Source organism: Belnapia sp., assembly GCF_059504005.1.
This window is the reverse complement of the sequence record NZ_JCACHU010000132.1, coordinates 1-102,048: the sequence shown is the minus strand read 5'-3', so window position 1 is coordinate 102,048 and position 102,048 is coordinate 1. Positions and strand designations below refer to the sequence as shown.

The following is a 102,048-nucleotide window of genomic DNA, read 5'->3' as shown; positions in this document are numbered from 1 at the left end:
GACCCTCTCGCCACCCAACAAACCACCGGCAGGCCCAAATCCGACAGGCTGCTAGAGCGGCTTCCGTTTGCGCCGGCTCACGGAAGCCGCTCCGGCTTATCGTTTGATCGAGCCAATACCTCCGATCAGGTGATCCCACCTGATCGGCGTTTGCTCTTGGGGCTAATCGGCGAGCGGGACCCAGGGAATGCGGGCGACCTCGATGCCCTCCTCCCGCAGCGCCTCGGCATCGGCATCCGACGCCTCGCCATAGATGGCGCTGCGCTCGCTCTCGCCGCGATGGATCTTACGGGCCTCCTCGGCGAAGTCGCGGCCGACGTAATCGGCGCGCTTCTCGATCTCGGAGCGGACGCGCTGGAGGAAGGCGACCATCTGCGCGGGCATGGGCGGCGGCGGGGCGGGGGGCGCCTCGGTGACGACGGGGGCCGGGGGCGGGGCTGGTGCCTCCTTCGCGCGGCTGCGGCCCTTCTTCGGGATGGCCGGGGCCATCAGCCGCTTGCTGACATCCTTCGAGCCGCAGACCGGGCATTCCACGAAGCCGGCCTTGGACTGGGCGGCGAAGGCCTCGCTGTCCTTGAACCAGCTGTCGAAGTCGTGCCCTGCGCCGCAACGCAGATCGTAATGGATCATTCCCCGCTCTTCCCTGGGCCCAGGCTTGGGCCGCACCCGGCTTGCAATATAGCCTGGCAGTCGAGCAATTCGAGTGCCAGACCTTTGCGCCGGCGGAATTTAAGCGGCGAGCAGCGGGTCCAGCCTGCCGGCGCGGTCGAGGGCGGTGAGCTCGTCCGACCCGCCGATCGCCTGCCCGTCGATGAAGATCTGCGGGACGGTGGTGCGGCCGCCGGAGCGGGCGATGGCGTCCTTCCGCGCCTGGGAGCCGTGGGGGGCGTCGATCTCCTCGAACGCCACGCCCTTCCGGCCGAGCAGGGCCTTGGCGCGCTCGCAATAGGGGCAAAAGGGGGTGGTGTAGATCTCGACTTTGGACATGAACCGAAACTTGGCAGCCGGGCCCCGCGGATCAAGGGCCGGGCAGCATGGCGAGGCTCAGCAGGACCGCCGCCGGGGCGAAGACCAGGGCGAGGGCCAGGGCGAAATGGCGGAGCTCATGCTCCTCATCCGCCAGGCGGCCGAACGGGGCCAGGGGCGCCTCAGGCGGCGCCAACGGCGTGCGGCGGCTGAGGATGGGGTCGGCCGGCAGGGGCGGGATGGCGAGGGGGTCGGGAGGCTCGGGCATATTGCCGCATCCATCCATGCTGGGGGATGCGGGCAGCTTCGCCGATCCGGGTTAAGTCTCGGTTACCGCGGCGAGGCGGGGATCGGGCACCCGGGCGGCAGCCAGGACCTCGACCGCGGCGGCGCCGCCGTCCAGCAGGGCACGGGCGCAGGCCTCGGCGGTGGCGCCGGAGGTCAGCACGTCATCCACCAGCAGCACGCGGCGGCCGGCCAGGCGCGGGGCGGCGCCGCGGCCGAGGGCGAAGGCGCCCTGCAGGGCTTCCTCGCGCTCGGCCGCGCCGAGCTCGCCGAGCGAGACGGTGCGGCGGATGCGGCGCAGCAGGCGGGGGGCATAGGGCTTGCCGGCGCGGCGGGCGAGCCAGGCGGCGAGCAGGCCGGCCTGGTTGTACCGGCGGGCGAGCTGGCGGCGCCAATGCAGCGGCACGGGGGCGATGAGGTCGGCGCGGGCCAGGAGCGGCGCGCCGGCCCGGGCCATGTGGCGGGCGAGCAGGCCGGCCAGCTCCGTGCGGTCGGCATATTTGAAGGGAAGGACGAGGCGCTGGGCCCCGGCGTCGTAGCGCAGCGCGGCGCGGGCGGCGGCGAAGGCGGGCGGCCGCGCCGCGCAGGCCGGGCAGAGCGGGCCCTGCGCCGCATCGGCGAAGGGCACGCCGCAGCAGGCGCAAAGCGGCTCGGTGAGGAAGGCGAGGCCGCCGAAGCAGGCGGCGCAGAGCGTGCCCTGCTCGCCGACCTCCTCCGCCTCGCAGGTGAGGCAGTGGGGCGGCAGCAGGGCATCCAGCACCCGGATGCCGAGGCGGGCGAGCCTGCTCACATCTGGCCGAAGCGGGCGTCGCCGTCGCGGGCGACCTCGTTCACCAGGTCGATCTCCCAGGAGAGGTATTCGTGCATCGCCGCCTCGACGCCCTCGTTGCGGTCATAGGGGCGGAGATAGGTGTCGATGCAGTCGGCATCCTCCGGGGTGCGGCGGTTGGCGGAGAGGGGGAGGCCGGCCTCGCGCCAGGCGGCCAGGCCGCCGGCCAGCAGCCGCACCGGGGCGGGGACCAGCGCCTGCAATTCGGGGATGGCGAGGTGGGCAATGGCCTCCTCCGGCGCCGCGACCACCACCGGGCGGTCGGCGCCGAGGCGCGGGGCAAGGGCCGCGAGGCGGGTGCGGACGCCCCAGAGGGCGCCGGGGATATGCGCCTCGCGGAAATCGATGGAGCGGGAGAGCTGGACGACCTGGGCGCCGCCCTCGGCGAGCAGGGCGGAAAGCTCGGCGGGGGTGACGGTCGCGGGGCGGATGGCATCGGCCTCGGGGCAGGCGGGGCGCCAGGGGCCGGTCTCGAGCGGGCCGGCGAGACCGTCCTCCAGCACGAAGACCTCCCACTGGCCGAGCTGGCGGAGCCAGCCGCCGGCCATGCGGGCGCGCACCCCGGTATCGTCGACGAGGATGATGCGGGCGCCGCGGACGGCGACCCACTGGTCGATCGCCTGGACGAGCTGGCCGCCGGGCGCGCTGCGGCTGCCGGCGAGGTGGCCGGCGGCGTACTCCGCCGGGTCGCGGACATCGAGGAGGTAGGTGGTGCGGCCGGGATCGTTCAGCAGGCCGGCGAGGTCGGCGCGGCGCAGCGTCTTCACCCCGGCCCGCTCTGCGAAGGCGGCGGCGCGGGCGAGCGCCGTCGGCAGGCTGTCCGGGGTGCCGGGGCGGTAGCTATCGGTGCGGCCGGTCTCGCAGGCGAAGCCGGCCAGCTCCCAGCCCATGGTGCCGTTGCGCAGCGCCACGACCTTGTTGGGCAGGCCGGCGCTGCGCAGGCTCTCGGCGCCCATGATGCTGCGGGTGCGGCCGGCGCAGTTGACGACGATGGTCGTCTGCGGGTCGGGGGCGATGTCGCCGATGCGGTAGACCAGCTCGCCGCCCGGCACGTCGATGGCGCCGGGGATGGACATGCGGCGGAACTCGTCCATCGGGCGGCTGTCGAGGATGACCATGCGCTCGCCCGAGGCGCGCATTGCCTGCAGCTCGGCCGGGTCGATGGAGGGGGTATGGTAGTGATGCTCCACCCATTCGCCGAAGGCCTTGGAGGGCACGTTGACGCCGGAGAAGAGGACGTAGCCGGCCGCCGCCCAGGCCGGGGTGCCGCCTTCCATGACGGAGACGTCGGTGCAGCCGATGCCCTCGAGATAGGTGGCGAGGCGATCCGCGAGCCCCGATTGTCCTTCCCCTGGCCCGCCATCGACGCAGGCGATGCGGGTGCCGAGGCGCGGCAGGATGGCCCGCGCCCGCAGCTCGGCGCGGGAGAGGCCGCAGGGATTGGCCCAGAACAGGTGGGAGCGACCGAACTCGCCATCCTCCCGCGCATCCAGGATGGCGAGCTCCTGCCCGTCGCCGATCCAGGATTTGAGCGTGGCGGGAGTGATCGTCCTCATGCGCGGCGTCCTCGTTCCTGCGGCGGAGGGTATGTCGCAGGGGCATGGACAGCAACTCGGGCAGGGGCCAAATGAGCCCATGCGCCGATCGAGCCAGACCCCGCCCGCCCCTCGCCGCCCGCCCCAGCCGGAGGCGCGCGGCGGGGCCGGCGGGCTATGGCTTTACGGCCTGCATGCGGTGGCGGCGGCGCTCGCCAACCCGGCGCGGCGGCTGAAGCGCCTCCTGGCGACGGAGGAGGCGGAGGCGGCGCTGGCGGCGCGGCTCGACGGCCGCTGGCGGGTGGCGCCGGAGCGGGCGGAGCGCGGGCGCTTCGCCACCTTCCTCCCCGAGGATGCGGTGCATCAGGGCGCGGCGCTGCTGGTGGAGCCGCTGCCGAACCTGACGCTCGACCGGGCGGTGGAGCACGGGTCGGGGCCGGTGCTGGTGCTCGACCAGGTGACGGATCCGCGGAATATCGGCGCCATCCTGCGCTCGGCGGCGGCCTTCGGCGCCTCGGCGCTGGTGATGCAGGACCGGCATGCGCCGCCGGAGACGGGGGCGCTGGCGCGGGCGGCCTCGGGCGCGCTCGAGATCGTGCCGGTGGTGCGGGTGGTGAACCTGGCGCGCGCCCTCGAGGAGCTGAAGAAGGCGGGGCTCTGGGTGGTCGGGCTGGCGGGCGAGGCGCCGGTGACGCTGGCGCAGTCCGGCCTCGGCGGGCGGCGGGTGGCGCTGGTGCTCGGCGCCGAGGGCGACGGCATGCGGCGGCTGACGCGGGAGGGCTGCGACGAGCTCTGCCGCCTGCCCATCGCGCCGGAGATGGAGAGCCTCAACGTCTCCGCCGCCGCGGCGGTGGCGCTCTACGAGCTGGGACGGAAATAGCGGGAGGGACGGCGATGGGCACGGCGGCGGAGGCGATCCTCGAGGCCCGGCGGGCGCGGCGGGTGCTGGCGCCGCTCGGCGCCGCGGCACCGGCCAGCGAGGCCGAGGGCTATGCGGTGCAGCGCGAGGTGGCGGAGGCGCAGGGCGCCCTGCCCCCGGCCGGCTTCAAGATCGGCGCGACGACGCGGAAGATGCAGGAGTATCTGGGTCTCGCCGGGCCCGCGGCGGGCTTCGTCACCGCGGCGAGCGTCAACCCGAGCGGGACGGCGTTCCGCTTCGGCGATTTCGTCGCCCCCGGCGTCGAATGCGAGATCGGGGTGCGGCTCGCGCGCGACCTGCCCGTCGGGCCCTGCAGCCGCGCGCAGGCGGCGGAGGCGGTGGGGGAGCTGTTCCCCGCCATCGAGATCGTCGAGCGGCGCTACGGCGACCTGGCCGCGCTCGGCACGCCGACGCTGATCGCCGACCAGGTCTTCCATGCCTCCGGAGTCGTCGGGGCGCCGGCCGAGGGATGGCGGGGAATCGACCTGGCGGCGGTGCGCGGGGTCTTCCATGTCGGCGGGCAGGTGGTGGCGGAGGGGCATGGGCGGGAGCTGCTCGGCCATCCGCTGGAGGCCCTCGCCTGGCTCGCCGGCTCGGGGGCGGCGCGGGCCTTCGGCGGACTGCGGGCGGGGCAGGTGGTCTGGCTCGGCTCGGTGACGCTGCCGATCTGGCTGGAGGGGCCGGCCGAGGTCGTCGCCGCCTTCGCGGGGCTGGGGGAGGCGCGGCTCCGCTTGCTGTGAACGCGGTGGCAAAGGGTCGTTAACCGGCGATCGGGCAGGATGCCGAGGCCGCCATGTGGCGGCTTCATGATGCATCCCGCCAGAATGGCGACAGGGACCGGGAAACCCTATGCCGCCCGCCGACTGGAATTTGCTGACGGACGACCTCCAGCTCGCCCTCTCCCGCGAGGCGCTGCGCCGCGCCACGGAGACGTTGGCCGAACACGCCAGGCTGCTGGCGCTCGAGATGGAACGGGGCGCGCTGAGCGACCGCGGCGGGCCAGATGCGCTGCGCCTCTTCGCCACCGTGGTGACGGCGACCAGCCAGGATGCCCTGGGCCCGATCGGACATGCTTGAGTCCGGGCGCTGGCCAGCCTAAGCGGCTCGGGCAATTCCTGCCCGAGGCCCCATGGTCGACCCGCTGCTCTTCATCCTGGCCGTCTTCGCCGTGCTGGCGACGCCGGGGCCGACCAATACGCTGCTTGCCACCTCGGGGGCGATGGTGGGGCTCCGGCGCTCCCTCGCGCTCGTCCCGGCGGAGGCGGCGGGGTACTGCATCGCCATCCTGACGCTCGGCCTGGTGCTGGGGCCGGTGATGGCAGGGCAGCCGGTGCTGGCGGCGACGCTGCGGGCGGCGGTCGGGGCCTATCTGTTGCTGCTGGCCTGGCGGCTGTGGCGGCGGGGTGCCCGCGGGGTGGTCGTCGGGGCGGGTCTGGTGCGGCCGGGGCAGTTGTTCGTCACCACGCTGCTCAATCCGAAGGCGATCGTCTTCGCGCTCGGGGTCGTGCCCTTCGGCAAGGTGCCGGTGCTGCCCTACATGCTCGGCTTCGTCGCGCTGCTGGCCTCGGTGGCGGTGGGATGGATCGGGCTCGGCGCGGTGCTGGGGCAGGCGGCGGCGCGGCGCGGCATCGCCGGGGTGGTGCCGCGGGTCGGGGCGACAGCCGTCGCGGGGTTCGGCGTGCTGCTGCTGGTCGGGCCGCTGCTGCGCTAGGCGTCAGGCCTTGCCCAGCAAGACATAGAGGCGCGCGGCGGGGGGCCAGGCGGCGGTGATCGGCGCCTGGTAGGCGAGGATCGCGGCGAGGAAGCTGGCCAGCGCCAGGGCGGAGGCAATCCAGGCGGCCGCGAGGGCGAGCTGGCCGCGCTGGGCCGGGCCGGGCGGGTCGATCGGCTGGTGGGGGCGGTGCTGGGCCGGGATCGGCGGCGGCACCGGCACGGCGCCCAGCCGCTCGGGTTCCGGCTCCGGCTCGGGCGGGGGGGGTGGCGGCGCTTCGGCGGCCTCCCGCCATTCGTGCCGGCACTTCACGCAGCGCAGCAGCCGGCCGCCGGCGATCAGGCGCTCCGGCACCTCATAGGCGGCCTGGCACTGGGGGCAGAGGATGCGCATCGGGGCCGTAATGTGCGGCTCCCCCGCCCGCGCCGCAAGCGCCACGCGCGGGCCTTGGCGCGCCGCCCCGCCGGCGGCATTGTCCGCCCCCATGGTGCGCTTCGATGATGTCGGGCTGCGATACGGGTCCGGGCCGGCGCCGGAGGTGCTGCGCGATGTCAGCTTCACCCTGCCGCAGGGTAGCTTCCACTGGCTGCTCGGGCCGTCGGGGGCCGGGAAGTCCTCGCTGCTCGGGCTGATGCACCTCGCCCTGCGGCCGAGCCGGGGCGAGGTGGCGGTGCTGGGCCAGCCGCTCTCCCGGCTGCGGCGCGGGGGGCTGCCGGCGCTGCGGCGGCGCATCGGCGTGGTCTACCAGGACTTCCGGCTGCTGCCGCACCTCACCGTCTTCGACAACGTGGCGCTGCCGATGCGCATCGGCGGGCGGGCGGAGGCGGCGCTGCGCGCCGATGTCGCCGAGATGCTGCGCTGGATCGGCCTCGACGCCAAGGCAGGGGCGCTGCCGGCGACGCTCTCAGGCGGCGAGCAGCAGCGGGTGGCGCTGGCCCGCGCGGTGGTGACGCGCCCGGCGCTGCTGGTCGCCGACGAGCCCACAGGCAATCTCGACGGCGTGCAGGCGCGGCGGGTCTTCGCCCTGCTGCGGGAGATGCACCGCCTCGGCACCACGGTGGTCGTCGCCACGCATGCGGAGGGGCTGGTCGCCGAGCATCCGGCGCCGGCGCTGCGCATGGAGGAGGGGCGGCTGGTGGCGCATGGCTAGGGCGCCGAGGCTGCGGCGCAGCCGGGGGCGGGATCCCCTCGGGCTGCGGCGGGCGCTGTCGGACCGGCTGCTGCCGGCGCTGGTGGCGGCGATGGCGCTGCTGGCGGCGCTCGCCCTGGCCGGCGCCGAGGGGGCGGCGGCGCTGACGGCGCGATGGGAGGCGGGGGCGGCCGCGGCGGTGACGGTGCAGCTGCCGGCGGGCGCCGCCGCGGGCGGGCGGCTGGCCCGGGCGCTCGCCGCGCTCGAGGCGCTGCCCGAGGTCGCCGAGGCGAAAGCGATGGACGAGGCGCAGATGCAGGCGCTGCTGCGGCCCTGGCTCGGCGAGGCGCCGGCGGTCGCGCTGCCGCTGGTGATCGAGCTGCGCCTGGCGTCGCTGCCGGCCTCGACCGAGGCGCTGGCCGGGCGGATCGCCGCGGCGGTGCCGGGGGCGGCGGTCGAGTCGCATGGCGTCTGGGTGGCGCGGCTGGTGGCGCTGGCGCGCAGCCTGCAGGCCGTGGCGCTCGCCGCGCTGGCGCTGGTGGCGGGGATCGCGGCGGCGGTCGTGGCGGTTGCGGTGCAGGCGGGGATCGCGGCGCGGCGGGCGGCGATCGCCCTGCTGCACGACCTGGGTGCCACGGATGCGGACATCGCCGGGCGCTTCGCCGGGCGGGCGGGGCTGCTGGTGGGGGCGGGGGCGCTGCTGGGGACGCTGCTGGCGGCGCCGGTGCTGGCGGGCTTCGCCGACCTCGCGGGGCCACTGCTCGGGCAGGCGTCGGCCGGGCTGCCCGAGGGAAGCTCGCTTGGGGAGAGGCTGCCTTGGGGAAGCCTGCCCTGGGAGAGCCTGCCCTGGGGCGCGCTCGCCCTGCTGCCGCCGCTCGGCGCGGCGCTCGGCTGGCTGACGGCGCAGGCGACGGTGCGGCGCTGGCTGCGGCGGCTGCCGTGAGCGGCTGGCGCCGCCGGCGGCGCTGGCTGGTGCTGGCGCCGGTGCTGGGCTTCACCCTGCTGGCGCTCGGCTTCGGCTGGTTCCTCCTCGCGGTCTCGCGGGGGCCAGCCGATCCGGCGCGGCCGACGGATGGCATCGCCGTGCTGACCGGCGGGGCGGAGCGCGTCGAGACCGGGCTCCGCCTGCTGAGCGAGGGGCGGGCGGAGCAGCTGCTGGTCTCCGGCGTGCACCCGCAGGTGACGCTCGCCGACCTGGCGCGGCTGGCGGCGCTGGAGCCGGAGGCGCTGGAGGAGCGCGTCAGCCTCGGCGCCCGGGCGACGACGACGCGAGGCAATGCGGCGGAGATCGCCGACTGGGCGCGGGCCAGGGGCCTCCGCTCGATTCGGGTGGTGACGGCGGGCTACCACATGCCGCGGGCGCTGCTCGAGCTGCGGCGGCGTCTGCCGGGGGTGGAGCTGGTGGCCCATCCGGTCGTCCCGGCCCGGCTGCGCGACCCGGCGGCGGGCGGGCGGGCCAGGACCTGGTCGCTGCTGGCGGGCGAGTACCTGAAATTGCTCGCCGCCTGGGCCGGTCTGCCCTACTGGCTCGGCCTTCCCCTGGATCCCCCTCGATGACCTGGCTTCGCTCCGTCCTGTTCAACCTCGCATTCTTCACCGGCACGGCGGCCGTCGCGGTGCTGGCGACGCCGGTGCTGCTGGCGCCGAGCCGCTGGACGATGCCGGTGATCCGCTTCTGGGCCTGGCTGGTGGTGCAGGAGCTGCGGCTGATCTGCGGCATCCGCCTGCAGGTGACGGGGCGGGAGCACCTGCCGCAGCAGGGGGCGGCGCTGATCGCGGCGAAGCACCAGTCGGCGCTCGACACCATCATCTGGCTGCTGCTGGTGCCGCGCTGCTGCTACGTGCTGAAACAGGAATTGCTTCGCATTCCCTTCTACGGCTTCCTCGTCGCCAAGGCGGGGATGATCCCGGTGGACCGCGAGGGCGGCGGCGCGGCGATGCGCCAGCTGCTGAAGGATGGCAAGGCGGCGATGGCAGCAGGGCGGCAGCTCGTCATCTTCCCGGAGGGGACGCGGGTGGCGCCGGGCGAGCACAGCCCCTACCAGCCGGGGATCGCGGCCCTGGCCTCGGCGACGGGGCTGCCGGTGATCCCCGTCGCTACCGACAGCGGGATGCTGTGGGGGCGGCGGGCCTTCCTCAAGCGGCCGGGGGTGATCTCGATTTCCGTGCTGCCGCCGCTGCCGGCGGGCCTGCCGCGGCCGGTGCTGATGCGGGAGCTGGAGGCGGCCATCGAGCGGGAGACGGACCGGCTGATGGCGCCCGGCCCTGTGGATAAAGCCGTGGATGAGTTGCTGCCGACCGCTGCGCCGTGAGGCCAGGATTGCAGCGCAAGCCGCTGCCCCAACGCGGTTTTTCCACGGACCAGGCATGTGCAAAGCCAGTCATCCACCACACCTTGCACAGGGTAAGTCTTTGAAATAGGCTGATATTCCGCGGGATAGCCACAAGCCGTCCCCCGGCCGGGGACGGCGCCGCCTCATTGATTCGTGGGCAAATTGAAGGGGTTGGGAGGAGTGTGGATGCTTTGTTCCCAGGCCTCCGCCGGGGGCAGCAGGACGGCGATGCGATCGAGCGCAGCGTCACGGATCCCAAGCTCACGCAAATGGGACAGGGTGTTCAGCAGGTAGTCCCGGTTGGCCCCCGCCCGGCCCATGCCGCGGGCGATGGCGGCGGCGGCCGCCTCCGGCGCCGGGCGGCAATAGGCGGCGTGGCGGCGGTCCGCGACATAGGTCACGGCCTGGACGATGTGGCCGCTGTCGAGCAGGCGGACGGGGAGCAGGCGGCGGGCATAGACCATCTCGCCGGCGACGTTCTCCCGGGCGTCGAGATAGGCGAGCGTCGCCTCCGCCGCCTCCGCCGTGACGGTGAAGGCGACGCCGCGGCAGGCGCCGCCGCGGTCGAGGCCGAGGACCAGGCCGGGCTGCTCGGCCGTGCCGCGGTAGTAGCGGCTGGTGAGGCAGAAGCGGCGGTGGAAGCCGCGCAGCAGGGCCGGGTGCCGCGCCTCGTAGGCGAAGCCGGGGCGCCAGATCAGCGAGCCATAGGCGAAGACGTAGAGGGGATTTGGGAGGGGTTCGGGCATGCGGGTCCGGCGCTCGGCATTCGCGTGCCGCGTGGGGGCGCGGTATAGCGCCCGGCATCATGCCAGCCAAGCCAAGCTCCCCTAAGCCCTCTCCGTTGGGCCGCCTGCTCCTCGGGGGGCTCGTGCTGCTGCTCCTGCTCGGCCTGGGGCAGGTCCTGCTCTGGCGCTGGATGGCGGGGCAGATGGAGGCCGCGCTCGGCGGGTGGGAGGCGGCGCGGCGGGCCGAGGGCTGGGTGGTGGAGCATGGCGCGCCGGTCCGGGGCGGCTGGCCGCTCGCCGTGCGGCTGCGGGTGCCCGACCTCCGCCTGGCCTCGGCGGGGGTGGAGTGGCGGAGCCCGGCCATCGACCTCGCCATCGCCATGCTGCGGCCGCAGCGGCTGGAGGTGGAGCTGGCGGGGGAGCACCGGCTTCGCCTCGGCGTCACCGAATGGCCGGTGACGGCGGAGCGGCTGGCCGCCCGCCTGCCGGTCGAGCAACGGGCGCTGCCGAGCGAGGCGGTGATCGAGGGCGGCGGGCTGCGGGTCGGCGCGATCGGCCTGGCCGGGCTGCGGATCGACCTCGAGACGCAGGAGGCGGCGGCCGAGGGCGAGGCGGCGCTGGCGCTGCGCGGCGCGCTCGAGGGGGTGGAGCTGCCGGCCGACGTGACGGGGCTCGGCCGGCGGCTGGAGCGGGCCGGGCTGGATGCGGTGGTGACGGGACCGGTGCCGCCGCCGGGCGGGCCGCGGGCGCGGGCGACCGTCTGGCGGGATGGCGGCGGGACGCTGGCGCTGCGGCAGCTCGACCTCGCCTGGGGGCCGGCGACGGCGCTGCTGCAGGCGACCCTCTCCCTCGACCAGGGGCTGCAGCCGATGGGGGCGGGCACGCTGCGCCTCACCGGGGCGGAGGCGGCGCTCGACGCGCTGGTCGCGGCCGGGGTGGTGGTGCCGCGCGGCCTCGGCATGGCGCGGGTCATGCTCGGCATGCTCGGCCGGGTGCCGCCGGAGGGCGGGCCGCCGCGGATCGAGGTGCCGGTGACGCTGGAGCGGCAGCGGCTCAGCATCGCCGGCATGGCGCTGGGGCGGGTCGAGGCCCTGCCCTGGCCGTGAGAAGGGGGTGGCCAAGCCCGTGCCGCATGGGCTAGGCTCCGCCGCGATGACCTACGGCTTCTTCCGCACTGCGCGAATTACCGGCCCGGCCGCCTGAGCCGCGCCGTGGGTACGGCGCGTCCGCGCCGCCGGGATGTCCCCGCCCACACCCACGCCAGTCCGGAAGACCTCATCATGTGCGACTCCCTGCCTGTTTCCGTCCGCTTCTCCGTGTTCGCCGAAAGCAGCCCGGGCCTCTTGCCGCGCCTGCTGCAGCCGCTCGCCAAGCGTGACCTCACCGCCGATGCCATGACGGCGCGGCGCGAGGGGGACGACATGCGCGTCGAGCTGGTGCTGGAGGCGATGCCGGAGGAGATGGTGCATCTCGTCGCCGGCAACCTTGGGCAGGTCATCGGGGTGATGGAAGTGCAGGTCGACCGGGAGTCCGGCTTGAAACTGGCCGCATGAACGTTATGTAATGTGGCAGCGCAGCATGACGCTGCAACGGTTTCCTTGGCCGGGACTTCCCTAGGTCGGGGACCGGAGAAGGACCTGGCTGATGCTGTGGGACGCCTTGCCGGACGCGCTGCTGCTGGCGCGCATCCAGTTCGCCTTCACCGTCACGTTTCACTTCCTATTCCCAGCTTTCACCATCGGCCTGGCCAGCTACCTCGCGGTGCTCGAGGGGCTGTGGCTTTGGACCGGGCGGGCGGCCTATCTCGACCTGTTCCGCTACTGGCTGAAGGTCTTCGCCGTGAACTTCGCCATGGGCGTCGTCTCCGGCATCGTGCTGTCCTACCAATTCGGGACCAACTGGTCGGTCTTCGCCGACCGCACCGGGGCGATCCTCGGGCCGTTGATGGGCTATGAGGTGCTGACGGCCTTCTTCCTCGAGGCGGGCTTCCTCGGGGTGATGCTGTTCGGGCTCGGGCGCGTCGGCAAGCGGCTGCATTTCGCGGCGACCTGCCTGGTCGCCATCGGCACGCTGATCTCGGGCTTCTGGATCCTCTCGGCCAATTCCTGGATGCACACGCCGGCGGGCTACACGGTCGGGCCGGACGGGCGCTTCCTGCCGGCGGATTGGTGGGCGATCGTCTTCAACCCCTCCTTCCCCTTCCGCTACCTGCACACCATCACCGGCGCCTACCTCACGACGGCGATGATCGTCGGCGCGGTCGGCGCCTTCCACATCCTGCGCGACCGGGCCAACGAGCGGGCGCGCATCATGTTCTCGATGGCGATGTGGATGGCGGCGACCGTCGCGCCCATGCAGGCCGTCTTCGGCGACATGCAGGGGCTGGTGGCGCTGGAGCACCAGCCGCAGAAGGTCGCGGCGATGGAGGGACACTGGGAGACGCAGCGCGGCGCGCCGCTCATCCTCTTCGGCATCCCGGACATGGAGCGGGAGGAGACGCGGCTGAAGATCGAGATCCCCTATCTCGGCAGCCTGATCCTGAAGCACAGCCTGGATGGTGAGATCCGCGGGCTGAAGGACTTCCCGCCCGACCAGCGGCCGGACAACGTGCCGCTCGTCTTTTGGGCCTTCCGCATCATGGTGGGCATCGGCTGCCTGATGATCGCGCTCGGGGCTGCCTCGCTCTGGCTGCGGTGGCGGGGGCGGCTGTATGACACGCGCTGGTTCCACAAATGGGCGGTGGCGATGGGGCCCTCCGGCCTCGTCGCCGTGACCTTCGGCTGGATCACCACGGAGGTCGGGCGGCAGCCCTTCACCGTCTACGGGCTGATGCGCACGGCGGAGAGCGTGAGCCCGATCGCCGCGCCGGCCGTCGCGGCCTCGCTGGCAGCCTTCGTCATCGTCTACTTCTGCGTCTTCGGGGCGGGCATGTGGTACCTGTTCCGCCTCGTGGGCAAGCCGCCGCTGCCGCAGGAGGAGGGGCCGCGCGACGACCAGCCGATCCGCACCGCCGGCATCACCCCGGCGCCCTCCGCGCAGCGGGCGCCCACGCCGCAGCCGCAGCCGGAGCCGGCGGAATGAGTGCCGAAACCATTGCGACGATCTGGGCCTTCCTGATCGCCATCTCCGTCTTCCTCTATGTCTGCATGGATGGCTTCGATCTCGGCGTCGGCATCCTCTTCCCCTGGATCAAGGGGCAGGAGGACCGCGACGTCTCGGTCAACACCATCGCGCCGGTCTGGGACGGGAACGAGACCTGGCTGGTGATGGGGGGTGCGGGGCTCTTCGCCGTCTTCCCGCTCGCCTACGCCACGATCATGCCGGCGCTCTACATGCCCATTATCCTGATGCTGCTAGCGCTGATCTTCCGCGGCGTCTCCTTCGAGATGCGCTTCCGCGCGGCGACCAAGGGGCAGCTTCTCGCCTGGGACCGGGCCTTCTCCTGGGGGAGCTATGCAGCGACGCTCTGCCAAGGGATCGCGCTCGGCGCCTTCGTCCAGGGGATCGAGGTGGAGGAGCGGGCCTATGCCGGCGGCTGGTGGGACTGGCTGACGCCCTTCTCCTGCCTCACCGCCGCGGCGCTGGTGGTGGGCTACGGGCTGCTCGGCGCCTGCTGGCTGGTCTGGAAGACGGAGGGCGAGCTGCAGGACCAGGCGCGCGTGCTGGCGCGGCGGCTCGGGGTGCTGACGCTTATCGCCATCGCGCTGGTGAGCGCGATCATGCCCTTCCTCCAGCCGGACTTCCGGGCACGGTGGTTCGCCTTCCCGGCGATCCTCGCGGCGCTGCCGGTGCCGGTGCTGGTGGTCTTCCTCGGCTGGCGGATGTTCAAGGCGCTCGGCGAGACGGATGGCCAACCCTGGCGGGACGGGTTGCCCTTCCTTTGCGCGCTCGGGCTGTTCTTCCTGGCCTATACCGGGCTCGGCATCTCCATGTGGCCGATGATCGTGCCGCCGGAGCTGACGATCTGGGATGCGGCGGCGCCGCGCGAGTCGCAGCTCTTCCTGCTGGTCGGGGCGGCGGTGCTAATCCCGATCATCCTGGCCTATACCGGCTACGTGTACTGGCTGTTCCGCGGGAAGGTGAAGCATGGCGAGGGCTACCATTAGCCGCTGGCTGTGGTTCCTCGGGCTCTGGGCGGCGGGGGTGATGGCGGTCGGCGCCGTCGCCGTGCTGCTCAGGACGGCGATGAAGGCGCTGTGAGGCGGGCCAGCAGCGCGTCGATATCGGCCTCGGGGGCGAGGAGCTCGGCGAGGTCATAGGGGCAGGCGGGCGGCAGGGGCCGGGCCGGGCCGCCCATCGCCTGGAGCTTGCGCTCGGCGATGCGGCAGGCATCGCGCCAGACGCCCTGCAGGTCGATCCGCTGCGCCATGCCGGGGGTGAAATGCTTCCGGGCGTTCTGCAGGGCTGCCAGGGCCTCGATCAGCCAGTGCTGCACCGGCTCCGGTTGGGGCGAGGCATGGGCCAGCAGGAGATGGCGCAGCGCCCCCTCGATCAGGCTCTCGGCCGCGTGCAACTCGCTCCGCCCCACGCTCTCGACCTCGTCGATCAGGTTGGTCCAGTCGACGGCGTCGTTCACCCGCTCGCCGGCGGCGAGGCGGCGGAGCAGCTCGGCCTGCTGCTCGGACCAGAGCAGGATGTCGCGGTCGTAGAGCCCGTCCATGGCGGGAAGATAGGGCGCGGCGATGCCCCGCGCTATGCCTGCTTCCGCTCGATCAGCCCCCGCCGGATGCGCCGGCCCCGGCGGATGCGGTCCTCGATGAAGTCCGCCTCGCCCCAGCGCACGGCCCGCGCCAGGGCGTGGCTGTCCTCGGTGAAGCGGGCCAACATCTCGAGCAGCGCGTCGCGGTTGTTGAGGAAGATGTCGCGCCACATGTCGATGTCGCTCGCCGCGATGCGGGTGAAGTCGCGGAAGCCGGAGGCGGCGAATTTCAGCACCGCCTCGCGCGTCTCCTCGGCCAGGTCGTCGGCCGTGCCGCAGATGGTGAAGGCGATCAGGTGCGGCAGGTGGGAGACGATGGCGACGACCTTGTCATGCGTCGCCGCATCCATGCTCTCGACGGTGGAGCCGGCGCGGCGCCAGAACTCCGCCACCCGCGCCTGCGCGGCGCGGTCGCCGCCCGGCACCGGCGTCAGGATGACGTAGCGGCCCTCGAAGAGGCTGGCGAAGCCGGCATCGGGGCCGGAATGCTCGGTGCCCGCCATTGGATGGGCGGGGACGAGGTGGACGCCCCGCGGCAGCAGCGGCGCGAGGTCGCGGATCACGCTGCCCTTGGTGCTGCCGACATCGGTGAGGATGCAGCCGGGCGCAAGATGCGGCGCGATCTGCGCCATCACGCCCTCATAGGCGCCGACGGGCACGCAGAGGATGACGCAGTCGGCGCCCTCGACGGCGCGTGCCGCATCCTCCTCCACCGCATCGGCGAAGCCAAGCTCGCGGATGCGGGCCAGCGTCTCCGGCTTGCGGGTATGGGCGACGACCGTCCCGGCGATGTCGCCCCGCTCCCGCGCCAGCCGGGCGATGGAGCTGCCGATGAGGCCGGCGCCGATGAGGCAGAGGCGCCGGAACAGGGGCTCGCTCATGCGGTGCCGTGCATGAAGCCCGTCAGCGCGTCCAAGACCATCCCGCATTCCTCCGCCGTGCCGATGGTGATCCGCAGGCAGTGCGGCAGGCTGTAGCTGCCCATGGCGCGGACGATGAGGCCGCGCGCCTTCAGCGCCGCATCCGCCCCCTTGGCGCGCTCGGCCGTGCCGAAATCGGCGAGGATGAAGTTCCCCTCGCTCGGGTGGACGGTGATGCCGGCGGCCCACAGCCCATCCGAGAGCTTCGCCCGCCATTCGCTGTTGTGGGCGACGGACTTCTCGACCCAGCCCGGCTCGGCCAGCGCCGCGATGCCGGCGGCCATGGCGGGGGCGTTGACGTTGAAGGGCCCGCGGACGCGGTTCAGCACGTCGGTGATGTGCGGCGGCGCGTAGGTCCAGCCGAGGCGGACGCCGCCCAGGCCGAAGACCTTGCTGAAGGTCCGCGTCATGATGGTGTTGGTGCCGGCCTCGACCAGCGCCACGCCCGGGTCGTAGTCGGGGCGGGTGACGTATTCGGCGTAGGCGCTGTCGAGGACCAGCAGCACGTCCTCGCGGAGGCCGGCGCGGAGCCGCTCGACCTCGGACTGCGGCAGGATGGAGCCGGTCGGGTTGTTCGGGTTGGCGAGGAACATCAGCCGGGTGCGCGGCCCGACGGCCGCGAGCAGCGCATCGACATCCGCCGTCAGGTTCCGCTCCGGCACCTTGATGATGCGGCAGCCGGCATAGCGGCCGGCGATGTCATACATGACGAAGCCATGGGCGCTCATCACCAGTTCGGTGCCCTCGCCGCCATAGGCCATGATGATGTGGCCAATCAGCTCGTCGGAGCCGTTGCCGCAGACGATCCGCTCCGCATCCAGGCCGTAGCGCTGCGCGATCGCCTGGCGGAGGGCGGTGCTGCCGCCGTCCGGGTAGCGGTGCAGCTCCGCCGCGAGCTTCGCATAGGCGGCCTGGGCGCCGGGCGGCACGCCGAAGGCGCCCTCGTTGGAGGAGAGCTTGATGATGCGGTTGACGCCCGGGATCTTCGACTCGCCGCCGACATAGGGCTCGATGGAGAGGATGGAGGGGCGGGGCAGCAGGGCGGGCATCAGCCGATGTCTCCTCTCTCGGGCACCGCGTAGAAGCCCAGCGGCAGGGCACGGTCGACGGGCAGGGCGGCCAGGCGGGGGTCGCCCGCCTCCAGCACGCCGTCGACCTCGATCAGGGCGCGCAGCACGCCGCCGTCGCGGCGGAGCTGCATCATGCGGGGGGCGAGGCCGGCCGCCGCCAACGCGCCGGCGAGCTGGGCGCGGCTGCGATCCTCCGTTGTCTCGATCCGCAGCAGGGAGCGGTCGGCGCCGCTCGGGTCCGGCGCGCCGGGGGCGACGGCCAGCGCCTCGGGCAGGCCCTCCGTCCCGGCGGCGTAGAAGGGCAGCCGGGCGACCACCTGGAGGCGCGGGCTGTCGAGGCTCACCCACCAGGCATCCTCGGGCGGCTCGGCCTCCTCCGGCAGGGGGAGGACGGCGACCTGCGCCTCGCCGGCGGCGACGGCGGCCAGGGCGCGGGAGGCGGTGGGGACGGTCCGCAGCGGGGTCAGCCCGCCGAAATGCTGCCGCGCCAGCCGGGCATGGTCCCGGCTGCGGGCATAGACGACGACGCTGAAGCCGCCCTGCTGGGCGGAGGAGGCGGCGAGGAGCTCCCGCCACAGCCGCACCAGGGCATGGGCCGGCAGGGCGCCCTGGTGGCGGGCCAGCAGGCGGCGGAGGATCGTCGCCTCCCGCCCGGGGCGGAGCGGGCTCGGGCTGCCGGCCTTGGCGCGGCTGGCGGCGAGGCGGGCCACGACATCGGCCCGGCGCATCACCAGGTCGTGCAGCGCATCGTCCAGCGCATCGATCTCCGCCCGGGCGGCGGCGAGCGGGTTGGGCGCGGCGGGGTCGAGGGCGGTGTCGGGGGTCATGGTCCGGGCGTCTGTGCCGCGCAGCTTTAGACGCGGGCGGGCGCCGCGCCAAGGCGTTCCTCAAGGCGAACCGTTGAAGAGCTGGCAGCAGGGGCCTATTCCTCGCCTTGCCATGTCAGCCCATGTCGCCCCCTTCCCGCAGGTCGACCATCAGCGCGCCCTCTTCCCCGAGGGGCTGGCGCTGGATTGCGGCATGGCGATCGCGCCACTCGCCGTCGCCTACCGGACCTATGGGCGGCTGAATGCGGCGCGGAGCAACGCCATCCTCGTCTGCCACGCGCTCACCGGCGACCAGTACCTGGCCGAGCCGCAGCCGCTGACCGGCAAGCCGGGCTGGTGGCAGACCATCGTCGGGCCGGGGCGGCCGCTGGATACCGACCGCTACTTCATCATCTGCACCAATGTGCTGGGCGGCTGCATGGGCTCAACCGGGCCGCGCGAGGAGATGACGGATGCCGAGGGGCGGCCGATGGGGCGGCCCTGGGGCACGGATTTTCCCAACGTCACCATCCGCGACATGGTGCGCGCGCAGAAGAAGTTGACGGACCATCTGGGCATCGAGCGGCTGCTGGGCGTGGTCGGCGGATCGATGGGCGGGATGCAGGTGCTGGAATGGGCGGCGACCTTCCCCGATGCCATCTATGCGGCGGCGCCGATCGCGGCAGCCGCCTATCACAGCGCGCAGAACATCGCCTTCCACGAGGTCGGGCGCACCTCGATCCATGCCGACCCGGACTGGCGCGGCGGGCGCTACTGGGAGGATGGGCGGGTGCCGGCCAAGGGCCTCTCGGTCGCGCGGATGGTGGCGCACATCACCTATCTCTCGGAGCAGGCGCTGACGCGGAAATTCGGGCGCCGGCTGCGCGGGGCCTCGGCGCTCACCTTCCTCGAGGACGTGTTCGAGGTGGAGAGCTACCTCAGGCACCAGGGCAGCACCTTCGTCCGCCGGTTCGATGCCAACAGCTACCTGACCATCACCCGGGCGATGGACTATTTCGACCTGGCGGCGGAGCATGGCGGGGACCTCCCGGCCGCCTTCAAGGGAACGCGGACGCGGTTCTTCGTCGCCTCCTTCTCCTCGGACTGGCTGTTCCCGACCACGGAGAGCCGAGCGATCGTGCGGGCGCTGAATGCGGCGGCGGCGAATGTCAGCTTCGTCGAGATCGCCTCCGACAAGGGGCATGACGCCTTCCTGCTGGAGGAGCCGGACTTCCACCGGGCGCTGGGCGGGTTCCTGGCGGGCTGTGCGGACCGTCTCGGCGTCTAGGCTTCCTCCGGCAGATCGATCTCCAGCATGGCCGAGGCCAGGCACTTGCCATGCGCATCGAGGGCGAGGGAGCGGGTGACGCCGCCGCCGAGCGCGCCCTCCAGCACGAAATTCAGCGCGCCGATCCCGGGCAGGGCGTAGCGCCGCACCTCGCCGCGGACGGTGCCGGCGAAATGCGCACGCACCCGCTCGGGCGTCAGCAGGCGCTCGAGGCGGGCGTAGTCCTCGGCGCGATAGGCGATGACGCCGATGGAGGAGGTGTCGCCCTTGTCGCCGGCCCGGGCATGGGCGAGGTCGCGGAGCAGCATGGTCAGGCCTCCAGCCAATGGAGCGCGGGGCGGGCCATGGCAGCGGGCACCAGGCAGGAACGCATGCCGATGACCTCGCGCACCGCGGTCGTCACCCCCCCGCCGCTGGCCGGGCCGTTGAGGTAGAGGCTGTCCACCTCATGCCCGATCCGCTCCGCCGCCACGGCGCTGGCACAGCGGCCGATGACGCGGAGGCGCACCTCGCGCGGCTCCTGCGGCGTCGGGCCGGGGCCGAGGATGGCGTCGAGGCCGATGAGGTCGAGGCGCAGCTCCTCCGCCTCCAGGCCGATGCGCTGCAGGCGTTCGCTGACGATCGCGCGGGCGAGCTCGCCGCGCGCGAGGGCGCCCGGCCCGGCATAGGAGATCTGCCCCTCGCCGAACCAGCCCTCATGGCAGCCGACGGAGACCTTCAGCATCCCCGTGCGCGCGCGTCCCTCCCCGCCCGTGATGCGGACGGCATCCTCGCCGGCGGCCTCGAGTCGCACGCCGGTGAAGTCGGCGGCCACGTCAGGCTGCAGGTAGCGCGCGGGGTCATGCACCTCGTAGAGCAGCTGCTCCTTGCAGGTGGCCGGCGTCACGCGGCCGCCGCTGCCGGGGACCTTGGTGAGGAGCGCGTCGCCCTCCTCTGTCACCTCGGCGAGCGGGAAGCCGAGGCGGGCGAGGTCGGGCACGTCCTTGAAGCCGGGGTCGGCGAAGTAGCCGCCCGTCACCTGCCCGGCGCATTCCAGCAGGTGGCCGACGACCGTGCCGCGGCCGAGCCGCGTCCAGTCCTCCATCGACCAGCCGAATTCGTGGATCATCGGGGCGAGGAACATGGCCGGGTCAGCGACGCGGCCGGTGACCACCACCTCGGCGCCGCCGGCCAGCGCCTCGGCGACCGGGCCGGCGCCGAGATAGGCATTGGCCGAGACCAGCCGGTTGCCGAGGCCGGCGACGGTGCCGCCCTCCTCCAGCGGCGTCTCCGTGCCGCGCAACGCCTCGGCGAGGTCGTCGCCGAGCAGGGCGGCGATTCGCAGCCCGCCGAGGCCGAGGCCTCGCGCCACCTCCGCCACCTTGCGCGCGGCGGCGAGCGGGTTGGCGGCGCCCATATTGGTGATGATGCGGATGCCCTGGCGGCGGCAGGCAGGCAGCACCGCCTGCATGCGGGCGGCCAGCAGCTTGTCGTACCCCGCCTCCGGGTCGCGCTGGCGGGCGAGCTGGGCGAGGGCGATGGTGCGCTCGGCCAGGCATTCGAAGACCAGGTAGCCGAGGCGGCCGTGCTCGGCGAGCTCGACCGCCGGGTCGATGCGGTCGCCGGAGAAGCCGGCCCCGGCGCCGATGCGGATGCTGCGGGCGGGCACGGCCCCCTCCTCCCCCGTTCTGTTGGGGGGAGGTAAGCGCGGGCCCGCGCCGCGCGCAACTCAGGCGGCGAGCGCCGCCCGCTTCGCCACGGGGCGCAGGCCGTCCAGCGCCCAAGCGCCGGCGCCGAGCCCGGCCTGCACCAGCAGCGTCACCGTCCAGAAGGCGGGATACTCCCAGCCGCCGCCCGTCACGTTGAACAGCCAGCCATTGCCGGCATGCTGGAGGGTGGCGCCGAGCAGGATCGGGATGAGGGCCAGGCTCACCCAGCGGGTGGCGAAGCCGGCGATGAGGGCGAGGCCGCCCAGGATCTCGGCGAAGGTGACGATGGCGCCGAGCACGGGCGGATAGCCGATGCTGCCGAAATAGCCCATCGTCCCGGCCAGGCCGAAGGTGCCGAGCTTCAGCACGGCGCCATGGGCGAGGAGCATGATCCCCTGCGAGACGCGCAGCAGGGCGGCGGCATAGGGGGTGGTGGCCTGGGTCTCGGGCATGGCGGGTCTCCTTCTGGAGATTGCGATGGGCCGAAGGTGCCCTGCGCAGGCCGATGCTTCCAACGCAGGTCCGGAACGTCCATCATCACGCCGATGAATGACATGGGGCGTCCATGGCCGGTCTCGGCAGCCTTGACCTCAACCTGCTGCGGGTCTTCGACGCGGTCGCGCGGGAACGCCACGTCACCCGGGCGGCGGAGCGGCTGAACCTCTCCCAGCCGGCGGTCTCCAATGCGCTGGCGCGGCTCCGCCATGCACTGGGGGACGAGCTCTTCCTCCGCCGGCCGGGCGGGGTGGAGCCGACGGCGCTCGCCCTCAGCCTCGCCGGGCCGGTCGCCGATGCGCTGGACCGGATCAGCGAGGCGATCTCCGCCCAGGCGCCCTTCGACCCGGCGACGACGGAGCGCGTCTTCACCCTCGCCTTCAGCGAATATGCCGAGGCCGTGCTGGCGCCGCCGCTGCTCGCCCGCATGGCGGAGGAGGCGCCGCATGCGCTGCTCGCCATCAGCCATGCAGACCGGACGAATTGGGAGGCGCTGCTGGAGGGCGACGCCGCCATCATGGCCGTTGGCGTGCTGCCGGAGCCGCCGGCCCTCTACACGCGGCTGCGGCTGCTGCCGGAGGGGTTCTGCACGCTGATGCGCGCGGACCATCCGCTGGCCGAGGGAGAACTGACGGTGGAGCGCTTCACCAGCGTGCCGCACCTGCTGCATTCGCCGAACGGCTCGCGCAGCGGGGCGATCGACGACATGCTGGCGGAGACCGGCCATACGCGGCGGCTCGGCGCCGTGGTCGCGCATCTGTCCGCCGTGCCGGAGATCCTGCTGCGGACGGAGATGATCATGACGCTCTCCTCGCGCCTCGCCGTCCGTCTCGCGGAAACGCATGGGCTGGTGCTGCGGGACCCGCCCGTCGCGCCGCGGCATACGCGGCTGTCGCTGCTCTTCCATCGCCGCTTCGAGGCGGATGCCGGGCATGCCTGGATGCGGCGGCTGGTGCTCGCCGTGGCGCGGGGGGTGGAGCCGCCGACGGGGCTGCAGACCGGGCCGGAGCTGACCGAATGACGGGCCCCTTCGACTACGTCATCGTCGGCGGCGGCAGCGCGGGCTGCGTGCTGGCGGCGCGGCTCTCCGAGGGCGGACGGGCGAGCGTCGCGCTGATCGAGGCGGGCGGGCGGGACCGGCACCCCTATATCCACATCCCGGCGGGCTATGCGCGCATCCTCGGCCATCCGCGCCTGACCTGGGGCTACCGGACGGAGCCCGACCCGGGCACTGGCAGCCGCGCCCTCGACTATCCGCGCGGGCGGGTCTGGGGCGGTTCTTCCTCGATCAACGGGCTCGGGCATGTGCGGGGGCATCCCTCCGACTACGACCTCTGGGCGCAGAAGGGCTGCACCGGCTGGGGGTGGGATGACCTGCTGCCCTATTTCCAGCGGCACGAGGCCTATGCCGGCGGGGGCGAGGGGCGCGGGACCGAGGGCCCGCAGCCCCTCGAGCCGCTGGCCGACCGCCCTCCCCTGCTCGACCACCTGGCCGAGGCGGCGCGAGCCATCGGCCTGCCGGTGCAGCCCGACATGAACGGGCCGGTGCGCGAGGGCTTCTCCGAGTTCCAGCAGACGCGGCACGGGCGGCGGCGCATCTCCGCGGCGCGGGCCTACCTCCATCCGGCGCTGGGGCGGCCGAACCTCCAGGTGATCGACGAGGCGCTGGCGCTGCGGGTCGTCGTCGCAGAGGGGCGGGCGGCGGGCGTCGCCATCCGCCGCGGTGGGGCGGAGCAGGTGGTGCAGGCGCGGCGGGAGGTGATCCTTGCCGCCGGGGCCATCGGCTCGCCGCAGCTCCTGATGCTGTCGGGGATCGGGCCGGGGGAGGCGCTGCACGGCCTCGGCATCCCGGTGCTGCGGGACATGCCGGGGGTCGGGACCAATTTGCAGGACCACTACATCGTCCGTCTCGGCTACCGGCTGGCGGCGCATCGCTGGTCGGCCAACCGGCGCATCGTGGGCTGGCGGCTGCCGCTCGAGGCGATGCGCTGGGCCTTGCGCGGCACCGGTGTGCTGACCTGGTCGCCGGGGATGTTCTCGCTCTTCGCGCGCACGGCGCCGGGGCTGGAGGCGCCCGACATCCAGATCAATGGCGGGCCACTCTCCTGGGCGGAGGTGCCCGGCGAGGGGCGCTGGCCGGGGTTGGCCATCGGCACGCCCGAGGCGGCGCCGGGGATGACCATCGGCGTCTGGCAGTGCCGGCCGGAGAGCCGCGGCGGCGTCAGCCTCGCCTCGCCCGACCCGGAAGCGGCGCCGCGCATCGCCCCGCGCTACCTGGCGACGGAGAGTGACCGGGCCTGCGTGCTGCGTGGCATCCGGCTGGCGCGGCGCTGGATGGCGGCGGCGCCGCTGGCCAGCATCGTCGAGGGGGAATCGCGGCCGGGGCGGGCGGCGGAGAGCGATGCGGACCTGCTCGACTTCGCCCGCGCCACCGGCGGCACCGTCTACCACCCCTGCGGCACGGTGCGGATGGGCGCCGACCCGGCGGCGCCGCTCGACCCGCATCTGCGGCTGCGGGGCATCGAGGGGCTGCGGGTGGTGGATGCCTCGGTCTTCCCGGACATCCCGGTCTGCAACATTAACGCGACGGTGCTGAGCGTCGCCGAGAAGGCCGCAGACCTGATCCGGCAGGCCTAGTTGGCGCCCGGGTCGTCCAGTACCTCGATCGAGTCGGTGCTGGTGCGGCCGAGCTCGGCATTGCGGTGCTGCTGCCAGAGGCTGCGCAGCCGGGCATAGGAGTCGAGTGAGCCGTTGCGGATCTCGTCCAGCGTCTCGATGTTCCGCTCGCGGGCGTCGAGCCCCTCCACCGCGCCGCGGCCGAGATTGGCGCCGAGCGGGATGACGTAGCTGAGCGGGTTCATGAAGCCGTTGACGACGGAGCCCGTCAGCTCCCGCGGGTTGGAGGGGCCAAGGATCGGCACCATCAGGTAGGGTCCGTCGGGCAGGCCCCAGGTGTAGAGGGTCTGGCCGAAATCCCGCTCCAGCCGCGGCGGCCCGCCGAATTGGGCAAGGTCGAACATCCCGCCGAGCCCGGCCGTGCTGTTGAAGACGAAGCGCAGCACGGTCTGCGCCGATTCCAGCGGCCGCCCCTGCAGCAGGCTGTTGGCGGCGACGGCTGGTTCGTTCAGGTTGCTCAGCACGTTGCGGATGCGCGTGCGGGTCCAGTTGCCGACCGAATTGCGGTAGAAGACCGCGGCGGGACGGATGGCCGCGTCGTCCACGGCGAAGTTGAAGTCGAGGACGCGGCGGTTGGTCGCCTCATAGGGGTCGCTCGGGTCGATCGGCGCCGTCACCGTGACCGGCGGGGCCTGGCCGGTGACATCGGTCGCGGCGCGGCTGTTGGAGGCGACGACCTGCCGCCCGTCGCCCGATTGGGCGCAGGCGGCGAGGAGCAGGACGAGGAGGGGGATTATTCGGCGCATGGGACCAACCGGCAGGGGGAAGGCGAGGCTAGCCCAAAGCGTGAGCGGCAGGCACCCCGCATTGCATCATCCCGCGCGTGCTTGACCTCGTCCTCGCCATCCCGGCGCTGGCCGGCGCGGCGACGGCGGCGATGGCGGCGCGCGCCGTCCATCGCCTCGGCCGCAGCACGCCGCCGGCCGGGCCGGCGCTGCCCGCCAGCATCCTGAAGCCGCTGCACGGGGCGGAGCCGGGGCTGCGGGAGAACCTGCTCTCGACGCTCGGCCAGCAGCACGGCGCGCCCTTCGAGGTGCTCTTCGCCGTGCCGCAGGATGCGGACGGCGCGGGGCCGGTCGCCGAGGCGGCGATGGCGGACCGGCCCGGGACCCCGGCCCGGCTGGTGGTCGACCCGCGGATCCATGGGCCGAACCGCAAGGTCTCCCAGCTCGTCAACCTCGCCGAGCGCGCGGCCCATCCCGTGCTGGTCGTCGCCGATGCCGATATGCGCGTCCCGCCGCGCTGGCTGACGGCGGTGACGGCGCCGCTGGCCGACCCCTCGGTCGGGCTCGTCACCTGCCTCTATCAGGGCGAGCCGGCGGAGCCGGGCCTCTGGTCGCGCCTCGGCGGCTTGGGGATCGACTGGCAATTCCTGCCCAATGCGGCGCTGGGCGAGGCCATGGGCCGGGCCAATGGCTGCTACGGCGCCACCATGGCGCTCCGGGCGGAGACCTTGGAACGGATCGGCGGCTTCCAGGCGCTCGCCGGGCTGCTGGCGGACGACCATGCGCTCGGCGCGGCCGTGCGCGGCCTCGGTCTCAGGGTGGTGGTGGCGCCGGTGCTGCCGCTGCATGTGCAGGCGGAGCCGAGCCTCGGGGCCCTGCTCGCGCATGAGCTGCGCTGGGCGCGGACGCTGCGGCTGCTCGACCCGCGGGGCTATTGGGGGATCGGGCTGACCTACCCGCTGGTGCCCGGGCTGCTGGCGGCGCTGGCGGCGCCGCGGGGCTTTCTGGTGCTCGGGGTGGCGCTGGCGGCGCGGCTCGGCCTCGCCCTCACGGTAGACCGGGTGCTGGGGCGCCCCTGGCGCATGAGCCGCGTGGCACTTCTGCCGCTGCGCGATCTCATCTCCTTCGGTATATGGGGGCTTGGGCTTGCCCGTGGCACGGTGACGTGGCAGGGCCAGCGATATCGGATGGACCGCGACGGCCGCATGGCCGAGGCGCGGGTTGGGGATTGATGCCGGCGATGATGCGCACCCTGTTCCTTCAGGCGCCCTCCTTCGATGGGTTCGATGGCGGCGCCGGCTCGCGCTACCAGGCGCGGCGGGAGATCAAGAGCTTCTGGTTCCCGACCTGGCTGGCCCAGCCGGCCGCGCTGGTCGAGGGCTCCAAGCTGGTCGACGCCCCGCCGCACCGGCAGGGCCTGGCCGATGTGGCGCCGATGGCGCGCGACCACGACCTGGTCGTGCTGCACACCTCGACACCCTCCTTCAGCTCCGACGTGAAGGTGGCGGAGCGGCTGAAGGCGGAGAACCCGAACCTCAAGGTCGGGCTGATCGGCGCCAAGGTCGCCGTCCAGGCCGAGGAGAGCCTGCGCGACGCGCCGGTGGTCGATTTCGTGGCCCGCAACGAGTTCGACTTCACCGTGAAGGAGGTCGCCGAGGGCCGCGACTGGGGCTCCATCAAGGGGCTGTCCTGGCGCAACCGGGAGGGCGTGCTGGTCCATAACGCCGACCGGCCGGTGCTCGAGGACATGGACAGCCTGCCCTTCGTCTCGCCGGTCTACAAGCGCGACCTCGACTACAAGAAGTACTTCATCGGCTACCTGAAGCACCCCTATGTCTCGATCTATACGGGCCGGGGCTGCAAGAGCCGCTGCACCTTCTGCCTCTGGCCGCAGACGGTCGGCGGGCACCGCTACCGCACGCGGAGCGTCGGCAACGTCATCGAGGAGATTCGCTACATCCGGGACAATTTCCCGGGGCTCAAAGAAATCTTCTTCGACGACGACACCTTCACCGACGACCTGCCGCGCGCCGAGGCCATTGCGCGCGAGATGGGCAAGCTCGGCGTCACCTGGTCCTGCAACGCCAAGGCCAATGTGCCGCGCGAGACGCTGAAGGTGCTGAAGGATGGCGGGCTGCGCCTGCTGCTGGTCGGCTATGAGAGCGGCAACCAGCAGATCTTGCACAACATCAAGAAGGGCATGCGGATCGACGTCGCCCGGCGGTTTACCAAGGACTGTCACGAGCTCGGCATCATGATCCACGGCACCTTCATCCTCGGCCTGCCGGGCGAGACGACGGAGACCATCCGCGAGACCATCCGCTTCGCCATCGAGACCAACCCGCATACCCTTCAGGTCTCGTTGGCGGCGCCCTATCCCGGCACCTTCCTCTTCGACCAGGCGCAGAAGGAGGGCTGGCTCGACACGGCGCACACCGAGTACGTGGACGCGCATGGCGTGCAGATCGCGCCGCTGGCCTACCCGCATCTCAGCCACACCGAGATCTTCAACGGCGTGGAGGAGTTCTACCGGAAGTTCTATTTCCGCGCGCCGAAGATCGCCTCGATCTGCGGCGAGATGATCCGCGACCGGCAGATGCTGGTGCGGCGGCTGCGCGAGGGGGTGGAGTTTTTCCACTTCCTCCGCGAGCGGAAGACGGCCGGGGAGCAGCAGAAGGCCGCCTGAGCCGGAACGCCCCGGGCCCTGTGCCCGGGGCCTGCCATGACCCCTCGCCTCATCTTCAATGCCGATGATCTCGGCCTCGCCGCGCCGGTCAACGCCGCGGTCGAGCAGGCGCACCGCGAGGGCGTGCTGACGGCGGCCAGCCTCATGGTGGGCGAGCCGGCGGCGGCCGAGGGGGTGGAGGTCGCGCGGCGCAACCCGCGGCTGGCCGTCGGGCTGCACCTGACGCTGACCGATGGCACGCCGACCCTGCCGCCGGAGCGCATCCCGGCCCTCGTCCAGGCGAATGGCCGGTTCCGCGACGACATGGTGGGGCTTGGGCTGACGCTGGCGGCCTCCCGCGCGGCGCGGGAGCAGCTCCGGGCGGAGGTCGCGGCGCAATGCGCGGCCTTCCGGGCGACGGGGCTGGCCTGCGACCATCTCAATGCGCACAAGCACTACCACCTGCACCCGGTCATAGCGGCCGTTGCCTTCGCCGAGGCGGCGCGCATGGGGATCCGCGCGGTCCGCATCCCCCATGAGCCGGGGACGGCCCGTGCCCTGGCGCCGCTGATCCTCTGGCTCCGGCGGCTGGCGGCGCGGCATGGGCTGCGGGCGCCGGACCGCATGGTCGGCCTCGCCTGGACCGGCGCCTTCACGGCGGACCGGCTGGCCGAGGCGCTGGGGCGGCTGCCGCCGGGGGTGACGGAGCTCTATTGCCATCCGGCCACTGCGGGCGGCTTCCCCGGCGCGGCGCCGGGCTATCGCTATGCGGAGGAGCTGGCGGCGCTGGTCGACCCCAGGGTACGCGCCGCCTGCGCCGGCCTGCCGAGCGGCGGCTATTCGGCGATGCTGGCGTGAACCGGCTCGGGCTGCTGCTGGCGCTCGGCGGGCTGGCCGGGGCGCTGCTGCTGATCGGGCAGCAGGACCTCGGCGAGGTCGGCGGGCTGCTGGCGACGGCGGGCTTCGGGCTGGTGCTAGCGGCGCTCGCCCATATCCCGTCCATGGCGCTCAACGGCCATGCCTGGCGGCTGCTGCTGCCGCGGGCGCGGCGGCCGGGCCTCGGGGCGATGACGGCCAATGTGTGGATCCGCGAGTCGGTCAACGGCCTGCTGCCGGTGGCGCGGATCGGGGGCGAGATCGCCTCCTACCGGCTGCTGCGGGGCGAGGGCGTGGCCGTGGCGCCGGCGGCGGCGAGCCTGATGGTGGACATGGCCATCTCCATCCTCAGCCAGCTCGGCTTTGCGCTGCTCGGCCTGGCGCTGCTGGCCTGGGCCGGGGCGGGGATCGGCTGGGGCGCCATCGCGCTCGGGCTGCTGGCCGGGGTGGCGATGGCGGGCGGCTTCATCCTGGCGCAGCGGGCGGATGTGCTGTCGCGCCTCGCCCGGCTGCTGAACGGGGTGGCGGCGGGGCGCTTCCCGGGGATCGCGGCGCATTCGGCGCGGATCGACCGCATGACGCGGCGGCTCTGGCGGGTGCGTGGGGCAATTGCGGGGTGCTTCCTTTGGCAGCTTGCCGGGTGGCTGGCGGGCTCGCTCGAGATCTGGATCGCCCTTGCCGCCCTCGGCCATCCGGTCTCCGTTGCCGAGGCGGTGGCGATCGAGGCGATGATCCAGGCGCTGTCCTCGGCGGCCTTCCTCGTCCCCGGCGCGCTCGGCTTGCAGGAGGCCGGGTTCCTCGGCCTCGGCCTGCTGCTCGGCCTGCCGGCGGAGGCGGCGGCGGCGCTCGCCATCGCCCGCCGCCTCAGGGACCTCATCGTCTTCCTGCCGGGCCTGCTGGCCTGGGTCTGGGCGGAGCGGCGGATGGCACCGCTCCAACCCTCCTGACTATTCCTTGTGGACGCGGAGCGGGCCGAAGCTCTGCACCACCGGCATCACCTGCAGCAGGTTGACGTTCACCCGCGCCGGGCGCGTGGCCACCCAGTGCACCGTCTCGGCGATGTCCTCCGGCGTCAGCGGGTCGGTCCCGGCATAGATGCCGGCCGCCTTCTCCGCATCGCCGCCGAAGCGGACGGTCGAGAACTCCGTCCCGCCGACGAGGCCCGGCTCGATATCCGTCACCCGCACCTTGGTCCCGTGCAGGTCGGCGCGGAGGTTGTAGCTGAACTGCCGGACGAAGGCCTTGGTCGCGCCATAGACATTGCCGCCGGGATAGGGCCATTCGGCCGCCGTCGAGCCGATGTTGAGGACGTGCCCGGCATTGCGCGCCACCATCCCCGGCAGCACGGCATGGGTGAGGTACATCAGCCCCTTCACATTGGTGTCGACCATCGACTCCCAGTCGTCGAGCGAGGCCTCCTGTGCCGGGGCGAGGCCGCGGGCGAGGCCGGCATTGTTCACCAGCAGGTCGATGGCGGACCATTCGGCAGGCAGGCCCCCGATCGCCGCCGCCACCGCCGCGCGGTCAGCGACGTCGAGGGCCAGCGGCAGGACCTGGCCGGGCAGCTCGGCGGCCAGCGCCTCCAGCCGTTCCTGCCGGCGCCCCACGGCGATGATGCGGGCGCCGTCGGCCGCGAAGCGGCGGGCGATGGCAAGGCCGAAACCGGCAGTGGCTCCGGTGACGAGGATGATCATCTGTTACCTCCTTCGCGCGGGCGTGATCCGGGCCGATGCGGCCAGGGATTGAAAAAACTTACGGTTTGTCCATCTTCCGCCAGGTCGGCCGGCGCTGTAGACCACTGCCAAAGTGGCACGTCCTCCCGTATATGAGGACCTGTTGAGCCGATGCGCTACCGCGTACGCGGCTGCCGCATATGAGGGCGCTGAGCCATGCGCCTCCCGACCCATCCGGAGGCTTTACGTGCGAATTCGTTTCGGCGCGCCCTTGCTTGCGTGTGCCATGCTGCTCCCTCTGCTTGTCCCGCCCGCGGCCCGCGGCGCCGAGGCCACCTCGCACGAGGTGCAGATCCCGATCGACGAGCGGCAGTACCGCGCCGCCGGCATCGAGGTGGTGCGCGTCGAGCCCGAGGCGGGCACGACCCAGACGGTGCTGCCCGGCACCGTCAGCGTGCCGCCGCAGCAGCTCCGCGTCGTCGCCGCCCCGGCCGCCGGCCTGGTGGAGGCGATCCTGGTCGCCCCGAACGAGCTGGTGAAGCAGGGCCAGCCCATCGCCCGGTTGCGCAGCACCGACCTGCTGGAGGCGCAGCGCACCTATCTCCAGGCCCTCTCGGCCGAGAAGCTGGCGGCCGAGAAGCTGCGGCGCGACGAGCAGATGCACCGCGAGCGCATCATTGCCGAGCGCCGCCTGCTGACCACCCGCGCCGACTACGACTATGCCCGGACGACGCTGCAGGAGCGCGAGCAGATGCTCGCCCTGCTCGGCATGGCCGAGGCGGACGTCAAGGTGCTCCGCGACGGCCGCCGCATGATCCCCGCCCTCACCGTCAGCGCGCCGGCGGAGGGCGTGGTGCTCGAGGTGCGGGCAACGGCCGGCGAGCGCATCGCTGCAGCCGCGCCGCTCTTCAGCATCGCCCAGCTCGACCCGCTCTGGATCACCCTGCAGATGCCGCTGTCGCAGGCGAATGCCATCACCCCCGGCACCCGGGTCGGCGTGCCGGGCACGCCGGCACAGGGTGAGGTGGTGCGGCTCGGCCGCGCGGTCGATGCCGCAACGCAGTCCCTCGCCGCCGTGGTCGAGGTCTCGGACGGGGCGGAGGCGCTCCGGCCCGGCCAGGTGGTGACGGCAAGCGTCGCCCTTCGGCCCAATGGCACGCCGCAATGGCGCCTGCCCTCCGGCGCCGTGGTGCGCCATGCCGGGCAGTCCTGGGTCTTCGTCCGCAGCGCGCATGGCTTCCGCGCCCGGCCGGTGGTGGTGATCGCTGAGACGGGGAGCACCGTCTCGATCCGTGCCAGCCTCACCACCGACGACCAGGTGGCGACGCGCGGCATCCTCTCGCTGCTCGCCGAACTCACCGAGATCTACGGGGGCTGACCGGGCCATGCTGATGGGCTTAGTGGCGCTGGCGCTTCGCCAGCGGTTGATCGTCGCGCTCGCCACGCTCGGGCTGATCGCCTGGGGGGTGAATGCCTATCGCAAGCTGCCGATCGACGCCTTCCCCGACGTCTCGCCGACCCAGGTGCTGATCGCCATGCAGGCGCCCGGCCTGCCGCCGGAGGAGCTCGAGACCCAGGTGACCAACCCGGTCGAGCTGGCGATGAAGGGCATCCCCAACCTCGTCAACATCCGCTCCGTCACGCGCTACGCGACGGCGCTGATGACCTTCGAATTCGCGCCGGGCACCGACATCTACTGGGCGCGGACGCAGGTGGACCAGCGCCTCGACGACCTCGAGAAGGAGCTGCCGGACGGGGTCTCGGGCGGCCTCGCCCCGGTGGTGACGCCGCTCGGCGAGATGCTGATGTTCACGCTGGAGGGCGGCACGCTCTCGCCCATGCAGCGGCGCACGCTGCTCGACTGGACGATCCGGCCGCAGCTGCGCGGCCTGCCGGGCGTCGCCGACGTCAACACCCTCGGCGGCCATGTGCGCACCTATGAGGTGGCGCCGGATCCGGCGGCGATGGCCGCGCGCGGCATCACCAGCGCGATGCTGGCCGAGGCGCTCGGCCAGAACAACCGCAACGACGGCGCCGGCCGCGTGCAGGACGGCGAGGAAGCGCTGCTGGTGCGCGCCGAGGGCCGCATCCGCACGCTCGATGATATCCGCGCCATCGTCGTCGTTTCCCATCCGACGGGCGTGGTGCGCGTCGGCGACATCGCCGATGTCCGCTTCGGGGCGCTGGCCCGCAACGGCGTCGTCACCCGCAACGGCGAGGGCGAGGCGGTCTGGGGCATCGTGCTCGGCCTGCGCGGGGCGAATGCCCGCACCGTCGTCAACGGCGTGCAGGCGAAGCTCGCCGAGATCCAGAAGACCCTGCCGGAGGGGGTGAAGATCAGCGTCTTCTACGACCGCAACGACCTGATCGAGAAGGCGGTCTGGACGGTGCAGAAGGTGCTGCTGGAGGCGATCGCCCTCGTCACCGTGCTGCTGATCCTCTTCCTCGGCAATCTCCGCGCGGCGCTCGTCGTCTCCCTCGCCTTGCCGCTCTCGGTGCTGGCGACCTTCGGGGTGATGTCGCTCTACGGGCTCTCGGCCAACATCATGTCGCTCGGCGGGCTCGCCATCGCCATCGGCCTCCTCGTCGACTGCGCCGTGGTGGTGGTGGAGAACGTGGCGCACCGGCTGGCCGGCATGGAGGGCAAGCCGGGCTTCAAGGCGCGGGCGCAGGCGACGCTCGAGGCGGTGCGCGAGGTCGCGGTGCCGCTGGTCTCGGGCGTCGTCATCATCGTCACCGTCTTCGTCCCCCTGCTCTCGTTGCAGGGGCTGGAGGGGCGGCTCTTCGGCCCGGTGGCGCTGACCATCATCTTCGCCCTCTGCGCCGCGCTGCTGCTCTCGCTCACCGTGGTGCCGGCGATGGCGGCCTCGCTGCTGAAGGCGGGCGGGCATGGGAAGGAGCCCTGGCTGGTCCGCCGCCTGCACGCGGTCTACGACCCCTTCCTCGCCTGGAGCATGCGCAACCCGCTGAAGGTGGGCGGGGCAGCGCTGGCCGGGCTCGGCCTCGCGGTGTTCCTGTTCGGCCGCATCGGCTCCACCTTCATGCCGGTGATGGACGAGGGCACGCCCGTCATCACGCTGCGCAAGCACCCGACCATCAATGTCGAGCAGGCGGCGGAGAGCGACCTGCTGCTCCAGCGCGAGATCATGCAGCGCGTGCCGGAGGTGCGCGGCATCATGGGCCGCGCCGGCGCCGACGAGCTCGGCATTGACCCGGTCGGGCTGAACGACAGCGACCTCTTCCTCACCATCGCCCCGCGCGAGAAGTGGCGCGACAGGAAGAACCGGGACTTCGTCATCGACGAGGTGCGCAAGGTGCTCGATGCCTTCCCCGGCATCTCCTACGCCGTCAACCAGCCGATCGACATGCGGGTGCAGGAGATGATCATCGGCGCTCGCGGCGACGTGGTGGTGAAGGTCTTCGGCTACTCCATCGGCGAGCTGAACAAGATCGCCCGCCAGGTGGAGGAGGCGGTGAAGGGCGTGCAGGGCTCGTCCGAGGTCTTCGCACTGCGCAACGAGGGCATGAAGTACCTCCGCGTCGAGATCGACCGCTTCGCCGCCGGCCGCCTCGGCCTCAACGTGCGGGACGTGCAGCAGGCGCTGCGCGTCTGGGTCGATGGCCGCGACATGGGGCTGGTGCTGGAGCAGGAGCGGCGCATCCCGCTAATGCTGCGCGGCGAGGGGAGCCTCCGCCGCTCGGCGACCGACCTGCAGAGGCTGGTGCTCGCCCTGCCAGGCGGGCGGACCGTGGCGCTCTCGCAGGTGGCCCGCATCACCGAGGAGGAGGGGCCGATCCAGGTCATCCGCGAGGGCACGCAGCGCTATGCGACCGTACTCGCCAATGTCCGCGGGCGGGACCTGGTCGGCTTCGTCGCCGAGGCGCAGGCGGCGGTGGCGCAGCGGGTGGAGCTGCCGCCGGGCTACCGCATGGAATGGGGCGGGCAGTTCGAGAACCAGCAGCGCGCCTCGGCGCGGCTGGCGATCGTGGTGCCCATCGCGCTCGGCATGATCTTCCTGCTGCTCTACTTCACCTTCGGCTCGGCGCGGCAGGCGGCGCTGGTCTTCTGCAACGTGCCCTTCGCGGCGATCGGCGGCGTCGTCGCGCTCTGGCTCTCGGGCGAGTTCCTCTCGGTGCCCGCCTCGGTCGGCTTCATCGCGCTGATCGGCATCGCCGTGCTGAACGGCGTGGTGCTCGTCTCCTACATCAACCGGCTCTACGCGGAGGAGGGGCTCGGGCTGCGCGAGGCGGTGATGGAGGGGGCGCGGCGGCGGATGACGCCGGTGATTCTGACGGCGACCATCGCCGCCTTCGGCCTGGTGCCCTTCCTCTTCGCCACCGGACCGGGGGCGGAGATCCAGCGGCCGCTCGCCGTGGTGGTCATCGGCGGCCTGGTGACGGCGACGGTGCTGACGCTGGTGCTGCTGCCGATCCTCTATGCGCGCTTCGCCCTGCCGAAGGCCGCGGCCGAGGTGGCGCCTGCGCCCGGCGCCAAGACGGTGCCCGCGGAGTGATGCCGCCGATGCGCCCGATCCTGCTTCTGCTCGCCCTCCTGCTGGCGCCGCCTCCAGCCCGGGCGCAGGGCGAGTCGCCCCTTGCCCGGCATCTCGACCAGGCGGTCTCCCTCGATGCGGCGAGCCGCGGGCTGGCCGCCCAGCGCGGGGCCGTCGCGGCGCGGAGCGCCACGGTGCGCTCGCCCATCGCCGGCTCGCCGGCCGTCAGCGGCGCCTGGCGCACGGATACCCGCGGGCCGCGCGAGGCGCTGCAATTCGACCTCGAGGTTGGCGCCCCGCTCTGGCTGCCGGGCCAGCGCAGCGCCCTCGGCAATGTCGTGACGGCGGGCGTGGCCGAGGTGGATGGCCAGCTCGCCCAGCGCCGGCTCGAGATCGCCGGGCTGCTGCGCGAGTACTGGTGGAACGCGGTGCTGGCCGCGCGCGAGCGTGGCCTCGCCCGCGAGCGGCTGGCGACGGCGCGCGACATCGCCCGCGACGTGGCCAGGCGGGCGGAGTTCGGCGACATCCCGCCCTCCGACAGCCTGCTCGCCCAGAACGAGACGCTGGCGGCGGAGCTGGCGCTGGCCGATGCGGAGGCCGCGCTGGTCGCGGCGCGGGCCACCTACGCCACGCTGACCGGCGGGGCGGAGCCCGACCTGCCGCCGGAGCCGCCGGCGCCGCGCGCCGCCCGCCACCCGCTGCTGGCCGCGGCCGAGGCAACGCTCGCCAGCGCCGAGGCGCAGGCGCGGCTGGTGGCGGCGACGCAGCGCGACAATCCGGAACTCGGCGTCTTCGGCCAGAGCCAGAACGGCAACGTGACGGAGCAGGGCGTCTCGCTCGGCCTCCGCCTCCGCGTGCCGCTGGCGACCGAGGCACGCAACGCTCCCCGCCGCGCGGCGGCGGAGGCCGATATCACGCGCGCGACGGCGGTGCTGGCGCAGCAGCGGCGGCTGGTGGGCGCCGCGGTGCTGGCGGCCGAGCAGGCGCTGCGCGCGGCGGAGGAGGCGGTGCGGATCGCGCGCGGGCGGCTCTCCGTCGCCAACCAGCAGCTCGACACCGCCCGCCGTGCCTTCCGCGCCGGCGAGACGGGGATCTTCGACCTCTACCGGGTGCGGCAGCTCCAGCTCGAGGCGGCCGGGGCCGAGGCGCGGGCCACGGTGCAGCTCGGCCGGGCGCGGTCGCGGCTCAACCAGGCGGTGGGCTACGCGCCGGGGCTGTGATCAGCCGCGCAGGGCCTCGGCGGTGCGGCGGCGGAGCTCCGCCACCAGCCGCTGCGGCCCGCCCTCGCGCAGGAGCCCGGCGAATTCCGAGCGGCGGCTGGCCAGCTCGCTAATCGTGCCGGTCAGGTAGACATCGACGATGCGGCCCTCGCGCAGCAGGTAGTTGATCTGCACCGGCGCATCATTCGGCCTGACGATGCGGGTGTTGACCAGCACGTCGCCATTCGGGCGCGGGGTGCTGCCCTGGATCTCAAAGCTCTCGCCGCCATAGCCGTCGAAGCGGCTGGCATAGGTGGCGACGGACCAGTCAGTGAAGGCGGCGACGAGGGCCTGCTGGTCGGCCGGGGCATAGGTCGTCCAGGGCGGGCCGACGGCGATGCGCGTCATGGCGGGGAGGTTGAAGACCTGCTCCATCACCGGCCGCAGCCGCTGCTCCCGCCCGCGGACGCCGAGCGCCTGGGCGTTCCTCATCACCTCGAGCAGGGCGGCGTTGAGTCGCTCGATCGGCGCGGTCTGCGCCTCGGCGCGGGCGAGCGGCAGGAGGGCGAGGGCGACGAGCAGGGTGCGGCGGGCGGGCTTGGTCATGCGCGGGCGTCTAGCATGGGTTGGGCTCGGGGGCAGGGTCACATCGAGCCGATCCGTTGGGCAGGGTCCTGCCATCCGCAATCTCCTCCCGCCAAAGGCCGAAAGGCCTTTGGAGCCAGCACGTCATGCAGGTCCCCACTGGCCGACCCCCTGGAGCGAAATGGCGCCGCCGTGGCCGCGGCTGGCTGCCTTGGGGCAGCCCTCCGCCCGTCGATAGGCTGGGACCGACGGAGCTTGGCAGGAAGGGTGGCTGACGATTAATGTCGCATTAGTCTGTTTGTGAAACAAAACCGCATGACCCAAGCCAAACCATCGCCGGGACCGATCCGCAGTTACAGCTCCAGGCATCGTGGCGCCGTGGTGCTCACGGTCGATGATATCTTCCCAGGCATCTCCAAAAAGCCGTTCGAAGCCGGTGGCGCACTTGAAAAAGGCGGCCTTGGCCGGCTACTGTGGTTATTGCAGCGGCATCCCAAGCTGCACATCACCCTGTTCACCACGCCAGACTGGCGCGAGACGACGCCAGTCCCTCGCAGCCCGCTCCGCCATGTGCCGTGGCTGTGCGACCGCATCTATCTGGCGCCTATTCTGCCGAAGGGCAGCATGGACCTCCGGCGCCACCCAGAGCTTGTGGCCTTCCTGAACGCCATGCCGCGCACCGAGGTGGCGGTGCATGGCCTGCACCACATCCATCGCGGAAAACGCATTGCGGTCGAGTTCCAGGAGCAGGATGTTGCCACCTGTACGGCCATGATGCGGGAAGCCGTCACTATTTTCGAGGAGAGCGGGCTGGTTTGGTCGCGCGGCTTCCAGCCGCCAGGGTGGAACCTGCCTCCAGCCCTACGCCGCGCCTGCGTGGATGTCGGCATCCAGTGGGTCGCATCCGGCCGGGACCTCCGATCTCCGGTCGGTCCGGAGGCGACATTGGCGGAGGGATTTGGCGTGGCCGGGGCGAGCCTGATCTACCCCGAACGGATGGTCGAAGGCTTGCTGCATTTCAGCAGCAACTTCCAGGCGACCACTGCACCGGAACGTGCCTTCGAGATCCTGGATGCTCACGGCATCCTTGCCATCAAGGCTCACATCACGCAGTTCGTCCCGGGCCATGTTCATTCCGACGGGGTGAACCGGCTGTACATGAACTACCTGGACCGCCTGTTCTGCGACATCGAGGACAGGTATGGCGATGCGGTGGACTGGACCACGATGGGCAAAATCGCGGAAGCAGTCATGGCGGCGGATGACACCAAGTCCCACTGATGGGACCCATCGCATGGAGCGGCTCCGCCGAGGCCGTGATCGGCTGCTTCGGGGCGACCCTCCGCTGCCGATAGGTTGGCACCGAAGGGGAGCTGGTGTCAGCGCGGGAGGAAGCCGACGATCCGCTCCGCCTCGGTGACGATCGGGTCGGCGATGGCGGCCGCCCTCTCGGCGCCGAGCCGCAGCGCCGCGTCCACCGCCGCCGGGTCGTCCAACAGGCGGCGCATCTCGGCCTGGATCGGGGCGAGATGGGCGACCAACGCCTCGGCCAGCACCTCCTTGAAGGCGCCGAAGCCCTTGCCCCCATGCTCGCGCAGCACGCCGTCGGGCGTGGTGCCGGTGACGGCGGCGAGGATGCCGACCAGGTTGCGCGCCTCGGCCCGGCCCTCGAGCCCGGCCACCGCCTCGGGCAGCGGCTCCGGGTCGGTGCGGGCGCGACGGATCTTGAGGGCGATGGCATCCGCATCGTCGGTGAGGTTGATGCGCGACTGGTCGGAGGGGTCCGACTTGGACATCTTCTTCGTGCCGTCGCGGAGCGACATGACGCGGGCGGCGACGCCCTGGATCAGCGGCTCGATGCGCGGGAAGAAGTCCTCGGCGCCGAAGTCGTGGTTGAACTTCTCGGCGATGTCGTTGGCGAGCTCGAGATGCTGCTTCTGGTCGTCGCCGACCGGCACGAGGGTCGCCTTGTAGGCCAGGATGTCGGCGGCCATCAGGTTCGGATAGACATAGAGGCCGGAGGAGGCCGCCTCGCGGTCCTTGCCGGCCTTGTCCTTGAACTGCGTCATCCGGTTCAGCCAGCCGAGCCGGGCGACGCAGTTGAACACCCAGGCGAGCCGCGCATGCGCATGCACATGGCTCTGGACGAAGAGGGTGCAGCGCTTCGGGTCGAGCCCGCAGGCGATCAGCGCCGCCGCCATCTCCCGCGTCTGCACCGTCAGCGTCTTCGGGTCGAAGGGCTGGGTGATGGCATGCAGATCGACGACGCAATAGATCGCGTCGTGCGTGTCCTGCAGCGGCACCCAGTTGCGGATGGCGCCCAGGTAGTTGCCGAGGGTCGGGATGCCGGAGGGCTGAATGCCGGAGAAGACGCGCTGCATGACGCGGTTGATCCCCTGCCCGGCCCCAGAGGTCAAGCGCCCAGGTCAAGCGGTGCCTGTGACCTTGTAGCCCTCGTCCTCCACCGCGGCGGCGATGGCGGCCGGCGCCGCCCCGGTCTCCGCCCGGACGGTGCCGGCAGCGAGGTCGACGGCGACCTCGGCCTTGGGGTCGAGGGTGCGGATGGCCTCGGTCACGGCGCGGACGCAATGGCCGCAGCTCATGCCTTCGACATGGAGGGTGATCATGGGGTTTTTCCTTCCAGCCCATCCAGGATGGGGCAATCGGGCCGCGCATCGCCATGGCAATGGGCGGCCAGGTGACGGAGGCTCTCGGCCATGCGGCGGAGGCTCTCGGCCTTCTCCTCCAGGGCGGCGACATGGGCGAGGGCGATGGACCGCACCTCGCCGCTGGCCCGGCCGCGATCCTGCCAGAGGCCGAGCAGGCGCCGCACCTCCTCGAGCGGGAAGGCGAGGTCGCGGGCATGGCGGATGAAGCGCAGCACGGCGATATCGGCCTCGCCGTAGCGGCGGTAGCCATTGGCCTCGCGGGCGGGGCGGAGGAGGCCGATCGCCTCGTAATGGCGGATCATCTTCTCCGAGACGCCGGAGGCGCGGGCGGCCTCGCCGATGCTGATCATGGCTTCCACCTCGCAAGCCGCAGGGCATTGGCTAGGACCGAGACGGAGGAGAGGGCCATCGCCGCCCCGGCCAGCAGGGGCGAGAGCAGGCCGAAGGCCGCCAGCGGCAGGCCGATCAGGTTGTAGCCGAAGGCCCAGCCGAGATTCTGCCGGATGGTCCGGAGCGTCCGCCGCGTCACCGCGAGCGCGGCGGGCACCAGGGCCGGGTCCGGCCGCAGCAGGGTGATGCCGGCGGCCTGGACGGCGATGTCGGTGCCGGAGCCCATGGCGATGCCGAGATCGGCGGCGGCGAGCGCCGGCGCGTCGTTCACCCCGTCGCCGACCATGGCGACCCGCTCGCCCGCCGCACGCCAGGCGGCGACGCGCCCGGCCTTGTCGGCGGGGAGCAGGCCGGCGGCGACGTCCGCGATGCCGAGGCGGGCGGCGACGGCGGCCGCGACCTCGGGGCTGTCGCCGCTCAGCATCGCGGCCTTCTGTCCCATCCGCGCGAGGCTGGCGACGGCCTCGGCGGCGTGTGGCCGCTCGGTGTCCTCGAAGGCGAGCAGGGCGAGGACGCGCCCCTCCTCGATCAGCCAGGCGGGCGTCATCGTCGCGGGCGCGGCAAGGCCGGCCGGATCGGCGCCGCTCTCGCCCAGCAGGCGCGGGCTGCCGAACAGCAGGGCGCGGCCCTCCACCGTGCCGGCGACGCCGCGGCCAGGCAGGGCGCGGAAGCCGGTGACCGGGGGCAGGTCCGGCCTGGCGCGGTCCAGCACGGCGCGGGCGAGCGGGTGCTCGCTGCCGGCCTGCAGGGCGCCGGCCAGGCGCAGCGCCTCCGCCTCCGTCACGCCGGGCGCGGTGGCGATGGCGGCGAGGCGCGGGCGGCCCTCGGTCAGCGTGCCGGTCTTGTCGAAGGCGACGAGGGTGATGGCGCCCGCGCGCTCGATTGCCTCCGCATCGCGGATGAGGATGCCGGCCCGCGCCGCCGCCCCCGTCCCCGCCATGATGGCGGCGGGCGTTGCGAGGCCGAGGGCGCAGGGGCAGGCGATGACCAGCACAGCGACGGCATGCAGCACCGCGGCCTCCGCCCCGGCGCCGGCGAGCAGCCAGCCGATCAGGGTCAGCGCGGCGATGCCGGCGACGACCGGGACGAAGACGGCGCTCACCCGGTCCACCAGCCGCTGCACCGGGGCGCGGCTTGCCTGGGCGGCGGCGACCAGGGCGGCGGTGCGGGCCAGCACGGTCTCGGCGCCGACCGCGCGGACCTCCACCACCAGCCTGCCGTCAAGGGCGATGGTGCCGGTGGCGACCGCATCGCCGGGGCCGCGGGCGACTGCGCGGCTCTCGCCGGTGAGGGCGCTTTCGTCGATGCCCGCCTCGCCCTCCTCGACTCGCCCATCGGCCGGGATGCGCTCGCCGGGGCGGACCACGACGCGGTCGCCGACCGCGAGCGACGCCGCCGGCACCTCCTCCTCGACGCCATCGGCGAGGCGGCGGGCGGTGCGGGGGCGGAGCGCGAGCAGCGCCTCGATCGCGGCCCCGGTCGCGCGGCGGGCGCGGGCCTCCAGGTACTTGCCGAGAAGGATGAAGAGGATGACGACCGCGCTCGCCTCGAAATAGAGGTGGTGCCAGCCGCGCAGCAGCCCCCAGAGCGACAGGCCGAAGGCCGCGCTGGTGCCGAGCGCCACCAGCAGGTCCATATTGCCCGTCCCGGCCCGGAGCGCCGCCCATCCCGCCCGGTAGAAGCGGGCACCGAGCCAGAATTGCACCGGCGCGGCCAGCGCCAGCTGCACCCAGCCGCCCGGCATCCAGTCCTGGCCGAAACCCATGCCGATCATGCCGAGGAGGAAGGGCAGGCTCAGCAGCGCGGCCAGCAGCAGGTCCCGCCGCTCCCGCCCGCCCTCGGCGGCGCGGGCCTCGGGGGCGCTGTCGCGCAGCGAATAGCCGGCGCGGCGGATGGCCTCGGCCAGCGCCGCCTCCTCGGTGCCGGCGACGGCGCGGACCGAGGCGCGCTCCGAGGCTAGGTTCACCTGCGCCTCCAGCACGCCGGGGAGGCGGCGGAGCGCGCGTTCCACCCGCCCGGCGCAGGTTGCGCAGGTCATGCCGGCGATGCCGAGCTCGAAGCGCCCCTCCGGCACCGCATAGCCGGCCTTGCCAACGGCCTCGATCAGCGTCGCCAGCGGCGCCGTGCCCTCGATGGCGGCGCGCTCCGTCGCCAGGTTGACCCGGGCGGAGGCGATGCCAGCTACGCGGCCGAGCGCCCGCTCGACGCGCTTGGCACAGGTGGCGCAGCTCATGCCGCCGATGGGCAGGCTGAGGGTCTGCGGTGCAGGCCCGCGGGTCTTTTCCGCCCCTGCGGCGTCTTCCTGGCCAGGAAAACGAAGCTCCTGCCGGCCCATGGCCGGGGTCCTGTCGGGACGGGCGTCGGAGTCGGTGGAAAGGGGCGCTTCGGGCATGGCGGGGATATGGGGGTTCCCACAATGGGAGGGTCAAGGGCTGGAGCCGCCGGAAGTTGCCGTCGCCGTCGAGGCCTGGCGCCAGGCCTGGCGGCCGGAGCGCCTCCGCCTGCTGCTGCTGGCCGAGAGCCACATGGCGGGCACGGCGGCGGAGTTGGCGGCGCCGCTGCTGCCGGCGCCGGGCTGGCCGATGCGGGCTGGCTTCGTCCGGCATCTCTACTGCCCGGCCTATGGCGAGCCCTCGCTGGCGCCCGACGTGCCGCGCAATGCGGGGACGCCGCAATACTGGGGCCTGCTTGCAGGCGCCGAGGGCAGCACCGCGCCGACCCGCGCGGCCTATCCGGCGGCGGAGGCGCGGCTCGCCGCCAAGCTCGCCCTGCTCGAGCGGCTGCGGCGGCGGGGCGTCTGGCTGACCGATGCCTCGCTGGTCGCGGTCGCCGGGCCGGGCGGCGCGCGGGTCTCGCCCGCCGCCTATGGCGCGGCGCTGCGCGAGAGCTGGCGCCTGCATCACCACGTGGTGCTGCCGGCCCTCGACCCGGCGGGGGTGGTGGTGATCGGCCTCGCCGTGGCGCGGGTGCTCAAGGCGGAGCTCGATGCCGCCTTCCCCGGGCGCTGGCAGGCGGTGCCGCAGCCGATGGGCGCGCGCGGGGCGGCGGCCGCGGCGGCGATGGTCGGCAGGCTGGCCGAGGCGCTGCGGCGCCATGCGCCGGGCGATTGACTATGGCCCGGCCGCGTCCGACATCCCCGGTCATGCCGCACCTGTTCCGCCTCGCGCTGCTCCTCCTCCTGCTCCTGCCGGGCATCGCCCTTGCCCAGGGCCAACCCTTCCACGTCGTGAACCGCACCGGCATGCCGGCGAAGGAGCTGAACGCCGTCCGCACCCCGCGCGGCGCGGCGAGCGACTGGGGGCGCAACCTGCTCTCGCCCGACCGGCCGCTTCCGCCGGGCGGCGGCTTCCGCGTCAACCCGGCCGAGGCCGCCGGCTGCCGCTTCGACCTGCGCCTGGTGCTCGAGGACGGGCGGGAGGCGATGCTGCAGGACCAGGACATCTGCGCCAACCGGGAGCTGGCGCTGGAGGCCGCGAGCCGGCCGCTGCCCTCCGGCAAGCCGGCGCCGGTGACCGCCGCGGTGGTGCCGCCGCCCCCCAATGTCCCGCAGCAGCGGCCGAACCAGAATGCGCGCAACGTCTCGACCGGCACCGGCTTCCTCGTCGCGCCGGACCGGGTGCTGACCAACCATCACGTGGTGAATGGCTGCGACCGCATCGTCATGCGCGCGCCGGATGGGCGCTGGCTCGGCGCCGTGCCGCCGGCGCGGGTGGACAACGACCTCGACCTCGCCCTGCTCGCCGTGCCGGGGCTGCCGGGGCCGGCGCTGCCCTTCCGCAGCGGGCCGGCGGTGCGGCGCGGCGATGGCGTGGTCGCCTATGGCTTCCCGCTGGCGGGGCTGCTCTCCTCCGATGCCAAGCTGACGCGGGGGGAGGTGAACGGGCTTGCCGGCCTCGCCGACAACCGCAACCAGTACCAAGTCAGCGCCGAGGTGCAGCCGGGCAACTCCGGCGGGCCGCTGCTCGACATGCATGGCAACATCGTTGGGGTCGTCGTCTCCAAGCTGAATGCGCAGCGCATCGCCCGGGTCACCGGCGACATCGCGCAGAACATCAATTTCGCGGTGAAGGGGGAGGCGGCGCAGGTCTTCCTCCGCCGCGCCGGCCTCAACCCGCGCGTCGCCGAAAGCAACGGGCCGGAGCGCGGCACGGCGGATGTCGGCGAGATCGCCAACCGCAGCACGCTCTTCATCCGCTGCGAGCGGTAGCGCCCCACAGCACGCAGGCGGCGAGGAGCAGCGCCAGCCAGCTCCCCGCCATGGCCGGCCCGGCGCCGAAGCCGTCGACGGCGAGGCCGACCAGCAGCGGCACCGCACCGAAGCCGAGATGGGCGACGACGAAATAGCCGGCGACGGCCCGCGCCCGCTCCTCGCCCGAGGCCGCCTCGGCCACCGCGGCGAGGCCGCCGGGATAGACGAAGCCGTAGGTCCCGATGCCGACCACGGCGCCGCCCAGCAGCAGCGGCGCCGTCCCGGAGCCGGTCGTGCCGAGGAAGGTCAGGCCGGCGCCGAGCAGCAGGATGGCGAGGCCGATCCGCACCGCCGGCCGCGGCGCGACGCGGCGGAAGCCGCGCTGGGCGATGACGCCGATCAGCATCATGGCGCAGGCGGCGAAGGGGCCGGCGAGCGGCTGCCCGCCGGCGGCGAGGGTGGATTGCACCGCCGTCAGCACCGTCCCCGTCACGCCCCAGCCGGGCAGGATGGCGCAGGTCGTCGCCAGCGTGCCGCGCGGGAAGCCGGGGCGGCGGAGCCAGCCCTGCTGCGGCGCCGCCAGCGTCTCCGGCAGGCGGGCGACGAGGGCGAGCAGGACGACGCAGATGACGAGGTGCAGGGCGAAGGTCGGCGGCGGCCGCAGCCCGGGCCAGGCCAGGATGGCGGCCAGCGTCAGGATGCCGCCGGCGCCGAAGCTGCCGATGGTCGCCAGCGCGATCACCCCGGCGGCGCGGCGCCCGCCCTCCGGCCCGCCGCCGCCGAGTTCGGCGCCCCAGGCGGCCGCCGCGCCGGCGACGCAGCCCATGCCGAGGCCCTGGGCGATGCGCGCCAGGGCCAGCGCCGGGATGCTCGGCCAAAGGCACAGCGCCAGGCTGGACAGGGCGGCGAGCGCCACCCCGAGCAGCACGCAGGGCTTGCGGCCGATGCGGTCCGGCAGCGGGCCGAGCAGCGGCGCCGTCACGATCACCGTCGCCGCATAGCAGGCGAAGGCGAGGGCCAGGGCGCCGGCGCCGTAGCCACCGCGGGCCGCCATCTCGCCATAGAGCGGCAGAGGGATGGTGGTCGCCAGCCCGACGGCGCCGACGGCGAGGCCGACCAGGAACACGGCATGGGCGGGGTAGGGCAACACGTCACTCCGGCGGCGCCGGGCCAGAGTGGTCCGGCAGGCAGGACGGGTGAAGGGGTCATCCGGTGGACAGAAGGGCAGCGAGGCGGCAAGATTCGTTGCCATGCCAGACCTATACCTCCGCGACAGCACCGACGCCGACATCGCCGCCATCACCCGCATCTACGGCCATTGGGTCCGCCACGGCCTGGCCAGCTTCGAGACGGAGCCGCCGGGCGAGGCGGAGATGGCGCGGCGGCGGGAGGCGGTGCTGGCCGGCGGCTACCCCCATCTGGTCGCGGCCGATGGGGCGGGGACGGTGCTCGGCTATGCCTATGCCGGGCCGTACCGGACGCGGCCGGCCTATCGGTTCACGGTGGAGAACTCGATCTATGTGGCGCCGGAGGCGGCGCGGCGCGGCGTCGGCCGGCTGTTGCTGCCGGCGCTGGTGGAGCGCTGCACGGCGCTCGGCTTCCGGCTGATGGTGGCGGTGATCGGCGATTCGGCCAATGCCGGCTCGATCGGCCTGCATGCCGCCTGCGGCTTCAGCCATGCCGGCCTGCTGCCGGCCGTCGGCTGGAAGCACGGCCGCTGGGTCGACAGCGTCCTGATGACGCTGCCGCTGGGCGATGGTGCGGAACGCCCGCCGAACTGACGGCGGGGCCCGGGGGGAAGCTTTCCCCCCGGCGGGGGCACGGGGGCAGGGCCCCCGTCGCCTCCTTACGCGTAGCGCCGCGCCACCCGGGCCGCGTTGCGCGTCCCGACCCGCGCGCCGAGCACGGCGGCCACGGCGCCGAGCAGCATCGCCGCGAAGGCCCAGTAGGCCGCCACCGCGCCGGCCGTCGCCGCCGCATCGGCCGCCTCGCGGGCCCTGCGCTCGGCCGTCTGCGCCGTCTCGGTCGCCTGCTGCTCGACCTGCTGGATGCGGCGGTTCGCCTCCTCGGCCGGGACGTTGTACTCGGCGGCGACCAGCTGGCTCAGCCGGTCGCGGTCCCCCTGCGGCAGGTTGCCGTCGGTGACGCGGCGGGTCAGCAGCTGGCCGATCTCGGCCTTGCGCTGGTCGCTGGTCATCGCGGCCGGGTTGCCGCCGCCGGAGCCGCTGAGGGCGTTCTGCGCGCGGTCGACGAGCTGCTGCGGGTCGACCTGGCTGGCAAGCCGGCTGGCCGGGCCGGAGGCCGCGGAGGCCGCCTGGCCCGCCGCCTGCGAGAGGCCGCCGACCATGGAGGAGATGCCCTGGGACGCCGTCGACGCCGTGCCGCCGATGATGTTGCCGAGCAGCACCGCGGAGACCAGGTAGCCGATGGCCCAGACGGAAAGGCCGTGCAGCGTGCTGTCCGTGCCGTCCGCGCTGCCGGAAAGGCGGGCAGCGACATAGCCGCCGACCGCAAGGCCGATCAGGTTCGAGATCAGCAGCCAGGCACCGGCGACGATGCCGACGGTGGAGCCGCTCGGCGACTGGGCCTGGGTGGCGTCGACCGAGCTGGCACCGATGGCGGCGCCGAGGATGTTGAGCATGGTCCCCACCGCGACGGCGACGACCGCGCCGGCGAGGATGGCGCCCCAGGAGGCCCGGTGCGGCAGCGGAGCGGTCGCCTCCACAGGGCCGGTCGTGGTGTCGGGCGCGGTGGTCGCGCCTATGGTTCGCGTCGCCATCTGTTGTATCCGTGACTGGTTGTGGCGGCTGAACGCCTACTTCCGCCATCGGTTCAGGGACGGCGGCGCCGTTTCTGCCTTGCTCCCGCCACAGGCCCGGTCCAAACCGCCGCCATTCCTCCTCTGGTTCGGAATTTGCGATGCAGGTCTACCTGCCGATCGCCGAGATGTCGGTCGATGCCTTCCTGCTGGTCGGCATCGGATTCGGCGTCGGCTGGCTGTCCGGCCTGTTCGGGGTGGGGGGCGGCTTCCTGCTGACGCCGCTGCTGATCCTGATCGGCATCCCCTCCCCCGTCGCCGTGGCCTCGGGGGCGAACCAGACGCTCGGCGCCTCGGTCTCCGGCCTCATCGCGCAGTGGCGGCGCGGCAATGTGGACGCCAAGATGGGCAGCGTGCTGCTGGTCGGCGGCGTGCTCGGCTCGCTGGCGGGGGTGCAGCTCTTCGCGCTGCTGCGGCGGATCGGCCAGGTCGACCTGGCCGTCTCGGTCTTCTACGTGGTCGTGCTGGGGACGGTCGGCGGGCTGATGGTGATGGAGAGCGTCCGCGCCATCCTCCGCCGCCGCACCAGCCACAAGCGCAAGCTGCACGAGCATTTCTGGATCCATGGCCTGCCGCTGAAGATGCGCTTCCGGCGCTCGCGGCTCTACATCTCCATCATCCCGCCCTTCGCGGTCGGCTTCGGCATCGGCGTGCTCTCGGCGGTGATGGGGGTGGGCGGCGGCTTCATGCTGGTCCCGGCCATGATCTACTTCCTCGGCATGCCGACCTCGGTCGTCATCGGGACCTCACTGTTCCAGGTGGTCTTCGTCGCGGCCAACGTGACGCTGCTGCAGGCGGTGCAGCTCGGCACGGTCGACATCCTGCTGACCATGCTGCTGCTGCTCGGCGGGGTCGCGGGCGCGCAGTTCGGCGCCTCGATGGGGACGCGGCTGCGGGGGGAGGAGACGCGGGCGCTGCTCGGCCTGCTGGTGCTCTCGGTGGCGCTCAGCCTGCTCTGGGGGCTGCTGCGGCGGCCGGCGAACCTGTTCAGCAGCGGGCCGGCGCTGTGATCCGCCTGGCCCTGCTGCTGCTGCTGCTGCTCGCCTGGACGGGGGCGGGGCGGGCGCAGGAGCTGCCGCTGGTCGCGGCGCTGTCGCAGAATGCCGTGGAGGTGACGACCGGCTTCACCGGCACCTCGGTGATGGTCTTCGGCAGCACGGAGGGCCCGATCGGCCCGGGCGGCGACGAGGTGCTGGTGGTCGCCCGCGGCCCGACCCGGCCGGTGGTGGTGCGGCGGAAGGTCTCCATCCTCGGGGTGATCTGGGTGAACGGCCCCTCGGCCCGCTTCGCGGGCGTGCCGGGCTTCTACTTCCTCGCCGGCACGCGGCCGGCCTGGCAGGTGCTGCCGGAGGAGGAGCGGCAGCGGAACAGCGTCGGCCTCGACAGCCTGCCGCTGACCAGCACCGGGGCACGGTCGCCGGCCTTCCGGGCGGCGCTGCTCGAGCTCGAGAGCAGCAACGGGCTCTGGGTCGAGGATGCCGCGCCCATCGAGATCGCCGGCAGCCGCCTCTTCCATGCCCGCCTGCCGCTGCCCGCCGCGGTGCCGACGGGCGACTACCAGGTGGAGGTGCTGCTGGTCCGCTCCCGCCGGATCATGGCGCGGCAGGAACTCTCCTTCCGGGTGGACCGGGTCGGCACGGCGGACCGCATCGCCACCGTCGCGGCGCAGCAGCCTTTCGTCTACGGTCTGGCCTGCATTCTGTTCGCGGCGCTGGCCGGCTGGTTCGGCAGCGTCCTGTTCCGGAGGGGCTGATGGACGAGACGCGGGAGCAGCAGGAGGCCGCCAGCAAGCGGGACCGGGTGTTCCTCGTGGTGGTGGATGACAGCCCGGAGCGGGACGTCGCCCTCCGCTACGCCTGCCTGCGCGCCCGCAACGGCGGCGGGCGGGTGGCCCTGCTGCGGGTGATCGAGCCCGAGGGCATCACCGAATGGGCCGGCGTCGGCGCCATGATGGCCGAGGAGCGGCGGGAGGAGGCCGAGCGCGTGCTGAGCGGCCTCGCCGCGCAGGTGAACGAGATCACCGGCGGGCTGCCGATCCTGCTGATCCGCGAGGGGCATACCCGTGACGAGCTGCTGGCCCTGCTGAAGGAGGACCCGCGCATCTCGATCCTGGTGCTGGCCTCCGCCGGCGACGGCAGCGGGCCGGGGCCGCTGATCAATGCGCTGACCGGGCGCTACGCCACCCATGTGCGGGTGCCGATGACGATCGTGCCCGGCAACCTCGACGATGCGGAGATGGAGCGGGTGACCTAGCGGGCTTCCATCCGCACCGGCCCGGCGGCCCCGCTCCGGGCCGTGCCCGGGATCAAGGTCACGGCACCGAGGCATCCGGGGCCCGCGCCGGACGTTTCCGCAGCCATGTCCTATGGTCATCGAGCTTGGTGCGCCTGTCTGGGCAGGATGCCCCGGCCGAGGCGCTGGTGCCGGGCTGCAATGCTCTCCGCATTGCTCCTCCTGCCGGGCTGCGGGACCATGAACCGCATGGATTACCTCGACCAGTTCTTCGATCCGGAGGCTTATGCAGCCCGGCACGCCACGCGGCTGCCTGCCGTCGCCGGGCCTGCGCAGCTGGCGAGCTTGCCGAGCGGGATGCAGCCCGGAACGCAGATAGGGTCACAGGGCGGAACGGAGGCGGGTCCACAGGCTCCGGCCATGCCGGAACGGAGGCTGCCCGCGCCGGTGGCGCCCGCGCTTCCCGCGGTCGCGACGGCAGAGCAGGCCCCCGCCGTGCCGGAGGGGGACCGCGACCAATGGATCCGCAGCACCGTGCGGCGGAATCCTTGGCTTGCCCTGAACTGGGCGCAGTTGACGCCGGCGCAGCAGCAGCAGATCGAACGCCGGCTCTCCGACGCAGGCAGCGGCAGGCTCATGGCGGATGGCGGGCCTGCATCGGTCTGGGATACGATGGGCCTCGACGACCGCACCGACCTCGCCTTCAGCACGCCGGGCGGTCCCAGGATGGCCGGCGCCGCCTCCAACCGGGATGGCGGCTACGCGGCACGGCGCCGCTGAGGCATCCCCATCCCGGTTGGCGCCCGATCCGGACTCCAGAACAGGCTCCGATCAGGTGGAATCAGCTGACCGGAGGTATCTGCTCGATCGAGCAACAGGCTAGCGTGGGTTCCGTGAGCCTGTGCGAACGGAAACCGCCTTAGTAGCGCCGCGGTGCCGTCAGCGCGCCGCCCGCCGCACCGATGCCGCCGCCGACCAGGGCGCCCGTGCCGACATTGCCGCCGGTCAGCGCGCCCACGCCGGCACCGGCACCGGCACCGAGCAGGCCACCCGACAGGGCGCGCCCGCCGGTGCTCTGGCCGCAGGCCGCAAGGCCGAACGACACGGTCGCCGCCAGCAACACCGCCTTGATTGTCTGTTTCATGGCTGCCTCCTTCTTGGTGGGCTGGAAACGTACCAGCCGGCCGAAAGCTGAATTCCGGCCCATTCACGTCTCCGCTTTCCACCACGTCGACGAAGGCGCCCCGGGATTGCCCGGCGGCGCATGCCGGGTCGCCGCCCGGACCTCGCGGCGCTCGGGCATGGCGCGGAGGCCTGTCAGCCTCCGCCGCGGCGCGTCACCGCGCCTCGCCGGTGAGGCCGGCGCGCTCCACGGCGCTGCCGAGCGAGGCGAGCGCCGCCCGGCTGCGGCGGGCAACGACCAGCAGCGCCGGCAGCTCCCGCGGCTGGCGCAGCAGGGCGAGGGCGACGCGGGCGGCGGCCGGGCGGCCATCCGGCGTCAGCCCCACGGCGGCGGCGCGGGGCAGGACCTCCTCCGCCGTGTCCGCGACGGAGCGCAGGGCGGCGAAGGGCAGCCGCCGGGCGGTGGCGAAGGCGGCGGCGGCCTCGGTCTCGAGGTCGACGACGAGGGCCCCGGTCGCCGCCCGCAGCAACCGCTTGTTGGCCGGCTCGCCGACCACGCTCGCCGCGCCCGCCACCATGCCGAGCCGCGCCCCGCAGCGCTGGGCGAGCCGCGCCGACCAGGCCGGATCCGACGCATAGGCGCCGCCCGGCCCGCGCACCCGCGTGGCGACCACCAGGTCCCCAGTGACGAGCGAGGGGTCGAGCCCGCCGGCAATGCCGAAGCTCAGCACGCCGCTGATCCCCTCGGGCTGAGCCTGCAGCAGGCTGCGCAGCCGCGCCGGGTCGCCGCCGCTGACGACGACGCGCAGCCCGCGCGGCAGCAGGGCCGCTTCCGACCGCATGCCGACGACGACGAGGATGGACGAGGCATTCATGCTGCGGTGCAGTATAGGCAGGGCCGGCCGGCCCTGCCCACCCCACGCCGGGAAGGTTTACCGCGGCTGCTCCGGCTCGACCCCGCCGGGCAGGGTAAGGCCACGGGCGCGCAGGCAGTCGCGGAAGGCGCGGGCCAGCAGGGTCCGCTCCTCCCGGCTGAGGCGGTCGTCATTGATTGCATTGCCCGGCAGGCGCTGGCGGTTGAGCGCGGTCACGCTGGGGGAGCGCCGGGCTTCCTCCCGGCATTCCTGCTGCTCCGGCGTCTCGGGCGGGCGCTGCGGGGCCGTGCCGACGACGCTGTTGTAGAGGCCGCAGCCGCCGAGCGGCAGCAGCAGGGCCAGCACCGCGGCCGGGCGCCTCACGGCGCGGTCCCCGCCAGCCAATCCTCGATCAGGCGGCGGGCGATGCTGTCGCCGCGCGGCAGGGCGAAGCCGTGCGCCTCCGGGTTGCGCATCTCCGCGGCGGTGAACCAGCGGGCGTCGCGCAGCTCCTCCGGGTCGATGGTGATCTGCTCCGTCAGCCCCTCGGCATGGAAGCCGAGCATGATCGAGGCGGGGAAGGGCCAGGGCTGGGAGGAATGGTAGTGGACCGCGCCGACCTCGATGCCGGATTCCTCCCTCACCTCGCGGCGGACGGCCTCCTCCAGCGTCTCGCCCGGCTCCACGAAGCCGGCGAGGGTCGAGTACATCACGCTGTTGGGGAAGCGGGTGGAATGGCCGAGTAGGCAGCGGCCCTCGCGCACCACCAGCATGATCACGGCCGGGTCGGTACGGGGGAAGTGCTGGGCGCCGCAGCCGGTGCAGGCCATGGCGTTGCCGGCCGAGCGCGGCTCGCAGCCGGCGCCGCAGACGCCGCAGAAGCGGTGCCGGGTGCGCCAGTGCATCAGCCCGCGGGCATGGGCCAGGATGCTGGCCTCGCCCGGCGGCAGCAGCCCGGCGACGGCGCGGAGGTCGGTGAAGGCGCCCATGCCGTCGGGCAGGAGCGGCAGCGGGTCCTCCGCCTGCGAGCAGTCGACGGCGAAGACCGGGCGGCCCTCCCAGAAGCCGAGGAAGGCCCAGGGCCCGCCCGCCATGCGCACCGCCTCGGCCGCGGCGCCGGTCAGCAGCACCGCCTCCGGCGTGCCGTCCTGGACGCCGCGCATCAGGCTGCGGCTGCGCCAGACGGGGACGAAGAGCGTCTCCGAATCCGCGAGGGCGGCATCGATGAAGGCGGCGTCCTCGCGGCGGTTGGAGGCGCGGTCGAGGGGGCTGCCGGAATAGGCGTTGGGCCGGCTGGCGGGAATGGAATGCATGTGCGGCGGACGGTGCCATGCGGGGGGCGCCGGGGCAACGGGCGGTGGGGCGCGGAAGAGCCCGGCTTGTGCGAGCCCCCCCGCGGCATGATATGGTGCCCCCGGAAGGTCGGCGGTGGACGGGCTCCCCGCCAACCCGGTCAGGTCCGGAAGGAAGCAGCCGTAACGGGTTCTCGCCCGGGTCGCTTGCCGGCCTTCCACCCTCTCCCCGGCCCGGCGGGCCAGCTGCACGGGATCCCGCCGCGCCGATGTCCTCCTCCCTGTTCGGCACCGAAGACCCGCCCGGGGAGGCCCTGCCGGAGCCGCCCGCGCCCGAGGGCCCCGGCCTCTTCGGCGAGGCCCCGCCGTTGCCGGCGCCGCCCGGCCCCGCCCCGGCGGCGGCCGCGGACACGCCCTACCGGGTGCTGGCGCGGAAGTACCGGCCGAGCAATTTCGAGCAGCTCATCGGGCAGGAAGCCCTGGTGCGCACGCTGCGCAACGCCTTCGCGCAGGACCGCGTCGCCCATGCCTACCTGCTGACCGGCGTGCGCGGCGTCGGCAAGACGACGACGGCGCGGATCATCGCCCGCGCGCTCAACTGCATCGGCCCGGACGGCAAGGGCGGGCCGACGCCCGAGCCCTGCGGCGTCTGCCCGGAATGCCGCGCCATCCTTGCGGACCGCCACCCGGATGTGCAGGAGCTCGACGCCGCCTCCAACAACGGCATCGACGACGTGCGGGAGCTGCGCGAGCGGCTGCGCTACCGCCCGGCCCAGGGGCGCTTCAAGGTCATCATCCTGGACGAGGTCCACATGCTGTCGACGGCGGCGTTCAACGCGCTGCTGAAGACGCTGGAGGAGCCGCCGGCCCAGGTGAAATTCATGCTGGCGACGACCGAGCTGCGCAAGGTCCCGGCCACCATCCTCTCGCGCTGCCAGACCTTCCACCTGAAGCGCGTCCCCCAGGCCGAGCTGCGCGCGCATTTCGAGCGCATCGCTGGGCTGGAGCGGGTGACGGTGGAGCCGGAGGCGCTGGCGATGCTGGCGCGGGCGGCGGACGGCTCGGTGCGCGACGGCCTCTCCCTGCTCGACCAGGCGATCGCCCTCGGCGGGGCGGAGGGGCGGGTGACAGACGAGGCGGTGCGGGACATGCTCGGCCTCGCCGACCGCGCCATGGTGCTCGAGCTGATGGAGGCGCTGATGGCGGGCCGCACCGCCGAGGCGCTGGCCCTGCTCGACCGGGCGCATGAGCGCGGCGCCGATCCGGCAGTGGTGCTGCAGGACCTGCTCGAGCTGACCCATACGCTGACACGGCTGCGCAGCGTGCCCGGCCTCAGGGACGACCCTGCGCTGACCGAGGGCGAGCGCACCCGTGGCGCCGCGCTGGCCGAGCGGCTTTCCGTCCCCGTGCTCGGCCGCGCCTGGCAAATGCTGCTGAAGGGCCTCGGCGAGGTGAACGAGGCGCCGGACCGACGCGCCGCGACCGAGATGGTGCTGATCCGCCTCGCCCATGTGGCGGAGCTGCCGACGCCGGGCGACCTGGTGCGGCGCCTGGCCGAGGGCGGCAGCGTGCCGGCCAGCACGCCGCGCCCCGCGCCGCCGGGCAGTGGCGGCGGGATGCGCGCCGTCGCCAACGGCGCGCCGGTGCTGGCCGATGCCGTCGCCGCGCCGGCGCTCGCCGCGCCGCAGGGCTGGCGCGACGTGGTCGCCCTCGCCTCCGGGCGGAAGCCGATGCTGCATGCGCATCTGGTCCACAGCGTCCATCCCGTCCGCGTCACCCCGGGCCGGATCGAGATGCGGGTGCAGCCGGCCGCCCCGCGCGACCTCGCCACCGAGCTCGGCGCCCTGCTGCTGGAGCAGACCGGCCAGCGCTGGACCATCGCCCTCTCCAATGCCGAGGGCGAGCCGACCCTCGCCCTGCAGGGCCGCGCCGCCGATGCGGAGCGCCGCAGCCTGGCGCAGAGCCACCCGCTGGTGCAGGCGGTGCTCGCCGCCTTCCCCGGCACGGTGATCGAGGCGGTGCGCGATGCCGGGACGGATGCCTACGGCCTCTCGACCCTCCCCGCCGCGGAGGCAGGGGACGAACCGCCGGACTTCGACGATGTTCCACCACCGGACGACGATGACAGGGAGTAGGTCCGCGCCATGAAGAATCTCGGCAACATGCTGAAGCAGGCCCAGCAGATGCAGTCCCGCATGGCGGAGATGCAGGCCAAGCTCGACGCCACCACCGTCGAGGGCGCCGCCGGCGCGGGCATGGTCTCGGTGACGCTGACCGGCAAGGGCGACCTCAAGCGCGTCGCCATCGACCCGAGCCTGATGGTGGCCGACGAGCGCGAGGTGCTGGAGGACCTGCTGGTCGCCGCCCATGCCGACGCCAAGCAGAAGGTCGAGGCCATGATGGCCGAGGAGATGCAGAAGGCGACGGCCGGGCTGAACCTGCCGGGCGGGCTGCCGGGCGGCTTCAAGCTGCCCTTTTGACGGGATGAGCGACCGGCCCGCCGATCCGCCCTCGGACCCGATCGAGCAGCTGGTCGGGCTGCTCGCGCGCCTGCCGGGCCTCGGCCGGCGGAGCGCGCGGCGGGCCGCGCTCAAGATGCTGATGCAGCCGGACCGGGTAATGCTGCCGCTCGCCGCAGCGCTCCAGGCGGCCGCCGCGGCGGTGCAGCCCTGCGGCGTCTGCGGCAACCTCGATGCGCGCAACCCCTGCCGCATCTGTCGCGACCCGCAGCGGGACCGTGGGCTGATCTGCGTGGTGGAAGGCGTCTCCGAGCTCTGGGCGCTGGAGCGGGCGCATGCGCATCGCGGCCTCTACCACGTGCTGGGCGGCACGCTCTCGGCGCTCGGCGGCGTCGGGCCGGAGGACCTCGCCGTGCAGCCGTTGCTGGCGCGCATCGCCGAGGCGAAGGTGGAGGAGGTGATCCTCGCCCTGCCCGCCACCGTCGACGGCGCGACGACCGCCCACTACCTGTCCGACCGGCTGGCCGGCACCGGCGTGCGCGTCACCCGCCTGGCGCAGGGCGTGCCGATGGGCGGGGCGCTCGATGTCCTCGACGAGGGCACCTTGGCGGCGGCACTGAAGGCACGACGTAGTTTCTGATTTCTTATCTTGCCGGAAGCCGTATCGTTACAAGGTCGGCAAAATCTATTCTGTCAAAGTTCAATTGACAGGAATGTGAGGCTGGCGTTCAAGGGCAGGATGCGAGCCCTCCCCAGCGATCCCCTCGCCTATGCGGACTTCATCACCCGCAAGCTGATGCAGCCCGTGGCGCTGGAGGGCAGCGCGGGCCTCGCCGTGTCGGAGACGGAGTTCCCCATCCTCGGCGACCGCTGGTTCTGGGCCGACGACAACGCGAAGATCCTCGAATTCCTCGCCCTCCCCGCCGTATGGCGGCAGCATCCGGAGGCGGTCGGCCATGCCTTCCGCTTCCTCACCTCGCTTTGCGAGGGCCCCTTCATCTTCCGCCGCACCGGCCATGCCCGGCTGGAGCAGGCGGAGCGGGAGGGCGGCCGGGCAAAGTTCATCCACACCTTCCTGCATGTGGAATGTGACCTGCCGGCCGGCAGCGTCACCATCGGCACGCGCTTCCATGACGGGCGGGATGCGAAGAACGTCATCCTCACCGGCAACTACGTGCACTTCACCCATGACGGCGAGACCCACAGCCTCGATGTCGAGGATGCCATCGCCGGCTGGGACATCGAGCAGGATGCGCGGCGGCTCCGCCTCTCGCACCGCAGCGAGCTGAGCTTCCTGCATGGCGGCCGGCGCCTCCGCCTCGGCCAGCTCACCTACAGCTATGTCGTGCACGCCTCCTCCATGTTCGTCGATGCCGAGGCGGCGCTCGACCTCGACCCGGGCATCAACGTCTCCGACGTCGTGCTGACCATCGGGCAGGACGGGCTGAGCCACGGCACGAACAACGTGCATTACGGCACGATCCTCATCGACCGCCCGGGCCGGGCGCCGCTCCGCCACGATGCCGCGGCACCCGGCCAGGACAGCCTGGCCGCCGAGGGCGCGCCCTACTGGTCGATGACGCAGCGGGACGAGATGCGCGGCTTCGCGCTCGCCATCCACAGCATGCCGCGCGACCCGGGCCGTATGGCGCGGGTCGAGGCCGTCATCGCCCAGCCGAACCGCCTGCACTGGGTCGTCGCGCAGCACCGCTTTCCCGGCGCCTGGCGCGGCGAGCGGCTGGTGGCGGCGGAGCGGAAGACCATCACCGGCGGCGGCTTCTACGACCGCGTGGCCGATTGCAGCGCGATGTTCCGCGCCCATGGCTTCGCGGCGCGGCAGACCGCGCATCCGCTCGACCTCTCCATCTCCTACGACTACGGGGCAGAGATGGCGGCCTTCGCCCGCTGCTACCGCGGCGCCGGCCAGCCGGGCATGCCGCGCGCCGCGCTGCTGCTGCGCGACCAGAGCCGGGCGATGTTCGACCATTTCCACGCCGTCTACGCCGAGAGCCTGCTCGCCGCCCAGCGCAGCGACGCCTCGGCCATCTTCTCGCGCCCGCTGGCCTTCGTCGCGCATGGCCTGGTCGACATGTGGAAGGCGACCGGGGAGGAGCGGTACCGCCGCGACCTGCGGCAGGTGGTCGACACGCTGCTGGAGTTCGAGCGGCCCTTCCGCGGCATCACCGGCGAGACGGAATCCGGCTTCCTGATGGGCCTGGTCTCCGCCGCGGCGCCCTTCGCCGATTGCCATGCGGCGGCGATCCTCGCCCTGGTCCGCGCCCTGCCGGTGCTCGACGATCCGGGGCTTGCGGCCAGCATCGACCGCGCGCTGCACGCCTTCCAGGTGCAGACCCTGGGGATCGAGCCGTTCCATCCGCGCAAGTCGGACCTCGTCGTCGTCGACTTCCCCAACCCGGATGGCAGCGGCGCGCGGATGCAGCTGCATGCCTTCTGGAATTTCTGCGCCGCCCTCAGCCTGCGCGCCTTCAATGCGCTGCGCCGCGCCGGCCACCCCGCGCTGCGCGAGGTGGCCGGCCGGCACGAGACGCGGCTGCAAAGCTTCGAGGCGCTGATCCGCATGCAGTTCGTCCAGTCCATCCGCGAGGCGGAGGGCCTGCTCGAGATCCGCACCTCCGCCCTCGCCGGCGAGAGCAATTCGGAGACGCAGCCCTGGGTCGCGCTCAGCCTCGCCGCGGATCCGGGCGACGACTGATGCCCGGGGCGGCCAGGGACCAACGGGCATGAAGGCCTTCTTCTCCGCCGAGGACATCGTCGAGGCGCTCTACCAGGGCCTGCTGCAACGCGGCCCCGATGCCGACAGCCTGGCCGCCCAAGCCGCCGCGCTGCGCCGCGAGGGGCCGGGGCCGGTGATCCGCGCCCTGCTCGACCGCGAGGAATTCCGCCGTGTGAACGGCCCCGGCGGCGGCCGGGTGCTGACCCTGGTCGGCAACTGCAACGCGCCGGTGCTGGCCAACTGCCTGCGCACCGGCAGCAAGGCCTGGGTGCGCTGGATCGCCGACGTGAATGCCCGCGGCGAGCCGGCTTTCGAGGCGGCGCTGGCGGCGATGGGGGCGGGGCTGGCGGGCGAGGTCATCTCCGTCCCCTTCGGCGATGACCATCCGGACCTCTGCACCAGCCGGCTCCGGGCGCTCGACCCAGGGCGCTTCCATCTGATGACGAATATCCACTTCACCGGGCTGCACCCGGACATCACCTATTTCGGGCCCTTCGGCCGGCGCGTCCACAGCGCGATCGGCGAGTACAACAACCGCATCGTGCTGCTCTGCTTCCTCCAGGGCATGGCGAGCGGGATTGCCTCACCCGCTTCAACGCCCGGACCTATGAGCGGCTCGGCTATTTCCGGGCCTGGGAGGAGTCGGCCGCGGAGCTGCGCCGGCGCGACCAGCCGATGGACATCACCTTCGCCGAGGCCTTCCTCGAGGCCACGCGGCAGGAGCAGACGCTCTACTCGACGAACCATCCGACCAGCGGCGCCTTCGCCGCGCAGGCAACGTGCATCGCCCGCGCCATCGGCCTCGACGGGCGGTTCGCGCCGGATGCCTTCCACAACCCGCTGGCCGAGAAGGCGCACTGGCCGATCTATCCCGAGATCCGCGAGGCGCACCGGCTGCCCTACGAGACGGCGTTCCGCTTCGGCGAGCCGGGGCGGGACCTGGGCCTCGAGGCCTTCGTCCAGGCCTCCTACCGCCGCTACGAGGAGTGCGGGCGCGAGGCGATGCTGCGGACCGCCCGGCCGGATGACATGGCCGGCTGCGAACTCTGAGGCTTCAGCCCTTCTGGAAGACGAAGTTGTTGGAGAGGCAGTCGGCCCGCTGCGCGACCACCCAGGTGTCCTCGCGGAGGTCGAGCAGCCGGCAGCCATGCCGGTGCCCGAGCTCGAGCACCGCCCGCTGCGGCACCATGTGCATCTCGAGCGCCGGCGCCGAGGCATCCGCCGCATAGTCGGCCAGGCTGAAGCGATAGCCCATGTAGTAGGTCGGCACCTGGAAGATGGCGAGGCCGCCCGGCGCCAGTGCGCGGAACATGCCGTCGAGGATGTGCAGGATCACCGGCGGCGGGTTGTGCTGCAGCACGATGCGCGAGAACCAGAGGTCGAAGCCCGGCACCGGGTGCAGCCGCTCCGCCGTCACCTGCCGGAAGGCGACATTGCCGAGGCCGAGGCGCTGCCGACGCTGCTCCGCCAGTTGCAGGTGCGACGCCGAGATGTCGAGCCCCGTCACCTGCCGGAACAGCGGCGCGATCTGCATCGTCAGCCTGCCGACCCCGCAGCCATACTCGACGACGGTGGCGAATTCCTGCGGCGCGCCCGACGCGGGCGAGGATGCCGAGCAGAATGGCCCGGTCGGTCGCGGCCGAGGCGTAGAAGCTTTCCTCGGTCTCGGCGATGCGCTCGGGGCGGAACTCGTCACTGCTGAGCACAGACCAGTGCGGCGCGGATTCGCCGATCGCCTGCCACCGCGCCGCCACCGCGCGCAGCAGGCCGTCCAGGGCCTCCGGCGAGGCCTCGGTCCGACATGCAAGGGCGGCGCCTCGAGCGGCAGCGAGGCGGCCAGGGGCGCGACGGGCTGCCCGACCTGGTCCCGGAATTCGGCCGAGCTCATGAAGCTCCGCCGCAGGCCGGCAAGATCGGCATGCTCGCGGCGATGGCCCTCGACGACGGCGTCGCTCTCCGGCTCGCCACCGAGGAGCAGGCGATAGGCCAGTACGACCTCATCACGGGTAAGCGGCACAGCGCGGCGAGGCCTCCCTGCTGTCCGGCAGGGCTATCCCCCATTTGCCGGGGACGGGCAAGGCGGAAGGCCCCCGTGCGGGGGCCTTCATGGACACTCAGTCGTTGGTCGCGTCGCGGACCTTGTCCTTGGCGCCGCCATAGGTGTTCTGCACCTTGCCCTCGGCCTTGTCGGCCTTGCCCTCGGCCTGGGTGGCGGTGTCGCCGGTCACCTTGCCGACGGCATCCTTCACCGCGCCCTTGACCTGCTTGCCCATGCCTTCGATGCGATCCTTGTCCATGTCTGGCACTCCCTCGGCACGTCGCGGGATGCGGCGGCCTCTGCTGGAAGAACGCGATGGCGGATCGGAAGGTTCCGGGTTGCGCGGCGGCTACAGGGTCTCCAGCGCCGCATCCACCGCCGCGCCGAAGCGCTCGACGATGGTGTCGATCTGCTCCGCGGTGACGTTGTAGGGCGGGGCCAGGATGGCATGGTCGCCCTGCCGGCCGTCGATGGTGCCGCCCATCGGATAGCAGGCGAGGCCGCGGGCATAGCCCTCCATCTTCACCCGCTCGTTCAGCTTCAGGCCCGGCTCGAAGACCGTCTTGCCGGCGCGGTCGGCGACGAACTCCACCGCCCAGAACAGGCCGCGCCCGCGGATGTCGCCGACATGCCGGTGGTTGCCGAAGCGCTCCAGCAGCCGCTGCTCCAGCCGCGCGCCCATCGCCTGCGCGTTCTCGAGCAGTCTTTCCTCGGCGATCACCTGCTGCACAGCGAGCGCCGCGGCGCAGGCCACCGGATGCGCCTGGTAGGTATGGCCATGCATGAAGGCGCCGGAGCCCTGGAGGAAGCCCTCCATGACGCGCCCATGCACCAGGATGCCGCCGATCGGCTGGTAGCCGCCGCCAAGGCCCTTGGCGACGACCTGGATGTCGGGCACCACCCCTTCCTGCTCCCAGGCATGCAGGGTGCCGCAGCGGCCCATGCCGCTCATCACCTCGTCGAGGATGAGCAGCGCGCCGTGCCGGTCGCAGACCGCCTTCATCGCCGGGAAGTAGCCGGGCAGCGCCGTCGCGCAGCCGAGCGTGGCGCCCACCACCGTCTCCGCCATGAAGGCGATGACGGTATCGGGGCCGAGGCGCTGGAACTCCGCCTCCAGCTCCTCGGCGAGGCGGGCGACATACTGTTCGTCGCCCTCGCCCTCGGCCTGGCCGCGATAGGCGTAGCAGGCCGAGACATGGCTGAAGGCCGGCGAGAGCAGCGGCTGGTAGGGGGCGCGGCGCATCGCATTGCCGCCGGCCGAGAGCGCGCCGAGCGTGTTGCCGTGGTAGCTCTGCCGGCGGGCGATGAAGCGCGTCCTCTGCGGCTCGCCGATCTCGAGGAAATACTGCCGCGCCAACTTGATCGCCGCCTCGCACCCCTCCGAGCCGGAGGAGCAGAAATAGGCGTGCGTCAGCCCGCCCGGCCGGTCGCCGACCAGCGCATCCGCCAGCGCCTCGGCGCTCTCGCAGCTGAAAAGCGCGGTATGGGCATAGGCGAGCCTGTCGAGCTGCGCCTTGATCGCCTCGATCACCTTGGGATGCCCATGGCCGAGGCAGGCGACGGCCGCGCCGCCCGAGGCATCGATGATCGCCCGCCCGTCCTGGTCGTAGAGGTGGATGCCCTCGCCCCGCAGCGCGAGCGGCGGGTCGGCATGCAGGCTGCGATGGACGAGATGGCTCACGGCGGGACCTCCGGCACGGCAAGGGGGCCAGGGTTCCATGTTTCCGGGGGCCGCTCAACACGCGGCCGGGATGGGCTCAGCGCATGGTGCGCGGCGCCGTGGTCTGCGGGGTCGGCGCGATGCGGCCGTTCTGGTCGGGCGTCGCCACCCCGTCATTCCGGGTCGGCGGTCCGCCGCAGGCGGCCAGCAGGGCGAGCAGCAGCAGCGGGGCGGCGAGGCGCATCATTCGTCTCCGGCGTGGTTGCAACAGGGCCAGAAACCTCGGCGCGCCCCGGAGTTGCGCCGCTCAGCCGGCCGCCCAGCGCTGCAGGGCCGCGATCCCAGCATCCATCAGGGCCGCGATCCGCGCCGCGGCCGCATCGGGCCGAACATCGGTGGTCCAGAGGAAGCGGCAGCGATCCGCCCCCTCCGCCACCACGCGCATCGCCGCCGCGTGGTGCAGCCCCTCCCGCAGCACGGCATAGGCGATGCGGCGCCGCCCCTCGTCGAGGCCGAGGATGCGCTCCCGCACCTCCTGCCCGTCGGTGAAGGTGACGATGCGGGTCTCGCCCTCCAGCCTCGCCGCGGCCAGCACGCCGGGGAAGAGCCGGTCGACGGCGCCGGCCTCCCGCAGCGCCGCCCAGACCGCATCGGCCGGCGCCGGCAGCAGCGCCTCGCGGTAGAGCGAGGCCATCAGCCCGCCGGGGCCAGGCAGACGGCCTCCACATTGTTCCCCTCGGGGTCGATCAGGAAGGCCGCGTAGTAGTGCGGCCCGTAATCCGGCCGCGGTCCCGGCGCACCGTTGTCCCGGCCCCCGGCGCCGAGGCCGGCGGCGTGGAAGGCGTCGACGGCGTCCCGGCTCGCCGCGCGGAAGGCGAGGTGCACGCCCCCCTCCGCCGCTGCCTCGCCATGCAGCCAGAGCCCGGGGCTGCCCGCCGGGCCGAACCCATCGCCCTCCGCCGGCCGATGGCCCAGCGGCGCCAGCGCGGCCGCATAGAAGCGCCGGCTCGCCGCCAGATCCCGCACCCGCAACCCGACATGGTCGAACATCGCCCGATCCCCTCCAGCCCGTGACGGCGCTCAGGATGACGCGGGGCGGGCCGGACGATCTTGGAGAATGTTGCGGTCCCCTCGCGCCAGCCGGCGGAAGCCGCGTGGCGAGACGCCGGCGGCGCGGCGGAAGGTACGGATGAAATTCGACAGGTCGCCGAAGCCGACCTCATAGGCGATGTCGCTGACGCTGCCCTCCCCGCGCGAGAGCAGCCGCGCCGCGCGGCGCAGCCTGGCGCGGACCAGGTGCTGGTGCGGCGTCACGCCGATGACGCGCGTGAAGCGGCGCAGCAGGTGGAAGGGGCTGAGCTCCGCCTGCCGCGCCATGGCCTCCAGCGCCAGGGGCTCGGCGGCCTGCGCCTCGATCCAGAGCGCGACCTCCACCATCCGCCGCCGCTCGGCCGCGCGCGGCGGGGCCGAGCGCCGCACGGCGGGGCGGGTCAGGGCGAGGCAGCGGGCGGCATAGAGCAGCGCGGCCTCGTCGAGGCCGATATCGCTCCGCCCCTCCGCCGCGGCCTGCGCCAGCTCGCCGAGCACCACCAGCTCCGGCAGCGGCGGGAGCGCGCCGATCCGCCAGCTTTCACAGCGCTCCTCGAAGCCGGCGGCGAGCCCGGCCGAGAGCTGGATGGAAAGGCACTCGTCGCCGCAGGCATGCTCATGCGTGCAGCGATACTCGTCTCCCGGGAAGCCGAGCAGGGTGCTGCCGGCGACGAGCTCGCAGCGCAGCCCGCCCGAGGCATAGCCGAAGCTGCCGCGCCGCACATAGGAGACGGAGAAGCCGCCATGCGCCTCCGCCTGCGGCCGGGCGCCGGGGCCGGCCTCGCAGCGGTAGTCCACCACCGTGACGGCATCACCGGCGAGAAGGGTCGTGATCGCCATGCCGTGCCGAGCCTAGCAGGGCGGAGGCCGGCGCCGCTTGGCGAATCTTGCTCAGGGGGCGGTCAGCACCCCGACGGTCGCCCCCGCCATGCAGCAGGCGATGCTCGCCGCGACCAGGCTCCGCAGCCCGAGCCGCAGGATGTCCGCCCGCCGCTCCGCGCACATCCCGGCCATGCCCGTCACCATGATCCCGACCGAGGCGAAATTGGTGAAGCCGCACAGCGCATAGGTGAGGATGACGCGGGAGCGGGGGCTCAGCCCCGCCCCGCCGCTCGCGGCCAGCTGCAGGTAGCTGACGAACTCGTTCACCACCACCTTCACGCCGAGGCTGGCGCCGACCGTCGCGCATTCGGCCGCCGGGACGCCCATGGCGAAGGCGAGCGGCCAGAAGGCGAGGCCGGCGGCCCGCTCCAGCGTCAAGCCCGTCAAGGGCTGGAGGATGCCGTTGGCCAGCGCCACCAGCGCGACGAAGACGATGAGCGAGGCCATGATGCCGAGCAGCAGCTGCAGCCCATCCGCCGTGCCGCGCACCAGCGCATCCATGGTGCTGTCGTAGAGGCGCGGGGCCTCGCCCTCCGGTCCCGGGGCCACCGCCGCCTCCCGCTCCGGCAGCATCAGCAGCGCGGCGAGGATGGAGCCGGGAGCGGAGACCAGGCTCGCTGTCAGCAGCTGCCCCGCCGCATCCGGCACCACCGGCGCGATCATCGTCGCATAGACCACCAGCATGTTGCCGCTGATCGTGGCGAGGCCGGCAACCATGACGACGAAGAGCTCCGCCTCCGTCAGCCGCCCGAGCCAGGGCCGGATCAGCAGCGGCGCCTCGACCATGCCGACGAAGACATTGGCCGCGACCGAGAGGTTGCAGGCCCCGGACAGGCCGAAGAGCCAGCCGAGGCCGCGCGCGAGCCCCTTCACCACCAGCGGCATGATCCGCCAGTGGTAGAGCACGGCGGAGAGCGCGCCGACCAGCAGCACCAGCGGCAGCGCCTGGAAGAAGAGGATGAAGCTGCCGCCCGGCACCGTCTCCGCATAGGGCAGCGGCCCGCCGCCGAGATAGCCGAAGACCAGCGTCGTCCCCGCCCGCGTCGCCCGCGCCAGCGCATCCACCGCATCACCGACGAGGGCGAAGCCGGCGCGCAGCGGCGGCAGGTGCAGCAGCGCCGCGGCGACCAGCATCTGCCCGAGCAGGCCGGCCGCCACCACGCGCGGGCGCACGCCGCGGCGGCAGCCGCCCAGCACCCAGGCCAGCAGGCAGAGCGCCGGCAGCCCGGCGAGGGCCTGGAGCTGCAGCGCGCTCATTCGGCGGCGCGGGCCTGGCTGGGGGTGTCCATCTCCACCGCCTCGATCCGGGCCGCGGTCGCCAGGATCTTCTGCGCGGTGATGCCGATCTGGTCCATGTCGGCCTGCGCCTCGCCGAAATGCCGCTTCAGGTTGGCGACGCGCCGGTCGAGCCGCCCCGTCTCCTCCGCCAGCCGCGCCACCTCGAGGCGGAGGTGCTGCGCCTCGGCCCGCAGCCGCACGTCGCGCATCAAGGCCCGCATGGCGCCGAGCACGGCCCAGAGCGTCCCCGGCGAGACGAGATAGACCCCGCGCCGCGCCGCCTCCTGCACCAGCCCGCCATGCAGGGCGTGGAGGTCGGCATGCAGCGCCTCGGAGGGGAGGAAGATCAGCGCGCCCTCCGCCGTCTCGCCGGGGCGGATGTACTTGGTCGCCACGTCGTCGACATGCCGGCGGATATCGGTGGCCAGCCGCCGCGTGGCCTGCACCCGCGCCGCGTCGTCCGCCGCCGCCCGCAGCGCCTGCCAGGCCTCGAGCGGGAATTTGCTGTCGATGGCGATGGGCCCGGGCGGGAAGGGCAGGCGGATCAGCGCGTCGCAGCGCGTGCCGTTGGAGAGCGGGTGCTGCCACGCCCAGCCCTCGGCCGGCAGCCGGTCGGCCAGCATGTCGCGCAGCTGCACCTCGCCGAAGGCCCCGCGCGCCTGCTTGTTGCCGAGGATGCCGGCGAGCGTCGTCACCTGCCCGCCCAGCGCCTCGATATTGGCCCGCGCCGCATCGATGACGGCGAGGCGCTCATGGATGCGCCGGGCGCTCTCCTGCGTCCGGTCGGCGCTCTCGGCGAGGCTGCGGGCCAGGCGCTCGTTCTGCTGCGCCACCGCCTGGTCGATCCGGTCGGAGAGCGCTTCCATCCGCTCGGCCAGGAGCGCCACGCCCTCCTCGCCGCCGCGCGGGCGAAAGGCGAGCATCAGCAAGCCGCCGGCCAGGGCGGCCGCCACGGGCACCAGCAAGGGCAGCAGCCAGTCCGGCACGCGAAGAATCCCCCGATTCGCGGCGGGGAGTCTGGCATGTTTCGGGCCGGACTCAGGACGCCGGGTGAAATTCTCCATCGGCACCGAGCAGCATCAGCCTGCCAGTCGCCACGCCGAAATGCGCGCCGTGCAGGGCCAGCCGCCCGGCTTCCACCGCCTCCACCACCCAGGGGAAGGTCATCAGGTTGCGGAGCGAGATGCGCACCGCCTCATGCTCGCCCACGGTCTGCTGCTCGGCCGGCTCGCAGCGCAGCACCCGCTCCCGCGCCGACGCGGCGATGCTGATCCAGCCGACGATGAAGTCCTGCGCCTCCGGCGGCGCCCCCTCGATCAGCGCCCGCACGCCGCCGCAGAGCGCATGGCCGAGCACCAGCACCCGCTCCACCTTCAGCACCCGCACGGCGAATTCCAGCGCCGCGCTGGTGCCGTGGAAGGCGGCATCCGGCATGTAGGGCGGCACCAGGTTGGCGACGTTGCGGACGACGAAGAGCTCGCCGGGCGCGGCCGAGAAGATCATCTGCGGGTCGACCCGGCTGTCGGAGCAGGCGATCACCAGCGTCTTCGGGCTCTGCCCGTGCTCGGCCAGCGCCTCGAACCGGCTGCGCTCGCGCGGCCAGGTCTCCTCGCGGAAGCGGTGGTACCCGTCGATGAGACGCTGCATGGCGGTCAGTGCCGGAAGTGCCGCATCCCGGTGAAGACCATGGCGAGGCCGGCGGCATCGGCCGCCGCGATCACCTCGTTGTCCCGCATGGAGCCGCCGGGCTGGATGACCGCCGTGGCGCCGGCCGCCGCCGCCGTCTCCAGCCCGTCGGCGAAGGGGAAGAAGGCGTCCGAGGCGACGACGCTGCCGCGGGCCAGCGGCTCCGGCAGGCTGGCGGCCTTGGCCGCGGCCTCCGACTTCCAGGCGGCGATGCGGCTGCTCTCGACCCGGTTCATCTGCCCGGCGCCGATGCCGACCGTCGCCAGCCCCTTGGCATAGACGATGGCGTTCGACTTCACATGCTTGCAGACGCGGAAGGCGAAGAGCAGGTCGACCATCTCCTGATCGGTCGGTGCCCGCTTGGTCGCCACCGTCAGCCCCGCCGGCTCGACGCGCCCCGCGTCGCGCGACTGCGCCAGAAAGCCGCCGGAGACGCTCTTGACGATGCGGCCCGGCGCCGTCGGGTCGGGCACGCCACCGGTTAGAAGCAAGCGGAGGTTCTTCTTCCGGGCGAATACCACCTTCGCCGCCTCGTCGGCATCGGGGGCCACCACCACCTCGGTGAAGATGGCGGTGATCCTCTCTGCCGCCGCCGCGTCCAGCACCCGGTTCGCCGCGACGATGCCGCCGAAGGCCGAGACCGGGTCGCAGAGCAGCGCCCGGTCCCAGGCCGAGGCCAGGCTCTCATCGACCGCGACGCCGCAGGGATTGGCGTGCTTGACGATGACGATGGCGGGCCGGTCGAACTCGGCGACGCATTCGAAGGCGGCGTCGGTGTCGTTCAGGTTGTTGTAGGACAGCTCCTTGCCCTGCACCTGGCGGGCGGTGGCGATGCCCGGCCGGGCGCTGCCGTCGGTGTAGAAGGCCGCCTGCTGGTGCGGGTTCTCGCCATAGCGCAGCCCCTGGCGCAACACCCCGGCGAGGGCGAGGCGCGGCGGGAACTCCTCGCCGAGCTGCCCAGCGAACCAGCCGGAGATCGCCGCGTCATAGGCGGCCGTCCGCGCATAGGCCGCGGCGGCGAGGCGACGGCGGGTGGCGAGGCGCGTGCCCCCCTCGGCCTCCAGCTCGGCCTGCACCTCGGCGAATTGCGCGGGCTCGGTCAGCACCACGACATGGGCGTGGTTCTTGGCGGCGCTGCGGATCATCGCCGGGCCGCCGATGTCGATGTTTTCGATGCAGTCCTCGAAGCCGGCGCCGCCGGCGACCGTCGCCTCGAAGGGGTAGAGGTTGACCGCGACGAGGTCGATCGGCGCGATTCCATGCTCGGCCATCTGGGCCTGATGCTCCGGCAGGTCCCGCCGGCCGAGCAGGCCGCCATGGACCTGCGGCACCAGCGTCTTCACCCGCCCGTCCAGGATCTCCGGGAAGCCGGTATGCTCGGAGACGTCCTTCACCGGCACGCCCGCCTCGCGCAGCGCCCGCGCGGTGCCGCCGGTCGAGAGGATCTCCACCCCCTGCCCGGCCAGGAACCTGCCGAATTCGAGCAGCCCGGCCTTGTCGGAGACGGAGATCAGGGCACGGTGGATGGGGAGGAGGTCGGTCATGGGGCACTCCGCGGTCGGGCGCGGCATAGACCCGGGGGCGGCGCGGGGCAACCTGGGGGCACCGAGGGGGACGCTGCCCCCTCAGGCTCCGCCCGCGCTTGCGTTCAGCGCAGCGGCGGCAGCGGCGCCCGCTGCACGCCGCCCGCCACCGGCGGCGGGCCACTGCCGAGCGTCCCGGGTGCCGGCTGCTGGTAGGCCGGGGCCTGCTGATAGGCGGCCGGCGGCGGGGCGGGCGCCGAGGCAGCGGCATCGAAGCGCATCAGCGCCGCCCGCAGCGGGTCCGCCCCTGGGTTGTGCGCCTGCATCGCCACCACGATCTGCCGCGGCCCGACTTCCTGGCGGTAGTAGGCCCGGTTCCACTCGCTCCGCGCCGAGAGCAGCGTCCCCTCCAGCGTCAGCCCGGCATAGAGGCCGCGGGCCCGGGCGAAGGCGACGATGTCCGCCCCGGCGGCCGCGGTCGTCGCCCCCTCGACCGACCCGCCATAGGTGGCGAAGGCGAGCGAGGCATCGGCCCCGACCTTGAGCTGGCTGTCGAGCAGCGCGGTGAGCGCCTTGTCGTTCATGATCAGCATCAGGATCTGCAGGTCCTGAATGCCGGCCTGGAGGCCGAAGCTGCCCGAGCCCAGGGAGTAGAAGGCCGGCGAGGACCAGGAGCCGGCGGCATCCCGCCCGACCATGACGCAGCCGCCGCCCTCGCCGCCGAAGAAGAAGCCGCCGCGAAAGATGCGCGGGCAGACCAGCACGGCCCGCGCCCGGCGCAGCAGCTCCGCCGCCTTCAGCCGGTCATTGCCCTCGCCGAGGATCTCCTGGACGGACAGCGTCGCCCGGTCGACCAGCGTCTGCTCCTCCCCCCCGACGGGCGGGCCGCCTGCGCAACCGGCCAGCATTGCCAGGGCAAGGCCCAGAATCATCAGACGCCGCATGAAGCTTCCCCGCCAAGTCATGGAATTTCGCGGCGGAGGCTACCCGGCTTTCCGCGCCCTGTCCAAAGCTTCGCCGGAATGGGTGGCGGCGGCGTGGCCGGGGAGGCCGAAGCGGGAAGACAGTTTGTTACAGTTAACAAAGTGTTTCCGTTAGACGGAATGCAATCACAGGTTGTATCGTCCGCTGTGGTTAACGCCCTTCGCGCGTACCGACAGCAAGGAACCGTGCCATGGCCGACTACGCATCCATCATCGGCGGCAACGGAGGCCACCTGGCCTTCGACGAAGTGCCGTGTGGCGTCGACGCCTTCTACCATGTCGACAGTGCCCTCCCCATCCTCGACCTCTCCATGCGCACCGGCGACAGCTATGTCGACGGCGCGGGCAACGCCAACCCGCTGCACATCTTCCTCGGCAAGGGCGACGACACCGTCCATACCGGCCGCGGGGACGACATCATCTTCGGCGGTAAGGGCAACGACAGCATCGACGCCGGCGACGGCCGCAACTTCGTCCGTGGCGACCAGGGCAACGACACCATCAGCGCCGGCAGCGGCGACGACACGCTGACCGGCGGCAAGGGCAATGACGAGATCCATGGCGGCGGCGGCCAGGACTACCTGGGCGGCGAGGACGGCAACGATTTCCTCGACGGCGGCGCGGGCAACGACACCCTCGACAGCGGCGCAGGCAACGACGACCTCTATGGCGGCGCCGGCAACGACCTGCTCCTCGGCGGCAAGGGCAACGACCTGCTGGCGGGCGGTGATGGCAGCGACACCCTGGTCGGTGGCGACGGCAACGACACGCTGTCGGCCGGCGCCGGCGATGACGTCATGACGGGCGGCGACGGCCAGGACAGCTTCTACTTCGGCGACCATTTCGGCCACGACCACATCACCGACTTCTCGAACGGCGACCGGCTGCTGCTCGCCCCCGACATCAACGGCTCCGGCATCATGACCGCGAAGGACCTGGCGCCCTATGTCAGCGGCGACCACGGCATGACGAAGATCACCATCGGCGACAGCACCATCGTGCTGCACGGCGTGGACAAGGACGTCTTCCTCGACCACCTGACGCAGTGGGTGAAGATCCTCTAGTCGAACTCCGGCATCACCCAGGGCTCCTCGTTCACGGCGGAGACTCGCCAGTCGCCGCCGTGGCGCTCGAGCCGCGTCACGCCCAGGTTGCGGATGGAGAAGGCCAGCGCCTGGTGCCCGGTCAGCCCGAGCGCATGGGCGACCGCCGCGCGGATCGACCCGCCATGGGCGACCACCACCACATCCGCCCCGGCATGCGCCGCGGCCAGCCGGTCGAGCACCTCCCCCACGCGCGCGGTGACGGCGGCGAAGCTCTCGCCGCCCGGCGGCTCCTCCTCCGCCGCATGCGGCCAGAAGGGATGCGCCGGGTGCCGCAGCTTCGCCGCCAGCGCCTCATGCGGCAGGCCCTGCCATTCGCCGAGATGCTGCTCGGCGAGCCCCGGCTCGGTCGCCAGCGCCTGCTCCGGATAGCCGGCGGCGAAGATGGCCGCCGCCGTCGCCCGCGTCCGGGCGAGCTGCGAGGTCACCCAGACCGCCGGCCGCGGCAGCCTCGCCGCCAGCCAGCGGAACAGCGAGGCATCCTGCTTGAGGGCGAGGTCGCAGAGCGGCACGTCCATCGCGCCGTAGAACAGCGTCCGCGCCTTAGGCTCGACCAGCGCATGGCGGATCAGGTGGAAGCGTGTCTCCGGCATCGCGCCGCTATTCCCCGATATTGAGCAGCGCGCCCCGCACCCGCGCGGACTGGAACTGGCGGAGGAAGACGAAGCCCATCAGCGCCAGCCAGGCCGCATCCAGCGCGAAGGCCGCCAGCAGGTGTCCCGTCTCCACCGTGCCGTCGCGCAGCACCGCCCGCATCCCCTCGAAGACATGCGCCGAAGGAAGCGCGAGCGCCACCGGCTGCAGCCAGCCGGGCAGGATGGCGACGGGGTAGAAGACGGCCGAGAAGGGCGTCAGCCCGAAGAGGATCGACCAGGCCAGCGCCTCCGCCCCCGCGCCATAGCGCAGGATCAGCGAGGTGACGCCGAGCGCGACCGCCCAGCCCATCACCAGCAGCGCCGCGAAGAAGCCGACCAGCACCGGCCCCATCGTCAGGATGCCGAAGGAATAGAGCAGCCAGGCCAGCAGCATCGCCGGCAGCACGCCGACCAGGACGCGGATCAGGCTCATCCCCATCAGCGCCGCCACCAGCTCCCGCGGGCGGAGCGGGCTGACGAAGACATGGCCGAGATTGCGCGACCAGATCTCCTCGAGGAAGGAGAGGGAGAAGCCCATCTGGCTGCGCAGCGCCACCTCCCACAGCAGCACGCCGCCGAGCAGCACGCCGGCGGCGACGCTCGCCGTATTGCCCTGGACGCCCGCGAGGTAGGAGGTGACGAAGCCCCAGACCACCATCTGCAGCACCGGCCAGTACATGAGCTCCAGCACCCGCGGCCAGGAGCGCCGGTAGAGGGCGAGATGGCGGTAGATGATCCCCCAGATGCGACGCAGCGCGGCCCGGTTCATGCCGGCACCCGCTGGCGGCCGCGGGCGATGTCGAGGAAGACCTGCTCCAGGTCGTCCCGCCCATACTTGCCGAGCAGCTCGGCCGGGCTGCCGGCATCGACCATGCGCCCCTGCTTCAGCATCAGCACATGGTCGCAGAGCCGCTCCACCTCGGCCATGTTGTGGCTGGCGAGCAGGATGGAGCAGCCGGTCTCGGTACGGTACCGCTCCAGCCAGCTGCGTACCCAATCGCCGGTATCGGGGTCGAGGCTCGCCGTCGGCTCGTCGAGCAGCAGCAGCTCCGGCCGGTTCACCAGCGACTTGGCGAGCGCCACGCGCGTCTTCTGCCCGGCCGAGAGCTCCCCGGCCGGCCGGTCCAGCAGGTCGGTCAGCTGCAATTGCGCCGCCAGCTCGCCGATCCGCCGCTCCGCCTCCGGCACGTCGTAGAGATGGGCATAGACGCGGAGGTTCTCGGCGACGCTCAGCCGCGCGGGCAGGGCGATATAGGGCGAGGAGAAATTCATCCGCGCCAGCGCCGCGAACCGGTCCCGCGCCATGTCGTGGCCGAGCACGCTGATGCGCCCGCCGCTCGGCACCAGCAGGCCGAGCAGCATGGCGATGGTGGTCGTCTTGCCGGCCCCGTTGCCGCCGAGCAGCCCCCAGGTCGCCCCCCGCGGCATGGAGAAGGACAGGCCATCGACCGCCGGCGGCGCATCGGGGGCGTAGCGCTTGCTCAGCGCCTCGGCGAGGATGGCGGGCTGGTCCATGCGCCCGCCATATGCGTCAGCCCTGCGGCCGCAGCAACCGCCCTTCGAACAAGGTGATCCCGGCTTCCCAGCCCCAGCCGATTGCCGCCGCCCGGTCCGCCCCGGCCAGCACCACCACCGCGCGGTCCGCTGGCAGCGCCGCGGCGAAGCCCGGCAGGGTGGCCGACCAGCGCAGCCGCAGCAGGTCCACCTGCAGGCCGGCGAGCGGCAGGGCGGGCAGCAGGGCCGGCGCCGCGAGCTCGAGCGCCACCCGCCAGCCCCGCAGCCGGCAGAAGTCGCGGGCGAAGGCGAAGCCCGCCGGGTCGGCCAGCGCATCCTCGGCGGCGAAGGAGACCGTCATCCGCCCGCGCCGCTCCGGCCCGAGCGCTGCGTCGAGGCGGAGGAATTCCGGCTCCGCCACCGTCTCCGGCGCCAGCGACAGCCCGGCCCGGCCGAGGCGCCTGGCATCCTCCGGCCGCGCCAGCTCGCTCAGCAGGCGCCGGTCGGCGAGCCGCCGGAGCCGGCGGAACAGCGCCGGGGCCAGCGCCGGGTCCGCCTCCGGCAGCAGCGTCGCGCAGAGCTCCGCCCAGCGCAGCGACCAATCCTCCCACTCGGTCTCCGGCCCCGCCTCGCCCGGCGCCAGGCGCCAGGCGGCAAACCGGCCGCCGCAGGAGGAAGCGCGCCAGGCTGGCATGGCCGAGCCCCCGCTCCAGCGCCAGCAGGGCGGCAGCGGGAATCGGCAGCCGCTCCTCCTCCGGGGCCGGCCAGCATGGGGCCGCCGGGTTCGGGGCGAGGCTCTCCTCCACGGCGGCCAGCAGCGCCGCCGCCTCCTCCGGAAGCCGGCGCCGGGTGAAGGGCGGCGGCCCCCCGGCGGCAAAGAGAATGCCGAGCGCCTCCTGCACCTCGCCCAGATGCCGCCCTTCCGGCGGGGCGACGGCGACGATGTCGCCATTCGGCAGTTCGAAGACGCGCGCCCAAGTCGGCCGCATCAGCGGCGCCAGCGCATCTTGCACGAGGCGCTGGTGGTGGGTGCGCCGTAGCTCCTCGGCCAGCGCGCCGAGGCGGAGATGCAGCACCTCCCGCACCGTGCCGGCCGCCACCGCCTCGCGCAGGAAATGCGCCAGCGCCAGCGCATCGGCCCACGGGGGCCGGCGAGGGGCCGGGGCGGGGCGAAGGGGGGCTCCACCCTCATCCCGCCGCCTCCGCCGCCGGGCCGGTGGCCAGCGCTCCGATCCGTGCGGCCCAGGCAAGGCCCGCTTCGTCGCAGCCCGTCACCACCAGCCGCTCCGCCGCCACGCCGCGCAGGGCGGCCATCGCCGCCCGGTCCTCGAGCGCCGGCGACCAGCGCAGCAGCAGCAGATCGGCCGGCAAGCCCGCCGGGGCGAACAGCCCGAGCCCCTCCGCATCCAGCCCGTCCAGGGCGAGGCCCCAGCCCCGCGCTGCCAGCCCTTCCCGCTGCGCGGGCAGGCCGGGATCGGCCGCGGCGGCAAGGGGCAGCACGCCGAACAGGCCCGGCACCGCGGCCGGCGGCGGCAGCACCCCGGCCCGCAGGGGCAGCAGCCGCAGCCCCGGCAGGTCCTGCGCCCAGGCGGCGAGGCCGGGCAGCAGCCGCTGCGCCAGCCGCTCCGCCGCATGCGCCATCAGGTCCCGGTCCGCCGCCAGCGGCCCCAGCAGCGCGGCGAGCGTCGGGCGCGACAGCCGAAGCCGCCGCCCTCGCCCCGGCACCGCCGCGCCCGGGCGGATCACGCGCCGGTGCCGCAGCACCTTGTCGGCCGGGAGCGAGTCGAGCAGTCCCTCCAGCCCCGCCAGTCCTTCGACCGGCGGCGGCGTCGCTGCCTCCGGCCCGGCGAGCTGCGCCCCGGCCGCCCAGGCGAGCAGCGCCGCGGCATCCTTGGGCAGGGCCCAGATCGTCGGCGCGGGCGCCTCCGGCCCGGCCAGCCGCGCCAGCGCCGCGGCCGCCCGCCGTGCCGCGGCCGGCATGGCGCCGAGCAGCAGCAACCCCCCGGCCGCGATGTCATAGACCGCGCCGCCGCCGACCTCCGCCGCATCCTGCAGCAGGGCCCGCGCCAGCCGCCGCCGCACCGGCGGCCCGGCCAGCCGCCCGGCCAGGCTCAGCCGCAGGGCGACCCGCCCCTCCGAGCCTGGCAGGGCCCGGCGAAGCAGGGGCAGCAGCCCCGCCATCGGCGGGGAGGCCGGCGGCGGGGTGGGAAAGCCGGCGAGGCGGGGTGCGGTCACGATCATGCGCTGTCCTGGCGCGGTGCGGTGCGGCGCGTCATCCTCTAAAGTCGCGCCGGATGGTGAACGATGCCCTAAGCGCCGCCCCGAAATCGGCGCGCCCCGCTGCCCCTTGGCCCGGCCAGCTCGCCCCCGGCGCCCTGCCGGCCGGCTGGCGCGTCTATGCCGTCGGCGACGTCCATGGCTGCGCCGATCGCCTAGCCTCCATGCACGCCCTGATCGCCGAGGATGCCGCCGCCCGCCCCGCCGAGCGCGTCACCCTGGTCCATCTCGGCGACTACGTGGATCGCGGCCCGGACAGCGCCGCGGTGCTGCGCCGCCTGCTCGACCCGGCGCCGCTGCTGGGCGAGGCGCTCGCCGAGGTTGAGGTGGTGAACCTCCTCGGCAATCATGAAGTCATGATGCTGGATGCCTGCGAACCGGGGGCGCATCCCGGCGCGCTGCCCTTCTGGCTCGAGAATGGCGGCGCCGCGACGCTCGCCAGCTACGGCGCCGACCCGGAGGATCCGGAGGCCTGCGCCGCCGTCCTGCCCGAGGATCTCGACCTGCTGCGCCACTGCCCGCTGCAATTCGAGGCGGGAGACTACCTCTTCGTCCATGCCGGCGTGCGCCCCGGCATCCCGACCGTGCGCCAGGACCCTTTCGACCTCGTCTGGATCCGCGAGCCCTTCCTCTCCTTCGAGGGCGACCTGCCGCAGGTCGTCGTCCATGGCCATACGCCGAGCGAGCTCCCCGTGGTGCGCCCCCACCGCATCGGCATCGATACCGGCGCCTGCTTCGGCGGCTCGCTGAGCTGCGTCGTGCTCGAGGGGCACCGGCTGCGGTTTCTCTCGACCTGAGCCGAGGATACCGCGGCCATTACAAGAATCGGCGTCTCTCGCCTTGCGTGCGGACCCTGGCTTGGGCTACCGCAGTGGGATGCACGGCCCCGCGCCCGAACCCCTCCCAAGCCCATCCGGCGCCATACCGGCCGATCTGCTGGAGGCGGTGCGCCAGCTGAAACGCGCCGCCGTCCTCGTCGTCGGCGATGCGATGCTGGACCGCTACGTCTATGGCCGAGTCGAGCGCATCAGCCCCGAAGCGCCCATCCCCGTCCTCGCCGTCGAGCGGGAAGTCGCGCTGCCCGGCGGCGCCGGCAACGTGGTACGGAACCTGACGGCCCTCGGCGCCGCCGTCGCCTTCGTCTCCATCGTCGGCGATGACCAGGCGGGCAGCGACCTCACCGGGCTGATCGGCGGCCAGCCGGGCGTCGAGCCCTGGCTGCTGGTCCAGGGCGGCCGCGCCACCACGGTGAAGACGCGCTTCGTCGCCAGCGGGCAGCAGCTGCTCCGCGCCGACCATGAGCAGGCGGCGCCGATCCATCCGCGCCTCGCCGACCGGCTGGTCCGCATCGCCGCCGATGCGGTGGCGGCGACGACGGTTATGGTGCTCTCCGACTACCGCAAGGGCGTGCTGGCCGGCACCACGGCCACGCGCCTGATTGCCGCGGCGCGCAGCGCCGGGCGCAAGATCGTCGTCGACCCGCGCGGCGGCGACCCTGGCCGCTTCGCCGGCGCCGACCTCGTCATCCCCGACTGCGCCGAGCTCGCCGCCGCCACCGGCCTGCCGACCGGCAGCGAGGCGGAGATCGCCGCCGCCGCCACCGCGCTCCGCACCGCCCATGGCTTCGGCGCCGTGCTCGTCATCCGCGGCCCGGCCGGCGTCATGCTGGTCGGCGAGGACGAGACGCCGCGCCACCTTCCCGCCGATGTGGCGGAGCTGGTCGACCCCGCCGGTGCGGGCGACGCGGTGATCTCCGTCAGCGCCGCCGGCCTCGCGGTCGGCCTGCCGCTCCCGCTCGTCGCCCGGCTCGCTGCGCTGGCCGCCGGCATCGCCATGGGCAAGTCCGGCATCGGCGTGGTTCGGGAGGACGAGTTCCTCGAGGTGCTGACCCCCGGCCGGCTCGCCGCCCGCAAGCTCGTCACCCGCGGCCAGGCCGCCGAGCGGGTGGAGGGCTGGCGCCGCGCCGGGCATCGCGTCGGCTTCCTCGCCGCCAGCACCGCGGCGGCCGAGCCGCATCTGCTCGACCAGGCGCAGGACTGGTGCGACCGGCTGGTGGTCGGCATCGCCGATGGCGACCCGGCCGCGGCCGAGCTTGCCGAGCGCAACAGCGTCGACCTCGTCATCCGCTACGGGGCGGAGACGGCGCTCGACCTGATCCGCATGCTGCGCCCCGACGTGCTGGTGCAGGACCCCGGACGGGCGCCGGAGACGCTGGCCGGCGGCGACATCATGCAGGAATGGGGCGGCATCGTTCGTCGCCCCGTGCTGGAGACGGAACGCGGGCTCTGACCCACCTGCACAAGGTTGTGTGAACACCCCGGCGCAGGGTACAGGCAGCCGCTGACAGGGTGCCCGGGGGATTCATGCGCGCGACGTTCAAGGCCTTGGCTGCAGCGGCGATGCTCGCCGGCCTCGGTCCGGCCACCGGCCTGGCCCAGCCCGCCGCCCAGCGTCCCGCCGCGCCAGCCCCCGCCGCGCCCGCCGACAGCAGCCCGGACCGCACCATGGCCGTCTTCACCGACTGGGTGGTCCGCTGCGAGGCCCGGGCCGCCGGCGGCGGCGCGCCGGCGGCCCGGCTGTGCGAGATGGCGCAGACGACGCAGGACCAGCGCCAGCAGCCGGTCGCGGTGCTCGCCATCGGCCGCACCGCGAAGGGCGAGCCGCTGCGGCTGGTGGCGCAGGTGCCGGTGAATATCCAGGTCGGGCCGCCCGCCAGGCTGGTGCTCGAGATCCCGAACCGCCCGGCCGAGGCGCCGCTGGTGATCGCCTTCCGCAACTGCATGCCGCGCGGCTGCTTCGCCGAGCTCGAGCTGCGCGACGAGGCGGTGCTGCGCCGCCTGCGCGGCCGCCCCGCCGAGGCGGCCGGCCGGCTGGAGTGGAAGGATGCCGGCGGCGGCGATGCCTCGGTCCCCGTCTCCTTCCGCGGCTTCGGCGCGGCCCTCGACGCGCTCGCCAAGGAAGGCGAGTAGCCCTACCCGTCCGCACGGATGTTGTTGGCGCGGACCACCTCGCCCCAGCGCGCATGGTCGCGCCGCAGCGTCTCGCCGAGGGACTCGGCCGTGCCGCCGCCCGGCTCGTCGCCCTGGCTGGTGATGCGCTCGCGCACCGAGGCCTCCTGCACCGCCTGGTTGAGCGCCGTGTTCAGCCGCTGCACGATCTCCGGCGGCAGGCCCGGCGAGCCAAACAGCCCGATCCAGGCGGTGAAGGTGAAGTCCGGCAGCCCCTGCTCCGCCGAGGTCGGCAGGTCGGGGAAGGCCGGAATGCGCTGCGGCCCCGTCGAGAGCATGCCCTTGACCTGCCCCGCCCGGACGAAGGGTGCGACGACCGAGGCGCCGTCGAACATCAGGCTGAACCGCCCGGCGATGAAGTCCTGCATCGCCGGCCCGCTGCCGCGATAGGGGATGTGCTCGAGCGGCGGGTTGCCGATGCGGTTCTTCAGCATCTCCATCGCCACATGGGAGAGGCTGCCGGCGCTGGCCGAGCCGTAGTCGACGCCGTTCCGCTGCGTCCGCGCCCAGGCCGCGACGTCCTGCGGCGTCTTCGCCGGCACCGAGGGATGCACGCAAAGGATGAGCGAGGACTGCAGCATCAGCCCGACCGGCGTGAGCCGCAGCGGGTCGATGGTCATGCCCTGGAAGGTGTGCGGGTTGATGGTCAGCGGGTTGGCATTGCCGGCGAGCAGCGTGTAGCCGTCCGGCCGCGCACGCAGCACCGCCTCCGTGCCGAGATTGCCGCCGGCGCCGCCGCGGTTGTCGATGACGACGCCCTGCCCGAGCGCCGTGGACAGGCCGGGCTGGAGGATGCGCGCCGCGAAATCGGTCTGCCCGCCGGGCGGGAAGCCCACCACCAGGGTGATCGGCTTGTTCGGATAGCCGCCTTGCGCAATCGCCGGCGTGGCGAGGCCGAGCCCCAGCGCCCCGGCCAATGCGCCGCGGCGCGATATTCCCTGCGTGATCTCAACCATTCCCGGCATCCTTGCGTCTCGTTGTCGATGATGGCGCTTCTACAACGCCGCGGCGCCTATTCCAGTGCCGCGATCCGCTTCCGGTCGATCAACTCGAAATCAATGGCGGCGCCGAGCCCCGGCCCCTGCGGCGCCTGCACCATGCCGTCCGGCCCGACGGTGATGTCCTCGGCCAGCCCGTATTTGTGCGCGCCGTCCGGCAGCAGCACCTCGAAGAAGCTGGTGTTGCGGATGGCGCAGCAGACATGAAGGTTGGCGACGTTGTTCAGCGAGTTGCCGCCGTGATGCACCTCGTAGTTCATGCGGAAGGCCTCGGCGAGATGCGCCGTCTTCACCAGCGTGGTGATGCCGCCCTTCACCGCCACGTCGCCGCGCAGGTAGTCCGTCGCCTGCAGCATGATCCAGGGCGCGTAGCTCTCGAGCCCCGTCGCCGGGTACTCCGTCGCCATGATCGGGATGTCGAGCTTCTGCCGCAGCTTGACGTAGCTGGTGATGTCCTGGTCGTGCAGCGGGTCCTCGTACCAGAGGAAGCCGAGCTCCTCGATCGCCCGGCCGACGCGCATCGCCGCGGGGAAGTCGTAGGCCCAGGTGCTGTCGAGCATCAGCGTGTAATCCTCGCCGACGGCGCGCCGCACCGCCTGGCAGACGGCGATGTCCTCGCGCGGGCGCTGCGGCGGGTGGATCTTGTAGGCGGCCCAATTGGCCTCGCGGAAGCGCACCGCCTCCTCCGCATAGTCTTCCATGCGCGGCAGGATCGCCGAGCTCGCATAAGCCGGGATGGCATGCCGCGTGGTGCCGAGCAGCCGGTGGATCGGCATCCCCGCCGCCTTGCCGGCGATGTCCCAGAGCGCCACGTCGACCGCGCCGACCGAGCGCACGGAGACCAGCCGCGTCCATGGCCAGAGCGCGGCGTTCAGCCGCTCCCGGTCGAGCGGGTCCTGGCCCATCAGCAGCGGCTTGAGGTAGCGGATCAGCCCCGGCCCGTCATTCGCCGCGGTATGCGTCGCCGAGCCGAGGAAGGCATGGCCCTCGATCCCCGCATCCGTGCCGATCCGCAGCAGGCCGAGCGCCGAGTTGCCGGAGTCCAGCCGGCTCGCCGCGTGGTACTTGGTCGGAGGGATCCCCTCCCAGCCGAACAGCGTCAGCGAGACATGGTCGATCTTCATGGGCCTCGTTCCCTTCCCGTGGCGCGAGGGTAGGAAACCCGCGCGGCATCGGCCAGCCCCGAGGCAAAGGGGATTTCCCTCGGCGCCGCTCCCTGATTGGATGGCGGGCAAACCACGGGAGGAGAACGCATGGCCTCGGTCCCCATTGCGGGCAACCGCTTCGCCATCATCGGCGGGGCGAGCCTGGTCGGCTCCGCCACGGCCGGCGAGCTGCTGGACCACGGCGCCGCCGAGGTCGTGGTCTTCGACAATTTCGCCTTCGGCTCCGACGCCGCCATCGCCCATCTGCGGGACCACCCGCGGCTGACGCTGATCCGCGGCGACGTCATGCGCATGGCGGAGCTGCTGCGGGCGACGGAGGGCCTGGCGGGCGTGCTTCACCTCGCCGCCTACATGACGCTGTCGATGGACCGCGACCCCTGGGGCGGGATCGACGTCAACATCCGCGGCGTGCAGAACATGCTGGAGGCCTGCCGCGCCAACCGCGTGCGGAAGGTGGTCTTCGCCTCCTCCAACGCGACCTATGGCTACGGCCCCGGCGTCGCCGGCGAGCTGGTGGAGGAGACGCCCTTCCACTCCGCCGGCGCGCCGCCCGCCGCCATCCTCTACGGCGCCAGCAAGATCATTGGCGAGCAGCTCTGCCGCGACGCCCACCGCAAATGGGGCCAGGACTACGTCGTGCTGCGCTACAGCACGGTCTATGGCGAGCGCCAGCACTACCGCGCGGCCAACGCCCTCTACATCATCGAGACCATTGACCGGCTGAAGCGCGGCGAGGCGCCGCAGGTCTTCGGCGACGGGTCGGAGACCAAGCATTTCGTCTATGTCGGCGACCTGGCGCGGGCCAACCGCATGGCCTTCGAAAGCACGGCGACGGATGTGGCGGTCAACACCTCAGGCCCGGCGCCGACCACCACGCTCGAGCTCGTGCAGGTGATCACGGAGCTGCTCGGCGGCGGGCCGGCGCCCGACTTCATCGGCAACGAGCAGGGCAAGGTGCGCCTCACCTCGGGCGGCGCCTTCCGCATCGCGCATGAGCGGGCGAAGGAGGCCATTGGCTGGGCGCCGGAGGTCGACATGCGGGAGGGCCTCGGCCGCCTCATCGCCTGGCGCGAGGGCAATGAGGGGCGCGGCGCATGACCCTCCGCCGCCGCACCCTCCTCGCCACGACGCTGGCGACGCCTGCGCTGGCCCAGACGACCCGCTACCCGGAGCGGCCGATCGAGATCATCGTCGGCTTCACCGCCGGCGGCGGCACGGATCTCGACGCCCGCTCCTATGGCCGTGCGCTGGAGCAGAAGCTCGGCGGCACGGTCGTCGTCACCAACCGCCCCGGCGCGGGCGGGGAGCTGGCGCTCGGCGCCGTGGCCCGTGCGCGGCCCGATGGCCACACCCTCGGCACCACCAATTATCCCGGCCTGCTCACCATCCCCATCGAGCGGCAGGCGCAGTTCCGGCTCGAGGATTTCGCGCCGATCGCCAATTTGGTAACGGACCCGAGCGCCATCACCGCCCATGTCGACAGCCCGTACCGCACGCTGCAGGACGTGATCGACCGGGCGAAGGCCGCGCCCGACAGCATCACCTATGCCTCGCCCGGCATCGGCACGGACGACCACCTGCAGCTCGTGCTGCTGCAACAGGCGGCCGGCATCCGCTTGACGCATGTCGCCTTCCAGGGCGACCCGCAACTGCGGACCGCCGTGCTCGGCCGCCAGGTGGACCTGATGGGGCTCAACCTCGGCGCGGTCACCGCCACGCCGCAGGGCTTCCGCATCCTGGCCCAGGCTGCCGCGAGCCGCAGCCGCTTTGGGCCCGAGGTGCCGACTCTGAAGGAGCTCGGCTACCCCGTCACCATGGCCTCGGAGCGCGGCCTGGTCGTGCCCGCCGGCACGCCGCCCGCCATCCTCGCCCGCCTGCGCGAGGCGACGGCGGAGATTGCCCGCGCCCCGGAATTCATCCGCGCCCTGGAAAGCCGCTTCACCGAGCCGGCCTATGAGCCGGGCGAGGCCTGGTTCGCCCGCCTCCGCCGCGAGGAGGCGGACTATCGGGGCCTCTGGCAGCGGACGCCCTGGGTGCAGCGGGGGTGAAGGCCGGGTCTCACCAGAGGCCCGGCACCAGGCGATATCGGACCCTGGCCGCATAGGCGGCGTAGCCGGGCAGCTCCGCCATCAGCAGCGCCTCCTCGCCCAGCGTCCGCGCCCCGAGCAGGGGCAGCAGCAGGGCGATGCCCGCGAGGCCCCGGAGCGAGCCGAGCAGCAGCGGCGTGCCGAGCATCAGCAGCAGCCCGAAGGCGTACATCGGGTGGCGGACCACCGCATAGGGGCCGGTGGAGATGACGGTCTGCCCCCGCGCCGCCTGCACCCGCACCGTGATCGCGGCGAAGCTGTTCACCCGCAGCACCCAGGCGAAGCCAAGGAAGCTGGCAAAGATCAGCAGCGCGCCGGCGACCATCCCCCAGGCCGGCGCCTGCGGCCCGTCGAACCGCCGGTCCAGCCCCATCGCCACGATCCAGGCGGCGCAGGCGAGCAGCGTCGCCGCGATGATCGCCCGGTCCCGCAGCCGCTGCTCGGCGCTGAAGGGCGAGGCCATCCGCTCGGCAAGCAGCGCCGGGTTCGTCCGCAGGAGCCACAGGCCGGTCGCCAGGCCGCAGCCCTGCAGCAGGATGATGAAGGCCCAGCCGCCCGGCCATTGGAGGCTCCCCGCCGGCAGGAAGAGCAGCAGCGCGAGGCCGAGGGAGCCGGTGAGGCTGCGCAGCGCCATCTTCAGCAGCATGGCGCTACCTCCGCGCCGACCACACCCCCGGCCGCACCGACAGCGCCGTGATCAGCCCATAGGCGCTGATGCCGAGCGCCACGGCGACGAACTGCCCCTGCAGCCCGTAGCCGAGCACATCGCCGAGCAGCCAGCCGCCGCCGACCGCGCAGCCGATCCGCGCCAGTGCGGCGACTACCGGCCCCGCCATCCGCCCCGCCCCCATGCTGGCGAAGTAGAGCGCCATCCCGACGCCGAAGCCCGGCAGCGCGAAGCCGATCACGGCCAGCGCCCGGGTTGCGATCTCCACCACCGCCGGGTCGCGGCTGAAGGCGGCGGCGGTGAAGCCCGGCGCCACGGCGACGAAGGCGCCGACCAGCAGGGTCACGCCGAGCGCCATCGCCGCCCCGGCCCAGGCCGTCCGCCGGGCCGTCGCCCAGTCACCGGCGCCGACCGCGCGTCCGACCAGCGCCGTCAGCGCCGAGCCGACGCCGAAGGCCAGAGGCACCATCAGGAACTCGATCCGCGCCGAGACGCCATAGGCCGCGACCGCCACCGCCCCGTAGGCGGCGACGCGCGCCGTCACCAGGATCGTCGCCAGGTTGGCCACCGTCGCCATCGCGCAGGCGACGAGCCCGACCGACAGGATGCGCCCGAACATCGCCCGGCTGAGCCGCACCCGCAGGTCCGGCACGAAGCCCGCCCCGCCGCGCATCACCACCACCGCCATGCCGACCGAGGCCGCCGCCATGCTCGCGGCGAAGGCCATCCCCGCCCCCGCGAGGCCGAGTTCCGCCTGCTCCATCAGCAGCCAGGCCAACAGCGGATAGCCGATCCAGGCCAGCAGCAGCACCCGCGAGGCCAGCGCATGCCGCCCCCCGCCGCGCAGCACGGAGGCCAGCGTGTTCGCCATCCAGGCCGGCACCGCCCCCGCGCCGAAGAGCCAGGCGCAATAGGACGCCGCCGCCTCCGCCGCCTCCGGCCCGCCGATCAGGCCGAGCACCGTCCGCGGAAACCCGGCCAGCGCCAGGGCGAAGACGAGCCCGAAGCCGAGCGCGATCACCAGCGCATGCGCGACGAGGGTGGAGGCTTCCTCTCGCCGGCCCGCCCCGAGCGCCCGGGCGATGGCGGAGACCACGCCGCCGCCCATCGCCCCGGTCGACATCTGCTGCATCAGCAGGGCGAAGGGCAGCACCACCGCCCAGCCGGCCAGCGCCGCCGTGCCCTGCCGGGCCGCCAGCCAGGGCTCCACCAGCTGCGCTGCCGATTGCAGCGCGGCGACGGCGGTGGTCGGCGCCGCCAGCACCCAGACCCGCCGCAGCAGCTCGCGCGAGGAGGGCGGCGCCAGCGCCGCGGTGCCGTCAGCCATCGACCGAGGCCTCGAACCGCGCCCGCAGCGCCTCGCTCGCCCCCGGCCCCGCCAGCACGCGGATATCCTCCGGCCGCAGCGCCTCGCCTGTGGAGGACAGCGCCGGCGGGCTGCGCACCGGCGCCCCCGTCGCCCGCTCCTCCAGCAGCAGCGGCGGGCCCTCGGGCCCGGTCATCCAGCGATCCGCCCAGCCCTTCAGCGCCAGGAAGACGGGGAAGGCATCCCGCCCCTTCTCGGTCAGGCGGTATTCGTGCCGCGCCCCCGCGGCCGGCGCCTTCTCGATCAGCCCATGCGCGGCGAGGTCGCGCAGCCGGGCCGAGAGGATGTTCGGCGCGATGCCGAGGTTGCGCTCGAACTCGTCGAAGCGCCGCGTGCCGTAGAAGCATTCCCGCAGCACCAGCATGGCCCAGCGCTCGCCGAGCACCGCCATGGCGCGGGCCACCGGGCAGCGCATCTGGGTGAAATCCGTGCGGCCCATCGGCTCGGCGCTCCTGCAGCTTGCAGGATGCAAGCATTGCAGCTTGCGCCGTGCAAGCTAATTCCGTCCGCCCCGCGCAATGGCCGCCAGCCCGACCATCGCCGGGTCGGGGCGCATCACCAGCCAGGCCGGCACCGGCGCCAGCCAGTCGCGGAACCGCCCCTTCGCCTCGAAGCGCGCCCGGAAGCGCGAGGCCGCCAGGTAGTCCGGGAAGCGCGGGCAGATGCCGCCCGCCACATAGACGCCGCCCTTCGCCCCATAGAGCAGCGCCAGGTCGCCCGCGACGCTGCCGAGCATGGCGCAGAAGATGTCGAGCACCTCGGCCGCCCGCGGATCCTCGCCGGCCAGCGCGCGGCGGGTGATCTCGGCGGCCTCGAGCGGCTCGGCCGCGACCCCGTCCACCGCCGCCAGCCCGGCACGGAGGTTCTCGATCCCCTGCCCCGACAGCACCCGCTCCGCCGAGACATGGCCGTGCTGCCCGCGCAGCCATTCCACCACCGCGGCCTCGCGCGGGTCATGGGTGGCGATGCTGGCATGCCCGCCCTCCGTCACCAGCGCCTGGCCCGGGGGCAGGAAGGCGCCGATGCCGAGCCCGGTGCCCGGCCCCACCACCGCAAGCGGAGCCCCCTCCTCCGCCGCCCCGCCCCCGAGCGGATGCAGGTCCGGCCCGGCGAGGCCCGGCAAGGCCCAGGACTGCGCGGCGAAGTCGTTCACCACCCGCACATGCCCGATGCCGAGCGCCTGCCCGATCGCGGCGCCATCCACCAGCCAGCCCCGGTTGGTCAGCCGCACGCTGTTGCGCATGACCGGGCCGGCGACGGCCAGCACCGCGGCCTCGGGCGGCTTCGCGCCGGCGAGGAAATGGCCGATCGCCTCGACGATGCCGGGGAAGTCGTCGAGCGCCACGCTCGCGGGGTCGGCCGGGACCTTGTCCTCGAACAGGGCGAAGCGGGCATTGGTGCCGCCGATATCGGCAAGGAGCGTCGTCATGCCAGCATGATGGATGGGCTTTGCCGCTCCGGGCCACCTTTGCGGAGAGCCCACCGCCGATGCAACGCATTGGTGATGAGGTCCCGCACAGGCCACAGGGCCTTGGCCAAGCCTGTGCTGGGCTCAGGCGACGCGGCGGCGCGGGGGCAGGGGCGGGGGCGGCGGCGGCAGGGGGAGCGCCTCGCAGGTGATGCAGAGGCCCCAGCGCTCCGCCAGGGCCCAAGGATCGGGCCGGTGCGGCAGGCTGAGCCAGGCGGCGGCGATCAGCCCCGCGACGACCAGCGGCTCGAAGGCGGAGCCCGTGCGCACCAGCGGCAGGGCCCAGGTGCCCTTCAGCGGCCAGCCCAGCCGCAACCCGCCCGGCGTCAGCAGATCCGCCCCGAGATGGCTGAGATAGCCGACCACCACCGGCCCCGCATGCTCGGCCGGCACCGCCCCGCGCCGCAGCAGCCAGCCGCAAGCCAGCACCGCCAGCAGCGAATGCGTCACCCCCCGATGCCCGAGCAGCGCCGCCAGCACGTCCGAGGCCGGCCGCAGCCGCTGCCCCACCCAGGATTTCGGATGGTCGACATCCGGCAGCAGCCCGCCCAGCGCCGCCAGCGCAAGCGCCCCCGGCGCCAGCGGCGGCTGGCCGAGATGGGGCGCCGCGGCCATCCAGGCCGCCATGCCGAGCGCAACATGGGAGCCCGCCATCATCGGCGTGCAGGTCCTTGCCGGAGGTGCCTGGAACGGAGCGTGAAGATTCCCGTCCAAGCAGCGGAGTGTCCAGCCCTTTTCGCAGACTGGCCCGGCGGCTCAGCCGATCTCGGGCGCCGACTCGGCCTCGACCGCCCGCCGCAGGGGCACCTCCAGCGTGCAGACCAGCCCGCTCGCCTCCCAGGCCAGCGTCACCGCCCCGGCGAGCTGCCCCCGCACCGTGCCCTCGAGCACCCGCGAGCCGAAGCCGCGCCGCACCGGCGGCGCCGCGACCGGCGGCCCGCCCGTCTCCGCCCAGCGCAGCCACAGCACCGGCTCCGCCCCGCTTTCCAGCCACCAGCGCACGGCGACGCAGCCCGAGGGCACCGACAGCGCCCCGTACTTCACCGCATTGGTCGCCAGCTCGTGGATCGCCATGGCGATGGGCTGCGCCGCCGGCGCCGGCAGGGCGACGGCCGGACCCTCCAGCACCGCCCGCTGCCGCCCGCCGACGAAGGCCGACAGCTCTCCCTCGACCAGCGCCCGCAGCTCCGCCCCGGACCAGCGGTCCTCGGCCAGCAGCGCCTGCGCCCGCGCCAGCGCCGCGACCCGCCCGGCGATCGCCCGCCGGTAGCTCTCGAGGTCTGGCGCCAGGGTCAGCCGCACCGCCGCCTGCACCACGGCGAGCGCATTCTTCGCCCGGTGGTCGACCTCCCGCATCAGCAGCGCCTGGCGCTCCTCCGCCGCCTTGCGCGCGGTGACGTCGAGCACCACGCCCACGATCTTGCTCGGCGTGCCCTCGGCGCCGATGCGCACCTCCGCCCGCATCATCAGCCAGCGCACCGAGCCGTCGGGGCGGATGTAGCGGTACTCCGCCTCGAAATGCCGCTCGCCCCGGGCCAGCGCCGCCTGGCCGATCGCCTGCAGCCGCTGCTGCTCGCCCGGCCAGTAGCCCGCCCGCATCTCGGCGATGTTGGGGCTGGCATCCTCGGGGAAGCCGAGCAGCCGGTTCAGCTCCGGCGAGCCGATCACCCGGTCGGCGGCGACGTCGTACTCCCAGACGGCCATCCGCCCCGCCTCGACCGCGAGGCGCAGCCGCGCCCCGCTCTCGCGCAGCGCCTCGGCCGCCTCCCAGGCCTCGGTGACATCCTGCAGCGTGCCGACATAGCGCAGCGCCCGCTCCTGGCCGTCCAGCATCCCGAACACCGCCCGGCCATGGGCCAAGACGCGGCGCAGGCTGCCATCCGGCCGCACCACGCGGTAGTTGAAGACCGGCTGCTCCCGCCGCGCCGGGTCGAAGGCGCGCCGCGCCGCCGCCGCGGTCTCGGGGAAGTCCTCCGGATGCGTTGCCTGCCGCACCTCCTCGAAGCTCGGTTCCCGCCCCGGATCGAAGCCGCAGATCGCCTTGGCGCGGGCCGAGTAGACGAAGCGGTTGTTCACCAGGTCCCAGTCCCAGATGCCGAGTCCGGCCGCCTCCGTGGCGAGGGCGAGCCGCGCCTCGCTTTCCCGCCGCTCCGCCTCGGCGCGTGCCCGCTCGACCGCCGCCCAGGTCCGCTCGGCGACGTCGCGCACGAGGTCCGCCTCCGCCGCCGTCCAGCGCCGAGGCACGATGTCATGGGCGTAGAGGAAGGCGGTGAAGGCCCCCGCCTTGACCAGCGGCGCCACCACCAGGGCGCGGATGCCGATGCCGGCCCAGGTGGCCGCCACGGCCTCGCCGGCGGTCCGCGGGTCGGCGAGGCAATCCTCGATCACCAGCACCCGTCCGGCGCGCAGCTCGGCCGCGGCGGCCGGGCCGAAGGCGTCGAGCGGCCGCCGCTCGCCGGTGCGCCGCGGCACGCGCCCGTCGGTCCAGTCGCGGACCACCAGCAGCTGCTCGCCCGCCTCGTCCATCTCGGCATAGCCGGCTCGCGTCGCGCGGAGATGCCGCCCCAGCAGCTCCGCCGCCGCGACCATGGCCTCGCCGGGATCGGCGAGCCCGCGCAGCCGCTCCTCCAGCGCGAGGAGGAAGGCCTGCCGCGCCCCGCCCTGGCGCAGCGCCTCGGTCGCATGATGCTCCGCCGTGCGGTCGCGGAAGGCGACGCCGAGGCCGCGGGCGGTCGGGAAGGCGGTGACCTCGAGCCACCGCCCCGGATGCACCACGCCTTCGCGCTCGATGCGCATCGGCCGCCGGGTCGCCATCGCCTCGCGCAGCCAGGGCTCGAGCCAGCTGCCGCGCGCGCCCTGCAGCACCTCCCAGATCGGCCGCCCGAGCGCCGCCTCGGCCGGCACGCCGTAATAGGCCACGCAGCCGGCGTTGAAGGTCAGGAAGCGGAAGTCGCGGTCGATCTCATAGGCGTTGTCGCCGAGCGCCTGGAACAGCGCCTCGCTGGCCAGGTCGAGCGCCTCCGCCTTGCGGTCGAAGCTCATGGCATGACCTCGCTGTGCGCCGTCACATGGGTTCCCGTCCTGCCTGGCGCCTGACGTTGCCGCGCCCGCAAGTCCCCGACAACCAAGGATGTCCGGGCTGCCCCGCGGTTGTCGCATTGTTGCTTGGCCCGGTCCTTTCAGAGCCCGGCCAGCGCCTTCAGGAAGCGCTCCGCCGCCAGCTCCGGCGCCCAGGGCCGCCACGGCTCGCCGCCGAAGACGGCGACCAGGGGATCCTCCTCCATCACCTTCGCCTTGATGCCGAGCGTCCCCCGCACCTCCGCCGGCGTCCAGCCCGCGACATGCACCGCCTCCGCCGCGGCGAGGGCGATGTCGCAGGCCTTGTGGGCGCGCTTCTCCTCCGGCGCCCAGGGCGGCAGGCCGTAGCGCAGCGCCACCACGCCCTGCAGCCGCGCCTGCAGCTCGGCGAAGCCGGCGCCGAGGAAGGGCTTCAGCGGCGAGATGCAGTCGAAGCCGAGCAGCCCCTCCTCGGCATCGTGCAGCAGCTCCCGCCGTGCCTGGGCCGGCGTCAGCTTCGCCCTCGCCTGGCGGAGCGCCAGCACCGCCAGGGAATGCTGCGCGACGGAGAGCGGCGCCCCTTCCCAAACCGAGTGCCCGCCCCAGCGGAAGGTCCGCGACAGGCCGATCGCCAAGTCCTCCTCCGTCCAGTCGAAGGGCGTGGGCGAGAGCAGGTCCAGCCGCCGGCCGGAGGGCAGCCGCACCCAGGCCCGGAGGGGGTCCCGCATGGGGGCGGCCATTCAGAACCGCGGTTCGGTGATGTCGAATTCCTGCATCACCGCCAGGTCCTCGCTGAACCAGGCGGCGATGCCGGCCCGGCGCTGGCCGACATACTCCGGCCGCCCCGCCGCATCGAGCCGCATGGTCAGGTCATGCCCCGGGATCAGCAGCGTGCCCGGCACCGCCCGCCACAGCGCCCAGATGCGCTCGAGGCTCGCCCGGCTCGCGCCGGCATCCATCGTCATGTCGGTGGCGAGCGAGAGCAGCTCCGCCCGGTTCTTCGCCGCGTCGCCGCTGAACAGCACCGGGACCTCGTTGCCCTCCAGCCGGAACACCAGGCAGCCCGGCGTGTGCCCGGGGCAGAGATGCGCGGTGAAGCCGCCAAGGAAGCGCTCGCCGTCCTCCAGCAGGTGCAGCTTCGGGTGGCGCGCGATCTCGCGCACATGCAGCTCGGGCAGCGGGTTGAAGCCCGGCGGCTCCTGCACCGCCCAGTCCATCTCCGCCCGGCCGATCCAGATCGCCGCATCGGGGAAGAGGGTGACGTTCACCGAGTGGTCCCAATGCGCATGGGTCAGCACCACATCCGTCACCGCCTCCGGCGCGACGCCCGCCGCCGCGAGCTGCCGGCCGAATTCCGGCCGTACCCCATAGGCGCCGACATCGACCAGGATGGTCCGCCCCTCCCCGCGCAGCAGGGCGATGGTGCTCCAGCCGAGGCCGCCATGGCAGAGCGACCGGCCCGGATAGCCCTGCACCAGCACGTCGATCGCGTACATCGCCCGTCCCCGTTCAGCCGCGCAGCAGCCGCCTCAGCTTGGCGACGGCGCTGTCCGGCGTGGTGAAGACCGGCCGGCCCGTCGCCGCCTCGACCAGCGGCGCGGCCCGGGCGAGGCTGAACTGCGCCAGCGCCACCACGTCGCAATCGGCCAGCGCCTTCGCGGCCTCCGCCGCCTGTCGGTCATGCGCTGCGGCATCCCCGGCATCGAGCGCGGCGAGCGAGCCCTCGGCGAGGCGCGTCACCACCTCGACATCGGCGGGAAATTCGGGCGGCATGGTCTCGAGCGTCGGCTGGAAGCTCGCCAGCAGGCCGATGCGCGGCCGCCGCCCGCCCGCGACCTGCCGCGCCGCGGCGACGGCCGCCTCGATCATCGCCTCGTTCGGCTTCAGCACCGGCATCGGCGCCTGCTCCGCCGCCACCGCCTCGATGCAGGGGCCGAAGGCGGAGCAGGTGAAGAGGATCGCATCCGCCCCCGTCCCCGCCGCGTAGCGCGAGAGGGTGAGGAAGCGCTCCGTCATCGCCGGCGTCAGCGTCCCCGCCCGCGCCAGGTCGGCGGAGAGGCTGTCGTCCAGCAGGTTCATCAGCTGCGCCTCCGGCCAGGCCCGGCGGAAGGCCGCCTCGATCGGCGGTGGCGAGTGCCGCAGCGCGTGGATCAGCGCGATGCGCATCAGCCCCGCCTGACGCAGCGCCGCAGCGGCGAGGGGTAGTCGCCGCAATCGGGGAAGACGATCTCGTCCGGCCCGCGCCGCTCCACCCGCAGCACATCGGGGTTGCCGCCGCAGCCGAAGCCGAAATCCGGCGGAAGGCGGCTGCTGAAGGCGCTGCCCTGCGGCGCCGCCGGCAGGAAGCGGAATTCGAGGCCGTTGGGCTGCAAGGCCACCGTCTCGATCACCCGCTGCCGGTAGGGCGTGTCGAGCAGGCTGGCGCGCATCACGACATCCTTGGTGAAGACCACGGTCGGGTTGCCGAAGCAGGCGGGGGTGTCGGCATCGTTCGGCGGGAAGAGCCCGCCCGTCCAGGCGCCGAAGACCCATTCATGCGGCGGCCCCTGCCGCCCCTGCGCCCGCAGGATGGCCGGGGCGGCCAAGGGGGAGGCAAGCGTCGCCATAGTGACAAGCAGGGCCCGACGACGCATCCGCAACGCTCCAAGGTTCGACCGAGAGGCTGGTGTAGCGCCCTTCCTGCCGCAAGCCCAGGTGGCGAGGCCTTAAGGTCCATTCCGGGCCAGGATGAAGTATGCTCCGGCCCATGCCCAGCCCCGCCCCGCCCCGCCTCCTCCCCGGCGACCCGGCGCCCTGGTTCCATGCCGCCCATGGCGGCAACCCGCGCTTCGCCCTCGCCTCCGTCGCCGGCCGCTACGTGGTGCTCGCCCTCGCCGGGCCGGACCCGGTCGGGCAGGAGGCGGCGCATCGGACGCTCCTCGCCGCCCGCCAGGCCGAGTTGCTGGACGACGACCGCGCCACCGCCATCCTGCTCAGCCCGGCCGCCAGCTTCGCCGAGGCGCCGCCTGACGCCATCCCCGGCCTCCGCACCCTGCTCGATGCGGACAGGCAGGTCGCCGCCGCCTTTGGCGCCGCCGAGCGCCCGCTCGCCGTCCTGCTCGACCCCTTGCTGCGCGTCATCGCCTGCGGGCCGCTCGGGGATTTGCCCTCGCTCCTGGCCCTGCTCGCGCGCCTGCCGCCGCCCGCGCTGCATGCGGGGCAGGAGAGCCCGGCCCCCGTCCTGCTCCTGCCCCGCATCCTGGAGCCGGAGTTCTGCCGCCACCTGATCGCCCTCTACGACGCCCAGGGCGGCGAGGAGAGCGGCTTCATGGTGGCCGATGGCGAGCGCACGATCGGCCGGCTGGACCGCAACCACAAGGTCCGCCGCGACCTGCTGATCGAGGATGCCGAGGTCCAGGCCGGGCTCCGCGCCCGCATCCAGCGCCGCCTGGTGCCGGAGATCCGAAAGGCCTTCCAGTTCCACGCCACGCGGATCGAGCGCTACATCGTCGCCTGCTACGACGCGGCGGAGGGCGGGCATTTCCGCGCCCACCGCGACAACACCACGCCGGCCACGGCGCATCGGCGCTTCGCCGTCAGCATCAACCTGAACGAAGGCTTCGAGGGCGGCGAGCTCTGGTTCCCGGAATTCGGACCGCGCCGCTACCGCCCGCCGCTGGGCGGCGCCTGCGTCTTCTCCTGCTCGCTCCTGCACGAGGCAACGCCGGTGACGCGCGGCCTGCGCTACGCCACCCTGCCCTTCCTCTACGACGACGCGGCCGCCGCCCTGCGGGAGGCCAACCGCCACAGCCTCGTCCCGGGGCCGAGCCCCGCGCGCACGGAAGCGTGATTCCAGGCGGGAGCGGCGAAACCGCGGGCCTCCCTGGTGCGTCTGCCGTGTACCGCAAGCCCCGGAGAGATTGCATGAATTCCGACAGCCTCGTCGTCTGGCTCTTTGCCATGACCCTGATCGTCGGCGCCGCGCTCGGCGTCTGGCAATGGACGCGCACCAAGCAGGCCAAGCGCACCAACGAGCATTCCGTGGCGACGACGCCGCAGGCCGGGCCGCAGCCCAAGGCCTGACGCCGCCGGCCGCGCCTACCCGCGCGGCAGCTCCTGCTCGACGAGCGTGGCGAAGTAGCTGGCGCCGATCGGCAGCAGGTCGTCGTTGAAGTCGTAGCGCGGATGGTGCACCGGCACCCCGCCGCGCTCAGCGCCCTTCTGACCCATGAAGAGGAAGGCTCCCGGCCGCTCGAGCAGCATGAAGGAAAAGTCCTCGCCGCCCATCACCGGCGGCAGGTTGCGATGCACGCGCGCCTCGCCCAGGACGCGCGCCGCGGCGCGCGCGGCGCGGTCGCTCTCCCCGGCATGGTTCACGGTCGCCGGATACTTCCGCGTATAGACCACCTCGGCCTCGGCCTCGTGCGCCGCGGCGGTGTGCTGCGCGACAAGCGGGATCAGCCGTTCCATGTCGTCGCGCACCTCGGGCAGCAGCGTGCGCACCGTGCCGCCGAGCTCCGCCACCTCGGGGATGACGTTCATCGCGCTGCCCGCATGGAACTGCGTGACGCTGATGACGGCGCTCTTCAGCGGGTCGACGCGCCGGGCGACCAGCGCCTGCAGCCCGACCACGATCTGCGCGCCGACCATCACCGGGTCGATGGCGATATGCGGCTTGGCGGCATGCCCGCCCAGGCCCCGGACGGTGATGCTGAGCCCGTCGGAGGCCGCCATGATCGGCCCCGTCCCCGCCGAGCACTCGCCGAGCGGCAGGTCGGGCGCGTTGTGGATGCCGTAGACGCTGTCGCAGGGGAACCGGTCGAACAGCCCCTCCTCCACCATCACCCGGCCGCCGCCGCCGCCCTCCTCGGCCGGCTGGAAGATGAAGGTGACGGTGCCGTCGAAATTGCGCGTCTCCGCCAGGTACTTCGCCGCGCCGAGCAGCGTCGCCGTGTGCCCGTCATGGCCGCAGGCATGCATCCGCCCCGGGATGGTCGAGGCATGCGGCACGCTGCTGATCTCCTGCATGGGGAGGCAGTCCATGTCGGCCCGCAGGCCGATGCTCCGCCCGCCCGAGCCGTTGCGCAGCACGCCGACGACGCCGGTGGTGGCGAGGCCGCGATGCACCTCGATCCCCCACTCGGCCAGCTTGGCCGCCACGATGTCGCTGGTGCGCCGCTCCTCGAAGCCGAGCTCCGGGTGCTGGTGGAAGTCGCGCCGCCAGGCCGTCATCTCGGCGGCGAAATCGGCGATGCGGTTGATGATGGGCATGGGGCGCTCCGGTCCGGTTCGCCCAAACCAAAGCGCCGGCGGCCCCGCTTGTCGAGGGGCCGCCCGGGCCGATGGCTCAGCCGCGATGGCCGCGCGTGTCGGTCTCGGCCTCGGTGGCGGCCCAGCCATGCGGATGGGCGTCGCTGTAGATCACAGCCTTGTCGCGCCCGCCGCCGGTCGCCCGGCCGATGCGGCCCTCCCGCGCCTGCCCGCCCGGCTGGGCCAGATAGGTGGTGTCGCGGCCGCCACCCTGGATGGCGGCATGCGAGCCGCCGACGATGGAGGCCCGGGCCGCATCGCCATAGGTGACGGCCGCCTCGGCACCGCCGCCCGAGAGCAGCGGCGCGGCGCCGGCGGAGGTCACCATGGTCGGGGCGCCAAGGGACAGGCCAAGGGCGGCGGCAAGCAGACTGGTACGGAACATCGGCTGAGTGCTTTCTCCTGCTCCGGCGCCGCGACAGCCCCATGCCGTCATGGCCCGAAGTTGACACCTGCATTAACTTCCGTACATTCGTTCGGTTTCCGGCATGCGCTCCGTTTCGAACCGGTGCGCCCGGCTGCGCGTTGCCCCACCGTGACCTACTTCATGTTCGCCACCGGCATCGAGAACAGCAACCCGACCATCGATGGCGGGCGCACGCGCCGCGACCAGATGGAGGAATGCGGCCATTACGCGCGCTGGCAGGAGGATCTGGCGCTCGTCGCCGAGACCGGCTGCGGCTTCCTCCGCATCGGGCCGCCCATCCACCGCACGCTGCTCGGGCCCGGGCGCCATGACTGGGACTATGCCGATGCGGCCTTCGCCGAGATGCGCCGGCTGAAGATCGTCCCCATCGTCGATCTCTGCCATTTCGGCCTGCCGGACTGGCTGGGCGACTTCCAGAACCCGGGCTTCCCCACGGCTTTCGCCGACTATGCACGGGCTTTCGCCGAGCGCTTCCCTTGGGTGCAGCTCTATACGCCGGTCAACGAGATGTACATCACAGCGCTCTTCTCCGCCCGCTACGGCTGGTGGAACGAGCAGCTCTCGAGCGACCGTGGCTTCGTCACCGCGCTCAAGCATGTCGTCCGCGCCAATGTCCTGGCGATGGAGGCGATCCTCGAGGTGCGGCCCGATGCGCTCTTCATCCAGAGCGAATCGACGGAGTACTATCACGCCGACAGCCCCGCGGCGATCGGCCCCGCCGAGGTGAGGAATGCCGAGCGCTTCCTCTCGCTCGACCTCAACTACGGCGTCCGCGTCTCCTCCGAGATGTACGAGTACCTGCTCGACAACGGCATGACGCGGGAGGAGTACCGCTTCTTCATGCGGCACCGGCTGAAGCGTTGGTGCATCATGGGCAACGACTACTACGTGACGAACGAGCACCTGGTTTCGCCGGACGGCGGCACGCGCGCCTCGGGCGAGATCTTCGGCTACGCCACCATCACCCGGCAGTATTACGACCGCTACCGGATGCCGGTGATGCATACCGAGACCAACCTGATGGAGGGCCCGCGCGGCGACGAGGCGGTGCAGTGGCTGTGGAAGCAATGGGCCAATGTGCTGCGCGTCAGGAATGACGGCGTGCCGGTGGTCGGCTTCACCTGGTTCTCGCTCATCGATCAGGTGGATTGGGACACGGCGCTGCGCGAGCGGAACGGGCGCGCCAACCCGCTCGGCCTGTACGACCTCGACCGTCGCATCCGCCCGGTCGGCGAGGCTTACAGGAAGCTCATCGACGACTGGCGCGACGTGCTGCCGGCGCAGAGCCTCTGCCTCCAGGTCCCGGTCCACATGCTGCGGGACCGGGACGGTTGGCCGGAAGGCGAGGGGCGGAGCTAGCCTCCCGCCACGCCCTGCGTGTTGACGTAGAGCGAGAAGAGCGACTGCGCCGCCGACATGAAGAGCCGGTTGCGGTGCCGGCCGCCGAAGCAGAGATTGGCGCAGCGCTCCGGCAGATGGATGTGCCCGATCGGCGCGCCGGCGCTGTTGTAGACCCGCACGCCGTCGAGCGCCGGCGTCATCCCCCAGCCGCACCAGAGATTGCCGTCGATGTCGAGGCGGAAGCCGTCCGGCGTCTCCTCCGGCTCGCAGGCGACGAAGATGCGGCGGTTGCGCAAGCCGTCGCCCGTCACGTCATAGGCGATGATGTTGCGCGGGTTGCCGCGGCTCTCGATGACGTAGAGCAGGCTTTCATCCGGGCTGAAGGCGAGGCCGTTCGGGTGGTCGATGTCGTCGGCGACGCAGGTGATCGCACCCGTCTTGCCGTCGACGCGATAGACGTTGGTGTGCGGCAGCTCCGCCTCGGTCTTGATGCCCTCGTAGAAGGCGTAGGTGCCGAAGGGCGGGTCGGTGAACCAGATGGAGCCGTCGGACTTCACCACCACGTCGTTCGGGCTGTTCAGCCGCTTGCCCTGGTAGCTGTCGGCGAGGACCGTGGTGCTGCCGTCATGCTCGAAGCGCACCACCCGCCGCCCGGCATGCTCGCAGGCGACGATGCGCCCCTCGCGGTCGCGGGTATGGCCGTTGGCGTTGTTGGAGGGCTTCTGCCACTCGCAGACCTGGCCCGTCGTCTCGTCCCATTTCAGCACGCGGTTGTTGGGGATGTCGGACCAGAGCAGGCAGCGCATGTCGCCGAGCCAGACCGGCCCCTCGCCCCAGCGCGAGCCGGTCCAGAGCCGCTCCACCGCCGAGAGGGCCAGGTGGTACTTCCTGAAAGAGGGGTCTAGGGCGACAATCGACGGGTCCGGATAGCGCTCGCTCGGCTGCCAGCGTTCGGTCATGGCGGTTCCTTCCCTGGGAGGGCCGCGATCCTGCCTCCGCCTTGCCGGGGGCGCCAGACCACCCGGCGGGATGAACCAGGCGGTTGAAATGTCACGCAACTACGTCGGGACATTGGCTGGCCCCGGATTAAGGGCACGGCCGTGCCACACCGGGATGACCCGCTTGAGCCTCGCTTCGATCGCTTCCGCCTTCCCCGGCCGGCCGCTCGCGCTGAAGGCGCCGATCACGCGCTGGCGCGGCTGGCTGACGGCCTGCGTGATGTCCGTGATCTGCGGCGGCTTCGCCGCCCGGACCGCGATGGAGCTGGTGCCGACGCTGGTCGACGACTGCGCGCTCCGCACCGTCGCCGTGCCAGTGAACGGCCGCATCTCCAACGGCCAGTGCCGGACGCGCTTCGGCCTGCTGCAGGCCTGCGAGATGACGATCGGCACGATCTCGCCGAAGAAGGGGATGGAGCCGGTGCGGAGGAAGGTGAGCTACCTCTTCGTCGAGCCGCATATCAGCGACTTCGACGTGCAGGTCATGGCCGATCCGTCGCGGCCGGACCGGCCGTCGACCGATATGGGCCTCGACCACCTGACCAACCGGCTGCTGACGGCGCTCGGCATCGCAGCAGCGATGGTGGCGCTCCTCATCGGCGGCATTGTCCTGGTGCGGGCTGGTGGCCGGGCGCGGCGGGACATGGAGAACCTGTCCGGCAGGCGGCTGATGCCGGCGCCGGTGCAGGTGGCGCGCGACCCCAATGGCTGGCAGGTGCGCCCCGTCGGCGGCAGGAAGGCAACGCTCTGGCCGCTGCCGAAGAAGGCCGAACCTTTCTGGATGGATCCCGCGCAGGCCACAGCCCTGGCCGTGACCGCGCCTGGCGGCGCGCTGTTCCCGCTCGACCGCGACCTCGCCTGGGCCGATTTCACGCCGGAGGAGCGGGACCGGCTGCGCGCCTCCATCCACTCCTCCCCGCCTGTCGGCGTCGTGGCGCCGGGCGCCCCGGCCACCGCTGCCAACAAGCTAGAGCAGGTTCCGTCAGCCAGTACGAACGGAAAACGCTTCAGGCGAAGGGCGGCCAGGCCCTGGCTGCGGGCTCGGGCATCGCCTTGCCCCGGTCATCGGCCAGGGCGGGGCGCCGGCCTCAGCCCCTCGGCCGCGCCAGGCTCGCCGCGATGGCGGCGCCGACGCCGAGGAGCATCAGCAGCGCCATGGGCCGCGGCGTGCCGTCGGTCAGCGCCCCGACCAGGGCGCTGCCGGCCGCGGCCAGGCCGAATTGCAGCGTGCCCATCAGGGCGGAGGCGCTGCCCGCCCGCGCCGCGTGCCGCGACATCGCGCCGACGGCCGCATTGGGGAAGATGAGCCCGGTGCAGGCCAGCGCCACCGCCCCCGGCACATAGACGCCGAGGAAACCACCGGTGCCGGTGAAGACCGCGAGCACCAGCAGGAGCACCGCCGCACCGCAGGCCCCGAGGGCGAGCATCGGCACCGCGCGGGCACCCATCCGCCCCAGCAGCCAGGGATTGAGCTGCGAGGTGGCGATGAAGCCCGTCGCGCTGAGGGCGAAGAGCAGGCCGAAGCGTTCCGGCGCGATCCCGAACTGCTTGATATAGACCTCCGGCGCGCCACCGATGAAGGCGAAGACGACGAAGCTGCTCGCCCCCGCCATCACCGTGTTGGCGAGGAAGCCGCGCTCCCGCCCGATGCGGGCGAAGTCACCGAGCAGCGCCGCCGGGGCGCGGCGCACGCGCCGGGCGGGCGGCAGCGTCTCCGGCAGCAGCGTCGCGGCGAGCAGGCAGGAGAGCAGCCCGTAGCCGGCGCAGGCCCAGAAGATCGTCCGCCAGCCGCCCGCCTGCAGCAGCAGCCCGCCGAGCGTCGGCGCGAGGATCGGCGCGGCGCCCATCACCAGCATCAGCCGCGACATCATCCGCGCCGCCTCGTGCCCATCCGCCCGGTCCCGCACCATGGCGCGCGGGATGACGGCGCTCGCCGCCCCGCCGAAGGCCGCGATGCAGCGCCAGGCGGAGAGCGCCGTCATGCTCACCGCCAGGGCGCAGCCGAGCGAGGCGAGCGTATAGATCGCCGTGCCGAGGATGAGCGGCCGCCGCCGCCCGAGCCTGTCCGCCAGCGTGCCCTGGACAAGCTGCCCGACGGCGAGGCCCGCGAACCAGGCGGCGAGCGTCACCTGCGCGCCGCCCCAGCCGCTGCCGAGCTCCGCCTCGATGGCAGGGAAGGCCGGCAGGTACATGTCGGTCGAGACGGGGCCGATCGCCGTCAGAAAGCCGAGCAGCAGGGGAAGCCAGCGGGGCATGGGGCTCGTCCGCCTCGGGACGAGGCCAGTCGGATCAGGGGAATGGTGCCCAGGGGCGGAATCGAACCACCGACACTGCGTTTTTCAGTTGAGAGATCCCGGGCGTAACTTGTTGACTAGGTTGGGTCCTGCTGCCGCTGCGCTAGAACTGTGCTGGGCAGCCAGTGTTTTTTCGAACTTCCCGCCTCCACCGTCAAGCGGCAGCGCGGCTAAATACAAGCGTATACCTCGTGGATCGCAGGATCACTCGGATTGTAGCCTGTGCGCCGCTCAAACCGGACGTCCAACACCTCCACTGAAGTGGCGTCACTGGCCCGAAGCAGCTTCCAGCCCGCCCGCTCTTGCGACATACTTTCGCCAGCGATCTGATAGCAGCGCAGTAACTCCTTTCCGGCACCGTCCCTCCCATAAACATGTGGCTCGACGATGCGATTTCCGGCGGAATAGGTCAGCTTTAAGAGCCGCCGCTGATTAATGGCCGCTACAATCAGGCCGTTCATACGGTCTCCTTCACTATTTTTGTGGGCAGCCGGGCACTAAAACGCATCCGCACCCAAACTGTGTCTCCAGCATTATCCTAGCTTTGCCGCTGTCGTCGGCCTGGATGGTTACCCGCTGCGTCAGCCCACCTGCACGTCCAGCTAACCTGCACGCGCTCATGCGCACTGACTGGCTGCCGTGCAGTCCAACGTGGAGCAGATCAGGTGGGCGCTGTCGGGACAGTCGAAGCCGGAGCAGTTCGCACTAGCGTTTGTGGACCGACTAGCTTGTAGCGGTTTGCAGCCAGGATTTCTCTCGTGCGAATTGCGCTGCGGTCCAGGTCGCCGTTGAGGGTATGGGCCAGATCCTCGGTGAATACGGGGTCGCCAATGTGCCAGGAGTGTGATGGGTAGCCGATGATATCGTCCTGCGGCCGCGATTGGATCATGCGCTGGTAATACTCGCCACAGTCGACGTTGACGGCCTTCGCCGGAGCGTCCGCCGGAAGGCCAACGCGACCGACACGAGAGGAGAGCCCCACACGCTTGGCATTGGAGATCTGCAGAACCTCATCGAATGGATTGGCATAGTTGGTGAGGCGGAGACAGTGCCGGTACGTCGACTCGCTCTCTGGATTGCCGGTGGCGAGCGAGGGCGCGGAAACATCGCCGGCGATTAGCACCAACTGGCTGACTGTCCAGTTTACGGCGGCGATTCGGCGGCGGTCGTCGGCATCATCGAAAGCTTCCCGGACAACATAGGCGCCTGTGGAATGGGCGAGGAGGTGGACGTTGATCTCGCACTCCGGGCGGGCCTGTAGCGTTGCGAACAGCTCAATGCAGTCCTGGACCAGCGCGAGGGCCGTCATCTTGGCTTTCACTCTATCCTCAAGGTAGGCGAGCGCGGTGTCGCCCGAGGGCCAGTCGAAGCTAACCACCGCACCCGCGTAGCCAAACTGCGGCAGGTCGCTACTGAGCCGCCGATGCCGCTTCAGGATGTCGGGTATGCTGTTGTTGTAGCCATGAATGAAGACGAGGACGTCGCCCCGGACGACGCCTGTGGCGTCTCTCCTCCTCCCGGCGAGGGCACTCACTTTCCTCACCCAGTCCGCCCGCTTCATAGCGTGGGCTGGCAGGGCCGAAGGCGCATCATCGGGTACTTCAAGGAACTGAACGGGCCCTGGGTCGTCACTAAACTCGCGTTTGCCTCGAGCCGTCGCACGCGCGGTGATGACATATTCGGGCATGGTGCCGCTTCCCCTCCGGCTTTGTTCCGCCCAGAGACTGCCTGATTTGAAACGGTATGAACAATCGCTGTGTGGGGCCCGATGGAACCAGCTGCTTACTGCATCTCAATACCTGCCGCCTTGATGGCCACGGTGTTGCGCTCAATATCGGTGGCGATGCGCTCGCGGAAGCGCGCGGGGTCCAGCACGAAGATGTCGCCCTGAGCCAGCAGCGGCGGGCGCGCCGTTGGCGAATCCGCTGTTGCCTGCATCATGCCGTATAGGCGGTGCACCAGATCGGATGGCGTGTTGGCTGGTGCGACCAAGCCGTTCCAAAACACGGCGGTGAAGTCCGGGTATCCGGCTTCCTTAACCGTCGGCACCTCCGGCAGCTCGCGCCAACGCGTCTCACCAGTGGTGGCCAACGCCGCAAAGGTGCCAGCTTGGATCAGCGGTCCGCCTGTGGTGGGCGTGTCTAATAGTACGTCCACCTCACCAGCCACCATTGCATTGGTCGCCACCGAGGAGCCGCGGTAGGGCACATGCAACATCCGCACACCGGCTGCCGCCAACAGCTGCTCCATATGCAGGTGCTGGAGGTTCCCGACGCCGGCCGAGGCATAGGTGACTTGCCCCGGCTGTCGCTGTGCCAGTGCAATCAGATCCTGCAATGTGCGCACGCCTTGGGTGCGTTGATTGCGTGAGTTGATCACTAAGATGAAAGGGCTGATGGTGATCGTGGCGATGGGCAGCAGGTCGCGTAGCGGGTCGTAGCGCGTATCGCGGTAAAGCAAGTGGTTCACGGTCATGGTGCTGGTGTTGCTGACTAGCAGAGTGTGGCCGTCCGTCGCTGCGGCGACGTATGCCGCGCCGAGCGAACCGTTTGCGCCAGTCCGGTTCTCCACCACGATGGGCTGGGGAAGGCGGGTTCGAAAGTCCTCGGCTAGAATACGGGCACAGATGTCGGTCGAGCCGCCGGCAGGATAGCCGACGACCAGGCGCACCGGGCGGTTTGGCCAGGCAGTAGCGTCGGTCTGCGCGAGAGCGGGCCAGGCCAGTGCAGAAAGTGCCGTGACGCCCAGAGCGCGTCGACCGAGGAGTGCCTGCATGGACGCCCCTTCCCTCCCCTTGCCGCTCCCACGGAACGGCGCCACTGGTGATCAGACCAGCTTCGCCGCGGATCGTCTAGACGAGCGCTGCCAGAGCTTTGTGCGCTGCTCGGGCTCCTCGAATACCTCCCGTCCAAGGTGGTCGACCTGGTTTACCCGGCGGGTGCCTCTATCTCCCGCTGGTGCACCAGTCATGGAGAAACCCGCTTGCTGAGGGCATAACAGCAAGCGGGCCTACCCATCTCAACAGGAGAATCACGCCCTACCCACGCACCACTACTGTTAGTCTAGACATAGAGCGACTCAACGTAGATCGGGAAGTACTGGTCATAAACCGGCTCGACGTACAGAGGTGCATACAGCTCATCCACGGGTTCGACGTAGATGGGGGCATAGGGATCGTCGATTGGCGCGACGTAGATGGGCGCATATGTGTCATAAACCGGTTCGATGTAAACAGGCGCGTAAGGGTCAATCCAGATCTCTGGCTCGGCGTAGATGGGCTCCGGAGAGGTGACGTACACCTCCCCGTACGGAGCTGGTTCTGGGAACACCGCTACTACATCGTCGTACATATGCGCGTCCTCCTCATCCAAAGTTAGGAAAACGCGGTTTGGCGGCATTGGCGTGGCGTGCCTGTGTTTTCAGTAAGGCAAGTGGGCCGAATACAACCTCCTGATAATTGCTCGAAATCGTCAACTTTCAGTTGCCGAAACAACGATGATGGGCGGGCAAGGTCACTCACCTGCGCCCGCGTCATCATGGCAGAAGCCCCGGCGGCGGAGCACTCGCTGGCTAAGACAGCGTTGCAGCAAGACCGCCTGGACGAGATCAGAAGCTTGGGTCAGATCGTGCGAAGCTTGTTCGCCACGTTGTTCAGGATCACTGCTGTTTTATGCAGCGCCGCGATCCTTGTCGCTAGCACCTCCTTGCTGATCGAGGCGGTTGAATGCGTGCCATCAAACTGCACCGCCGCGTCGTATGTCTCCACGTCGCGAAACTCGGTAGGCACCCTCACCCTCTGAAAACCTGCCGCCTTGATCGCCCAGGCATGCAGCTTCACTGACAAGCGGGCCTGCTCGCTGTAGATCTCGCAAGCGTTCTCGCTGATGCCCTGGTACTGCGGCTTGTTGTTGCCATGAAAGGTGGCAAGAAAGTTTGCTACTACGTCCCTGATGAGTTTCTCCTCATTCTCGTCGTCCTAACTGCTCTGTAGATATGCACAAAATGGCCGCGAAAACGTGCTCATAACCATGAGGAGGGCAGGTTTTTGACCTACCCCTACAAAGCCCTATGAGGGGTTGTGTGCTAGCCGTTCTTATTCACCAGGGGTTTGCGATGCGGCTGGCGGTCATGTAAGAGGGGCAAAAGCTGTGGCAGCGGTGGGATTTGCCCTTTCCAGGCGGCGGC

113 protein-coding genes and 1 other RNA gene are annotated in these 102,048 nt (G+C 72.6%); 47 read left to right on the top strand and 67 right to left on the bottom strand.

Annotated elements, in window-relative coordinates; genetic code table 11:
- Positions 1–162: 162 nt before the first annotated feature.
- The 5 genes from AC5JJ1_RS17695 to AC5JJ1_RS17675 form a co-directional block, all read right to left on the bottom strand.
- The gene (locus AC5JJ1_RS17695; RefSeq protein WP_495786426.1) at positions 163–630 is read right to left on the bottom strand and encodes a DUF1178 family protein; all 468 of its coding nucleotides are present in this window, start codon (positions 628–630) and stop codon (positions 163–165) included.
- 99 nt (positions 631–729) lie between these two features.
- Positions 730–987, bottom strand: coding sequence for a glutaredoxin 3 (gene grxC, locus AC5JJ1_RS17690; protein WP_495786425.1), 258 nt, complete (start codon positions 985–987; stop codon positions 730–732).
- 31 nt (positions 988–1,018) lie between these two features.
- A complete protein-coding gene (locus AC5JJ1_RS17685; protein WP_495786424.1) occupies positions 1,019–1,234 on the bottom strand; it encodes a hypothetical protein in 216 nt (71 codons plus the stop codon).
- A 51-nt stretch (positions 1,235–1,285) separates the two neighbouring features.
- Positions 1,286–2,041, bottom strand: coding sequence for a ComF family protein (locus AC5JJ1_RS17680; protein WP_495786423.1), 756 nt, complete (start codon positions 2,039–2,041; stop codon positions 1,286–1,288).
- Positions 2,038–3,636, bottom strand: coding sequence for a rhodanese-like domain-containing protein (locus AC5JJ1_RS17675; RefSeq protein WP_495786422.1), 1,599 nt, complete (start codon positions 3,634–3,636; stop codon positions 2,038–2,040). Before AC5JJ1_RS17675 ends, AC5JJ1_RS17680 begins: the two co-directional genes overlap by 4 nt.
- A gap of 79 nt (positions 3,637–3,715) precedes the next feature.
- Here AC5JJ1_RS17675 and rlmB point away from each other — a divergent pair, with 79 nt between their 5' ends.
- From rlmB to AC5JJ1_RS17655, 4 genes are all read left to right on the top strand, one after another.
- Complete coding sequence (rlmB, locus tag AC5JJ1_RS17670; protein WP_495786421.1) at positions 3,716–4,495, top strand: 23S rRNA (guanosine(2251)-2'-O)-methyltransferase RlmB; 780 nt, start codon at positions 3,716–3,718, stop codon at positions 4,493–4,495.
- A gap of 14 nt (positions 4,496–4,509) precedes the next feature.
- On the top strand, positions 4,510–5,274 hold the full coding sequence (locus AC5JJ1_RS17665; RefSeq protein ID WP_495786420.1) for a 2-keto-4-pentenoate hydratase: 765 nt from the start codon (positions 4,510–4,512) through the stop codon (positions 5,272–5,274).
- 109 nt (positions 5,275–5,383) lie between these two features.
- Positions 5,384–5,611, top strand: a complete 228-nt coding sequence (locus AC5JJ1_RS17660; protein ID WP_495786419.1) for a hypothetical protein — start codon at positions 5,384–5,386, stop codon at positions 5,609–5,611.
- Between the two features lie 52 nt (positions 5,612–5,663).
- The gene (locus tag AC5JJ1_RS17655) at positions 5,664–6,245 is read left to right on the top strand and encodes a LysE family translocator (RefSeq protein WP_495786418.1); all 582 of its coding nucleotides are present in this window, start codon (positions 5,664–5,666) and stop codon (positions 6,243–6,245) included.
- Between the two features lie 3 nt (positions 6,246–6,248).
- Here AC5JJ1_RS17655 and AC5JJ1_RS17650 read toward each other — a convergent pair whose 3' ends face one another.
- Entirely contained in the window at positions 6,249–6,731 is a 483-nt protein-coding gene (locus AC5JJ1_RS17650; protein WP_495786417.1) for a zinc-ribbon domain-containing protein, read from the bottom strand.
- On the opposite strand from AC5JJ1_RS17650, the gene AC5JJ1_RS17645 reads away from it, so the two are divergent.
- Genes AC5JJ1_RS17645 through AC5JJ1_RS17630 form a run of 4 tightly spaced genes read left to right on the top strand, consistent with a single transcriptional unit; the run spans position 6,730 to position 9,686 of the window.
- The gene (locus AC5JJ1_RS17645; RefSeq protein ID WP_495786416.1) at positions 6,730–7,395 is read left to right on the top strand and encodes a cell division ATP-binding protein FtsE; all 666 of its coding nucleotides are present in this window, start codon (positions 6,730–6,732) and stop codon (positions 7,393–7,395) included. The genes AC5JJ1_RS17650 and AC5JJ1_RS17645 overlap by 2 nt on opposite strands.
- A complete protein-coding gene (locus tag AC5JJ1_RS17640) occupies positions 7,388–8,317 on the top strand; it encodes an FtsX-like permease family protein (protein ID WP_495786415.1) in 930 nt (309 codons plus the stop codon). The genes AC5JJ1_RS17645 and AC5JJ1_RS17640 overlap by 8 nt, the downstream gene beginning before the upstream one ends.
- On the top strand, positions 8,314–8,931 hold the full coding sequence (locus tag AC5JJ1_RS17635; RefSeq protein ID WP_495786414.1) for a YdcF family protein: 618 nt from the start codon (positions 8,314–8,316) through the stop codon (positions 8,929–8,931). The genes AC5JJ1_RS17640 and AC5JJ1_RS17635 overlap by 4 nt, the downstream gene beginning before the upstream one ends.
- Complete coding sequence (locus AC5JJ1_RS17630; RefSeq protein ID WP_495786413.1) at positions 8,928–9,686, top strand: lysophospholipid acyltransferase family protein; 759 nt, start codon at positions 8,928–8,930, stop codon at positions 9,684–9,686. The genes AC5JJ1_RS17635 and AC5JJ1_RS17630 overlap by 4 nt, the downstream gene beginning before the upstream one ends.
- Before the next feature lie 164 nt (positions 9,687–9,850).
- On the opposite strand, the gene AC5JJ1_RS17625 is transcribed toward AC5JJ1_RS17630, so the two are convergent.
- The gene (locus AC5JJ1_RS17625; protein WP_495786412.1) at positions 9,851–10,453 is read right to left on the bottom strand and encodes a gamma-glutamylcyclotransferase; all 603 of its coding nucleotides are present in this window, start codon (positions 10,451–10,453) and stop codon (positions 9,851–9,853) included.
- Positions 10,454–10,548: 95 nt separating this feature from the next.
- On the opposite strand from AC5JJ1_RS17625, the gene AC5JJ1_RS17620 reads away from it, so the two are divergent.
- The 5 genes from AC5JJ1_RS17620 (at position 10,549) to AC5JJ1_RS17600 (ending at position 14,632) form a co-directional block, all read left to right on the top strand.
- Entirely contained in the window at positions 10,549–11,538 is a 990-nt protein-coding gene (locus AC5JJ1_RS17620; protein WP_495786411.1) for a DUF2125 domain-containing protein, read from the top strand.
- A gap of 105 nt (positions 11,539–11,643) precedes the next feature.
- On the top strand, positions 11,644–11,985 hold the full coding sequence (locus AC5JJ1_RS17615) for an ACT-like domain-containing protein (RefSeq protein ID WP_495786410.1): 342 nt from the start codon (positions 11,644–11,646) through the stop codon (positions 11,983–11,985).
- 91 nt (positions 11,986–12,076) lie between these two features.
- Positions 12,077–13,513: a cytochrome ubiquinol oxidase subunit I gene (locus AC5JJ1_RS17610; RefSeq protein WP_495786409.1), complete on the top strand. Its 1,437-nt coding sequence runs from the start codon at positions 12,077–12,079 to the stop codon at positions 13,511–13,513.
- Positions 13,510–14,538 carry a cytochrome d ubiquinol oxidase subunit II gene (gene cydB, locus AC5JJ1_RS17605; protein ID WP_495786408.1) on the top strand — a complete coding sequence of 343 codons (1,029 nt, stop codon included), beginning with the start codon at positions 13,510–13,512 and terminating at the stop codon, positions 14,536–14,538. Before AC5JJ1_RS17610 ends, cydB begins: the two co-directional genes overlap by 4 nt.
- The gene (locus AC5JJ1_RS17600) at positions 14,519–14,632 is read left to right on the top strand and encodes a DUF2474 family protein (RefSeq protein ID WP_495786407.1); all 114 of its coding nucleotides are present in this window, start codon (positions 14,519–14,521) and stop codon (positions 14,630–14,632) included. The genes cydB and AC5JJ1_RS17600 overlap by 20 nt, the downstream gene beginning before the upstream one ends.
- On the opposite strand, the gene AC5JJ1_RS17595 is transcribed toward AC5JJ1_RS17600, so the two are convergent.
- The 4 genes from AC5JJ1_RS17595 to AC5JJ1_RS17580 are packed head-to-tail and all read right to left on the bottom strand — an operon-like array spanning position 14,607 to position 17,948.
- A complete protein-coding gene (locus AC5JJ1_RS17595; protein WP_495786406.1) occupies positions 14,607–15,092 on the bottom strand; it encodes a DUF29 domain-containing protein in 486 nt (161 codons plus the stop codon). The genes AC5JJ1_RS17600 and AC5JJ1_RS17595 overlap by 26 nt on opposite strands.
- 32 nt (positions 15,093–15,124) lie before the next feature.
- Positions 15,125–16,012 carry a prephenate/arogenate dehydrogenase family protein gene (locus AC5JJ1_RS17590; RefSeq protein ID WP_495786405.1) on the bottom strand — a complete coding sequence of 296 codons (888 nt, stop codon included), beginning with the start codon at positions 16,010–16,012 and terminating at the stop codon, positions 15,125–15,127.
- Complete coding sequence (hisC, locus tag AC5JJ1_RS17585; protein WP_495786404.1) at positions 16,009–17,100, bottom strand: histidinol-phosphate transaminase; 1,092 nt, start codon at positions 17,098–17,100, stop codon at positions 16,009–16,011. Before hisC ends, AC5JJ1_RS17590 begins: the two co-directional genes overlap by 4 nt.
- Positions 17,100–17,948 carry a chorismate mutase gene (locus tag AC5JJ1_RS17580; RefSeq protein ID WP_495786403.1) on the bottom strand — a complete coding sequence of 283 codons (849 nt, stop codon included), beginning with the start codon at positions 17,946–17,948 and terminating at the stop codon, positions 17,100–17,102. Before AC5JJ1_RS17580 ends, hisC begins: the two co-directional genes overlap by 1 nt.
- 112 nt (positions 17,949–18,060) lie before the next feature.
- Between AC5JJ1_RS17580 and metX the strand changes: the two genes are divergently transcribed.
- Positions 18,061–19,215: a homoserine O-acetyltransferase MetX gene (metX, locus tag AC5JJ1_RS17575; protein WP_495786402.1), complete on the top strand. Its 1,155-nt coding sequence runs from the start codon at positions 18,061–18,063 to the stop codon at positions 19,213–19,215.
- Here the strand turns inward: metX and AC5JJ1_RS17570 are convergent.
- From AC5JJ1_RS17570 to AC5JJ1_RS17560, 3 genes are read right to left on the bottom strand one after another with little or no spacing between them, the layout of a single operon-like run.
- On the bottom strand, positions 19,212–19,523 hold the full coding sequence (locus AC5JJ1_RS17570; protein WP_495786401.1) for an AtuA-related protein: 312 nt from the start codon (positions 19,521–19,523) through the stop codon (positions 19,212–19,214). The two genes, metX and AC5JJ1_RS17570, sit on opposite strands and share 4 nt — an antisense overlap.
- 2 nt (positions 19,524–19,525) lie before the next feature.
- Complete coding sequence (locus AC5JJ1_RS17565) at positions 19,526–20,863, bottom strand: acyclic terpene utilization AtuA family protein (RefSeq protein ID WP_495786400.1); 1,338 nt, start codon at positions 20,861–20,863, stop codon at positions 19,526–19,528.
- A 60-nt stretch (positions 20,864–20,923) separates the two neighbouring features.
- On the bottom strand, positions 20,924–21,355 hold the full coding sequence (locus tag AC5JJ1_RS17560; protein WP_495786399.1) for a DoxX family protein: 432 nt from the start codon (positions 21,353–21,355) through the stop codon (positions 20,924–20,926).
- Positions 21,356–21,468: 113 nt separating this feature from the next.
- Here AC5JJ1_RS17560 and AC5JJ1_RS17555 point away from each other — a divergent pair, with 113 nt between their 5' ends.
- Together AC5JJ1_RS17555 and AC5JJ1_RS17550 are read left to right on the top strand one after the other, a co-directional pair.
- Complete coding sequence (locus AC5JJ1_RS17555) at positions 21,469–22,419, top strand: LysR family transcriptional regulator (protein ID WP_495786398.1); 951 nt, start codon at positions 21,469–21,471, stop codon at positions 22,417–22,419.
- Complete coding sequence (locus tag AC5JJ1_RS17550; protein ID WP_495786397.1) at positions 22,416–24,035, top strand: GMC family oxidoreductase; 1,620 nt, start codon at positions 22,416–22,418, stop codon at positions 24,033–24,035. The genes AC5JJ1_RS17555 and AC5JJ1_RS17550 overlap by 4 nt, the downstream gene beginning before the upstream one ends.
- On the opposite strand, the gene AC5JJ1_RS17545 is transcribed toward AC5JJ1_RS17550, so the two are convergent.
- Complete coding sequence (locus AC5JJ1_RS17545; protein WP_495786396.1) at positions 24,032–24,820, bottom strand: MlaA family lipoprotein; 789 nt, start codon at positions 24,818–24,820, stop codon at positions 24,032–24,034. The genes AC5JJ1_RS17550 and AC5JJ1_RS17545 overlap by 4 nt on opposite strands.
- 77 nt (positions 24,821–24,897) lie before the next feature.
- On the opposite strand from AC5JJ1_RS17545, the gene hpnI reads away from it, so the two are divergent.
- From hpnI to AC5JJ1_RS17525, 4 genes are read left to right on the top strand one after another with little or no spacing between them, the layout of a single operon-like run.
- Positions 24,898–26,031: a bacteriohopanetetrol glucosamine biosynthesis glycosyltransferase HpnI gene (gene hpnI / locus AC5JJ1_RS17540; protein ID WP_495786395.1), complete on the top strand. Its 1,134-nt coding sequence runs from the start codon at positions 24,898–24,900 to the stop codon at positions 26,029–26,031.
- A gap of 8 nt (positions 26,032–26,039) precedes the next feature.
- A complete protein-coding gene (gene hpnJ, locus AC5JJ1_RS17535; RefSeq protein WP_495786394.1) occupies positions 26,040–27,485 on the top strand; it encodes a hopanoid biosynthesis associated radical SAM protein HpnJ in 1,446 nt (481 codons plus the stop codon).
- Positions 27,486–27,521: 36 nt separating this feature from the next.
- Entirely contained in the window at positions 27,522–28,322 is an 801-nt protein-coding gene (gene hpnK / locus AC5JJ1_RS17530; RefSeq protein WP_495786393.1) for a hopanoid biosynthesis-associated protein HpnK, read from the top strand.
- The gene (locus AC5JJ1_RS17525; protein ID WP_495786392.1) at positions 28,319–29,287 is read left to right on the top strand and encodes a lysylphosphatidylglycerol synthase domain-containing protein; all 969 of its coding nucleotides are present in this window, start codon (positions 28,319–28,321) and stop codon (positions 29,285–29,287) included. The genes hpnK and AC5JJ1_RS17525 overlap by 4 nt, the downstream gene beginning before the upstream one ends.
- Here AC5JJ1_RS17525 and AC5JJ1_RS17520 read toward each other — a convergent pair whose 3' ends face one another.
- A complete protein-coding gene (locus tag AC5JJ1_RS17520) occupies positions 29,288–30,034 on the bottom strand; it encodes an SDR family NAD(P)-dependent oxidoreductase (RefSeq protein ID WP_495786391.1) in 747 nt (248 codons plus the stop codon).
- Positions 30,035–30,299: 265 nt separating this feature from the next.
- On the opposite strand from AC5JJ1_RS17520, the gene AC5JJ1_RS17515 reads away from it, so the two are divergent.
- The 3 genes from AC5JJ1_RS17515 to AC5JJ1_RS17505 are packed head-to-tail and all read left to right on the top strand — an operon-like array spanning position 30,300 to position 35,726.
- Complete coding sequence (locus AC5JJ1_RS17515; RefSeq protein WP_495786390.1) at positions 30,300–31,391, top strand: efflux RND transporter periplasmic adaptor subunit; 1,092 nt, start codon at positions 30,300–30,302, stop codon at positions 31,389–31,391.
- A gap of 7 nt (positions 31,392–31,398) precedes the next feature.
- Positions 31,399–34,527: an efflux RND transporter permease subunit gene (locus tag AC5JJ1_RS17510; RefSeq protein ID WP_495786389.1), complete on the top strand. Its 3,129-nt coding sequence runs from the start codon at positions 31,399–31,401 to the stop codon at positions 34,525–34,527.
- Between the two features lie 8 nt (positions 34,528–34,535).
- The gene (locus AC5JJ1_RS17505) at positions 34,536–35,726 is read left to right on the top strand and encodes a TolC family protein (protein WP_495786388.1); all 1,191 of its coding nucleotides are present in this window, start codon (positions 34,536–34,538) and stop codon (positions 35,724–35,726) included.
- Here AC5JJ1_RS17505 and AC5JJ1_RS17500 read toward each other — a convergent pair whose 3' ends face one another.
- Complete coding sequence (locus AC5JJ1_RS17500) at positions 35,727–36,311, bottom strand: ABC transporter substrate-binding protein (RefSeq protein ID WP_495786387.1); 585 nt, start codon at positions 36,309–36,311, stop codon at positions 35,727–35,729.
- A 357-nt stretch (positions 36,312–36,668) separates the two neighbouring features.
- On the opposite strand from AC5JJ1_RS17500, the gene AC5JJ1_RS17495 reads away from it, so the two are divergent.
- Positions 36,669–37,571 (top strand): DUF2334 domain-containing protein, encoded by a 903-nt coding sequence (locus AC5JJ1_RS17495; protein WP_495786386.1) that lies wholly within the window; start codon positions 36,669–36,671, stop codon positions 37,569–37,571.
- Between the two features lie 98 nt (positions 37,572–37,669).
- Here AC5JJ1_RS17495 and trpS read toward each other — a convergent pair whose 3' ends face one another.
- The 4 genes from trpS to AC5JJ1_RS17475 are packed head-to-tail and all read right to left on the bottom strand — an operon-like array spanning position 37,670 to position 41,741.
- On the bottom strand, positions 37,670–38,671 hold the full coding sequence (gene trpS / locus AC5JJ1_RS17490; protein WP_495786429.1) for a tryptophan--tRNA ligase: 1,002 nt from the start codon (positions 38,669–38,671) through the stop codon (positions 37,670–37,672).
- 45 nt (positions 38,672–38,716) lie between these two features.
- Positions 38,717–38,917, bottom strand: a complete 201-nt coding sequence (locus AC5JJ1_RS17485; protein ID WP_495786385.1) for a heavy-metal-associated domain-containing protein — start codon at positions 38,915–38,917, stop codon at positions 38,717–38,719.
- Positions 38,914–39,309, bottom strand: a complete 396-nt coding sequence (locus AC5JJ1_RS17480) for a MerR family transcriptional regulator (RefSeq protein ID WP_495786384.1) — start codon at positions 39,307–39,309, stop codon at positions 38,914–38,916. The genes AC5JJ1_RS17485 and AC5JJ1_RS17480 overlap by 4 nt, the downstream gene beginning before the upstream one ends.
- Positions 39,306–41,741 carry a heavy metal translocating P-type ATPase gene (locus AC5JJ1_RS17475; protein WP_495786383.1) on the bottom strand — a complete coding sequence of 812 codons (2,436 nt, stop codon included), beginning with the start codon at positions 41,739–41,741 and terminating at the stop codon, positions 39,306–39,308. Before AC5JJ1_RS17475 ends, AC5JJ1_RS17480 begins: the two co-directional genes overlap by 4 nt.
- Between AC5JJ1_RS17475 and AC5JJ1_RS17470 the strand changes: the two genes are divergently transcribed.
- Both AC5JJ1_RS17470 and AC5JJ1_RS17465 read left to right on the top strand, forming a co-directional pair.
- Complete coding sequence (locus AC5JJ1_RS17470) at positions 41,740–42,459, top strand: hypothetical protein (protein ID WP_495786382.1); 720 nt, start codon at positions 41,740–41,742, stop codon at positions 42,457–42,459. The genes AC5JJ1_RS17475 and AC5JJ1_RS17470 overlap by 2 nt on opposite strands.
- Before the next feature lie 32 nt (positions 42,460–42,491).
- On the top strand, positions 42,492–43,556 hold the full coding sequence (locus AC5JJ1_RS17465) for a trypsin-like peptidase domain-containing protein (RefSeq protein WP_495786381.1): 1,065 nt from the start codon (positions 42,492–42,494) through the stop codon (positions 43,554–43,556).
- Here AC5JJ1_RS17465 and AC5JJ1_RS17460 read toward each other — a convergent pair.
- Positions 43,537–44,685, bottom strand: a complete 1,149-nt coding sequence (locus AC5JJ1_RS17460) for an MFS transporter (protein WP_495786380.1) — start codon at positions 44,683–44,685, stop codon at positions 43,537–43,539. The two genes, AC5JJ1_RS17465 and AC5JJ1_RS17460, sit on opposite strands and share 20 nt — an antisense overlap.
- A 103-nt stretch (positions 44,686–44,788) precedes the next feature.
- Between AC5JJ1_RS17460 and AC5JJ1_RS17455 the strand changes: the two genes are divergently transcribed.
- Positions 44,789–45,319, top strand: a complete 531-nt coding sequence (locus AC5JJ1_RS17455) for a GNAT family N-acetyltransferase (RefSeq protein WP_495786379.1) — start codon at positions 44,789–44,791, stop codon at positions 45,317–45,319.
- Positions 45,320–45,384: 65 nt separating this feature from the next.
- On the opposite strand, the gene AC5JJ1_RS17450 is transcribed toward AC5JJ1_RS17455, so the two are convergent.
- A complete protein-coding gene (locus AC5JJ1_RS17450; RefSeq protein ID WP_495786378.1) occupies positions 45,385–46,317 on the bottom strand; it encodes a hypothetical protein in 933 nt (310 codons plus the stop codon).
- Between the two features lie 140 nt (positions 46,318–46,457).
- Here AC5JJ1_RS17450 and AC5JJ1_RS17445 point away from each other — a divergent pair, with 140 nt between their 5' ends.
- The 4 genes from AC5JJ1_RS17445 (at position 46,458) to AC5JJ1_RS17430 (ending at position 49,368) form a co-directional block, all read left to right on the top strand.
- Positions 46,458–47,366: a sulfite exporter TauE/SafE family protein gene (locus AC5JJ1_RS17445; RefSeq protein ID WP_495786377.1), complete on the top strand. Its 909-nt coding sequence runs from the start codon at positions 46,458–46,460 to the stop codon at positions 47,364–47,366.
- Positions 47,363–48,109 carry a TIGR02186 family protein gene (locus AC5JJ1_RS17440; protein WP_495786376.1) on the top strand — a complete coding sequence of 249 codons (747 nt, stop codon included), beginning with the start codon at positions 47,363–47,365 and terminating at the stop codon, positions 48,107–48,109. Before AC5JJ1_RS17445 ends, AC5JJ1_RS17440 begins: the two co-directional genes overlap by 4 nt.
- Complete coding sequence (locus tag AC5JJ1_RS17435) at positions 48,109–48,609, top strand: universal stress protein (protein ID WP_495786375.1); 501 nt, start codon at positions 48,109–48,111, stop codon at positions 48,607–48,609. Before AC5JJ1_RS17440 ends, AC5JJ1_RS17435 begins: the two co-directional genes overlap by 1 nt.
- 399 nt (positions 48,610–49,008) lie before the next feature.
- Positions 49,009–49,368: a hypothetical protein gene (locus tag AC5JJ1_RS17430; RefSeq protein WP_495786374.1), complete on the top strand. Its 360-nt coding sequence runs from the start codon at positions 49,009–49,011 to the stop codon at positions 49,366–49,368.
- 139 nt (positions 49,369–49,507) lie between these two features.
- Here the strand turns inward: AC5JJ1_RS17430 and AC5JJ1_RS17425 are convergent, their stop codons facing one another.
- From AC5JJ1_RS17425 to nudC, 4 genes are all read right to left on the bottom strand, one after another.
- Positions 49,508–49,732 (bottom strand): YMGG-like glycine zipper-containing protein, encoded by a 225-nt coding sequence (locus tag AC5JJ1_RS17425; protein WP_495786373.1) that lies wholly within the window; start codon positions 49,730–49,732, stop codon positions 49,508–49,510.
- A 193-nt stretch (positions 49,733–49,925) separates the two neighbouring features.
- The gene (locus tag AC5JJ1_RS17420) at positions 49,926–50,585 is read right to left on the bottom strand and encodes a phosphorylase family protein (protein WP_495786372.1); all 660 of its coding nucleotides are present in this window, start codon (positions 50,583–50,585) and stop codon (positions 49,926–49,928) included.
- 57 nt (positions 50,586–50,642) lie between these two features.
- A complete protein-coding gene (locus tag AC5JJ1_RS17415) occupies positions 50,643–50,948 on the bottom strand; it encodes a phosphoribosylamine--glycine ligase (RefSeq protein ID WP_495786371.1) in 306 nt (101 codons plus the stop codon).
- Positions 50,945–51,877 carry an NAD(+) diphosphatase gene (gene nudC, locus AC5JJ1_RS17410; protein WP_495786370.1) on the bottom strand — a complete coding sequence of 311 codons (933 nt, stop codon included), beginning with the start codon at positions 51,875–51,877 and terminating at the stop codon, positions 50,945–50,947. Before nudC ends, AC5JJ1_RS17415 begins: the two co-directional genes overlap by 4 nt.
- Positions 51,878–51,983: 106 nt before the next feature.
- Here nudC and ffs point away from each other — a divergent pair.
- The 5 genes from ffs to AC5JJ1_RS17385 all read left to right on the top strand — a co-directional run bounded on the left by ffs (position 51,984) and on the right by AC5JJ1_RS17385 (position 57,028).
- Positions 51,984–52,076: signal recognition particle sRNA small type (ffs, locus tag AC5JJ1_RS17405), an RNA gene on the top strand.
- A gap of 49 nt (positions 52,077–52,125) precedes the next feature.
- Positions 52,126–53,991, top strand: a complete 1,866-nt coding sequence (locus AC5JJ1_RS17400; RefSeq protein ID WP_495786369.1) for a DNA polymerase III subunit gamma/tau — start codon at positions 52,126–52,128, stop codon at positions 53,989–53,991.
- A 9-nt stretch (positions 53,992–54,000) separates the two neighbouring features.
- Complete coding sequence (locus AC5JJ1_RS17395) at positions 54,001–54,336, top strand: YbaB/EbfC family nucleoid-associated protein (protein ID WP_495749988.1); 336 nt, start codon at positions 54,001–54,003, stop codon at positions 54,334–54,336.
- A gap of 4 nt (positions 54,337–54,340) precedes the next feature.
- A complete protein-coding gene (recR, locus tag AC5JJ1_RS17390) occupies positions 54,341–54,955 on the top strand; it encodes a recombination mediator RecR (protein ID WP_495786368.1) in 615 nt (204 codons plus the stop codon).
- Positions 54,956–55,054: 99 nt separating this feature from the next.
- A complete protein-coding gene (locus AC5JJ1_RS17385) occupies positions 55,055–57,028 on the top strand; it encodes a hypothetical protein (RefSeq protein WP_495786367.1) in 1,974 nt (657 codons plus the stop codon).
- Here the strand turns inward: AC5JJ1_RS17385 and AC5JJ1_RS17380 are convergent.
- Complete coding sequence (locus tag AC5JJ1_RS17380; protein WP_495786366.1) at positions 56,997–57,560, bottom strand: hypothetical protein; 564 nt, start codon at positions 57,558–57,560, stop codon at positions 56,997–56,999. The genes AC5JJ1_RS17385 and AC5JJ1_RS17380 overlap by 32 nt on opposite strands.
- Between AC5JJ1_RS17380 and AC5JJ1_RS17375 the strand changes: the two genes are divergently transcribed.
- Complete coding sequence (locus AC5JJ1_RS17375) at positions 57,443–58,099, top strand: WcbI family polysaccharide biosynthesis putative acetyltransferase (RefSeq protein WP_495786428.1); 657 nt, start codon at positions 57,443–57,445, stop codon at positions 58,097–58,099. The genes AC5JJ1_RS17380 and AC5JJ1_RS17375 overlap by 118 nt on opposite strands.
- Before the next feature lie 4 nt (positions 58,100–58,103).
- Here AC5JJ1_RS17375 and AC5JJ1_RS17370 read toward each other — a convergent pair whose 3' ends face one another.
- The 12 genes from AC5JJ1_RS17370 to AC5JJ1_RS17315 all read right to left on the bottom strand — a co-directional run bounded on the left by AC5JJ1_RS17370 (position 58,104) and on the right by AC5JJ1_RS17315 (position 68,149).
- Entirely contained in the window at positions 58,104–58,937 is an 834-nt protein-coding gene (locus AC5JJ1_RS17370; RefSeq protein ID WP_495786427.1) for a class I SAM-dependent methyltransferase, read from the bottom strand.
- A gap of 226 nt (positions 58,938–59,163) precedes the next feature.
- Positions 59,164–59,346 (bottom strand): CsbD family protein, encoded by a 183-nt coding sequence (locus tag AC5JJ1_RS17365; RefSeq protein WP_495786365.1) that lies wholly within the window; start codon positions 59,344–59,346, stop codon positions 59,164–59,166.
- Positions 59,347–59,436: 90 nt separating this feature from the next.
- Positions 59,437–60,768 (bottom strand): aspartate aminotransferase family protein, encoded by a 1,332-nt coding sequence (locus AC5JJ1_RS17360; protein WP_495786364.1) that lies wholly within the window; start codon positions 60,766–60,768, stop codon positions 59,437–59,439.
- A gap of 76 nt (positions 60,769–60,844) precedes the next feature.
- Entirely contained in the window at positions 60,845–60,994 is a 150-nt protein-coding gene (locus AC5JJ1_RS17355) for a hypothetical protein (RefSeq protein WP_495786363.1), read from the bottom strand.
- Between the two features lie 60 nt (positions 60,995–61,054).
- Entirely contained in the window at positions 61,055–61,441 is a 387-nt protein-coding gene (locus AC5JJ1_RS17350) for an SRPBCC family protein (RefSeq protein ID WP_495786362.1), read from the bottom strand.
- Entirely contained in the window at positions 61,441–61,797 is a 357-nt protein-coding gene (locus tag AC5JJ1_RS17345) for a VOC family protein (RefSeq protein ID WP_495786361.1), read from the bottom strand. The genes AC5JJ1_RS17350 and AC5JJ1_RS17345 overlap by 1 nt, the downstream gene beginning before the upstream one ends.
- A gap of 30 nt (positions 61,798–61,827) precedes the next feature.
- Positions 61,828–62,676 (bottom strand): helix-turn-helix domain-containing protein, encoded by an 849-nt coding sequence (locus AC5JJ1_RS17340; protein WP_495786360.1) that lies wholly within the window; start codon positions 62,674–62,676, stop codon positions 61,828–61,830.
- A gap of 51 nt (positions 62,677–62,727) precedes the next feature.
- Entirely contained in the window at positions 62,728–63,975 is a 1,248-nt protein-coding gene (locus tag AC5JJ1_RS17335) for a NupC/NupG family nucleoside CNT transporter (RefSeq protein ID WP_495786359.1), read from the bottom strand.
- Positions 63,972–64,982 carry a DNA recombination protein RmuC gene (locus AC5JJ1_RS17330; RefSeq protein WP_495786358.1) on the bottom strand — a complete coding sequence of 337 codons (1,011 nt, stop codon included), beginning with the start codon at positions 64,980–64,982 and terminating at the stop codon, positions 63,972–63,974. Before AC5JJ1_RS17330 ends, AC5JJ1_RS17335 begins: the two co-directional genes overlap by 4 nt.
- Positions 64,983–65,034: 52 nt before the next feature.
- Positions 65,035–65,643: a carbonic anhydrase gene (locus AC5JJ1_RS17325; protein WP_495786357.1), complete on the bottom strand. Its 609-nt coding sequence runs from the start codon at positions 65,641–65,643 to the stop codon at positions 65,035–65,037.
- A 5-nt stretch (positions 65,644–65,648) separates the two neighbouring features.
- A complete protein-coding gene (gene purH, locus AC5JJ1_RS17320) occupies positions 65,649–67,226 on the bottom strand; it encodes a bifunctional phosphoribosylaminoimidazolecarboxamide formyltransferase/IMP cyclohydrolase (protein WP_495786356.1) in 1,578 nt (525 codons plus the stop codon).
- 104 nt (positions 67,227–67,330) lie between these two features.
- Entirely contained in the window at positions 67,331–68,149 is an 819-nt protein-coding gene (locus tag AC5JJ1_RS17315) for a lipid-binding SYLF domain-containing protein (RefSeq protein WP_495786355.1), read from the bottom strand.
- 230 nt (positions 68,150–68,379) lie between these two features.
- Between AC5JJ1_RS17315 and AC5JJ1_RS17310 the strand changes: the two genes are divergently transcribed.
- On the top strand, positions 68,380–69,252 hold the full coding sequence (locus tag AC5JJ1_RS17310; RefSeq protein WP_495786354.1) for a calcium-binding protein: 873 nt from the start codon (positions 68,380–68,382) through the stop codon (positions 69,250–69,252).
- On the opposite strand, the gene AC5JJ1_RS17305 is transcribed toward AC5JJ1_RS17310, so the two are convergent.
- Genes AC5JJ1_RS17305 through AC5JJ1_RS17290 form a run of 4 tightly spaced genes read right to left on the bottom strand, consistent with a single transcriptional unit; the run spans position 69,249 to position 72,114 of the window.
- Positions 69,249–69,884, bottom strand: a complete 636-nt coding sequence (locus AC5JJ1_RS17305) for a histidine phosphatase family protein (protein WP_495786353.1) — start codon at positions 69,882–69,884, stop codon at positions 69,249–69,251. The two genes, AC5JJ1_RS17310 and AC5JJ1_RS17305, sit on opposite strands and share 4 nt — an antisense overlap.
- A 7-nt stretch (positions 69,885–69,891) precedes the next feature.
- Positions 69,892–70,695, bottom strand: coding sequence for an ABC transporter permease (locus AC5JJ1_RS17300; protein ID WP_495786352.1), 804 nt, complete (start codon positions 70,693–70,695; stop codon positions 69,892–69,894).
- The gene (locus tag AC5JJ1_RS17295; protein WP_495786351.1) at positions 70,692–71,441 is read right to left on the bottom strand and encodes an ABC transporter ATP-binding protein; all 750 of its coding nucleotides are present in this window, start codon (positions 71,439–71,441) and stop codon (positions 70,692–70,694) included. Before AC5JJ1_RS17295 ends, AC5JJ1_RS17300 begins: the two co-directional genes overlap by 4 nt.
- 16 nt (positions 71,442–71,457) lie before the next feature.
- Positions 71,458–72,114, bottom strand: coding sequence for a hypothetical protein (locus AC5JJ1_RS17290; RefSeq protein WP_495786350.1), 657 nt, complete (start codon positions 72,112–72,114; stop codon positions 71,458–71,460).
- Between AC5JJ1_RS17290 and AC5JJ1_RS17285 the strand changes: the two genes are divergently transcribed.
- Complete coding sequence (locus AC5JJ1_RS17285; protein ID WP_495786349.1) at positions 72,113–72,460, top strand: hypothetical protein; 348 nt, start codon at positions 72,113–72,115, stop codon at positions 72,458–72,460. The genes AC5JJ1_RS17290 and AC5JJ1_RS17285 overlap by 2 nt on opposite strands.
- Before the next feature lie 148 nt (positions 72,461–72,608).
- Here AC5JJ1_RS17285 and AC5JJ1_RS17280 read toward each other — a convergent pair whose 3' ends face one another.
- Positions 72,609–73,661 carry a hypothetical protein gene (locus AC5JJ1_RS17280; RefSeq protein WP_495786348.1) on the bottom strand — a complete coding sequence of 351 codons (1,053 nt, stop codon included), beginning with the start codon at positions 73,659–73,661 and terminating at the stop codon, positions 72,609–72,611.
- Between the two features lie 53 nt (positions 73,662–73,714).
- Here AC5JJ1_RS17280 and AC5JJ1_RS17275 point away from each other — a divergent pair, with 53 nt between their 5' ends.
- The 3 genes from AC5JJ1_RS17275 (at position 73,715) to AC5JJ1_RS17265 (ending at position 76,666) form a co-directional block, all read left to right on the top strand.
- Entirely contained in the window at positions 73,715–74,494 is a 780-nt protein-coding gene (locus AC5JJ1_RS17275) for a metallophosphoesterase family protein (RefSeq protein ID WP_495786347.1), read from the top strand.
- A 148-nt stretch (positions 74,495–74,642) separates the two neighbouring features.
- Complete coding sequence (locus tag AC5JJ1_RS17270; protein WP_495786346.1) at positions 74,643–75,986, top strand: bifunctional heptose 7-phosphate kinase/heptose 1-phosphate adenyltransferase; 1,344 nt, start codon at positions 74,643–74,645, stop codon at positions 75,984–75,986.
- Positions 75,987–76,060: 74 nt separating this feature from the next.
- Entirely contained in the window at positions 76,061–76,666 is a 606-nt protein-coding gene (locus tag AC5JJ1_RS17265; RefSeq protein ID WP_495786345.1) for an invasion associated locus B family protein, read from the top strand.
- A gap of 2 nt (positions 76,667–76,668) precedes the next feature.
- Here AC5JJ1_RS17265 and AC5JJ1_RS17260 read toward each other — a convergent pair whose 3' ends face one another.
- Both AC5JJ1_RS17260 and AC5JJ1_RS17255 read right to left on the bottom strand, forming a co-directional pair.
- Positions 76,669–77,661, bottom strand: a complete 993-nt coding sequence (locus AC5JJ1_RS17260) for a Bug family tripartite tricarboxylate transporter substrate binding protein (protein WP_495786344.1) — start codon at positions 77,659–77,661, stop codon at positions 76,669–76,671.
- A 56-nt stretch (positions 77,662–77,717) separates the two neighbouring features.
- Positions 77,718–78,827 carry an enolase C-terminal domain-like protein gene (locus tag AC5JJ1_RS17255; protein WP_495786343.1) on the bottom strand — a complete coding sequence of 370 codons (1,110 nt, stop codon included), beginning with the start codon at positions 78,825–78,827 and terminating at the stop codon, positions 77,718–77,720.
- A 129-nt stretch (positions 78,828–78,956) separates the two neighbouring features.
- Between AC5JJ1_RS17255 and AC5JJ1_RS17250 the strand changes: the two genes are divergently transcribed.
- Both AC5JJ1_RS17250 and AC5JJ1_RS17245 read left to right on the top strand, forming a co-directional pair.
- Complete coding sequence (locus AC5JJ1_RS17250) at positions 78,957–79,967, top strand: NAD-dependent epimerase/dehydratase family protein (RefSeq protein WP_495786342.1); 1,011 nt, start codon at positions 78,957–78,959, stop codon at positions 79,965–79,967.
- Positions 79,964–80,917 carry a tripartite tricarboxylate transporter substrate binding protein gene (locus AC5JJ1_RS17245; protein WP_495786341.1) on the top strand — a complete coding sequence of 318 codons (954 nt, stop codon included), beginning with the start codon at positions 79,964–79,966 and terminating at the stop codon, positions 80,915–80,917. The genes AC5JJ1_RS17250 and AC5JJ1_RS17245 overlap by 4 nt, the downstream gene beginning before the upstream one ends.
- Before the next feature lie 10 nt (positions 80,918–80,927).
- On the opposite strand, the gene AC5JJ1_RS17240 is transcribed toward AC5JJ1_RS17245, so the two are convergent.
- From AC5JJ1_RS17240 to AC5JJ1_RS17195, 10 genes are all read right to left on the bottom strand, one after another.
- Entirely contained in the window at positions 80,928–81,602 is a 675-nt protein-coding gene (locus AC5JJ1_RS17240; RefSeq protein ID WP_495786340.1) for a methyltransferase family protein, read from the bottom strand.
- 4 nt (positions 81,603–81,606) lie between these two features.
- Positions 81,607–82,950 (bottom strand): MATE family efflux transporter, encoded by a 1,344-nt coding sequence (locus tag AC5JJ1_RS17235; RefSeq protein ID WP_495786339.1) that lies wholly within the window; start codon positions 82,948–82,950, stop codon positions 81,607–81,609.
- Entirely contained in the window at positions 82,943–83,428 is a 486-nt protein-coding gene (locus AC5JJ1_RS17230) for a winged helix-turn-helix transcriptional regulator (protein WP_495786338.1), read from the bottom strand. The genes AC5JJ1_RS17235 and AC5JJ1_RS17230 overlap by 8 nt, the downstream gene beginning before the upstream one ends.
- Positions 83,429–83,485: 57 nt before the next feature.
- The gene (gene glk, locus AC5JJ1_RS17225) at positions 83,486–84,418 is read right to left on the bottom strand and encodes a glucokinase (RefSeq protein ID WP_495786337.1); all 933 of its coding nucleotides are present in this window, start codon (positions 84,416–84,418) and stop codon (positions 83,486–83,488) included.
- A 123-nt stretch (positions 84,419–84,541) separates the two neighbouring features.
- Positions 84,542–85,114: a metal-dependent hydrolase gene (locus tag AC5JJ1_RS17220; RefSeq protein WP_495786336.1), complete on the bottom strand. Its 573-nt coding sequence runs from the start codon at positions 85,112–85,114 to the stop codon at positions 84,542–84,544.
- 99 nt (positions 85,115–85,213) lie between these two features.
- Positions 85,214–87,499 (bottom strand): PAS domain S-box protein, encoded by a 2,286-nt coding sequence (locus AC5JJ1_RS17215; RefSeq protein WP_495786335.1) that lies wholly within the window; start codon positions 87,497–87,499, stop codon positions 85,214–85,216.
- 137 nt (positions 87,500–87,636) lie between these two features.
- On the bottom strand, positions 87,637–88,242 hold the full coding sequence (locus AC5JJ1_RS17210; protein ID WP_495786334.1) for a hypothetical protein: 606 nt from the start codon (positions 88,240–88,242) through the stop codon (positions 87,637–87,639).
- Between the two features lie 12 nt (positions 88,243–88,254).
- Complete coding sequence (locus AC5JJ1_RS17205; protein ID WP_495786333.1) at positions 88,255–89,010, bottom strand: MBL fold metallo-hydrolase; 756 nt, start codon at positions 89,008–89,010, stop codon at positions 88,255–88,257.
- A gap of 13 nt (positions 89,011–89,023) precedes the next feature.
- Positions 89,024–89,680 (bottom strand): arylsulfatase, encoded by a 657-nt coding sequence (locus tag AC5JJ1_RS17200; RefSeq protein WP_495786332.1) that lies wholly within the window; start codon positions 89,678–89,680, stop codon positions 89,024–89,026.
- The gene (locus tag AC5JJ1_RS17195; protein WP_495786331.1) at positions 89,680–90,120 is read right to left on the bottom strand and encodes a hypothetical protein; all 441 of its coding nucleotides are present in this window, start codon (positions 90,118–90,120) and stop codon (positions 89,680–89,682) included. The genes AC5JJ1_RS17200 and AC5JJ1_RS17195 overlap by 1 nt, the downstream gene beginning before the upstream one ends.
- A 140-nt stretch (positions 90,121–90,260) precedes the next feature.
- Here AC5JJ1_RS17195 and AC5JJ1_RS17190 point away from each other — a divergent pair, with 140 nt between their 5' ends.
- Together AC5JJ1_RS17190 and AC5JJ1_RS17185 are read left to right on the top strand one after the other, a co-directional pair.
- Entirely contained in the window at positions 90,261–91,343 is a 1,083-nt protein-coding gene (locus tag AC5JJ1_RS17190; RefSeq protein ID WP_495786330.1) for a 2OG-Fe(II) oxygenase, read from the top strand.
- 74 nt (positions 91,344–91,417) lie between these two features.
- Positions 91,418–91,576 (top strand): hypothetical protein, encoded by a 159-nt coding sequence (locus AC5JJ1_RS17185; protein ID WP_495786329.1) that lies wholly within the window; start codon positions 91,418–91,420, stop codon positions 91,574–91,576.
- 15 nt (positions 91,577–91,591) lie between these two features.
- On the opposite strand, the gene AC5JJ1_RS17180 is transcribed toward AC5JJ1_RS17185, so the two are convergent.
- Together AC5JJ1_RS17180 and AC5JJ1_RS17175 are read right to left on the bottom strand one after the other, a co-directional pair.
- The gene (locus AC5JJ1_RS17180; RefSeq protein WP_495786328.1) at positions 91,592–92,764 is read right to left on the bottom strand and encodes a M20 aminoacylase family protein; all 1,173 of its coding nucleotides are present in this window, start codon (positions 92,762–92,764) and stop codon (positions 91,592–91,594) included.
- Positions 92,765–92,840: 76 nt separating this feature from the next.
- Positions 92,841–93,188 carry a hypothetical protein gene (locus AC5JJ1_RS17175; protein ID WP_495786327.1) on the bottom strand — a complete coding sequence of 116 codons (348 nt, stop codon included), beginning with the start codon at positions 93,186–93,188 and terminating at the stop codon, positions 92,841–92,843.
- A 150-nt stretch (positions 93,189–93,338) separates the two neighbouring features.
- Between AC5JJ1_RS17175 and AC5JJ1_RS17170 the strand changes: the two genes are divergently transcribed.
- Positions 93,339–94,589 carry a family 1 glycosylhydrolase gene (locus tag AC5JJ1_RS17170; protein ID WP_495786326.1) on the top strand — a complete coding sequence of 417 codons (1,251 nt, stop codon included), beginning with the start codon at positions 93,339–93,341 and terminating at the stop codon, positions 94,587–94,589.
- Here AC5JJ1_RS17170 and AC5JJ1_RS17165 read toward each other — a convergent pair.
- The 8 genes from AC5JJ1_RS17165 to AC5JJ1_RS17130 form a co-directional block, all read right to left on the bottom strand.
- Positions 94,586–95,530, bottom strand: coding sequence for an SMP-30/gluconolactonase/LRE family protein (locus AC5JJ1_RS17165; protein ID WP_495786325.1), 945 nt, complete (start codon positions 95,528–95,530; stop codon positions 94,586–94,588). The two genes, AC5JJ1_RS17170 and AC5JJ1_RS17165, sit on opposite strands and share 4 nt — an antisense overlap.
- 99 nt (positions 95,531–95,629) lie before the next feature.
- The gene (locus AC5JJ1_RS17160; protein ID WP_495786324.1) at positions 95,630–95,962 is read right to left on the bottom strand and encodes a hypothetical protein; all 333 of its coding nucleotides are present in this window, start codon (positions 95,960–95,962) and stop codon (positions 95,630–95,632) included.
- A 695-nt stretch (positions 95,963–96,657) separates the two neighbouring features.
- Complete coding sequence (locus tag AC5JJ1_RS17155) at positions 96,658–97,824, bottom strand: multidrug effflux MFS transporter (protein WP_495786323.1); 1,167 nt, start codon at positions 97,822–97,824, stop codon at positions 96,658–96,660.
- 209 nt (positions 97,825–98,033) lie between these two features.
- Positions 98,034–98,324: a hypothetical protein gene (locus AC5JJ1_RS17150; protein WP_495786322.1), complete on the bottom strand. Its 291-nt coding sequence runs from the start codon at positions 98,322–98,324 to the stop codon at positions 98,034–98,036.
- A gap of 200 nt (positions 98,325–98,524) precedes the next feature.
- Positions 98,525–99,550: an alpha/beta fold hydrolase gene (locus AC5JJ1_RS17145; RefSeq protein WP_495786321.1), complete on the bottom strand. Its 1,026-nt coding sequence runs from the start codon at positions 99,548–99,550 to the stop codon at positions 98,525–98,527.
- 95 nt (positions 99,551–99,645) lie between these two features.
- Complete coding sequence (locus AC5JJ1_RS17140) at positions 99,646–100,638, bottom strand: Bug family tripartite tricarboxylate transporter substrate binding protein (RefSeq protein WP_495786320.1); 993 nt, start codon at positions 100,636–100,638, stop codon at positions 99,646–99,648.
- Positions 100,639–100,925: 287 nt separating this feature from the next.
- The gene (locus AC5JJ1_RS17135) at positions 100,926–101,213 is read right to left on the bottom strand and encodes a hypothetical protein (RefSeq protein ID WP_495786319.1); all 288 of its coding nucleotides are present in this window, start codon (positions 101,211–101,213) and stop codon (positions 100,926–100,928) included.
- Positions 101,214–101,482: 269 nt separating this feature from the next.
- Positions 101,483–101,707, bottom strand: coding sequence for a hypothetical protein (locus tag AC5JJ1_RS17130; protein WP_495786318.1), 225 nt, complete (start codon positions 101,705–101,707; stop codon positions 101,483–101,485).
- Between the last annotated feature and the right edge of the window lie 341 nt (positions 101,708–102,048).

What these genes read in the sequence shown, in the direction of transcription:
- AC5JJ1_RS17695 (WP_495786426.1), bottom strand. Translation starts at nt 630, where the DNA reads ATGATCCATTACGATCTGCGTTGCGGCGCAGGGCACGACTTCGACAGC.
- grxC (WP_495786425.1), bottom strand. Translation starts at nt 987, where the DNA reads ATGTCCAAAGTCGAGATCTACACCACCCCCTTTTGCCCCTATTGCGAG.
- AC5JJ1_RS17685 (WP_495786424.1), bottom strand. Translation starts at nt 1,234, where the DNA reads ATGCCCGAGCCTCCCGACCCCCTCGCCATCCCGCCCCTGCCGGCCGAC.
- AC5JJ1_RS17675 (WP_495786422.1), bottom strand. Translation starts at nt 3,636, where the DNA reads ATGAGGACGATCACTCCCGCCACGCTCAAATCCTGGATCGGCGACGGG.
- rlmB (WP_495786421.1), top strand. Translation starts at nt 3,716, where the DNA reads ATGCGCCGATCGAGCCAGACCCCGCCCGCCCCTCGCCGCCCGCCCCAG.
- AC5JJ1_RS17665 (WP_495786420.1), top strand. Translation starts at nt 4,510, where the DNA reads ATGGGCACGGCGGCGGAGGCGATCCTCGAGGCCCGGCGGGCGCGGCGG.
- AC5JJ1_RS17660 (WP_495786419.1), top strand. Translation starts at nt 5,384, where the DNA reads ATGCCGCCCGCCGACTGGAATTTGCTGACGGACGACCTCCAGCTCGCC.
- AC5JJ1_RS17655 (WP_495786418.1), top strand. Translation starts at nt 5,664, where the DNA reads ATGGTCGACCCGCTGCTCTTCATCCTGGCCGTCTTCGCCGTGCTGGCG.
- AC5JJ1_RS17645 (WP_495786416.1), top strand. Translation starts at nt 6,730, where the DNA reads ATGGTGCGCTTCGATGATGTCGGGCTGCGATACGGGTCCGGGCCGGCG.
- AC5JJ1_RS17650 (WP_495786417.1), bottom strand. Translation starts at nt 6,731, where the DNA reads ATGGGGGCGGACAATGCCGCCGGCGGGGCGGCGCGCCAAGGCCCGCGC.
- AC5JJ1_RS17640 (WP_495786415.1), top strand. Translation starts at nt 7,388, where the DNA reads ATGGCTAGGGCGCCGAGGCTGCGGCGCAGCCGGGGGCGGGATCCCCTC.
- AC5JJ1_RS17630 (WP_495786413.1), top strand. Translation starts at nt 8,928, where the DNA reads ATGACCTGGCTTCGCTCCGTCCTGTTCAACCTCGCATTCTTCACCGGC.
- AC5JJ1_RS17625 (WP_495786412.1), bottom strand. Translation starts at nt 10,453, where the DNA reads ATGCCCGAACCCCTCCCAAATCCCCTCTACGTCTTCGCCTATGGCTCG.
- AC5JJ1_RS17610 (WP_495786409.1), top strand. Translation starts at nt 12,077, where the DNA reads ATGCTGTGGGACGCCTTGCCGGACGCGCTGCTGCTGGCGCGCATCCAG.
- cydB (WP_495786408.1), top strand. Translation starts at nt 13,510, where the DNA reads ATGAGTGCCGAAACCATTGCGACGATCTGGGCCTTCCTGATCGCCATC.
- AC5JJ1_RS17600 (WP_495786407.1), top strand. Translation starts at nt 14,519, where the DNA reads ATGGCGAGGGCTACCATTAGCCGCTGGCTGTGGTTCCTCGGGCTCTGG.
- AC5JJ1_RS17595 (WP_495786406.1), bottom strand. Translation starts at nt 15,092, where the DNA reads ATGGACGGGCTCTACGACCGCGACATCCTGCTCTGGTCCGAGCAGCAG.
- AC5JJ1_RS17590 (WP_495786405.1), bottom strand. Translation starts at nt 16,012, where the DNA reads ATGAGCGAGCCCCTGTTCCGGCGCCTCTGCCTCATCGGCGCCGGCCTC.
- hisC (WP_495786404.1), bottom strand. Translation starts at nt 17,100, where the DNA reads ATGCCCGCCCTGCTGCCCCGCCCCTCCATCCTCTCCATCGAGCCCTAT.
- AC5JJ1_RS17580 (WP_495786403.1), bottom strand. Translation starts at nt 17,948, where the DNA reads ATGACCCCCGACACCGCCCTCGACCCCGCCGCGCCCAACCCGCTCGCC.
- metX (WP_495786402.1), top strand. Translation starts at nt 18,061, where the DNA reads ATGTCAGCCCATGTCGCCCCCTTCCCGCAGGTCGACCATCAGCGCGCC.
- AC5JJ1_RS17570 (WP_495786401.1), bottom strand. Translation starts at nt 19,523, where the DNA reads ATGCTGCTCCGCGACCTCGCCCATGCCCGGGCCGGCGACAAGGGCGAC.
- AC5JJ1_RS17560 (WP_495786399.1), bottom strand. Translation starts at nt 21,355, where the DNA reads ATGCCCGAGACCCAGGCCACCACCCCCTATGCCGCCGCCCTGCTGCGC.
- AC5JJ1_RS17555 (WP_495786398.1), top strand. Translation starts at nt 21,469, where the DNA reads ATGGCCGGTCTCGGCAGCCTTGACCTCAACCTGCTGCGGGTCTTCGAC.
- AC5JJ1_RS17550 (WP_495786397.1), top strand. Translation starts at nt 22,416, where the DNA reads ATGACGGGCCCCTTCGACTACGTCATCGTCGGCGGCGGCAGCGCGGGC.
- AC5JJ1_RS17545 (WP_495786396.1), bottom strand. Translation starts at nt 24,820, where the DNA reads ATGCGCCGAATAATCCCCCTCCTCGTCCTGCTCCTCGCCGCCTGCGCC.
- hpnJ (WP_495786394.1), top strand. Translation starts at nt 26,040, where the DNA reads ATGATGCGCACCCTGTTCCTTCAGGCGCCCTCCTTCGATGGGTTCGAT.
- hpnK (WP_495786393.1), top strand. Translation starts at nt 27,522, where the DNA reads ATGACCCCTCGCCTCATCTTCAATGCCGATGATCTCGGCCTCGCCGCG.
- AC5JJ1_RS17520 (WP_495786391.1), bottom strand. Translation starts at nt 30,034, where the DNA reads ATGATCATCCTCGTCACCGGAGCCACTGCCGGTTTCGGCCTTGCCATC.
- AC5JJ1_RS17515 (WP_495786390.1), top strand. Translation starts at nt 30,300, where the DNA reads ATGCTGCTCCCTCTGCTTGTCCCGCCCGCGGCCCGCGGCGCCGAGGCC.
- AC5JJ1_RS17510 (WP_495786389.1), top strand. Translation starts at nt 31,399, where the DNA reads ATGCTGATGGGCTTAGTGGCGCTGGCGCTTCGCCAGCGGTTGATCGTC.
- AC5JJ1_RS17505 (WP_495786388.1), top strand. Translation starts at nt 34,536, where the DNA reads ATGCGCCCGATCCTGCTTCTGCTCGCCCTCCTGCTGGCGCCGCCTCCA.
- AC5JJ1_RS17500 (WP_495786387.1), bottom strand. Translation starts at nt 36,311, where the DNA reads ATGACCAAGCCCGCCCGCCGCACCCTGCTCGTCGCCCTCGCCCTCCTG.
- trpS (WP_495786429.1), bottom strand. Translation starts at nt 38,671, where the DNA reads ATGCAGCGCGTCTTCTCCGGCATTCAGCCCTCCGGCATCCCGACCCTC.
- AC5JJ1_RS17485 (WP_495786385.1), bottom strand. Translation starts at nt 38,917, where the DNA reads ATGATCACCCTCCATGTCGAAGGCATGAGCTGCGGCCATTGCGTCCGC.
- AC5JJ1_RS17480 (WP_495786384.1), bottom strand. Translation starts at nt 39,309, where the DNA reads ATGATCAGCATCGGCGAGGCCGCCCGCGCCTCCGGCGTCTCGGAGAAG.
- AC5JJ1_RS17470 (WP_495786382.1), top strand. Translation starts at nt 41,740, where the DNA reads ATGGCGGGGATATGGGGGTTCCCACAATGGGAGGGTCAAGGGCTGGAG.
- AC5JJ1_RS17475 (WP_495786383.1), bottom strand. Translation starts at nt 41,741, where the DNA reads ATGCCCGAAGCGCCCCTTTCCACCGACTCCGACGCCCGTCCCGACAGG.
- AC5JJ1_RS17465 (WP_495786381.1), top strand. Translation starts at nt 42,492, where the DNA reads ATGCCGCACCTGTTCCGCCTCGCGCTGCTCCTCCTCCTGCTCCTGCCG.
- AC5JJ1_RS17455 (WP_495786379.1), top strand. Translation starts at nt 44,789, where the DNA reads ATGCCAGACCTATACCTCCGCGACAGCACCGACGCCGACATCGCCGCC.
- AC5JJ1_RS17450 (WP_495786378.1), bottom strand. Translation starts at nt 46,317, where the DNA reads ATGGCGACGCGAACCATAGGCGCGACCACCGCGCCCGACACCACGACC.
- AC5JJ1_RS17445 (WP_495786377.1), top strand. Translation starts at nt 46,458, where the DNA reads ATGCAGGTCTACCTGCCGATCGCCGAGATGTCGGTCGATGCCTTCCTG.
- AC5JJ1_RS17435 (WP_495786375.1), top strand. Translation starts at nt 48,109, where the DNA reads ATGGACGAGACGCGGGAGCAGCAGGAGGCCGCCAGCAAGCGGGACCGG.
- AC5JJ1_RS17430 (WP_495786374.1), top strand. Translation starts at nt 49,009, where the DNA reads ATGCCGGAACGGAGGCTGCCCGCGCCGGTGGCGCCCGCGCTTCCCGCG.
- AC5JJ1_RS17425 (WP_495786373.1), bottom strand. Translation starts at nt 49,732, where the DNA reads ATGAAACAGACAATCAAGGCGGTGTTGCTGGCGGCGACCGTGTCGTTC.
- AC5JJ1_RS17420 (WP_495786372.1), bottom strand. Translation starts at nt 50,585, where the DNA reads ATGAATGCCTCGTCCATCCTCGTCGTCGTCGGCATGCGGTCGGAAGCG.
- nudC (WP_495786370.1), bottom strand. Translation starts at nt 51,877, where the DNA reads ATGCATTCCATTCCCGCCAGCCGGCCCAACGCCTATTCCGGCAGCCCC.
- AC5JJ1_RS17400 (WP_495786369.1), top strand. Translation starts at nt 52,126, where the DNA reads ATGTCCTCCTCCCTGTTCGGCACCGAAGACCCGCCCGGGGAGGCCCTG.
- AC5JJ1_RS17395 (WP_495749988.1), top strand. Translation starts at nt 54,001, where the DNA reads ATGAAGAATCTCGGCAACATGCTGAAGCAGGCCCAGCAGATGCAGTCC.
- recR (WP_495786368.1), top strand. Translation starts at nt 54,341, where the DNA reads ATGAGCGACCGGCCCGCCGATCCGCCCTCGGACCCGATCGAGCAGCTG.
- AC5JJ1_RS17385 (WP_495786367.1), top strand. Translation starts at nt 55,055, where the DNA reads ATGCGAGCCCTCCCCAGCGATCCCCTCGCCTATGCGGACTTCATCACC.
- AC5JJ1_RS17370 (WP_495786427.1), bottom strand. Translation starts at nt 58,937, where the DNA reads ATGAGCTCGGCCGAATTCCGGGACCAGGTCGGGCAGCCCGTCGCGCCC.
- AC5JJ1_RS17365 (WP_495786365.1), bottom strand. Translation starts at nt 59,346, where the DNA reads ATGGACAAGGATCGCATCGAAGGCATGGGCAAGCAGGTCAAGGGCGCG.
- AC5JJ1_RS17355 (WP_495786363.1), bottom strand. Translation starts at nt 60,994, where the DNA reads ATGATGCGCCTCGCCGCCCCGCTGCTGCTGCTCGCCCTGCTGGCCGCC.
- AC5JJ1_RS17350 (WP_495786362.1), bottom strand. Translation starts at nt 61,441, where the DNA reads ATGGCCTCGCTCTACCGCGAGGCGCTGCTGCCGGCGCCGGCCGATGCG.
- AC5JJ1_RS17345 (WP_495786361.1), bottom strand. Translation starts at nt 61,797, where the DNA reads ATGTTCGACCATGTCGGGTTGCGGGTGCGGGATCTGGCGGCGAGCCGG.
- AC5JJ1_RS17340 (WP_495786360.1), bottom strand. Translation starts at nt 62,676, where the DNA reads ATGGCGATCACGACCCTTCTCGCCGGTGATGCCGTCACGGTGGTGGAC.
- AC5JJ1_RS17335 (WP_495786359.1), bottom strand. Translation starts at nt 63,975, where the DNA reads ATGAGCGCGCTGCAGCTCCAGGCCCTCGCCGGGCTGCCGGCGCTCTGC.
- AC5JJ1_RS17325 (WP_495786357.1), bottom strand. Translation starts at nt 65,643, where the DNA reads ATGCAGCGTCTCATCGACGGGTACCACCGCTTCCGCGAGGAGACCTGG.
- purH (WP_495786356.1), bottom strand. Translation starts at nt 67,226, where the DNA reads ATGACCGACCTCCTCCCCATCCACCGTGCCCTGATCTCCGTCTCCGAC.
- AC5JJ1_RS17315 (WP_495786355.1), bottom strand. Translation starts at nt 68,149, where the DNA reads ATGCGGCGTCTGATGATTCTGGGCCTTGCCCTGGCAATGCTGGCCGGT.
- AC5JJ1_RS17310 (WP_495786354.1), top strand. Translation starts at nt 68,380, where the DNA reads ATGGCCGACTACGCATCCATCATCGGCGGCAACGGAGGCCACCTGGCC.
- AC5JJ1_RS17305 (WP_495786353.1), bottom strand. Translation starts at nt 69,884, where the DNA reads ATGCCGGAGACACGCTTCCACCTGATCCGCCATGCGCTGGTCGAGCCT.
- AC5JJ1_RS17300 (WP_495786352.1), bottom strand. Translation starts at nt 70,695, where the DNA reads ATGAACCGGGCCGCGCTGCGTCGCATCTGGGGGATCATCTACCGCCAT.
- AC5JJ1_RS17295 (WP_495786351.1), bottom strand. Translation starts at nt 71,441, where the DNA reads ATGGACCAGCCCGCCATCCTCGCCGAGGCGCTGAGCAAGCGCTACGCC.
- AC5JJ1_RS17285 (WP_495786349.1), top strand. Translation starts at nt 72,113, where the DNA reads ATGGCCGAGCCCCCGCTCCAGCGCCAGCAGGGCGGCAGCGGGAATCGG.
- AC5JJ1_RS17290 (WP_495786350.1), bottom strand. Translation starts at nt 72,114, where the DNA reads ATGCCAGCCTGGCGCGCTTCCTCCTGCGGCGGCCGGTTTGCCGCCTGG.
- AC5JJ1_RS17280 (WP_495786348.1), bottom strand. Translation starts at nt 73,661, where the DNA reads ATGATCGTGACCGCACCCCGCCTCGCCGGCTTTCCCACCCCGCCGCCG.
- AC5JJ1_RS17275 (WP_495786347.1), top strand. Translation starts at nt 73,715, where the DNA reads ATGGTGAACGATGCCCTAAGCGCCGCCCCGAAATCGGCGCGCCCCGCT.
- AC5JJ1_RS17265 (WP_495786345.1), top strand. Translation starts at nt 76,061, where the DNA reads ATGCGCGCGACGTTCAAGGCCTTGGCTGCAGCGGCGATGCTCGCCGGC.
- AC5JJ1_RS17260 (WP_495786344.1), bottom strand. Translation starts at nt 77,661, where the DNA reads ATGGTTGAGATCACGCAGGGAATATCGCGCCGCGGCGCATTGGCCGGG.
- AC5JJ1_RS17255 (WP_495786343.1), bottom strand. Translation starts at nt 78,827, where the DNA reads ATGAAGATCGACCATGTCTCGCTGACGCTGTTCGGCTGGGAGGGGATC.
- AC5JJ1_RS17250 (WP_495786342.1), top strand. Translation starts at nt 78,957, where the DNA reads ATGGCCTCGGTCCCCATTGCGGGCAACCGCTTCGCCATCATCGGCGGG.
- AC5JJ1_RS17245 (WP_495786341.1), top strand. Translation starts at nt 79,964, where the DNA reads ATGACCCTCCGCCGCCGCACCCTCCTCGCCACGACGCTGGCGACGCCT.
- AC5JJ1_RS17240 (WP_495786340.1), bottom strand. Translation starts at nt 81,602, where the DNA reads ATGCTGCTGAAGATGGCGCTGCGCAGCCTCACCGGCTCCCTCGGCCTC.
- AC5JJ1_RS17235 (WP_495786339.1), bottom strand. Translation starts at nt 82,950, where the DNA reads ATGGCTGACGGCACCGCGGCGCTGGCGCCGCCCTCCTCGCGCGAGCTG.
- AC5JJ1_RS17230 (WP_495786338.1), bottom strand. Translation starts at nt 83,428, where the DNA reads ATGGGCCGCACGGATTTCACCCAGATGCGCTGCCCGGTGGCCCGCGCC.
- glk (WP_495786337.1), bottom strand. Translation starts at nt 84,418, where the DNA reads ATGACGACGCTCCTTGCCGATATCGGCGGCACCAATGCCCGCTTCGCC.
- AC5JJ1_RS17220 (WP_495786336.1), bottom strand. Translation starts at nt 85,114, where the DNA reads ATGATGGCGGGCTCCCATGTTGCGCTCGGCATGGCGGCCTGGATGGCC.
- AC5JJ1_RS17215 (WP_495786335.1), bottom strand. Translation starts at nt 87,499, where the DNA reads ATGAGCTTCGACCGCAAGGCGGAGGCGCTCGACCTGGCCAGCGAGGCG.
- AC5JJ1_RS17210 (WP_495786334.1), bottom strand. Translation starts at nt 88,242, where the DNA reads ATGCGGGACCCCCTCCGGGCCTGGGTGCGGCTGCCCTCCGGCCGGCGG.
- AC5JJ1_RS17205 (WP_495786333.1), bottom strand. Translation starts at nt 89,010, where the DNA reads ATGTACGCGATCGACGTGCTGGTGCAGGGCTATCCGGGCCGGTCGCTC.
- AC5JJ1_RS17200 (WP_495786332.1), bottom strand. Translation starts at nt 89,680, where the DNA reads ATGCGCATCGCGCTGATCCACGCGCTGCGGCACTCGCCACCGCCGATC.
- AC5JJ1_RS17195 (WP_495786331.1), bottom strand. Translation starts at nt 90,120, where the DNA reads ATGGCGACGCTTGCCTCCCCCTTGGCCGCCCCGGCCATCCTGCGGGCG.
- AC5JJ1_RS17190 (WP_495786330.1), top strand. Translation starts at nt 90,261, where the DNA reads ATGCCCAGCCCCGCCCCGCCCCGCCTCCTCCCCGGCGACCCGGCGCCC.
- AC5JJ1_RS17185 (WP_495786329.1), top strand. Translation starts at nt 91,418, where the DNA reads ATGAATTCCGACAGCCTCGTCGTCTGGCTCTTTGCCATGACCCTGATC.
- AC5JJ1_RS17180 (WP_495786328.1), bottom strand. Translation starts at nt 92,764, where the DNA reads ATGCCCATCATCAACCGCATCGCCGATTTCGCCGCCGAGATGACGGCC.
- AC5JJ1_RS17175 (WP_495786327.1), bottom strand. Translation starts at nt 93,188, where the DNA reads ATGTTCCGTACCAGTCTGCTTGCCGCCGCCCTTGGCCTGTCCCTTGGC.
- AC5JJ1_RS17165 (WP_495786325.1), bottom strand. Translation starts at nt 95,530, where the DNA reads ATGACCGAACGCTGGCAGCCGAGCGAGCGCTATCCGGACCCGTCGATT.
- AC5JJ1_RS17155 (WP_495786323.1), bottom strand. Translation starts at nt 97,824, where the DNA reads ATGCCCCGCTGGCTTCCCCTGCTGCTCGGCTTTCTGACGGCGATCGGC.
- AC5JJ1_RS17150 (WP_495786322.1), bottom strand. Translation starts at nt 98,324, where the DNA reads ATGAACGGCCTGATTGTAGCGGCCATTAATCAGCGGCGGCTCTTAAAG.
- AC5JJ1_RS17145 (WP_495786321.1), bottom strand. Translation starts at nt 99,550, where the DNA reads ATGCCCGAATATGTCATCACCGCGCGTGCGACGGCTCGAGGCAAACGC.
- AC5JJ1_RS17140 (WP_495786320.1), bottom strand. Translation starts at nt 100,638, where the DNA reads ATGCAGGCACTCCTCGGTCGACGCGCTCTGGGCGTCACGGCACTTTCT.
- AC5JJ1_RS17135 (WP_495786319.1), bottom strand. Translation starts at nt 101,213, where the DNA reads ATGTACGACGATGTAGTAGCGGTGTTCCCAGAACCAGCTCCGTACGGG.